The 112,484-nt window shown below is 67.4% G+C and carries 102 protein-coding genes and 1 tRNA gene (2 of these 103 running past the window's edge); 44 read left to right on the forward strand and 59 right to left on the reverse strand.

Annotation, left to right across the window (positions count from 1 at the left end):
- Positions 1-520: the 5' portion of a 3-deoxy-D-manno-octulosonic acid kinase gene (locus tag ACFCQI_RS17185; protein WP_395121394.1), read on the reverse strand. The gene continues 212 nt to the left of window position 1, outside the view; the window shows 520 of its 732 coding nt (coding positions 1-520); its start codon is at positions 518-520; its stop codon lies beyond the left edge, outside the window.
- 75 nt (positions 521-595) lie between these two features.
- Between ACFCQI_RS17185 and ACFCQI_RS17190 the strand changes: the two genes are divergently transcribed.
- Positions 596-1,639, forward strand: a complete 1,044-nt coding sequence (locus ACFCQI_RS17190) for a glycosyltransferase family 9 protein (RefSeq protein WP_136257050.1) — start codon at positions 596-598, stop codon at positions 1,637-1,639.
- An 18-nt stretch (positions 1,640-1,657) separates the two neighbouring features.
- Here ACFCQI_RS17190 and ACFCQI_RS17195 read toward each other — a convergent pair whose 3' ends face one another.
- A complete protein-coding gene (locus ACFCQI_RS17195) occupies positions 1,658-2,587 on the reverse strand; it encodes a LysR family transcriptional regulator (RefSeq protein ID WP_136257049.1) in 930 nt (309 codons plus the stop codon).
- 239 nt (positions 2,588-2,826) lie between these two features.
- On the opposite strand from ACFCQI_RS17195, the gene acnA reads away from it, so the two are divergent.
- Positions 2,827-5,580, forward strand: a complete 2,754-nt coding sequence (acnA, locus tag ACFCQI_RS17200) for an aconitate hydratase AcnA (RefSeq protein ID WP_395118658.1) — start codon at positions 2,827-2,829, stop codon at positions 5,578-5,580.
- Positions 5,581-5,665: 85 nt separating this feature from the next.
- Here the strand turns inward: acnA and ACFCQI_RS17205 are convergent, their stop codons facing one another.
- On the reverse strand, positions 5,666-6,112 hold the full coding sequence (locus ACFCQI_RS17205; RefSeq protein WP_395118660.1) for a hypothetical protein: 447 nt from the start codon (positions 6,110-6,112) through the stop codon (positions 5,666-5,668).
- A 144-nt stretch (positions 6,113-6,256) separates the two neighbouring features.
- On the opposite strand from ACFCQI_RS17205, the gene ACFCQI_RS17210 reads away from it, so the two are divergent.
- The gene (locus ACFCQI_RS17210; protein WP_395118662.1) at positions 6,257-7,942 is read left to right on the forward strand and encodes an AMP-binding protein; all 1,686 of its coding nucleotides are present in this window, start codon (positions 6,257-6,259) and stop codon (positions 7,940-7,942) included.
- Between the two features lie 70 nt (positions 7,943-8,012).
- Here ACFCQI_RS17210 and ACFCQI_RS17215 read toward each other — a convergent pair whose 3' ends face one another.
- Complete coding sequence (locus tag ACFCQI_RS17215; protein WP_395118664.1) at positions 8,013-8,381, reverse strand: PilZ domain-containing protein; 369 nt, start codon at positions 8,379-8,381, stop codon at positions 8,013-8,015.
- An 846-nt stretch (positions 8,382-9,227) separates the two neighbouring features.
- Between ACFCQI_RS17215 and ACFCQI_RS17220 the strand changes: the two genes are divergently transcribed.
- The 4 genes from ACFCQI_RS17220 to arsC all read left to right on the forward strand — a co-directional run bounded on the left by ACFCQI_RS17220 (position 9,228) and on the right by arsC (position 12,837).
- Complete coding sequence (locus ACFCQI_RS17220) at positions 9,228-10,160, forward strand: segregation and condensation protein A (RefSeq protein ID WP_395118666.1); 933 nt, start codon at positions 9,228-9,230, stop codon at positions 10,158-10,160.
- Between the two features lie 62 nt (positions 10,161-10,222).
- Entirely contained in the window at positions 10,223-11,086 is an 864-nt protein-coding gene (scpB, locus tag ACFCQI_RS17225) for an SMC-Scp complex subunit ScpB (protein WP_395118668.1), read from the forward strand.
- Positions 11,083-12,483 carry a pseudouridine synthase gene (locus tag ACFCQI_RS17230; protein WP_395118670.1) on the forward strand — a complete coding sequence of 467 codons (1,401 nt, stop codon included), beginning with the start codon at positions 11,083-11,085 and terminating at the stop codon, positions 12,481-12,483. The genes scpB and ACFCQI_RS17230 overlap by 4 nt, the downstream gene beginning before the upstream one ends.
- Before the next feature lie 9 nt (positions 12,484-12,492).
- Complete coding sequence (arsC, locus tag ACFCQI_RS17235) at positions 12,493-12,837, forward strand: arsenate reductase (glutaredoxin) (protein WP_395118672.1); 345 nt, start codon at positions 12,493-12,495, stop codon at positions 12,835-12,837.
- A gap of 113 nt (positions 12,838-12,950) precedes the next feature.
- On the opposite strand, the gene ACFCQI_RS17240 is transcribed toward arsC, so the two are convergent.
- The 3 genes from ACFCQI_RS17240 to ACFCQI_RS17250 form a co-directional block, all read right to left on the reverse strand.
- Positions 12,951-13,751 (reverse strand): amidohydrolase, encoded by an 801-nt coding sequence (locus ACFCQI_RS17240; protein ID WP_395118674.1) that lies wholly within the window; start codon positions 13,749-13,751, stop codon positions 12,951-12,953.
- 2 nt (positions 13,752-13,753) lie between these two features.
- A complete protein-coding gene (locus ACFCQI_RS17245) occupies positions 13,754-14,893 on the reverse strand; it encodes a pyridoxal phosphate-dependent aminotransferase (RefSeq protein ID WP_395118676.1) in 1,140 nt (379 codons plus the stop codon).
- A gap of 64 nt (positions 14,894-14,957) precedes the next feature.
- Positions 14,958-15,932, reverse strand: a complete 975-nt coding sequence (locus ACFCQI_RS17250) for a LysR substrate-binding domain-containing protein (RefSeq protein WP_395118678.1) — start codon at positions 15,930-15,932, stop codon at positions 14,958-14,960.
- A gap of 127 nt (positions 15,933-16,059) precedes the next feature.
- Between ACFCQI_RS17250 and ACFCQI_RS17255 the strand changes: the two genes are divergently transcribed.
- From ACFCQI_RS17255 to ACFCQI_RS17280, 6 genes are all read left to right on the forward strand, one after another.
- Entirely contained in the window at positions 16,060-17,730 is a 1,671-nt protein-coding gene (locus ACFCQI_RS17255) for an amidohydrolase (RefSeq protein WP_395118680.1), read from the forward strand.
- Positions 17,731-18,060: 330 nt separating this feature from the next.
- Positions 18,061-18,408 carry a hypothetical protein gene (locus tag ACFCQI_RS17260; protein WP_395118682.1) on the forward strand — a complete coding sequence of 116 codons (348 nt, stop codon included), beginning with the start codon at positions 18,061-18,063 and terminating at the stop codon, positions 18,406-18,408.
- Positions 18,409-18,410: 2 nt separating this feature from the next.
- Positions 18,411-18,785, forward strand: a complete 375-nt coding sequence (locus ACFCQI_RS17265; protein WP_395118684.1) for a GntR family transcriptional regulator — start codon at positions 18,411-18,413, stop codon at positions 18,783-18,785.
- On the forward strand, positions 18,782-19,639 hold the full coding sequence (locus ACFCQI_RS17270) for an ABC transporter ATP-binding protein (RefSeq protein WP_395118686.1): 858 nt from the start codon (positions 18,782-18,784) through the stop codon (positions 19,637-19,639). The genes ACFCQI_RS17265 and ACFCQI_RS17270 overlap by 4 nt, the downstream gene beginning before the upstream one ends.
- Positions 19,636-20,595 carry an ABC-2 transporter permease gene (locus ACFCQI_RS17275; protein ID WP_395118688.1) on the forward strand — a complete coding sequence of 320 codons (960 nt, stop codon included), beginning with the start codon at positions 19,636-19,638 and terminating at the stop codon, positions 20,593-20,595. Before ACFCQI_RS17270 ends, ACFCQI_RS17275 begins: the two co-directional genes overlap by 4 nt.
- Positions 20,596-20,629: 34 nt before the next feature.
- Entirely contained in the window at positions 20,630-21,322 is a 693-nt protein-coding gene (locus ACFCQI_RS17280) for a hypothetical protein (protein WP_395118690.1), read from the forward strand.
- A gap of 175 nt (positions 21,323-21,497) precedes the next feature.
- On the opposite strand, the gene ACFCQI_RS17285 is transcribed toward ACFCQI_RS17280, so the two are convergent.
- Together ACFCQI_RS17285 and ACFCQI_RS17290 are read right to left on the reverse strand one after the other, a co-directional pair.
- Positions 21,498-22,478 carry an IS110 family transposase gene (locus tag ACFCQI_RS17285; RefSeq protein WP_395118692.1) on the reverse strand — a complete coding sequence of 327 codons (981 nt, stop codon included), beginning with the start codon at positions 22,476-22,478 and terminating at the stop codon, positions 21,498-21,500.
- 309 nt (positions 22,479-22,787) lie between these two features.
- Positions 22,788-24,170: a class II fumarate hydratase gene (locus tag ACFCQI_RS17290; RefSeq protein WP_395118694.1), complete on the reverse strand. Its 1,383-nt coding sequence runs from the start codon at positions 24,168-24,170 to the stop codon at positions 22,788-22,790.
- 226 nt (positions 24,171-24,396) lie between these two features.
- On the opposite strand from ACFCQI_RS17290, the gene purB reads away from it, so the two are divergent.
- The 3 genes from purB to ACFCQI_RS17305 all read left to right on the forward strand — a co-directional run bounded on the left by purB (position 24,397) and on the right by ACFCQI_RS17305 (position 27,896).
- Positions 24,397-25,764 carry an adenylosuccinate lyase gene (gene purB, locus ACFCQI_RS17295; protein WP_395118696.1) on the forward strand — a complete coding sequence of 456 codons (1,368 nt, stop codon included), beginning with the start codon at positions 24,397-24,399 and terminating at the stop codon, positions 25,762-25,764.
- A gap of 103 nt (positions 25,765-25,867) precedes the next feature.
- The gene (locus ACFCQI_RS17300; protein ID WP_395118698.1) at positions 25,868-27,679 is read left to right on the forward strand and encodes a DUF885 domain-containing protein; all 1,812 of its coding nucleotides are present in this window, start codon (positions 25,868-25,870) and stop codon (positions 27,677-27,679) included.
- A gap of 13 nt (positions 27,680-27,692) precedes the next feature.
- A complete protein-coding gene (locus tag ACFCQI_RS17305) occupies positions 27,693-27,896 on the forward strand; it encodes a hypothetical protein (protein WP_395118700.1) in 204 nt (67 codons plus the stop codon).
- On the opposite strand, the gene ACFCQI_RS17310 is transcribed toward ACFCQI_RS17305, so the two are convergent.
- Both ACFCQI_RS17310 and ACFCQI_RS17315 read right to left on the reverse strand, forming a co-directional pair.
- Positions 27,872-29,239 carry an amidohydrolase family protein gene (locus tag ACFCQI_RS17310; protein WP_395118702.1) on the reverse strand — a complete coding sequence of 456 codons (1,368 nt, stop codon included), beginning with the start codon at positions 29,237-29,239 and terminating at the stop codon, positions 27,872-27,874. The genes ACFCQI_RS17305 and ACFCQI_RS17310 overlap by 25 nt on opposite strands.
- Positions 29,236-30,660, reverse strand: coding sequence for an amidohydrolase (locus tag ACFCQI_RS17315; RefSeq protein WP_395121395.1), 1,425 nt, complete (start codon positions 30,658-30,660; stop codon positions 29,236-29,238). The genes ACFCQI_RS17310 and ACFCQI_RS17315 overlap by 4 nt, the downstream gene beginning before the upstream one ends.
- A gap of 456 nt (positions 30,661-31,116) precedes the next feature.
- Between ACFCQI_RS17315 and ACFCQI_RS17320 the strand changes: the two genes are divergently transcribed.
- Complete coding sequence (locus ACFCQI_RS17320; protein ID WP_136257027.1) at positions 31,117-31,464, forward strand: hypothetical protein; 348 nt, start codon at positions 31,117-31,119, stop codon at positions 31,462-31,464.
- 27 nt (positions 31,465-31,491) lie between these two features.
- Here the strand turns inward: ACFCQI_RS17320 and ACFCQI_RS17325 are convergent, their stop codons facing one another.
- The 9 genes from ACFCQI_RS17325 to ACFCQI_RS17365 all read right to left on the reverse strand — a co-directional run bounded on the left by ACFCQI_RS17325 (position 31,492) and on the right by ACFCQI_RS17365 (position 39,172).
- Positions 31,492-32,721 carry an ISL3 family transposase gene (locus ACFCQI_RS17325; protein WP_395118704.1) on the reverse strand — a complete coding sequence of 410 codons (1,230 nt, stop codon included), beginning with the start codon at positions 32,719-32,721 and terminating at the stop codon, positions 31,492-31,494.
- A 124-nt stretch (positions 32,722-32,845) separates the two neighbouring features.
- Positions 32,846-33,340, reverse strand: a complete 495-nt coding sequence (locus tag ACFCQI_RS17330; protein ID WP_395118706.1) for a hypothetical protein — start codon at positions 33,338-33,340, stop codon at positions 32,846-32,848.
- Positions 33,341-33,831: 491 nt separating this feature from the next.
- Complete coding sequence (locus ACFCQI_RS17335; RefSeq protein WP_395118708.1) at positions 33,832-34,473, reverse strand: adenylate/guanylate cyclase domain-containing protein; 642 nt, start codon at positions 34,471-34,473, stop codon at positions 33,832-33,834.
- 162 nt (positions 34,474-34,635) lie between these two features.
- Positions 34,636-35,100, reverse strand: coding sequence for a Pycsar system effector family protein (locus ACFCQI_RS17340; RefSeq protein ID WP_395118710.1), 465 nt, complete (start codon positions 35,098-35,100; stop codon positions 34,636-34,638).
- Positions 35,101-35,169: 69 nt separating this feature from the next.
- A tRNA-Ser gene (locus tag ACFCQI_RS17345) sits at positions 35,170-35,259 on the reverse strand.
- Positions 35,260-35,308: 49 nt separating this feature from the next.
- Positions 35,309-35,692, reverse strand: coding sequence for an LrgA (locus tag ACFCQI_RS17350; protein ID WP_395118712.1), 384 nt, complete (start codon positions 35,690-35,692; stop codon positions 35,309-35,311).
- On the reverse strand, positions 35,689-36,969 hold the full coding sequence (gene serS / locus ACFCQI_RS17355; protein ID WP_395118714.1) for a serine--tRNA ligase: 1,281 nt from the start codon (positions 36,967-36,969) through the stop codon (positions 35,689-35,691). Before serS ends, ACFCQI_RS17350 begins: the two co-directional genes overlap by 4 nt.
- A 167-nt stretch (positions 36,970-37,136) precedes the next feature.
- On the reverse strand, positions 37,137-37,721 hold the full coding sequence (locus tag ACFCQI_RS17360) for a hypothetical protein (RefSeq protein ID WP_395118716.1): 585 nt from the start codon (positions 37,719-37,721) through the stop codon (positions 37,137-37,139).
- Positions 37,722-37,834: 113 nt separating this feature from the next.
- Positions 37,835-39,172: a replication-associated recombination protein A gene (locus ACFCQI_RS17365; RefSeq protein ID WP_395118718.1), complete on the reverse strand. Its 1,338-nt coding sequence runs from the start codon at positions 39,170-39,172 to the stop codon at positions 37,835-37,837.
- A gap of 259 nt (positions 39,173-39,431) precedes the next feature.
- Here ACFCQI_RS17365 and ACFCQI_RS17370 point away from each other — a divergent pair, with 259 nt between their 5' ends.
- Positions 39,432-42,413 (forward strand): diguanylate cyclase, encoded by a 2,982-nt coding sequence (locus ACFCQI_RS17370; RefSeq protein WP_395118720.1) that lies wholly within the window; start codon positions 39,432-39,434, stop codon positions 42,411-42,413.
- A 9-nt stretch (positions 42,414-42,422) separates the two neighbouring features.
- Here ACFCQI_RS17370 and ACFCQI_RS17375 read toward each other — a convergent pair whose 3' ends face one another.
- From ACFCQI_RS17375 to ald, 5 genes are all read right to left on the reverse strand, one after another.
- The gene (locus ACFCQI_RS17375) at positions 42,423-43,112 is read right to left on the reverse strand and encodes a YoaK family protein (RefSeq protein WP_395118722.1); all 690 of its coding nucleotides are present in this window, start codon (positions 43,110-43,112) and stop codon (positions 42,423-42,425) included.
- A 7-nt stretch (positions 43,113-43,119) separates the two neighbouring features.
- A complete protein-coding gene (gene lolA, locus ACFCQI_RS17380; protein ID WP_395118724.1) occupies positions 43,120-43,788 on the reverse strand; it encodes an outer membrane lipoprotein chaperone LolA in 669 nt (222 codons plus the stop codon).
- Positions 43,789-43,850: 62 nt separating this feature from the next.
- The gene (locus ACFCQI_RS17385; protein ID WP_395118726.1) at positions 43,851-45,389 is read right to left on the reverse strand and encodes a 2OG-Fe(II) oxygenase family protein; all 1,539 of its coding nucleotides are present in this window, start codon (positions 45,387-45,389) and stop codon (positions 43,851-43,853) included.
- Between the two features lie 114 nt (positions 45,390-45,503).
- The gene (locus ACFCQI_RS17390; protein ID WP_395118728.1) at positions 45,504-47,828 is read right to left on the reverse strand and encodes a DNA translocase FtsK; all 2,325 of its coding nucleotides are present in this window, start codon (positions 47,826-47,828) and stop codon (positions 45,504-45,506) included.
- A gap of 29 nt (positions 47,829-47,857) precedes the next feature.
- On the reverse strand, positions 47,858-48,922 hold the full coding sequence (ald, locus tag ACFCQI_RS17395) for an alanine dehydrogenase (protein ID WP_395118730.1): 1,065 nt from the start codon (positions 48,920-48,922) through the stop codon (positions 47,858-47,860).
- A 219-nt stretch (positions 48,923-49,141) separates the two neighbouring features.
- Between ald and trxB the strand changes: the two genes are divergently transcribed.
- The 3 genes from trxB (at position 49,142) to aat (ending at position 52,062) form a co-directional block, all read left to right on the forward strand.
- Positions 49,142-50,104, forward strand: a complete 963-nt coding sequence (trxB, locus tag ACFCQI_RS17400) for a thioredoxin-disulfide reductase (protein ID WP_395118732.1) — start codon at positions 49,142-49,144, stop codon at positions 50,102-50,104.
- A 99-nt stretch (positions 50,105-50,203) separates the two neighbouring features.
- Positions 50,204-51,334 carry a GNAT family N-acetyltransferase gene (locus ACFCQI_RS17405; protein ID WP_395118734.1) on the forward strand — a complete coding sequence of 377 codons (1,131 nt, stop codon included), beginning with the start codon at positions 50,204-50,206 and terminating at the stop codon, positions 51,332-51,334.
- Complete coding sequence (gene aat, locus ACFCQI_RS17410; protein WP_395118736.1) at positions 51,331-52,062, forward strand: leucyl/phenylalanyl-tRNA--protein transferase; 732 nt, start codon at positions 51,331-51,333, stop codon at positions 52,060-52,062. The genes ACFCQI_RS17405 and aat overlap by 4 nt, the downstream gene beginning before the upstream one ends.
- On the opposite strand, the gene ispG is transcribed toward aat, so the two are convergent.
- Positions 52,055-53,314 carry a flavodoxin-dependent (E)-4-hydroxy-3-methylbut-2-enyl-diphosphate synthase gene (gene ispG, locus ACFCQI_RS17415; protein WP_395118738.1) on the reverse strand — a complete coding sequence of 420 codons (1,260 nt, stop codon included), beginning with the start codon at positions 53,312-53,314 and terminating at the stop codon, positions 52,055-52,057. The two genes, aat and ispG, sit on opposite strands and share 8 nt — an antisense overlap.
- Before the next feature lie 183 nt (positions 53,315-53,497).
- Between ispG and ccoN the strand changes: the two genes are divergently transcribed.
- The 7 genes from ccoN to ccoS are packed head-to-tail and all read left to right on the forward strand — an operon-like array spanning position 53,498 to position 59,393.
- Positions 53,498-54,967 carry a cytochrome-c oxidase, cbb3-type subunit I gene (ccoN, locus tag ACFCQI_RS17420; protein WP_395118740.1) on the forward strand — a complete coding sequence of 490 codons (1,470 nt, stop codon included), beginning with the start codon at positions 53,498-53,500 and terminating at the stop codon, positions 54,965-54,967.
- A gap of 13 nt (positions 54,968-54,980) precedes the next feature.
- Entirely contained in the window at positions 54,981-55,646 is a 666-nt protein-coding gene (ccoO, locus tag ACFCQI_RS17425; RefSeq protein ID WP_395118742.1) for a cytochrome-c oxidase, cbb3-type subunit II, read from the forward strand.
- Positions 55,643-55,837: a cbb3-type cytochrome oxidase subunit 3 gene (locus tag ACFCQI_RS17430; protein ID WP_395118744.1), complete on the forward strand. Its 195-nt coding sequence runs from the start codon at positions 55,643-55,645 to the stop codon at positions 55,835-55,837. The genes ccoO and ACFCQI_RS17430 overlap by 4 nt, the downstream gene beginning before the upstream one ends.
- On the forward strand, positions 55,834-56,742 hold the full coding sequence (gene ccoP / locus ACFCQI_RS17435; protein WP_395118746.1) for a cytochrome-c oxidase, cbb3-type subunit III: 909 nt from the start codon (positions 55,834-55,836) through the stop codon (positions 56,740-56,742). Before ACFCQI_RS17430 ends, ccoP begins: the two co-directional genes overlap by 4 nt.
- Complete coding sequence (locus tag ACFCQI_RS17440) at positions 56,726-56,965, forward strand: hypothetical protein (protein WP_395118748.1); 240 nt, start codon at positions 56,726-56,728, stop codon at positions 56,963-56,965. Before ccoP ends, ACFCQI_RS17440 begins: the two co-directional genes overlap by 17 nt.
- Positions 56,962-59,214 (forward strand): heavy metal translocating P-type ATPase, encoded by a 2,253-nt coding sequence (locus ACFCQI_RS17445; protein ID WP_395118750.1) that lies wholly within the window; start codon positions 56,962-56,964, stop codon positions 59,212-59,214. The genes ACFCQI_RS17440 and ACFCQI_RS17445 overlap by 4 nt, the downstream gene beginning before the upstream one ends.
- Entirely contained in the window at positions 59,211-59,393 is a 183-nt protein-coding gene (ccoS, locus tag ACFCQI_RS17450) for a cbb3-type cytochrome oxidase assembly protein CcoS (protein ID WP_395118752.1), read from the forward strand. The genes ACFCQI_RS17445 and ccoS overlap by 4 nt, the downstream gene beginning before the upstream one ends.
- Positions 59,394-59,559: 166 nt before the next feature.
- Here ccoS and ACFCQI_RS17455 read toward each other — a convergent pair whose 3' ends face one another.
- The gene (locus ACFCQI_RS17455) at positions 59,560-61,503 is read right to left on the reverse strand and encodes an acetyl-CoA hydrolase/transferase C-terminal domain-containing protein (protein ID WP_395118754.1); all 1,944 of its coding nucleotides are present in this window, start codon (positions 61,501-61,503) and stop codon (positions 59,560-59,562) included.
- Positions 61,504-61,567: 64 nt separating this feature from the next.
- On the opposite strand from ACFCQI_RS17455, the gene ACFCQI_RS17460 reads away from it, so the two are divergent.
- A complete protein-coding gene (locus ACFCQI_RS17460; protein ID WP_395118756.1) occupies positions 61,568-63,043 on the forward strand; it encodes a phosphatidylserine/phosphatidylglycerophosphate/cardiolipin synthase family protein in 1,476 nt (491 codons plus the stop codon).
- Positions 63,044-63,121: 78 nt separating this feature from the next.
- Entirely contained in the window at positions 63,122-64,489 is a 1,368-nt protein-coding gene (gene xseA, locus ACFCQI_RS17465; RefSeq protein ID WP_395118758.1) for an exodeoxyribonuclease VII large subunit, read from the forward strand.
- A 35-nt stretch (positions 64,490-64,524) separates the two neighbouring features.
- Here xseA and ACFCQI_RS17470 read toward each other — a convergent pair whose 3' ends face one another.
- Positions 64,525-65,736 (reverse strand): glycosyltransferase, encoded by a 1,212-nt coding sequence (locus ACFCQI_RS17470; RefSeq protein WP_395118760.1) that lies wholly within the window; start codon positions 65,734-65,736, stop codon positions 64,525-64,527.
- A 59-nt stretch (positions 65,737-65,795) separates the two neighbouring features.
- Here ACFCQI_RS17470 and ACFCQI_RS17475 point away from each other — a divergent pair, with 59 nt between their 5' ends.
- Positions 65,796-66,404: a TetR/AcrR family transcriptional regulator gene (locus tag ACFCQI_RS17475; protein ID WP_395118762.1), complete on the forward strand. Its 609-nt coding sequence runs from the start codon at positions 65,796-65,798 to the stop codon at positions 66,402-66,404.
- A gap of 186 nt (positions 66,405-66,590) precedes the next feature.
- A complete protein-coding gene (locus tag ACFCQI_RS17480) occupies positions 66,591-68,021 on the forward strand; it encodes an aldehyde dehydrogenase family protein (RefSeq protein ID WP_395118764.1) in 1,431 nt (476 codons plus the stop codon).
- A gap of 78 nt (positions 68,022-68,099) precedes the next feature.
- Here the strand turns inward: ACFCQI_RS17480 and ACFCQI_RS17485 are convergent, their stop codons facing one another.
- Positions 68,100-68,855, reverse strand: a complete 756-nt coding sequence (locus tag ACFCQI_RS17485; protein WP_395118766.1) for a YdcF family protein — start codon at positions 68,853-68,855, stop codon at positions 68,100-68,102.
- A gap of 132 nt (positions 68,856-68,987) precedes the next feature.
- Here ACFCQI_RS17485 and ACFCQI_RS17490 point away from each other — a divergent pair, with 132 nt between their 5' ends.
- Complete coding sequence (locus ACFCQI_RS17490; RefSeq protein ID WP_395118767.1) at positions 68,988-70,439, forward strand: phospholipase; 1,452 nt, start codon at positions 68,988-68,990, stop codon at positions 70,437-70,439.
- A 320-nt stretch (positions 70,440-70,759) separates the two neighbouring features.
- On the opposite strand, the gene ACFCQI_RS17495 is transcribed toward ACFCQI_RS17490, so the two are convergent.
- From ACFCQI_RS17495 to ACFCQI_RS17510, 4 genes are all read right to left on the reverse strand, one after another.
- The gene (locus tag ACFCQI_RS17495) at positions 70,760-71,353 is read right to left on the reverse strand and encodes a GNAT family N-acetyltransferase (RefSeq protein ID WP_395118769.1); all 594 of its coding nucleotides are present in this window, start codon (positions 71,351-71,353) and stop codon (positions 70,760-70,762) included.
- Positions 71,354-71,435: 82 nt separating this feature from the next.
- A complete protein-coding gene (locus tag ACFCQI_RS17500; protein WP_395118771.1) occupies positions 71,436-72,242 on the reverse strand; it encodes an AraC family transcriptional regulator in 807 nt (268 codons plus the stop codon).
- A 67-nt stretch (positions 72,243-72,309) separates the two neighbouring features.
- On the reverse strand, positions 72,310-72,783 hold the full coding sequence (locus ACFCQI_RS17505) for a DUF1456 family protein (RefSeq protein ID WP_395118773.1): 474 nt from the start codon (positions 72,781-72,783) through the stop codon (positions 72,310-72,312).
- Entirely contained in the window at positions 72,780-73,277 is a 498-nt protein-coding gene (locus ACFCQI_RS17510) for a hypothetical protein (protein WP_395118775.1), read from the reverse strand. Before ACFCQI_RS17510 ends, ACFCQI_RS17505 begins: the two co-directional genes overlap by 4 nt.
- On the opposite strand from ACFCQI_RS17510, the gene ACFCQI_RS17515 reads away from it, so the two are divergent.
- The 6 genes from ACFCQI_RS17515 (at position 73,276) to ACFCQI_RS17540 (ending at position 79,610) form a co-directional block, all read left to right on the forward strand.
- A complete protein-coding gene (locus ACFCQI_RS17515; RefSeq protein WP_395118777.1) occupies positions 73,276-74,742 on the forward strand; it encodes a von Willebrand factor type A domain-containing protein in 1,467 nt (488 codons plus the stop codon). The genes ACFCQI_RS17510 and ACFCQI_RS17515 overlap by 2 nt on opposite strands.
- A 160-nt stretch (positions 74,743-74,902) precedes the next feature.
- Positions 74,903-75,457 carry an RNA polymerase sigma factor gene (locus tag ACFCQI_RS17520; protein WP_395118779.1) on the forward strand — a complete coding sequence of 185 codons (555 nt, stop codon included), beginning with the start codon at positions 74,903-74,905 and terminating at the stop codon, positions 75,455-75,457.
- The gene (locus ACFCQI_RS17525) at positions 75,454-76,362 is read left to right on the forward strand and encodes a hypothetical protein (protein WP_395118781.1); all 909 of its coding nucleotides are present in this window, start codon (positions 75,454-75,456) and stop codon (positions 76,360-76,362) included. Before ACFCQI_RS17520 ends, ACFCQI_RS17525 begins: the two co-directional genes overlap by 4 nt.
- The gene (locus ACFCQI_RS17530) at positions 76,359-76,955 is read left to right on the forward strand and encodes an IMPACT family protein (protein WP_395118783.1); all 597 of its coding nucleotides are present in this window, start codon (positions 76,359-76,361) and stop codon (positions 76,953-76,955) included. The genes ACFCQI_RS17525 and ACFCQI_RS17530 overlap by 4 nt, the downstream gene beginning before the upstream one ends.
- 294 nt (positions 76,956-77,249) lie before the next feature.
- Positions 77,250-79,022, forward strand: a complete 1,773-nt coding sequence (locus ACFCQI_RS17535) for an ABC transporter transmembrane domain-containing protein (protein WP_395118785.1) — start codon at positions 77,250-77,252, stop codon at positions 79,020-79,022.
- A 33-nt stretch (positions 79,023-79,055) separates the two neighbouring features.
- Positions 79,056-79,610 (forward strand): DUF3228 family protein, encoded by a 555-nt coding sequence (locus ACFCQI_RS17540; protein WP_395118787.1) that lies wholly within the window; start codon positions 79,056-79,058, stop codon positions 79,608-79,610.
- A 72-nt stretch (positions 79,611-79,682) separates the two neighbouring features.
- On the opposite strand, the gene ACFCQI_RS17545 is transcribed toward ACFCQI_RS17540, so the two are convergent.
- Positions 79,683-80,735, reverse strand: a complete 1,053-nt coding sequence (locus ACFCQI_RS17545; RefSeq protein WP_395118789.1) for an NAD(P)-dependent alcohol dehydrogenase — start codon at positions 80,733-80,735, stop codon at positions 79,683-79,685.
- A gap of 215 nt (positions 80,736-80,950) precedes the next feature.
- Here ACFCQI_RS17545 and ACFCQI_RS17550 point away from each other — a divergent pair, with 215 nt between their 5' ends.
- From ACFCQI_RS17550 to ACFCQI_RS17560, 3 genes are all read left to right on the forward strand, one after another.
- Positions 80,951-82,450 (forward strand): catalase, encoded by a 1,500-nt coding sequence (locus tag ACFCQI_RS17550; protein WP_395118791.1) that lies wholly within the window; start codon positions 80,951-80,953, stop codon positions 82,448-82,450.
- A 277-nt stretch (positions 82,451-82,727) separates the two neighbouring features.
- Entirely contained in the window at positions 82,728-83,228 is a 501-nt protein-coding gene (locus tag ACFCQI_RS17555; protein ID WP_395118793.1) for a PepSY domain-containing protein, read from the forward strand.
- Between the two features lie 201 nt (positions 83,229-83,429).
- Positions 83,430-83,627 carry a hypothetical protein gene (locus ACFCQI_RS17560; protein ID WP_395118795.1) on the forward strand — a complete coding sequence of 66 codons (198 nt, stop codon included), beginning with the start codon at positions 83,430-83,432 and terminating at the stop codon, positions 83,625-83,627.
- Between the two features lie 6 nt (positions 83,628-83,633).
- Here ACFCQI_RS17560 and ACFCQI_RS17565 read toward each other — a convergent pair whose 3' ends face one another.
- From ACFCQI_RS17565 to ACFCQI_RS17615, 11 genes are all read right to left on the reverse strand, one after another.
- Entirely contained in the window at positions 83,634-84,251 is a 618-nt protein-coding gene (locus ACFCQI_RS17565; protein WP_395118797.1) for a Fic/DOC family protein, read from the reverse strand.
- A 31-nt stretch (positions 84,252-84,282) separates the two neighbouring features.
- On the reverse strand, positions 84,283-86,049 hold the full coding sequence (locus ACFCQI_RS17570; RefSeq protein WP_395118799.1) for a DUF262 domain-containing protein: 1,767 nt from the start codon (positions 86,047-86,049) through the stop codon (positions 84,283-84,285).
- 55 nt (positions 86,050-86,104) lie between these two features.
- Positions 86,105-87,307, reverse strand: coding sequence for an enoyl-ACP reductase FabV (fabV, locus tag ACFCQI_RS17575; RefSeq protein ID WP_395118801.1), 1,203 nt, complete (start codon positions 87,305-87,307; stop codon positions 86,105-86,107).
- Between the two features lie 223 nt (positions 87,308-87,530).
- A complete protein-coding gene (locus ACFCQI_RS17580; RefSeq protein ID WP_136259031.1) occupies positions 87,531-87,734 on the reverse strand; it encodes a cold-shock protein in 204 nt (67 codons plus the stop codon).
- Between the two features lie 151 nt (positions 87,735-87,885).
- On the reverse strand, positions 87,886-88,647 hold the full coding sequence (locus ACFCQI_RS17585; RefSeq protein ID WP_395118803.1) for an S-methyl-5'-thioinosine phosphorylase: 762 nt from the start codon (positions 88,645-88,647) through the stop codon (positions 87,886-87,888).
- A gap of 143 nt (positions 88,648-88,790) precedes the next feature.
- Positions 88,791-89,354 (reverse strand): hypoxanthine-guanine phosphoribosyltransferase, encoded by a 564-nt coding sequence (locus ACFCQI_RS17590; RefSeq protein WP_395118805.1) that lies wholly within the window; start codon positions 89,352-89,354, stop codon positions 88,791-88,793.
- Positions 89,351-90,364, reverse strand: a complete 1,014-nt coding sequence (gene nagZ, locus ACFCQI_RS17595) for a beta-N-acetylhexosaminidase (RefSeq protein WP_395118807.1) — start codon at positions 90,362-90,364, stop codon at positions 89,351-89,353. Before nagZ ends, ACFCQI_RS17590 begins: the two co-directional genes overlap by 4 nt.
- Entirely contained in the window at positions 90,358-90,879 is a 522-nt protein-coding gene (locus tag ACFCQI_RS17600) for a CYTH domain-containing protein (RefSeq protein ID WP_395118809.1), read from the reverse strand. The genes nagZ and ACFCQI_RS17600 overlap by 7 nt, the downstream gene beginning before the upstream one ends.
- Before the next feature lie 114 nt (positions 90,880-90,993).
- A complete protein-coding gene (gene rlmD, locus ACFCQI_RS17605; RefSeq protein ID WP_395118811.1) occupies positions 90,994-92,331 on the reverse strand; it encodes a 23S rRNA (uracil(1939)-C(5))-methyltransferase RlmD in 1,338 nt (445 codons plus the stop codon).
- 133 nt (positions 92,332-92,464) lie between these two features.
- Positions 92,465-93,073 carry a YdbL family protein gene (locus tag ACFCQI_RS17610; protein ID WP_395118813.1) on the reverse strand — a complete coding sequence of 203 codons (609 nt, stop codon included), beginning with the start codon at positions 93,071-93,073 and terminating at the stop codon, positions 92,465-92,467.
- Between the two features lie 97 nt (positions 93,074-93,170).
- Complete coding sequence (locus ACFCQI_RS17615) at positions 93,171-95,204, reverse strand: hypothetical protein (RefSeq protein WP_395118815.1); 2,034 nt, start codon at positions 95,202-95,204, stop codon at positions 93,171-93,173.
- Positions 95,205-95,249: 45 nt separating this feature from the next.
- Here ACFCQI_RS17615 and ACFCQI_RS17620 point away from each other — a divergent pair, with 45 nt between their 5' ends.
- Positions 95,250-95,981 carry a response regulator gene (locus tag ACFCQI_RS17620; protein ID WP_395118817.1) on the forward strand — a complete coding sequence of 244 codons (732 nt, stop codon included), beginning with the start codon at positions 95,250-95,252 and terminating at the stop codon, positions 95,979-95,981.
- A gap of 170 nt (positions 95,982-96,151) precedes the next feature.
- Here the strand turns inward: ACFCQI_RS17620 and recO are convergent, their stop codons facing one another.
- The 11 genes from recO to ACFCQI_RS17675 form a co-directional block, all read right to left on the reverse strand.
- Positions 96,152-96,901, reverse strand: a complete 750-nt coding sequence (gene recO, locus ACFCQI_RS17625) for a DNA repair protein RecO (protein WP_395118819.1) — start codon at positions 96,899-96,901, stop codon at positions 96,152-96,154.
- Between the two features lie 94 nt (positions 96,902-96,995).
- Positions 96,996-97,928 carry a GTPase Era gene (era, locus tag ACFCQI_RS17630; protein WP_395118821.1) on the reverse strand — a complete coding sequence of 311 codons (933 nt, stop codon included), beginning with the start codon at positions 97,926-97,928 and terminating at the stop codon, positions 96,996-96,998.
- Between the two features lie 78 nt (positions 97,929-98,006).
- Positions 98,007-98,666 (reverse strand): ribonuclease III, encoded by a 660-nt coding sequence (gene rnc / locus ACFCQI_RS17635; protein WP_395118823.1) that lies wholly within the window; start codon positions 98,664-98,666, stop codon positions 98,007-98,009.
- A 3-nt stretch (positions 98,667-98,669) separates the two neighbouring features.
- The gene (locus ACFCQI_RS17640; RefSeq protein ID WP_395118825.1) at positions 98,670-99,053 is read right to left on the reverse strand and encodes a DUF4845 domain-containing protein; all 384 of its coding nucleotides are present in this window, start codon (positions 99,051-99,053) and stop codon (positions 98,670-98,672) included.
- 188 nt (positions 99,054-99,241) lie between these two features.
- Positions 99,242-100,132, reverse strand: a complete 891-nt coding sequence (gene lepB, locus ACFCQI_RS17645; RefSeq protein WP_395118827.1) for a signal peptidase I — start codon at positions 100,130-100,132, stop codon at positions 99,242-99,244.
- 103 nt (positions 100,133-100,235) lie between these two features.
- Positions 100,236-102,029, reverse strand: a complete 1,794-nt coding sequence (gene lepA / locus ACFCQI_RS17650) for a translation elongation factor 4 (protein ID WP_395118829.1) — start codon at positions 102,027-102,029, stop codon at positions 100,236-100,238.
- Positions 102,030-102,205: 176 nt separating this feature from the next.
- Positions 102,206-103,675, reverse strand: a complete 1,470-nt coding sequence (locus ACFCQI_RS17655) for a Do family serine endopeptidase (RefSeq protein ID WP_395118831.1) — start codon at positions 103,673-103,675, stop codon at positions 102,206-102,208.
- Between the two features lie 167 nt (positions 103,676-103,842).
- Positions 103,843-104,502: a sigma-E factor negative regulatory protein gene (locus tag ACFCQI_RS17660; protein WP_395118833.1), complete on the reverse strand. Its 660-nt coding sequence runs from the start codon at positions 104,500-104,502 to the stop codon at positions 103,843-103,845.
- The gene (rpoE, locus tag ACFCQI_RS17665) at positions 104,499-105,092 is read right to left on the reverse strand and encodes an RNA polymerase sigma factor RpoE (protein ID WP_395121396.1); all 594 of its coding nucleotides are present in this window, start codon (positions 105,090-105,092) and stop codon (positions 104,499-104,501) included. The genes ACFCQI_RS17660 and rpoE overlap by 4 nt, the downstream gene beginning before the upstream one ends.
- Positions 105,093-105,237: 145 nt before the next feature.
- On the reverse strand, positions 105,238-107,793 hold the full coding sequence (locus tag ACFCQI_RS17670) for a putative bifunctional diguanylate cyclase/phosphodiesterase (RefSeq protein ID WP_395118835.1): 2,556 nt from the start codon (positions 107,791-107,793) through the stop codon (positions 105,238-105,240).
- Positions 107,794-107,803: 10 nt separating this feature from the next.
- Positions 107,804-108,298 (reverse strand): hypothetical protein, encoded by a 495-nt coding sequence (locus tag ACFCQI_RS17675; protein WP_395118837.1) that lies wholly within the window; start codon positions 108,296-108,298, stop codon positions 107,804-107,806.
- Positions 108,299-108,583: 285 nt separating this feature from the next.
- Between ACFCQI_RS17675 and ACFCQI_RS17680 the strand changes: the two genes are divergently transcribed.
- The gene (locus ACFCQI_RS17680) at positions 108,584-110,641 is read left to right on the forward strand and encodes a 3-hydroxyacyl-CoA dehydrogenase NAD-binding domain-containing protein (protein ID WP_395118839.1); all 2,058 of its coding nucleotides are present in this window, start codon (positions 108,584-108,586) and stop codon (positions 110,639-110,641) included.
- 66 nt (positions 110,642-110,707) lie between these two features.
- Here the strand turns inward: ACFCQI_RS17680 and ACFCQI_RS17685 are convergent, their stop codons facing one another.
- The 3 genes in view from ACFCQI_RS17685 to ACFCQI_RS17695 are tightly spaced (at most 38 nt apart) and all read right to left on the reverse strand, a layout consistent with a single transcriptional unit that may run on beyond the window.
- Positions 110,708-111,277, reverse strand: a complete 570-nt coding sequence (locus ACFCQI_RS17685) for a DUF2058 domain-containing protein (protein WP_395118841.1) — start codon at positions 111,275-111,277, stop codon at positions 110,708-110,710.
- A 38-nt stretch (positions 111,278-111,315) separates the two neighbouring features.
- Entirely contained in the window at positions 111,316-111,540 is a 225-nt protein-coding gene (locus ACFCQI_RS17690; protein WP_395118843.1) for a SlyX family protein, read from the reverse strand.
- Positions 111,540-112,484 carry the 3' portion of a UDP-glucose dehydrogenase family protein gene (locus tag ACFCQI_RS17695; protein WP_395121397.1) on the reverse strand. The gene runs 396 nt beyond the window's last position, so 945 of the gene's 1,341 nt are visible here — the last part of the coding sequence; the start codon falls outside the window, past its right edge; it ends in the stop codon at positions 111,540-111,542. The genes ACFCQI_RS17690 and ACFCQI_RS17695 overlap by 1 nt, the downstream gene beginning before the upstream one ends.

Genomic DNA, 112,484 nt, shown 5'->3' on the forward strand with positions numbered 1-112,484 from the left:
GCGCGTTCAGGTCGGCATGCCAGATGCCGGCCCGATGGAAACGCCCGACCACCGCGCCGACCTCGACCGCAAGCTCGCTGCCGAGGTCACCGCCGGCCAGGCACTCGGCGAGCGTCCGCGCGCCGGCGATGCGATGCGTGATGAGGTCGGCGCGATACAGCAGGCCCTGGCGACGGTAACGCGCGGCGACCGCGCATGGCCCGGGCAAGCCCAGCCGCGCGATCTCGGCAAGCAGCCGGAACTCCCTGAAAGGCCGGCTGCGCCGCGCCCCCAGCCACAGGTAGCGATCGCCCAGCAGTGCCCGTACCAGTCCGCCACGACGATAGTGGCGCAGCACGCACTCGCCGAGCGGGCTCGCGATGATCGCCACGCCGCCGCGGCCGCCGGCCTGCATGCGCAAGGCGCCGCGTTCGCGCCAGTAATCCGGCGCAAACCAGTCGTCGTCGACTTGTGACGATACGGCGGCGTCACACAGAATCGCGCCGTGGGCGTCTTGCTGGATGCGTTCGGGCATCATGATGCCTTGTGACCGGACGCCGATTCTAACCCACACGCCTGCCCAGCCTTCCGCAGGCCCGGGCCAACGACCATCGCGATGAATGCACCTTCCTCGATCTGCCTGCTGCGTACCTCCGCCATCGGCGATGTCACCCATGTCGTGCCACTGGTGCGCACGTTGCAACAGGCGTGGCCGCAGACCGCGCTGACATGGATCGTCGGCAAGCTCGAACGCAAACTGGTGGGCGACCTGCCCGGCGTGGAGTTCGTCACCTTCGACAAGGCCGCTGGCTGGGCCGGCTTGCGCGCGGTGCGCGCGGCCCTTGCCGGGCGACGCTTCGACGCCCTGCTGCAGATGCAGGTAGCGATGCGCTCGAACCTGCTGAGCCTGGCCGTGAAGGCGGATCGGCGCATCGGTTACGACCGCGCCCGTGCGAAAGACCTGCACGGCCTGGTCATCAACGAGCGCATCCCCGCGCGCAACGGCGAACACGTGCTCGACGCGATCGGCAGCTTCTGCGAACCGCTGGGCCTGAAACAGACGCAGGTGCGCTGGGACATCCCGATTCCCGATGAGGCGCACGCCTGGGCCGCCGGGCAACTGCCCGGCGACACGCCCACCGTGCTGGTCAGCCCGGCCTCCAGCCATGCCTTGCGCAACTGGCGGCCGGAGCGCTACGCGGCGGTGATGGATCATGCCGCCTCCCGCGGCTGGCGGGTGGCCTTGATCGGCGGACCGTCCGCATCGGAGCGTGCCATGGCCGACGCGGTGCTGGTCGCCTGCCGGCATGCGCCGCTCGACCTCACCGGCAAGGACACCCTGAAGAAACTGCTGGCCCTGCTCGCCCGCGCACAGCTGCTGCTCGGCCCGGATTCCGGCCCGATGCACATGGCCAACAGCGTCGGCACCCGCGTGCTCGGCCTGCATGCCGCCAGCAACCCGGACCGCTCCGGCCCCTACTCCGATCGACGCTGGTGCGTGAACAAATACGACGAAGCCGCGCGCAAATACCTGGGCCGACCGGCAACGGAGATTCCGTGGGGCAGCAAGATCGAACGTCCTGGCGTGATGGACCTGATCGACGTGGATGCGGTGGTCGAGCGTTACGAGGCGGCCGCGCGCGACCTCGGCCTGGCCTGATCCCCGCGCGTCGACGCGTCAGCCCTTGCCGCTGCGCACGCGCAAGCCCGGTCGCTGTCGTGCCAGCTTGCGCAGCAGGTCGGCGAAGGCATGCAGGTCATCGTGCCAGGGCGAGGCGTCGCGCCAGTACAGCGCGATTTCGCGACCGCCCGCCGAACCCTTGAGCCGCGCCAGCACGATCCCCGGCATCGAGGCGAGCCGCTCGTGCGCCAGCGCCGGCACCAAGGCATAACCTCCGCGCAGGCTGACCAGTGCGGCGAGGCTTTCCAGACTGACGTCCTGCACGTGGCCGCGCTCGCTGCCGTCGAGGCCATCGGCATGGCTTTCCGCCATCAGGATCGCCTCGGCCTGGTCCAGTTGTTCCAGCGCAATGGATGGTCGACCGGCCAGCGGATGATCGGCGCGCAGCATCAGCTCCCACGGTTCGAAGAACAGCGCCCGCGAAGCGATCCCGCTGACGGCCGGTGCCGACGGCGCAAGCACCGCGTCCAGTTCGCCCTCGTGCAGCCTGCGCAACAACCCGCGCGGCTTGCCCTCGGAAATGCCCAGCCGGGCACCGGGGAAATGCTGCGGAAACGGCGCAATCAGATGCGGCAGCAGATACGGCCCCAGCGACGCCGGCAAGCCCAGCCGCAACGCGCCGCCGAAAGCCACCTCGCCGGCGCGGGCGACCTGCTGCAGGTGCTCGGCCGCCACCAGCACCGCATCGATCTGCTGCAACAGGCGCTGGCCGCCGGCGGTCACCACCACCCGCCGCCCGCCACGTTCGAACAGCGGCGCACCGAGCGCCTGCTCCACCTTCTGCACCTGGTGGGACAAGCCGGACGGACTGATGTGCATCGCGCGCGCGGCACTGTTGAAACTGCCGTGCCGATGCACCGCCTGCACCAGCGCGAGGTCGCGCAGCGAGACGGCGGCGAGGTGGGTCGAAATCATCGAACGCTGCATGTCGTCAAAGGCGTTTGTCTGTGGTCGTCAAGGCGGGCATCCTTCAGAGCGCCGCGTGATCCCCCCGGCGTCGCACGCAGTCTAACCGCCGCGGCAGCCCTTCATGCGCCTGCACCGCAGCCTTGCGCAACGCCGGGATGCGGCGTTTGAGCGATAATTCCCTTTTTGCCGGATCGGTCGACCCGTTTCGGCACGCTTGTCAGTCGTCCCAGCCGCAGGATTCAGCCAGGAGCAGCACCATGAAAGACACTTTCGCCACCCGCGACACGCTCGAAGTCAACGGCAGGAAATACGCCTATGCCAGCCTCGCCAAACTGGGCGAGCGCTTCGACCTGAAGCGACTGCCCTACTCGATGAAGATCCTGCTGGAGAACCTGCTGCGCCACGAGGACGGCGTGGACGTGACCTCCCGCGAAATCGAGGCGGTGGCCACCTGGGATGCCGCCAGGGAGCCGGACACCGAGATCGCCTTCATGCCGGCGCGCGTGCTGCTGCAGGATTTCACCGGCGTGCCATGCGTGGTCGACCTGGCTGCCATGCGCGACGCGATGAAGGCGCTGGGCGGTGATCCCACCCTGATCAACCCGCTGTCGCCGGCCGAGCTGGTGATCGACCACTCGGTGCAGGTGGATGTCTTCGGCAGCGAGGATGCGCTGGAGAAGAACGTCGCAATCGAGTTCGACCGCAACCAGGCGCGCTACAGCTTCCTGCGCTGGGGCCAGAAGGCGCTGAGCAACTTCAAGGTGGTGCCGCCGCGCACCGGCATCGTCCACCAGGTGAACCTGGAATACCTGGCGCGGGTGGTGATGCACACCGAGATCGACGGCCAGGCCTGGGCCTATCCCGACACCCTGTTCGGCACCGATTCGCACACCACCATGGTCAACGGCCTGGGCGTGCTGGGCTGGGGCGTGGGCGGCATCGAGGCCGAGGCCGCGATGCTGGGCCAGCCTTCTTCCATGCTGATCCCGCAGGTGGTCGGCTTAAAGCTGTCCGGCCGCCTGCCCGAGGGCGCCACCGCCACCGACCTGGTGCTGACCGTGACGCAGATGCTGCGCAAGCAGGGCGTGGTCGGCAAGTTCGTGGAGTTCTTCGGCCCGGGCCTGCAGCACCTCGCGCTGGCCGACCGCGCCACCATCGGCAACATGGCACCGGAATACGGCGCCACCTGCGGCATCTTCCCGGTCGACCAGGAGTCGTTGAACTACCTGCGCCTGTCCGGCCGCAGCGACGAACAGATCCAGTTGGTGGAGGCGTACGCCAAGGCCCAGGGCCTGTGGCATGACGCCAACAGCCCGGAGCCGGCGTTCTCCGCCGTGCTCGAACTCGACCTCGCCGACGTGAAGCCGTCGATGGCCGGCCCCAAGCGCCCGCAGGATCGCGTGCTGCTGACCGACGTGCAGAAGAACTTCCACGAAGTGGTGGGCCCGCTCACCGCGAATCGGCGCAAGGGCAACGGCGACGTCGACCGTTTCGCCAACGAGGGCGGTGCCAGCGCGATCGGCAATCCGTCCAACGCGATCGGCGAGACCGGCGTGCTGGTGGAACACAACGGCCAGAGCTTCCGCATCGGCGACGGTTCGGTGGTGATCGCCGCGATCACCTCGTGCACCAACACCTCCAACCCGGCGGTGATGCTGGCGGCCGGTCTGGTCGCCAAGAAGGCGGCTGGCCGCGGCCTGAAGGCGAAGCCGTGGGTGAAGACCTCGCTGGCCCCCGGCTCCAAGGTGGTGACGGATTACCTGGAGCAGACCGGTTTGCTGAGCGAGCTGGAGAAGACCGGCTTCTACCTGGTCGGCTACGGCTGCACCACCTGCATCGGCAACTCCGGCCCGCTGCCGGTCGAGGTCAGCAAGGGCATCGCTGACGGCGACCTGGCGGTGGCCGCCGTGCTCTCGGGCAACCGCAACTTCGAAGGCCGCGTGCACGCCGAAGTGAAGATGAACTACCTGGCCTCGCCGCCGCTGGTGGTCGCCTATGCGCTGGCCGGTTCGCTGGACGTGAATCTCTCCACCGACTCGCTGGGCAAGGATGCGCAGGGCAAGGACGTGTTCCTCAAGGACATCTGGCCGAGCAACAAGGAAATCAGCGACCTGATGGCCAGCGCGGTCACCTCGGCCATGTTCAAGAAGAACTACGCCGACGTGTTCAAGGGCGACGAGCGCTGGAACGCGATCGCCTCGCCGGACGGCGCGCTGTACGCCTGGGACGAAGCTTCCACCTACATCAAGAACCCGCCCTACTTCGAAGGCATGACGATGGAGCTGGGCACGGTCGAGGACATCCACGCCGCGCGCTGCCTGGGCCTGTTCGGCGACTCCATCACCACCGACCACATCTCCCCGGCCGGTTCGATCAAGAAGGATTCGCCCGCCGGCCGCTTCCTGATCTCGCGCGGCGTGCAGCCGATCGACTTCAACTCCTACGGCTCGCGCCGCGGCAACGACGACGTGATGGTGCGCGGCACCTTCGCCAACATCCGCATCAAGAACCAGATGCTGGATGGCGTGGAAGGCGGCTTCACCCGCCACATTCCCAGCGGCGAACAGCTGGCGATCTATGACGCGGCGATGAAGTACAAGGAAACCGGCACGCCGCTGGTAGTCATTGCCGGCAAGGAATACGGCACCGGCTCCTCGCGCGACTGGGCAGCCAAGGGCACCCTGCTGCTGGGCGTCAAGGCGGTGATCACCGAGAGCTTCGAGCGCATCCACCGCTCCAACCTGGTCGGCATGGGCGTGCTGCCGCTGCAGTTCAAGGCCGGCGAGAATGCCAAGTCGCTGGGCCTGACCGGTCGCGAGAGCTTCGACATCACCGGCCTGGACAACGGCAACGCGAAGGAAGCCATGGTGACCGCCACCGCCGAGGACGGCAGCAAGAAGCAGTTCAGCGTGCACGTGATGCTGCTCACGCCGAAGGAGCGCGAGTTCTTCCGCCATGGCGGCATCCTGCAGTACGTGCTGCGCCAGCTGGCCGGCCGCAAGGCCGCCTGATCCGGCGACACCGTGACAAGAAAACGCCCCGCTGGCCGGGGCGTTTTCTTTGTGGGGCACCGCAGCGTCGCCTGCGCGCCGGCTGCTAAATCGAACGCTCCCAGCTGGCGGTATAGCAGTGCCAGTCGCCGCCTTCCTCGCGCCAGCCCGAGGTCACCCTGTAGACCCCAAGCCGATCGGGCAGCAGGCGTCCGCCGCTGCTCAGGGTGACCGTGAAAGTCGCCACCATGCGTTCGCCGCGTGGCTCGACGGAGACCGGCCCGAGCAAGACGCCGACGTGTTCGCCGCGCAGCTTCAACAGGCCCACCATCGCCATCAACCGGCGCCGGTCCAGTTCGCCGGCGTTGCCATCGAAGTCCTCGCTCAATGACTCGCCCACGCCGCTGGCCGAACCGGCTTCCGCCGCCTGCGCCGTCGCAGTGATTGCGGCACGTATGCGCTCCTCGTCCGGCGCACGGTGGCAGGCGGCAAGCATCACCACGCACCACAGCAGTGCCGCCGACAGCAGGAAGATTTTTCGCGATCCGATCATCGATGGACTCCATGGCAACGCGGCTTGCCGCCGTGCGCGGGCGTATGCTCCAATGAACCGGCGCATGGGCCATCATGGATGCGTTCGGCATCCTGATTCCACCATCGGCGGCGCCATCACGGAAAACACGGGGAACCCCAGAGCATGAGCAACGAACGTCCCTGGCTGGAACATTATCCGGCCGGCGTGCCCGGTCAGATCGACGTCAACCAGTATGCTTCGGTCCCGGCGGTGCTCGAGGAAGCGTTCACCCGTTTCCGCGATCGTCCCGCCTTCGCCAATTTCGGCCGCCAGCTCAGCTATGGACAGATCGACGAGATGAGCCGCCAGTTCGCCGGCTACCTCACCGGCGTGCTCAAGCTCGGCAAGGGCGATCGCATCGCGATCATGCTGCCCAACGTGCTGCAGTATCCGATCGCGCTGTTCGGGGCGTTGCGCGCCGGGCTGGTGGTGGTCAATACCAACCCGATGTACACCGCGCGCGAGTTGAAGCATCAGCTGGAGGATTCCGGCGCCAAGGCGATCGTGGTGCTGGACAATTTCGCTGCCACGCTGCAGCAGGTGGCAGCGCAGACCCAGGTCAAGCACATCGTCACCACGGGCATCGGCGACCTGCTCGGCTTCCCCAAGGGCGCGCTGGTCAACTTCGTGCTCAAGCACGTCAAGAAGATGGTGCCGGCGTTCCACTTGCCCGAAGCCGTGCGTTTCCGCGACGCGCTGGCCCAGGGCGCAGCGCACCCGCTGCAGCCGGTCACGATGGACCACGACGACATCGCTTTCCTGCAGTACACCGGCGGCACCACCGGCGTGGCCAAGGGTGCGATGCTGACCCACGGCAACATGATCGCCAACATGCTGCAGGCAGCCGCCTGGATCGGCACCGAGCTGGTCAAGCCCGGCAAGGAAGTGATCATTACCGCGCTGCCGCTGTATCACATCTTTTCGCTGACGGCGAACGGCCTGGTCTTCACCCGCCTGGGCGGCCTCAACTGGCTGATCACCAACCCGCGCGACATGCCTGGCTTCGTCAAGGAGCTGGGCAAGTCCGGTTTCACTGCGCTGACCGGCGTCAACACCCTGTTCAATGGCCTGCTCAACACGCCGGGCTTTGCCGAACTGGATTTCTCCCGCCTGCACCTGACCCTCGGCGGCGGCATGGCGGTGCAACGCAAGGTGGCCGAGCGCTGGAAACAGACTACCGGCTGCACGCTCGCCGAAGCCTACGGTCTCACCGAAACCTCCCCGGCGGTGTGCATCAATCCGCTGAACCTGAGGGAGTACAACGGCTCGATCGGGCTGCCGGTACCGTCCACCGACGTGGCAATCTGGTCGGAGGCCGGCCAGCCGCTGCCGGTCGGCGAAGTCGGCGAGCTGATGGTGCGCGGGCCGCAGGTGATGAAGGGCTACTGGAAGCGCGAGGATGAAACCGCCAAGGTGCTCGGCGCCGATGGCTGGCTGCACACTGGCGACATCGCGAAGATGGACGAGAACGGCTACTTCTACATCGTCGACCGCAAGAAGGACATGATCCTGGTCTCCGGCTTCAACGTGTATCCGAACGAAGTCGAGGACGCGGTGATGGCGCACCCCGGCGTGCTGGAAGTGGCCGCGGTCGGCGTGCCCGACGAGCATTCCGGCGAAGTGGTGAAACTGTTCGTGGTGCGCAAGGACCCGAACCTCACCGAGGAAGCGCTCAGGCAGTTCTGCCGCGAGAACCTGACCGGCTACAAGCGGCCCAAGCTGATCGAATTCCGCGACAGCCTGCCCAAGAGCAACGTGGGCAAGATCCTGCGCCGCGAATTGCGCGACGAGAAGAAACCCGCGGGCTGAACCTTCGAACATCCACCTGCAAAAACGCCCGCAATCGCGGGCGTTTTCGTGCAGGCGCGACGGAACCGGCTCAACCGTCCTTCCAGTACTCCAGGATATCGGCGTAACCGCCCAGCAGGTTCCACAGCGGCACCTGCTTGTCCTCCGGAATGCGGCTGTAGGAAAAACCGATGTGATGATCGGAGATGCGCGCGACAGTCGCCTCCAGATGGATATGCAGGTTGTGCCCGAAAATCATGTCCAGCACCCAGCTCTGCCCGGTTTCGCCGGTCCAGCCCAGCGGGCGGCGCAGCAATGCTCCGGTCGCCGAGATATCCACCAGTTCGGTGGGGTGCGACTCGCCATGACGGCTGATCAGCACCGTCGTCTCGATCTGCATGCGCGCCGGACGCAACTTCTCCGGCTCGCCTCGATCATGTCCCTGTTTGTCGATCGCCATCAGTTTTACCGCCTGTCTGCGTTTGCGCCTGCCCGGGGCAGGAACGCACCACCCTCATGTCCGGCGACCGCACCGGCCCCATCGAAACCGGCTGTCGTGCGTCCGGCCTCCCTCCGCTCGTAGCAATTGCCGTGCCACGGCGTACGTACACCACCAAACCCCTCGCCAGGCCGCTTGCCGTGGGCAGACGCCGCATTTGCCGGCCGCCGAAAGGACACCTTCCTTTCAGCTGTCGACAGCCCCCTCCGGAAGGGCGCTTCGAGCGCTTTCGCGCTTGCCCCGCAGCGTCACATTGGGTCACGTGGGGCCACCGGTATCCCCGCGGTAGTGGCGGAACCCCCTATTCTGCCTGTTGCCGACGCGGACATGAACCCCGCACGCGCTTTTCGTCCACCCGCGACCGACTGGACTTGTGTCCGGCTTGCCATTACCCTGTGGCCACGCGTGGACCCATGGAACCTGCTTGCTGCCGGCCCTTCGGCGCTCCAGGGTTGTCCACCGAAGTACCCAGACTGACCGGCAAAGAGCCAGCGGCGCCGAAGTTGTTCGCCAGTTGGCTTGCTCTGTTGTCGTGGCCGACGACCCGCAACAGCAGCGCCTTGGTCGCTGACGACCCGCCTGACCGAACCACGACGCGTGGATTCATCATGCCGGGCGAAACGATGGCGCCGACCGCGCCTCGGTTTTGATGTTGCACGGAAACGGGATACCGGGACGCCGCCCAACGACGCGTTTGAGCGCGGGCACATGCCGGGCGCGAGCACCACGTCGCGCCTGCCCACGAACAACCATGAACATGCGCTACCCACTGCCAGCCGTGGAACACGGCTCTCCAGACAGGCCTTGATGAGCACTGAATCCGTCGTCGAGCAGTCCGATCCGGGCGCCGCCACGCCCGACGCATTTGCCGCGGTACCGCAACAACAGGAGATGCCGCTGGCCATCGTGCGCGGCGAACCGATGCTGCAGATGCCGCAGGATCTGTACATCCCGCCGGACGCGCTCGAGGTCATCCTGGAGTCGTTCGAAGGTCCGCTGGACCTGCTGCTGTACCTGATCCGCCGACAGAACCTGGACATCCTGGACATCCCGGTTGCCGAGATCACCCGGCAGTACATGACCTACATCGAACTGATGCGGGACGTGATGCGGCTGGAGCTGGCCGCCGAGTACCTGCTGATGGCGGCGATCCTGGGCGAGATCAAATCGCGCCTGCTGCTGCCGCGTCCGCCGCTGGAAGAAGGGTTGGAAGACGACCCGCGCGCCGAACTGGTACGCCGTTTGCAGGAGTACGAGCGGTTCAAGCGGGCGGCCGAGGACATCGAGGCCCTGCCGCGCATGGAGCGCGACAGCGTGGTGGTGCATGCCGACACCGGCGAGCGCAACGTGATCCGGCTGCCGCCCCCGCTGGAACTGACCGAGCTGCTGCTGGCACTCAAGGACGTGATGCACCGGGCCGAACTGTTCGGGCATCACGCGATCAAGCGCGAGGCGCTCAGCGTGCGCCAGCGCATGGGCGAGCTGCTGAGCCGGCTGGAGGACGACACCTTCCACCGGTTCGAGGACCTGTTCGACCTGGCCGAAGGCCGCCCGGGCATCGTGGTGACCTTCCTGGCGATGCTGGAGCTGGCCAAGGAAATGCTGATCGAGATCGTGCAGGAAGTGCCGCTGGCGCCGATCTACGTCAAGGCCAAGGCCAGCCATGAGGAGCCCGCCGAACTGCCGGCGGAAGACACACGAACGGGCGAATCGGCGCTGGCCGAACCGTCCGGCGACTGATCCACCCATCGACCGATCCATCCCTGGACCGACCCACGCCGACCCGGCACCGACTCGAACCCATGCAGATCGACCAACTCAAACCCATCATCGAGGCCGCCTTGCTGGCGTCGACCCAACCGATGACCCTGCCCCAGCTCGGCGACCTGTTCAACGAAGACGAGGACGTCGGCTCGCAGCAGATCGCCCAGGCGCTGGAATCACTGGCCGGCGACTGTGAAGGGCGCGGCATCGAACTGAAGGAGGTCGCCTCCGGCTTCCGCTACCAGGTGCGCCAGGACGTGCATCCGTGGATCTCGCGGATGTGGACCGAGCGACCCAGCCGCTACTCGCGCGCCCTGCTGGAAACACTGGCGCTGATCGCCTACCGGCAGCCGATCACCCGTCCCGAGATCGAGCAGATCCGCGGCGTGGTGGTGTCCTCCAACATCATCAAGACGATGGAGGAGCGCGAGTGGATTCGCGTGGTCGGCCATCGCGACGTGCCCGGCAAGCCGGCGTTGTTCGGCACCACGCGCGCGTTCCTCGACTACTTCAACCTGAAATCGCTCGATCAGCTGCCGCCGCTGTCGGAGATCCGCGACATGGAAGATCCGCAGATGCGCTTCGAGCCCGACCCGCTGCCGGCGCACGTCGGCCGCGACCTGCCCATCGACCCGGACGACGACGCGGACGACCAGGTTGCGGAAACGACCGATCCGGGCGAAACCGACTCCCCGCGCGAACCGCTGTCCGACGCCGAGTCAGGCACCGGATCACCGATCGACGCCCACCACCCCACCCTCGCCGCCGACGCCCAGGCGTCCAGCGGCTCATCCGGGCCTGACGAAGCTGCCGACCATCACGGTTCGCCTTCCGTCAGCCCGTCGACCACGGCCGTCGAAACCGACGCCGACGATCAAGATACCAAGGAGCAAAGCGCATGACTGCGCCGCAAAAATCCGTTCTTACCCTGAAGCGCGACACCCGCGCAGCCACTGACGGACCGGCCCTGGAGGAACGCCTGCACAAGGTGCTCGCCAACGCCGGCCTCGGCTCGCGCCGCATGCTGGAACAACGCATCCAGGCCGGAGAGATAGAGCTCAACGGCAGCCCCGCCGAGATCGGCATGAGCGTCAAGGCTGGCGATCGCGTGGTCATGGACGGCAAGCAGTTCGTGGTGGCCACCGACAACCGCGATGACGCCGAAGTGCTGATCTACCACAAGCCCGAAGGCGTGCTGACCACCCGCGACGATCCCGATGGCCGCCCGACCGTGTTCGAGCAGCTGCCGCAACTCAAAGGCGCGCGCTGGGTTGCCGTGGGCCGGCTGGACATCAACACCACCGGCCTGCTGCTGCTGACCACCGACGGCGAGCTGGCCAACGGCTTGATGCATCCCAAGAGCGGCATGGAGCGCGAGTACCTGTGCCGCGTGCACGGTGAGGTGCCGGACGAGGTCATCGAACGCCTGAAAGCCGGCGTCGAGCTGGAGGACGGCCCGGCCCGCTTCGACGAGATCGCCGTGATCAGCCGCGGCGGCAGCCACAGCTGGTTCCGCGTGGTGATCCGCGAAGGCCGCAACCGCGAAGTGCGCCGCTTGTGGGATTCACAGGGCTTCCTGGTCAGCCGGCTCAAGCGCATCCGCTACGGCCGGATCGAGCTGCCGCGCAACCTGCGTCGCGGCGAATGCGAGGCGCTCGACGCCGACAGCGTCAAGCAGTTGCGCCAGACCAGCGGGCTCGGACTCCCCCAGCCGGTGCTGACGCTGAGCCCGATCCTGCACCAGCGCCGTGCCACCCGCGGCGTCACCGAATATCGCCCGGAGCACGGCACCGGCAGCGCCTGGACCAGCGGCCAGGACGAGGCGCGCGAGCTGCGTGCCTACGACCGCATTCGCGAAGAACCCGCACGCGGACGCAAATCCGCGCCGCGCAACGGCCGCGAGGTCAATGGCAACGTGGCGGCACCGGAGCGGGCGCCGGGGAATGCGAAGCGGCACGGCAAGGGCCGTCGTGTGGCACCGGGCCAGGAGCTGCCTTCGGTACGCACCTGGTTTGCCGGCGAGTCTCGCGATGGCAGCCCCCGTCCCGGCGGTCGGCGCGGCTTGGCCGGCGCCACCACCGGCAACCGTGGCGCGGCGGGTGGCCGCTCACGCGGCGCCCCCGCTGCCGGCAGCCCCTACGCCGGCACGGGCGGCAGCGGCAACCGCGCGCCTGCCAACCGACCCGGCCACGCCGGTCGTGGCCAGGGCGGCAACCGCGCCCCGGGCAGCCCGCGGCCCAAGGGCCATGGCGGCGGACGCCCGCCGGGTCGCGGCGGCAACCGCTCCGGCAACCGTTGAGGGCGAGCGATGATCCGCATCTACCACAACAACCGCTGCTCCAAGTCGCGCGCCACGCTGGCCCTGCTGCAGGAACGCGCCGACGACGTCGAGGTAATCAACTACCTCGACACGCCACCCATCGCGACGGAACTGGTCGACCTGCTCAAGCAACTGGGCATGACCGCCCGGCAATTGCTGCGCACCGGCGAAGCGGAGTACACCGAGCTCGGCCTGGATTCGCCCTCGCTCGATGACCAGTCGCTGATCGCCGCCATGGTGGCGCACCCGCGCCTGATCGAACGACCGATCGTGGTGGCCAACGGCAAGGCCGTGATCGGCCGGCCGCCCGAATCGGTGCTGACCATCTTGTAGGAGCCCGCTCGCGGGCGATGCTTGTGCTCTTGCGAATCCCGAATCCCCAGTCCCGTCCAGGAGCATCGCCAGCGAGCGGGCTCCCGCACGCGCCCGGTGCCGGTCAGCGCTCGTCAATCCGCGTCAAGCGTGAATGAGTCCGCATCCATCCATGCCGGGAAGCGTTCGCGATGCGCCAGCAGCGGGGCCGGGTCGAGAGTGACGGTGACCACCTGCTCCTGCGCGCCCAGTTCCACCAGTGCCTCGCCCACCGGATCGATCACCGCGCTGTCGCCGGCATAGGCGATCTCGTTGCCGTCCACGCCGACCCGGTTCACGCCGACCACGCAGGCGAGGTTCTCGATCGCCCGCGCGCGCAGCAGGGTACGCCAGGGATGCCGACGCGCAGCCGGCCAGTTCGCCACGAACACCGCCAGGTCGTAATCCATGCCACCACTGGCCGATGCGAGCCGGCGATTGCGCAACCACACCGGAAAGCGCAGGTCGTAGCAGACCTGCGGCAGGATGCGCCAACCCTTCAGCTCGACGATTGGCCGCCGGCTGCCGCTGCCGTAGCGGGTGTGCTCGCCGGCCATGCGGAACAGATGGCGCTTGTCGTACTGCTCGAAGCTGCCATCCGGGCGCATCCACAACAGGCGGTTGTAGACCACCTCGTCCTCGCGGATCGCCACGCTGCCGCAGATCACCGCCCCCACCTCGACGGCCAGCGCGCGCAGCCAGGCGATGCCCTCGCCCTCCATCGTGTCGGCGCTGGCGCGGGTATCGTTGCTGAAGCCGGAGAGGAAGGTTTCCGGCAGCACCACCAGATCGCTGCCGCGCGCACGACGCACCAGCTCGCCGTAATAGTCGCGGTTGGCCGGCGCGTCGTGCCAGCGCGTGGCGCCCTGCACCAGCGACACGGTCAGAGGCAGCATCGTCACAGCCGGCACAGCCGCTCGGCGGCCGCCTCCATGGTGGCGTCGCTCTTGGCAAAGCACAGCCGCAGCAGGCGCGTGCCCGGCGGGCGTTCGCAGAACGGCGTCAGCGGAATCGTCGCCACGCCGCCGTGCTCCACCAGCCAGCGACTGAAGGTGAGATCGTCCTCGTCGCGGATCGCCGAGTAATCGACCAGCTGGAAATAGCCGCCCGGCACGTCGAGCAGCGTGAAACGCGAGGGCGCCAGCAGCGCGCGGAAGCGGTCGCGCTTGGCCCGGTAGAACGCCGGCAATTCCAGGTAGTGTTGCGGCGTGCTGGCCATGAATTCGGCAAATGCCACCTGCGCCGGATGAAACGTGCAGAAGGTCAGGTACTGGTGCACCTTGCGAAATTCGGCCGACAACGCGGCCGGCGCCACCGCATAACCGACCTTCCAGCCGGTGCAGTGATAGGTCTTGCCGAACGAGGAGACCACGATGCTGCGTTCGGCCAGTTCCGGGTGGCGCAGCACGCTCTCATGGGCACCTTCGTAGACGATGTGCTCGTACACCTCGTCGGACAGCACCACGATGCCGGTATCGCGCACGATCGCCGCCAGCTCGTCCAGGTCGGCCGCCGAGAGCACCGCGCCGGAAGGATTGTGCGGGGTGTTGATGAGGATCATGCGCGTCTTCGGCGTCACCGCGTCGCGCACGCGCTGCCAGTCGATCGCGAACGCCGGCACGGTCAGCGGGATGTGCACCGCGCGCGCGCCCTGCAGCTCGATCGCCGGCTCGTAGCAGTCGTACGCCGGGTCGAACACGATCACCTCCTCGCCTGCGCGCACCGTCGCGGCGATTGCCGCGAAGATCGCCTCGGTGGCGCCGGAGGTGACCGTGATGTCGGTATCGACGTCGAGCTTGCGCCCGTACAGACGCGCGGTCTTCAGCGCAATCTGCTCGCGCAGGGCGGCGGTGCCGTGCATGGGGGCGTACTGGTTCCTGCCGGTGTTCATCGCCCGCGTCAAAGCATCGCGCAGCTCCTGCGGCGGTTCGAAATCGGGGAAGCCCTGGCCGAGGTTGACTGCCTGGTGCTGCAGCGCCCACTGGCTCATCACGCTGAAAATCGTCGTACCGACCTTGGGCAGCTTGGTTTCAATCATCGTCATCTGGCCGTTTGGATGTCCATAAGGGAATCAGCGTAGCGCATGGGCCGGGTCGCCTGCATCAGGCAGGCGGCAGCTCGGCCTGCGGGCGTTTGCTGCACTGCTGGTGTTTCAGCAACGTGGTTTCCGGCAGGCGCTCGGCCAGGAAATCGACCAGCGCGCGCACGCCCGGCAGCATGCCGCGCCGGCTGGGGTAGACGAAATGCATGATGCCCTCGGGCATGGTCCAGTCCGGCAACACCACTTCCAGTTCGCCGGCGGCAATCGCCGGCGCGCACACGAACTCCGGCAGCAGGGCCACGCCCAGGCCGCGGCGGGCCGCCTCCAGCAGCACGGCGAAATCGCCGGTGATCAGGCGCGCCTGCACCTCCACGTTGACTTGCTCCCCGCCGGCGTCGATCAACTCCCACGTCTGCGCGCCTTCGTGCTCGCGCATCGACAGAGCGGGCAACCTGGCCAGTTCCTCCGGCGTTGCCGGGCGCCCGGTGACCTTCAGCAGCGCGGGGCTGGCCACCAGGGTGGTGCTGGAATGGCCGAAACTGCGGATCACCAGGTTGGCGTCGGTGTCCAGCTTGCTGCGCACGCGAATGGCCAGGTCGAAGCCCTCGCCGATCACGTCGATACGGCGATCGTTCGCCAGCAGACGCACCTGCATCTTCGGGTACATCGCCAGGAAATCCGGCAGCAGGTACGCCAGCACGGTCTGCGCCAGCGAAACCGGGCAGCTCAGGCGCACGACACCGCGCGGCTCGGCGCGCAACTCGTCCACCGCGTCCTGCGCCGCCTGGGCCTCTTCCAGCACCGCACGGCAATGGGTGTAGAAGCGCTCGCCGACCTCGGTAACCACGAACCGGCGGGTGGTTCGCTGCAGCAGGCGCACGCCGAGCCGCTCCTCCAGCTGGGCCACCCGCTTGCTCAGGCGCGACTTGGGCACGCCCAGCGCGCGGCCGGCGGCGGAGAAGCCGCCGTGCTCGACCACCGCCGCAAAGAAGTACAGATCGTTCAGATCCTGCAAGGCACCGCTCAGTTGCGTCATCTTCGTATCCATCTACGAACCACGGCCATCGCGCCAGCGTAGCACCGCGGTTCGACTGCGCCAGCCGCCGCTGGAAATTGCCGGCCGGCATTGACACACTGGCGCACCCGACTGCCGGAATCTCCACATGACTCCGTTCCCGCGCGTGCTCCTGTTCGCCGTGCTGCTGGCGAGCGCCCCGCTGGGCCATGCCGCCAAGCTGCTGGTCAGCAACGTCAACGGCTACACGCTGGACAGCCACGGCCAGTTGCAGCAATTCCAGGCGCTGCTGGTCGATGACGGCAAGGTGGTGGCCACCGGCAGCACGGCCGAACTGCAACAGCGTGCCGATGGCGCCCGCGTGTTCGACGGCCGCGGCCGCACCCTGCTGCCGGGCCTGATCGATGCGCACGGCCACGTGCTGGAACTGGGCTACGCGCGCAACAGCGTCGACCTCAGCGAGACCCGCTCCCTCGATGAGGCGTTGGCCAAGGTGAAGGCCTACGCCCAGGCGCATCCGCAGGCGAAATGGATCCGTGGCGGCGGCTGGAACCAGGTGATCTGGAAACTCGGCCGCTTCCCCACCGCCAGCGAGCTCGATACCGCGGTCGCCAACCGGCCGGTATGGTTGAGCCGCGTGGACGGCCACGCCGCGTGGGCCAACAGTGCAGCGATCAAGCTCGCCGGCGTCACCCGCGCCACTGCCGACCCGGCCGGCGGACGCATCGAGCGCGACGCGCAAGGCAATCCGGCCGGCGTGTTCGTCGACGGCGCCACCGAGCTGGTCGACACCCACGTGCCGGCGCTGACCGCGGCGGAGAAAGCCGCTGCGCTGGACACGGCGCTGGCCGAGATGGCCCGCGTCGGCCTCACCGGCGTCAGCGATGCCGGCATCGATCTGGACAACTACCGGCTCTACCGGCAGTACGCCGACGCGCACAAGCTGACCGCGCGCATCTACGCGATGATCCGCGATACCGGCGAGTCCTTCGACGTCATCAGCAAGGACGGTCCGCTGATCGGCTACGGCAATGATTTCCTCACCGTGCGCGCGGTCAAGCTGTTCGCCGACGGCGCACTGGGCAGCCGCGGCGCCGCGATGCTCAAGCCCTACTCCGACGACCCGCACAACAGCGGCCTGCTGTTCATGTCGCCTGCCACCATGACGGCCAAGATCGACAAGGCATTCGCCAAGGGCTACCAGGTCGGCATCCACGCCATCGGCGACCGCGCCAACCGCGAAGTGCTGGACAGCTTCGCCGCGGCCTATCGCAGCCACCCCGACGCCAAGGCGTTGCGCAACCGCGTCGAGCACGCGCAGATCGTCTCGCTGGAGGACATCCCGCGCTTCGTGCCGCTGCAGCTGATCGCCTCGATGCAGCCCACCCACGCCACCTCCGACATGAACATGGCCGAGGATCGCGTGGGCCACGAACGCATCAAGGGGGCTTACGCGTGGCAGCGCTTCCTGAAACAGGGCACGGTGATCGCCGCGGGTTCGGATTTCCCGGTCGAGTCGCCCAACCCGTTCTTCGGGCTGTACTCGGCCGTCACCCGCGAAGACCATCAGGGGCAGCCGCCCGGCGGCTGGTATCCGCAGCAGGATCTGAGCCTGACCCAGGCCCTGCGCGCCTTCACCCTCGATGCGGCGTACGCCGAGCATGCGGAGAACCGCATCGGCACGCTGGAGCCCGGCAAGTGGGCCGACTTCATCCTGGTCGACCACGACATCTTCAAGGACCCGGCCAGCAAGCTCTGGAGCACCAAGGTGCTGCAGACCTGGGTCGGCGGCAGGCAGGTGTACGCCGCGAAGGACTGAGCGATACCCGCAAGGCGAAACGCAAGAGGCCGGCTGTGAAGCCGGCCTCTTGTTTCATGGCGCCCTGACGAGGCGGCCCTTCGACTCCGCGGCTGCGCCGCTACGCTCAGGGAGAACGGTATAGAGCGGGGATTAGGGAGTCGAGAATGGGCGCCGAGCCGCGGAGCGTCTTGCTGCCTTTCCTGTTCCCCACTCCCGATTGCCTGTTCCCGGCTCGGCCTAGCCCATCAGTCATGGCCCCAAACCCCGCTCGCACCTCTTGACGGCTCAAAAGTCGGTGTTATAGTTCACTACAACACCACTCACCCAGAGCACCAAAGGAGGTTCGACATGAAAGCGTACAAACTGATCGCCGGCGCCGCGGCCATCCTGCTCACCTTCGCGAGCCTGCGCGCCGTCTTGTACAACGTCGACGCCTGGCAGCCGGTCGGCAACAGCCACACCAGCACGCCGGCCCACGTCACCAACCTGGCCCCGGTCACCGTGCATCCGAGCGCCGCCGAATGGCGCGCCGCGGCGCTGATCGACGACGGCAGCGCCGCCAACCTCGCCGTCGTGCCCGCCGACGCGCAGCTGCGCCTGGGCGACACGATCGAGCCGCTGGGCCTGCTCGGGGCGCAGTGGGTCATGCCCTACTATTCGTTTGGCAAGAAGTTCGATCGCATCACCAAGGAATAACCATGACCATCGCCTGGAACGACAGCGTCCCGATCTATCGCCAACTGCACCAGCGTGTGGTGGCGATGATCCTGGACGGCGCCTTGAATGAAGGCGACCCGCTGCCGTCGGTACGCCAGGTAGCGGCGGATTATCAGATCAACCCGCTGACCGTATCGAAGGCGTACCAGGAACTGGTCGACGAACAACTCGTGGAAAAAAGGAGGGGTCTGGGCATGTTTGTCATCGAAGGGGCGCGCGATGCGCTGCTCAAGTCCGAACGGGAACGCTTCCTGCGCGAGGAATGGCCGGCGTTGCATGCCCGCCTGCAGCGCCTCGGACTGGATCTCAAGACCCTGATGCGGGAAGCCGGCAACCACCAGGAGCCATCAGCATGAGCGCGGTCATCACGGCCAGCGGCCTCGGCAAGCGTTACAAGTCGACGGTCGCGCTGGACAACGTCAGTTTCCAGGTCGAACCCGGTCGCATCGTCGGCCTGATCGGCCCCAACGGTGCCGGCAAGACCACCGCACTGAAGGCCATCCTGGGCCTGACCGACTTCACCGGCGAGCTGAACGTGCTGGGTTTCGACCCGCGCAAGCAGCGCGACCGGCTGATGGGCGAGGTGTGCTTCATCGCCGACGTGGCGGTGCTGCCGCGCTGGATTCGCGTGCGTGAAGTGGTCGACTTCGTCGCCCACGTGCATCCGCGTTTCGACCGCGCCAAGTGCGAGGCCTTCCTTGCCCGCACCAAGCTGCAGCCCGAACAGCGCGTGCGGCAGATGTCCAAGGGCATGATCGTGCAGTTGCACCTGGCGCTGGTGATGGCGATCGACGCCAAGCTGCTGATCCTGGACGAGCCGACCCTGGGCCTGGACATCCTCTACCGCAAGCAGTTCTACCAGAACCTGCTGGAGGACTACTTCGACGAGAACAAGACCATCATCGTCACCACCCACCAGGTGGAGGAAGTCGAGCACATCCTCACCGACCTGATGTTCATCCGCGACGGCAGGATCGTGCTCGACGCGGACATGGACGCCGTGGGCGAGCGCTACATCGAGGTGATGGTCAACGCCGACCGGTCCGAGGCCGCCCGTGCGCTGAAGCCGCTGGACGAGCGCCAGGTCTTCGGCAAGAGCATCTTTCTGTTCGACGGTGTCGGACGCGCGCAACTGGAAGCCCTGGGCGAAACCCGGCGGCCATCCATCAGCGACCTGTTCGTCGCCACCATGAAGGGAACCTACGCATGAACACCTTCCTGTGGTTGGTCAAACGCGAATTCTGGGAGCACCGCGGCGGCTTCCTGCGTGCGCCGGTGATCACGGCCGCGATTTTCCTGGTGCTCAACCTGATGGGCATCGTGACCGGCGAGGTGATGGGCCGGCAGATGGGCTTCCACCTGGGTATGGGCAGCAACAACCTGCACCTGCTCACCCAGGACCTGGACCAGCGGTCGATGGAGGCGGTCGGTGCCGGGCTGGACCTGGTGATGTACTCCTCCACCATGATCATCGGTATCGTGCTCGGCTTCGTGGTGTTCTTCTACTGCCTCGGCGCGCTCTACGACGATCGCCGCGACCGCAGCATCCTGTTCTGGAAATCGCTGCCGGTGTCGGACACCGCAACCGTGCTGTCCAAGGTCTTCTCCGCCACCGTGGTCGCGCCGTTGATCGCGGTGGTCGTGGGCGCCCTCACCGGGATCGTGATGCTGCTGATGTTCGCCATCACCCTGTCCCTGCATGGCGTCAGCGTGTGGCACCTGCTGGGCCTGTCGCACCCGCTGCAGGTGATCGCCAACCTGGTCGGCTCGATCCCGCTCTATGTGTTGTGGGCGCTGCCGACGGTGGGCTGGCTGATGCTCTGCTCGGCCTGGGCGCGCAGCAAGCCCTTCCTGTGGGCGGTGGCATTGCCGGTGGGCGTCGGCATCGTGATCGGCTGGTTCAACCTGCTGGGCACGCTGAATATCTCCAACGACTGGTACTGGCGTGGCGTGGTGGCCCGCATCCTGGGCAGCGTGTTCCCGGGTGGCTGGTTCAGCGAGGTCAGCGGCATCGGCGGCGACAACCCGGCGCAGGTGCTCTCCACCCTGAGCGTGATGCACAGCTACAGCGCGATGGGCTCGATGAACCTCTGGATCGGCGTGGCCGCGGCCGCCGCCATGCTGGCTGGTGCGATCTGGTTCCGCCGCTGGCGCGACGACAGCTGAGTTGCGTTCCAACACACGACTTGGAGAAGCACCCATGAAATCCCTCACCCTCAACGCCCTCGCCCTGGCCTTGCTGTTGCCGCTGGCCGCCTGCGGCCAGTCGGACCACACGGACTCCCAGCCGGCCTCCTCGGCAACCACCGCACAAACTGCCGGTGACAAGGCGCCCACCTCGTGGGTGGCCCGTCGCGTCGACGACGCCATGCAGAAGGCCCGGCAGGAACTGGCGACCAAAAACATCGACGTGGACACCGTCCACATCGGCAGCACCCTGCGCATGGGCCGCTCGACATCCAACGCCCAGATCACGCCGCAAGGCGAGCTGCTGATCGACGGCAAGCCGGTCGCCGCCACGCCGGAGCAACGGCAGCTGCTGCTGGACTACCGCCACCGCGTCATCGACATCGCCGAGGCCGGCATGGCGATCGGCACGCAAGGCGCGGACCTCGGCATGCATGCCGCCAGCGCAGCGCTGAGCGGCGCGTTCAGCGGCAAGAGCGACGCGGAAATCGAGGCGGCGATCAAGCCGCAGACCGACCGCATCCAGGCCGCCGCCCTCGAACTGTGCAAACGCCTGCCCGACCTGCGCGCCGCCCAGCAGCAGCTGGCAACCACGATGCCCGCATTCAAGCCCTACGCGACGATGACGGAGGAAGACGTGCAGGACTGCGACAAGAACATTGCCAACTCGGGCCACAAGAAAGGCGTGACCGTGCTGTCGTTCTGAGGACGGGATTCGGGATTCGGGATTCGGGATTCGGGATTCGGGATTCGGGATTCGGGATTCGGGATTCGGGATTCGGGATTCGGGATTCGGGATTCGCGAGAGCAAAAGCAAAGGCGTCGCCCGCGAGCGGGCTTCTACAAGATGACGGAGGCTGCAGATACCGTCTTGCCTCTCGTCAGGCAAGTGCGGTTTTGGGATCAAAAAATTTGCCGGAACGGATGACGCCCCAGGCGATGTGGAGCAGCTTGCGCATGGCTGCGCCCAAGGCAAGCTTGCGCGGCTTGCCGCGGGCTACCAGCCGATCGAACAAGGCACGCACGGCCACGTTGTGGCGGATGGCCGTCATCGCCGGCATGTAGAGCTTGGCGCGTAGCAGTGCATGACCCAGCTTGGACAGGCGACTTTGCCCCGCCCATTTGCCCGACTCGCGGATGGCGGGATTCATGCCGGCAAAGGCATCGAGCTTGCGCGGGTCGTCGAACCGGCGCAGGTCACCAGCGCATCCCAGCACAAAGGCCGCGGTGAGTTCGCCAATCCCGGGAATGGAGGACAGCAGATCGGTATCCCGGCGCAGGCCCGGGTCCGAGTCGATGTGGTTGTTGATTTCCTTCTTCAGCTCCGCGATCTGGGCGTCCAGCGTCTCCATCACGTCGGTGATGGAGCCGTGCACCGCACGATCACTGACATCCAGCCGGTTGCGTTCCATCTGGCGCATGCCCTCCAGGTCGTTCAGCCGGTGGATCAGGGCGCGCAACTTGCGCTGGGCGGGCGTCGGTGGTGTCCACGGACGCAAGGAGGTGCCTACCTGCAGCTGCGCCATCGCAAAACGGGAAATCAGCTTGGCGTCCGTGCGATCGGTCTTGGTGCGCGACAACTCGCTCTTGGCATAGGCGGCGACCTGGGCCGGATTGGCCACGTAAACGGTCACGCCGCGCTCCACCAGGAAGGTGGCCAGTGCCTCGTGGTACACGCCCGTCGCCTCCATGCACACCGCCGCTCCCGGCGCGTGGTGATCCATCCAGTCGCCCAGCATGTCAAGGCCCGCGGGCGTGTTGGGTAACTTGCCCTTGGTGCGGTACTTGCCCTTCGATTCCAGCGGCATGGCCACGTCAAAGGTGGCTTTGGCCACGTCGATACCCACCATCGGTTCGGTCATTGCAGTCAATCCTCATGAACGTTCGGACATCCGATCATCGAAGATCCGCCAAGCCGATCCTTACGCGTGCAGGCTCACGCCGGGGCGGGCCTAAGATACCGTTGCAGCTTGCGGCAGATAAAACGGAACGGGGGCGCGAATCTACGGCGCTGGCGCAAAGCCAAGGGAGCCCGACGGCGTCACCCCGTTCCCACCGATGATCAGTCGGCGATTCTCGTCCAGTCGCGAACCAGAATCGACACATAAGGAGCCCGCTCGAGGGCGATGCCTTTGCAAATCACCAATCCCGTATCCCGAATCCCTGGTTGTCTATTTTTCGTGGATGCCGCCGCGGGTCAGCGCCATCGGGTCGAGCAGCTTCTTCAGCTCGTCCTTCGACAGCCCGGTGGTCTCCAGCGCCACGTCCATGATCGGCCGGTGCTCCTTGTACGCCTGCTTGGCGGTGGCCGCGCCCTTCTCGTAGCCGATCACCGGGTTCAGCGCGGTGACCAGGATCGGGTTCATCGCCAGCGCCTGGTTCACCCGCGCCTTGTTGACCTTGAAGCCGGCAATGGACTTGTCCGCCAGCAGCACGCTGACGTTGGCCAGGATGCCGATCGACTGCAGCAGGTTGTGTGCGATCAGCGGCAGCATCACGTTGAGCTGGAAATTGCCGCTCTGGCCGGCAATGGTGATCGAGGCATCGTTGCCGATCACCTGCGCGGCGACCATCGCCACCGCCTCGGGGATCACCGGATTGACCTTGCCAGGCATGATCGACGACCCCGGCTGCAGCGCCGGCAGCTCGATCTCGCCCAGGCCGGCCAGCGGGCCTGAGTTCATCCAGCGCAGGTCGTTGGCGATCTTCATCAACGCGACGGCCAGCGTCTTCAGCGCGCCGGACAGCTCCACCGCCGCATCCTGCGCGGCCATGCCCTCGAAGTAGTTTTGCGCCGACTCGAACTTCACCCCGGTCAGCTTCCTCAGCTGGGCGGCCATCGCCGGGCCGAACTTCGGGTCGGCGTTGATGCCGGTGCCCACCGCGGTGCCGCCCTGCGGCAGCCGGCGCATGCGCTTCAGCGCATCCTCGATCCGCTCGATGGCCGCGCCGACCTGCGCCGCCCAGCCCGACAGTTCCTGCCCGAAGGTGATCGGCATCGCGTCCATCAGGTGGGTGCGGCCGGTCTTGGGCGTGTTCTTCAGTTCGCGCGCGCGCTTGTCGATCGCCTTCTTCAGATGCTTCAACGCCGGCAGCAATTGCTCGCTGGCGGTCAGCGTGGCGCTGACGTGGATGGCGGTGGGGATCACGTCGTTCGAGCTCTGCCCGTAATTGACGTGGTCGTTCGGATGCACCTTCGCACCCGCGGCAACCGCCAGGTGCGCGATCACCTCGTTTGCATTCATGTTGGTGCTGGTGCCCGAACCGGTCTGGAAGATGTCGATCGGGAATTGCGCGTCGTACTGGCCGTCCGCCACCGCCAGCGCCGCCTTGCGGATCGCCGCCGCCTGACCCTTCTTCAGATGGCCCAGCGACAGGTTGACCTCGGCCGCGGCGGCCTTGATCAGACCCAGCGCACGGATGAACGGGCGCGGCAGGTGCAGGCCGGAAATCGGGAAGTTGTCGATCGCGCGCTGGGTCTGCGCGCCATACAGCGCGTCGGCGGGTACCTGCAGTTCGCCCATGCTGTCGTGTTCGATGCGGAAGCCGCTCATGGTTTGTTCCTTCGGTGGATGGGAGAAGCCAGATCCTGGAGAATTCCCCTCGCCCCAGCGCAAGCTGGGGCCCAGTGACTCGTGCCCTTGAAGACCAAAGGCACTGGATTCCTGCTCGCGCAGGAATGACGGGCAAAAAGCCGTTTGATGGCTCGCCACTATAAGCCGCAAGGCAGCGCGCCGCCGGCAATGTAAAATGCCCGTTTCCCCTCGCCGGAACGCCCCGATGTCCAACCACGCCCTGACCGCCCTGTCGCCGCTGGACGGCCGCTACGCCAGCAAGGTCGAAGCGCTGCGTCCGATCTTCAGCGAGTTCGGGCTGATGCATCGCCGCGTGCAGGTGGAGATCGAATGGCTGCTGGCCCTTGCCGCCGAGCCGAAGATCGTCGAACTCCCCGCCTTCGACGCGACCCAGGTCGCCACTCTGAAAGCCATCGCGGAGGACTTCAGCGAAGCCGACGGCGAGCGGATCAAGGCGATCGAGGCGACCACCAACCACGACGTCAAGGCGGTCGAGTACTTCATCAAGGAGAAGATCGGCGCCGACGCCAGCCTCGCGCAGGCGAAGGAGTTCGTGCACTTCGCCTGCACCAGCGAGGACATCAACAACCTCTCCTACGCGCTGATGCTGCGCGACGCGCGCCGCGGCGTGCTGCTGCCGCAGCTCGATGCGCTGATCGACACGCTGCGCCGGATGGCCCACGACAACGCCGGCCTGCCGCTGCTCTCGCGCACGCACGGCCAGACCGCCTCGCCAAGCACGCTGGGCAAGGAGATCGCCAACGTGGTGGCGCGCCTGGAACGTCAGCGCAAGCAGCTGGCGGCGGTCGAAGTCTCCGGCAAGATCAACGGCGCGGTGGGCAACTACAACGCCCACGTGATCACCTACCCTGAAATGGACTGGCGGGGTTTCTCGCAGCGCTTCGTCGAAAGCCTCGGCCTCGACTACAACGCCTGGACCACCCAGATCGAGCCGCACGACAACGTTGCCGAATACTGCGACGCGGTGCGCCGCGCCAACATCATCCTGATCGACCTGGCCCGCGACATCTGGGGCTACATCTCGCTGGGCTACTTCAAGCAGACCTTGAAGGCCGGTGAAGTCGGCTCCTCGACCATGCCGCACAAGGTCAACCCGATCGACTTCGAGAACGCCGAAGGCAACTTCGGCCTCGCCAACGCGCTGCTGGGTCACTTCGCCGAGAAGCTGCCGATCAGCCGCTGGCAGCGCGACCTCACCGATTCCACCGTGCTGCGCGCGCTCGGCACCGCCTTCGGCCACACGCTGGTGGCGCTGGAATCGCTGAAGAAGGGCCTGGGCAAACTCAACGTCAACGCCGAACGCATCGCCGCCGACCTCGACACCAGCTGGGAAGTGCTGGCCGAAGCCGTACAGACCGTGATGCGTCGCTACGGCCTGCCGCAACCCTACGAGCAGCTCAAGGCACTGACCCGCGGCCACGGCATCACCAGGGATTCCATGCGCGAGTTCATCGCCGGGCTTGAACTTCCGGCGGATGCGAAACAGCACCTGCTGGAGCTGACGCCGGCCGGCTACATCGGGCTGGCAAAGCGCCTGGCGAAGGAAATCTGATCGCTCCGCGCGGCACGACAACCGGCACCATCCCGCGCGCGATTGCGTCGAACCGGCAGTACGCCTTAGGCTCGGCGCTTGCGATCATCCCGGGGAAGTCGACATGCATCCATTGCGCGCGCTCACACTCTCTGCCGTCGTTGCCGCCACCTTTCTTGCCGGCTGTTCCGCCGACGCCTCGCTGTCGGGCCAGTCCACGCCGGCCGCCGCATCCAGCGTCCACGCGACGGACGCCGGTCGCAACGCGGCGCTGGCAACGGACGTCGACGCGTTCCTTACCGGCTACTTCCAGCACTACCCAGTGTTCGCGGCCAACGCCGGCAAGCACGAGTTCGACGGCCGTCTGCCCGATTTCAGCGCCGAAGGCCTGAAGGCCAACGCGGACTGGCTGCATGCGCAAAGGAAGAGCTTTGCCGCATTCACCGATGACGAGCTGGATGCCCGCGGCCGATTCCAGCGCGACTACGTACTGGCGGTGATCGACGGCCAATTGTTCTGGCTGGAGGATTCGGGCGCTCCGTACAAGAACCCCACCTTCTACACCGGCGACCTGTCGCCGAGCATGTACCTGACCCGGCCATACGCGCCGCTGGCGCAGCGCATGGCGGCCTTCGTGACTTACCAGGAGGCGCTGCCCAAGGCGCTGGCGCAGATCAAGGCCAACCTCAAGCTGCCACTGCCCGCCTCGTACATCGACGTGGGCGTCAATTCGTTCGCAGGCTTCGCCAGCTTCTTCAAGACCGACGTGCCCGGCATCTTCGCCCAGGTGAAGGACGATGCCCTGCAGGCGCGCTTCAAGGCCAGCAACGCCGCCGCCATCAAGGCCTCGCAAGAGCTGGCCGACTGGCTCAAGGCGCAGAAACCGCACGCCACCCAGGACTTCGCGCTGGGCGCGGACAAGTTCGCGAAGATGCTGCATGCCACCGAACGGGTCGACATTCCGCTGGACCAGCTCAAGGCGATCGGCGAATCCGATCTTGCGCGCAACCTTGCCTCGCTCAAGAGCGCCTGCGACAAGTTTGCCCCGGGCCAATCGCTGAAGGATTGCGTGGCGAAGGAGAGCGCCGACAAACCCGTCGGCGGAGCAGTCGAAGGCGCCCGCGCGCAGCTCGCCAGCCTGCGCCAGTTCATCGTCGACAAGGATCTGGTGAGCATTCCCGGCACCGAGCAGGCCAAGGCCGAAGAGGCACCGCCGTTCAACCGCTGGAACTTCGCCTATATCGAGATTCCCGGCCCGTACGAGAAAAACCTGCCGTCGGTGTACTACATCGCCCCGCCCGACCCGACCTGGAGCAAGGCCGACCAGGCCGCCTACGTACCGGGCAAGGCGGCGCTGCTGTTCGTCTCCGCGCATGAAGTCTGGCCCGGCCACTTCCTGCAGTTCCTGCACGCCAACCGTGCGCACTGGAAGTTCGGCCAGCTGTTCGTCGGCTACGCCTTCGCCGAAGGCTGGGCGCACTACGCAGAGGAAATGATGTTCGACGCCGGCCTCGACGGCGCCACGCCGGAAGTCCACATCGGCCAGCTCACCAACGCCCTGCTGCGCGACGTGCGCTATCTCTCGGCAATAGGCCTGCACACCGGCGGCATGAGCATGGCCCAGTCCGAGCAGATGTTCCGCGACAAGGCCTTCCAGGACCCCGGCAACGCCCGCCAGCAGGCCGCCCGCGGCACCTACGACCCGGCCTATCTCAACTACACCATGGGCAAGCTGATGATCATGCAGCTGCGCAAGGACTGGATCGCGGCGCACCCCGGCCCGAATGCGCTGAAGGCCTTCCACGACCAGTTCCTCAGCTACGGCGGCCCGCCGATTCCGCTGGTGCGCCAGCAGATGCTGGGCGGCAAGGTGGAGGCGAAGCTGTGGACGGTGGATGAGGTGACGGACGCCAAGGCGACTGCGGCGGCCGAGTAGCCTGGAACACGGCATGTCGAAGGAGTCGACCCGTGCCACCGGCTACTGGAACAGCACCGCCATCCAGGTTGCCGGAGCAGCGGCAGATGCACTCGCCACGCGCATGGCGATATGGGGAAGAGCCGGCGGACAGTGCCTGGCCTGCGACGACCGGCTCCTTCGCCTGCAGGCGAAGGAGCACGCGGCACATGCCTACGGCGCCGTCGGCATGATGTAACCCGGCGGCAAGGCGTGCTTCTCCCGCATCGCCTGCATGTAGCGGTCGCGCAGCATCGTCTGGCGGCTGACCATGGGAATCTTGCGGCCGGCGATGAATACCTGGTCGGCGAAGCTGGACAGTTCCAGCGGGTCGCCGCTCCAGATCACCACGTCGGCCAGCTTGCCCTGCTCCAGCGTGCCCACGTCCTGGTCCATGCCGTAGATCCGCGCCGGGTTCAGCATCAGCGCCTTCAGCGCGTCGAGCCACGGCAGGCCGTTGGCCACCGCATTGCCGGCAGCCTGGGTGACATTGCGCGCGTTGTGGGTGTCGCCGGTGGCGAAGGCGATCATCACGCCGGCTTTCTGCAGACGCGCGGCGTTTTCCAGGGTCGAGCCCAGCGTCTCGAAATGTGCCGGCAGGTCTTCCAGCGGATTGAGCAGCACCGGCACGTGGGCGGCGGCGAGTTCGTCGGCGACCATCCAGGCTTCGGCGCCGCCGGAGACGATCAGCTTCAGCTTGAAGTCGCCGGCCAGCCGCAACGCCGCCTCGATGTCGCTGGCACGCTCGACGTGGAGCACCAGCGGCTCCTTGCCCGCCAGCACCGGGCCCAGCGCCTCCAGGTCCAGCCGCGTCAGCGCGTACGTGCGGCGCTGGTTGCTGGCATAGGCGCTGGTGTTGTCGGCGTAGTCCTTCGCATCCTGCAGCGCCTCGCGCAGGGCCAGCATGGCGGCCGCGCGCGAGCCGCCGGCCTGGGCGGCGCCGGTCTCGCCCAGCGCGGCGAACATCGCTGCCGCATCGCGATGGATGAAGCCTTCGGTGGAACCCAGGTCGATGATGGCGCCACGGCCGGCGATGATGTGCTTGTCGCCGTTGGTGGGCGACACCATCGCGCGGGTGACGCCGGCGATCCGGTTGACCGGGATCAGCATCGAGCGCGGGTTGATCGCGTCGGCCACGTCGAACGCGGCGCTGAAACGCGAGTCGCCGGCCGAGGCGTCGCGGGTTTCCTTCACCGCGCCCACCTCGACGATGCCGAACTGGCTTTGCGGGTCGAAGATGCCGGGCGTGACGATCTTGCCGGTGGCGTCGATGCGCTCGGCATCGGCGGGAATCTCGACGTTGGCGCCCACCGCGGCGATCCTGCCGTTCTTGACCAGAACCGTGCCGTGCTCGATCTTGCCGGCGGCACCCAGCGTGTACACGGTGCCGCCGGTGATGGCGTAGGTCTTGCCATCGCCGGCAGCGTTGCCATTCGCAGGCGCCGCGGAACTGGCCGCCGCGGTATCGGCATGGCGGTCCGAACGGTCGGCCGGGCTGCAGGCGACGCAGAGCATCGCCAGGATCATGGCCAGGTATTTCATCGTGCGCCCTCCCCTGCGGCGGCATCGGTGGCATGCGGGTCGATGAAGCTGCCCAGCATGAAATCGGAGGTCGATTGCCGCTGCGGTTCGTCGCGCTCGTACACCACGGCGCCGTCGAGGAACACCTTCTCGGTGCGCGCGTAGACGCTGAACGGGTCGGCGCTCCAGATCACCACGTCGGCATCCTTGCCCGGTTCCAGCGAGCCGATGCGGTCGGCCAGGCCCAGTGCCTTCGCCGGGTTGAGCGTCATCCACATCATCGCGTGCTCCTTGCTGATGTCGAGCCCGGCACGCCGCCCTGCTGCCAGCGCCTTGGCCACTTCCTGGTTGAGGCGCTGGATGCCGTTCTCGTCGTCCGAGTGGATCATCGCGCAGGCACCGCCGGCATCGACCATCGCGATGTTGGCGCGGATGCCGTCCCACGCTTCCATCTTGAAGCCCCACCAGTCGGCCCACATCGCCGCGCAGGTGTCGGCCTTGGCCAGCAGGTGCGGGATCTTGTACGCCTCGACGGCATGGTGGAATGCGGCGATCTTGAAATCGAACTCCTGCGCCACGTCGAGCAAGGCGGCCATCTCGTCGGCGCGGTAGCAATGCATCTGTACGCGGATCTTGCCGCCGAGCACTTCGGCCAGAGTCTCCTTGCCCAGATCGCGCTTGGGCGGCGGGCCGGCCTCCGTGGCGCCCTTGGCCTTGACCTTGGCCTCCCACGCCTTCCACTCGCGGTCGTAGGCCTGCGCGTCGGCGAACGCCTGCCGGTAACCGGCGACGTCGCCCATCAACGTCGACGGAAACTGGTGGCGGCTGCCGTAGACCCGCATCGGATTCTCGCCGCAGGCCATCTTCAGGCCATACGGCGCATCCGGAAACTTCATCCCCTGCACGGTGGTGGCCGGCACGTTCTTCAACACCACGCTGCGCCCGCCGATCAGGTTGCCGGAACCGGGCAGGATCTCCAGCGTGGTCACGCCGCCGGCACGCGCGGTGTTGAAGCCCGGGTCCTGCGGCCACACCGAATGCTCGGCCATCACCTGCGGCGTGGTCGGATTGGTCATCTCGTTGCCGTTGGCGGTGGCCTCCACCGCGGGCGACGGATACACGCCGAGATGCGAATGCACGTCGATCAGCCCGGGCGTGACGAACTTGCCCTTGGCGTCGATCACCACGGCGTCGGCTGGCGCCTCGACCTGCTTGCCGATCGCCGCGACCTTGCCGTCACGCAGCAGTACCGCGCCGTCGTCGATGCGCTCGCCGGTGCCGGTGTAGATCGTCGCGTGCTGGATCAGCGTGGTCTGCGCCGGCAGCGGCTGGTAGGTGGACGGGAAGGCGTCCGGCGGGAATTCGGTGGGTTGCGGTGTCGCGGCCTGCGCGACCGCCCCGACGGATACCCCCAGCCATGCGGCAAGCATCGCCGCGCGCATACATGACGATTTCATCTTCGCTCCCAAGTCGGCCCCAATGCCACGCCAGCCCTGGCTGCGATGCGCGGCGCGTCCGTTGCCGCCAACGGCGAACCGTACATGGACGGGGCGGAAAAGTCTTGCTTGCTGGGACGAGGGCCGATGAGCCGGCTTCGAGCGTTGTTTGGGTGGCAGAAGGTGTACGCCCTGTCAGGATTTGGAACTCAAGTCGGCGCGGCTCAACCCCCTCCGTACCGCTTCCGATGCGCACCGCTCGGCACGACAAGCATGGTGGCCGGCGCCGGAGGGGGCGCGCGTGGCACTCAAGAACATAAGTTGTCCGGATACCGTTTCTGGCAACCCGCGACTGCGTCAACGCGTGGCCCCGAGCGGCGTTCTCCTTCCGGCATGCCGCCGTTCGTCCGGCGCCACATGGCAGTACCCAACCGCCGGCCTCCCACACTGAAGGACACCGTCATGAACCACGCTTCGATGATCCGTCTCGGTCTGCTCAGCCTGATCGCCTGCACCGCGTTCGCCAGCGCCAGCGCGATGGCCGCCGACACCACCGTCCCTGGTCACCCCCGCGTCAACGAGGTCAACCAGCGCATCGACAACCAGCAGGCGCGCATCGCGAAAGGCGTCGCCAACGGCACCATCACGCCGAAGCAGGCAGCCAACGACCAGCGCCGCGCCGCCAACATCGCCCAGCGCGAAAGCGCCGCCGAAGCAAAGCACAACGGCCACCTGACCAAGGGCGAAACCCGCCGCCTCAACCGCGCGGAAAACCGCAACAGCCGCGCCATCCACCGCCAGCGCCACTGAGCGCCAGAAAAAAAGGTCCTTCCGGCTTTAGCGTGGGTAAACATCGAGGCCGCCGCAGAAGAAGTAGGCGGCGGTCTTGAAGTGTTCGGGGTTGCGGTAACCGCAGGCCCGGCGCTTGATGGCCATGAGCTTGCTGTTGATGCCTTCGGCGACGGCGTTGGTGATGCGTAGGCGACAGTAGGTGACTATGTTGTCCAGACGCCGCTTGAGCATGTGGGCAACTTGCCGGATGGGCTCCAGGCGGCTGTGCGTGGCCCAGTGGAACCAGTGTTTGAAGTAACGGCGTGCCCATGCCTCACGCCGGTAGGACCACAGGTGGCGCAAGGCCTCCTTGATCGCCCAGGCACGAGCCACCTTGAGGTTCTGCCCCATCAGGTCACGCAGTTGATGCCGTCGCTGCTGGGGCAGGTTTTCCCGGCTGTAGAGCCACAGGTATTTGGTTCGCGCCAAGGTGTTGTCCCCGGTCGCGCGCAGGGCCCGATGCTCTGCCTTGCGTACCGCATCCACGGCTTGCCCCATGTGCTGCATGATGTGGAAGCGATCGAAGACGATCTTGTCGGTGGCCGCGGGGACATGCGACACGGTGGCCTGGAAATAGGGATCCCACATGTCCATGGCCACCGCCTGGATGTGCTCACACTGCTCCGGCGTCAGGGTCTCGTAGAACTCTGCCAGCGATCCACGCGTGCGCTCATCTGCCATGTACTCGATGGTGGAACGATCCACGTCACTGACAATGGTCGTGTACGAATGGCCTTTGCGGAACGCCTTTTCATCCACGCCGATCCGACGCAGCGACAGCGGCCCCTTGCGCGACTGACCACGGCGCACCGCTCGCTCCATGACGCCGAACACCTCGTCCCAGGACAGATGCAGCAGCCGGCAGGTGCCACTGACCGTGGCGCACTGCTGCAGCACGTCGATGATCCAGCGCTCCATCAGCAACGTGAAGCGAGAGCGTGGCTCGGCCCAAGGCACCGCGACCTGCACCACGCCGTGATCCGGGCAGCGAACACGAGGCACCCGTGCCTTGAGGATCGTCTGCAGCTGGCAGGTATCCAAGTGGCGCCAAGCGCGCGCCGGCGCATGGTCATGGACCGGCAGTTCCTGGTCGCACTTGGGGCAACGCCAGCGACATCCCTCCGGATGATCCACCTCTACCTCAACCCGATTCCCTGGTAGATCCAGATGAACATCCGCTACTCGCCAGGGTGCTGATAGACCAAGGATCTGCCGGTATAGCTCTACATCGCGCATTGGACGGGCTCCGCTCACCGCTCCCGCCCATCCTCCTATCCCCAGCTACCCACGGGAATCCCGGAAGGACCGAAAAAAAAGAGGTCCCGCTTGCGGGGCCTCTTCCACTTCAGGAAATGACGAATCAGGCCGGCAGCGGCTCGCTCGACGCCGGGTCATTGGCCGGTGCGGAATTGCGCGGGCCGCGGGCGAAGCGGGCGGCCAGCGCCTTGCGCGCCTCGTCCAGTCCCTGCCCCTTGCCGGCCACCTTCAGTACCGCGTAACCCTCCAGCGCATTGGTCATCAGGTCGCTGCCCACCGCCATCTCGGTGTCGACGCCGCGCTGGTGCAGCTTGCCCAGCCGCACCAGGCGCGGGCGCAACGCATCCAGCGTGGCGATGTCGCGCTGGTAACCCGCTAGGTCGAAATTGCGCGGCAGCACCCCGGGGTTGTCGCTGAACACGTGACCGGCCTGCCGGCAGAACGCCTCGGACTTGTCGCCCATCTTGGTCAGCTGATGCCGCTGATCCGGCGTCAGCGCGATCAGCGAGGCAAAGCCCGTCTCCAGTGCAGCCAGGGCATTGTCGATGGCCGCCAGCACTTCGGCATTCAGGTCGATATCGATCAGGTTCTGAGGCATGTTCACTCCATTGATGGGGTTGCAGACAAGCCGGTCCGTTGGCCGGCGCCGCAGCGTAACGCGCCACCTGCCCGCTACCCACACGTCAGCCGTAGGCTCAAAAGGCGATGCTGCGTAGGCGCATGACTCGCGCGACTGCGCGGGCAAGCCCTCGCCCCTGCCGGCGATCCCGCGCGAGCGCGGGGAAAAGCCCGGTTCCACCGGGAAAGAGCCGGGAGCCGGCCCCGCAGAGTCGGGCGCGGCCGGAAAAGAGCCGCGCGCCGAGGGAAAAGAGCCAAGCGTGGCTCTGTCGAGTGCCGCGTTCCGCTGGGAAAGAGTCGCGCTCCGGTGAAAGAGAGCCGGGTTCCGATGAAAAAAAGCCGTGCGAGGCACTGTGGAGTGTCGAGCGCGGCTCTCCCTGCCCCGCGCTCGGCATGGAAAGCGTGACGGTTGGCACTGCAAGGAGTTGGGCGTGGCGCTTTGAGACCGAAGCTGTCCCTGACACCTTTTCCTCATATCCGCCTGCGCAATGCGTTACCCAGCAAAGTGGCGAAGGGGTCATCAGTGACTCCATCGTATCGCCAGCAGCGATATGGCGCGTTAGCATTTCCACCGTAATGCCAATTCCAGTCTTGTGGCGTCACGTCCGCGAACAAATACAGCTTATCTGGCGGCGCGGCATTCCGAATTGAATCACCACACCAAATTTCATTTGTTCCCGACAATCCTTGAAGCTTGCATGCACGATTAGCAGCCGGTCCAACCGCCGTCAATGAGCTTCGCTCATGTCCAGAACTGCCAGTAGGTAGGCCGATCCGTGCCAACAGTAGCGGCCCCATATCCATTCCGATGCGAGCATCTATCGGAGCAATGCCCTGCTCACCCAATACGGGACTTACCAAATCATGCAACACATAGAACATTTCAGAAGCCACGTTTATCGCATTCTTTGCCGTTTCTTGGTCGTTAGTTTCAACACCAAGAATCGCCATCAATCCATCGCCAGTATTTTTCTCAACATACGCGCCGTACCGATACATAACACGCATCATTGCTGGTATTACGCAGTTCAAGATGAACAGCGTTCGTTTCAAGGTGTTCGGGTCATCGGATGACGTAAGCTGTGTAAATCCTCGAATGTCAAAGAAGATCACGCAAGCCGTGACCTTCCTACCAGAACCAATAGTGATATTGTCAACCGTTGGCGTCGCTCGGCCAGTGGCGACCGCATCTAGCAAGCGTAGAAGTCGAGGGACTTTGTCTCGAATTTCCGAACGATGTGCGGCAGCCATAAGCCGATTCAGCGGAGCAACCATCTACCGAACCCCGAAAGCAATGGACAGACACAAGCACGCAAGAGCAAGCACCCATATCGTTCGTTGAACCATTGTGTTCTTTCTCAAGAGAACTTGGCTGACAAAATAATTCTGTCTTGCGTACTCCCGCCCAACAGCATCCCCATCAAGCTGACGAAGTGACTTCCAATACGACTCCGCTGAATCGAATGAACGGATATCTGCCCAGAAGATATGTCCGTTTCCCAAGTGCGGGGTACGCGGATAAAGCACCGCTCCCGCCAACACAGCAGATAGCCCGGCGAGGATCGTACCTATAAGCCACAAGATGGGTTCAGCGTTGTTCACTTCGGAACTTAGGGCCAAGCCCACAAGCACAAGTGACCCCGCGGCGAGCGTCGCCGCTTTTCCATCGGCCACAAGGACGTAGTGATTCAGATAGTCATTGATGTCTTTGCCGAGGCCATCATCGCCTTGCTTGTTCATACATTCCCCATTGCCGATTGTCTTCACAAGCTTCAAGAACGGGGCAAGGTTCACTTAACCCCCTGAGGATGGCGGAGAGAGTGGGATTCGAACCCACGGTAGTGTTACCACTACGGCAGTTTTCAAGACTGCTGCCTTAAACCGCTCGGCCATCTCTCCATGGAAATTTGCATGGCAGCCTTGCGCTGCCCACGACGCGGCGAGTCTATCAGGAACCCTGCGGCGGGCGACCGTTGCCGCCCTTCTTCGAAAGCGCGACCAGACAGCCGACCAAGATCGCCACCGGAATCAGCGCGCCGAGCAGCGGAACCAGCAACACTGGTTCGCGCACGACCATCGGCACCAGTTGGGTGGCGCTGGCGAAGGCGATGATGGCGAGGCGCCGGCGGCGGCTGTGGCGGGCGAACCAGAAGCTGGCGAGGACGAGCGCCAGCGCGACCATCGAGAGATCGAGGTCCACGGTGGGCAGGTGCCAGACGCCGTCGAAGCCGAGGCGGGTGGCGATCACGCCGGCCAGCACCAGCAGCAGGAAGAAGCTGGTGTAGAACTCCACCCTGCCCCAGTTGCCGCGTGCGGGCGCCGGCGTGTTCATGCGATGCGGTCGAGCCCAGCCATGTACGGGCGCAGTGCTTCGGGGATGGTGATCGAGCCGTCGTCGTTCTGGTTGTTTTCCATCACGGCGATCAGGGTGCGGCCGATGGCGAGGCCGGAGCCGTTGAGCGTGTGCACCAGTTCGGGCTTGCCGGTTTCCGGGTTGCGCACGCGGGCCTGCAGGCGGCGGGCCTGGAAGTCCACGCAGTTGGAGCAGCTGGAGATTTCGCGGTAGGTCTGCTGGCTGGGCAGCCACACTTCCAGGTCGTAGGTCTTGGCCGCGCCGAAGCCCATGTCGCCGGTGCACAACAGCATCTTGCGGTATGGCAGGCCAAGCTTCTGCAGCACGGTTTCGGCGTGGCCGACCATCTCCTCCAGCTGCGCGCGGGACTGGTCGGCGCGGGCGATGTGCACCATTTCCACTTTCTCGAACTGGTGCTGGCGGATCATGCCGCGGGTGTCGCGGCCGTAGCTGCCGGCTTCGGCGCGGAAGCACAGCGTGTGCGCGGTCATGCGCAGCGGCAGCGCGTCGGCGTCCTGGATGGTGTCGCGCACCAGGTTGGTCAGCGAGACTTCGGCGGTGGGGATCAGGTAACGCTTGGTCTCGCCGACTTCGGTGGCGAACAGGTCTTCCTCGAACTTCGGCAGCTGGCCGGTGCCCTGCATGGTGTCGGCGTTGACGATCACCGGCACGTTGCATTCCAGATAGCCGTGCTCGCCGGTGTGCAGGTCGAGCATGAACTGGCCGAGCGCGCGGTGCAGATGCGCGAGCTGGCCGCGCAGCACGGTGAAGCGCGCGCCGGAGAGCTTGGCGCCGGCGTCACCGTCGAGCCAGCCGTGGCGCTCGCCCAGTTCGACGTGGTCCTTCACCGCGAACGCGAACTCGCGTGGCGTGCCCCAGCGGCTGACTTCGACGTTGTCCTTTTCGTCCTTGCCCAGCGGTACTGAGGCATCCGGAATGTTGGGGATGCCCAGCGCGATCTCGGCAAGTTTCGCCTGCACGTCGCCGAGGGCCTGCTCGTTGGCCTTGAGCTTGTCGCCGATGCCGGCGACTTCGGCCATCAGCGGTGCCACGTCCTCGCCTTTCGCCTTGGCCTGGCCGATCGCCCTGGAGCGGGTGTTGCGCAGGTTCTGCAGCTCCTGGGTCTCCATCGCCAACTGCTTGCGTGAACTCTCCAGCGCCTCGACGGCGGCCACGTCCAGCATGTAGCCGCGTGTTTCGGCGAGGCGTGCGGCGGTTTCGGCGAGATGCGAACGCAGCAGGGCGGGATCGAGCATGAGCGAGGTCCAGGTAACGGCTTGAACCGCGAATTATCGCTGCGCGTGGCCGGTGGCCGCAATGAATGCGGCCACGTCCCTGCTTTTGGTGGCCCTTCGACTTCCTCGCTCCTCAAAGCCGCGGCCATCCCTGGCCGCACCCCGCGTGCGGCGCTACGCGCCTACGCTCAGGGGGAACGGTTCGACGAGCGCTCGCCGCGACCCAGCCACCACGCCATCGCGGCGCCGGCGAGCAGCCAGCCGATCAGTTGCTCGGCCAGGGCGGCGAGCGTGAAATCGAGCGGAAAGCGGTACCAGTTCCAGTACGGGAGCATGCTGCTGAGCCAGGCAAACACGGCCGCCGCCGCCGCGATCGCCACGCGCCGGCGGAAGCCCACCACGGCCAGCCCCATGACGAAGGCCAGCGCCAGCGATGCCAGCGTGTCGGAGGCCCATTGCCGCCCGATCTGCGGACCCATCTGCATCATGTCGGTGCCGCGCGGCTGGTACACCACCCAGGCGTAGGGCGAGCGCACGGCCTTGATCGAATAGGCACGCACCACGGCGGCGTCGCCCGTCTGCTTGGGATCGAGCGAGGGCAGCAGGTACACGCCCGGTCGGTCGCCCAACCCTTCCTGCAGCCCGCTCAGCGCCACGTTCTCGTTGAGCGGCTGGTTGATGCCGACGCTGCCCAGCCCCAGCGCCATGTGCGCGGCCACGCCCCAGAAAAACATCACGATGCCGCCGATCAGACCCGCCACCAGTACGCGCATGGTTCATCCCTCCCCGGTTGATGAGCCGAATCTAGGCCGGGGAGCGTGGTGGCGGCAAGGGGGTCTGCAGCGACGGCTTGCCGTGAGGGAGAGCATCGCCCGCGAGCGGGCCCCTACGGGTTGCGGGCTTTTTCGCGGGCGGCGCGCAGGGCCAGCAGTTTTTCGCGCAGTTGCAGTTCCAGGCCGCGTTCGACCGGTTCGTAGAACACCGTGCCGACCAGCGCGTCGGGCAGGCACTGCTGGTCCAGCGCGATGCCGCCCTCGGCGTCGTGGTCGTACTGGTAGCCCTTGCCGTAGCCGAGGCCTTTCATCAATTTCGTCGGCGCGTTGCGCAGGTGCATCGGCACGTCCAGCGTGCCGCCGTTGCGCACCGCGTCGCGGGCCTTGTTGTAGGCCATGTAGGCGGCGTTGCTCTTGGGCGAGATGGCCAGCCAGATCGCCAGCTGGGCCAGGCCCAGTTCGCCTTCGGGGCTGCCCAGGTGCTCGTAGGTATCCCACGCATCGAGCGCCATGCGCCAGGCGCGCGGCTCGGCCAGGCCGACGTCTTCCACCGCCATGCGGGTCATGCGCCGGGCCAGGTACAGCGGGTCGACGCCGCCGTCGAGCATGCGGCACAGCCAGTACACCGCCGCGTCGGGATCGGACGAACGCACGGATTTGTGCAGCGCCGAGATCTGGTCGTAGAACTGCTCGCCCTGCTTGTCGAAGCGGCGCGTGCGGTCGGCCAGCACCTGGGTCAATGTGGTTTCGTCGATACGCCCGTCGTCGGCCAGCTCGGCGGCGATTTCCAGCAGGGTCAGCGCGCGGCGCACGTCGCCGTCGGCGGCCTGGGCGATCGAATCCAGCGATTCGTCGGACACCTGCAATTGCAGTTCGCCGAGGCCGCGCTCGCCGTCGGCCAGCGCACGCTTCAGCGCGGCAATGATGTCGTCGATGGAAACCGGTTCCAGCACGTGCACGCGGCAGCGCGACAGCAGCGCGGAGTTCAGCTCGAACGAGGGGTTCTCGGTGGTGGCGCCGATGAAGATGATCACGCCGCGCTCGATGTGCGGCAGGAAGGCATCCTGCTGGGTCTTGTTGAAGCGGTGCACCTCGTCGACGAACAGCACGGTGCGCCGGCCCTGCGCGAAATTCACCTCGGCCTCGGCCAGCGCCTTGCGCACGTCCGGCAGGCCGGACAGCACGGCCGAGATCGCGCGGAAATCCGCGTCGGCGTAACGCGCCACCAGCAGCGCCAGCGTGGTCTTGCCGCAGCCGGGCGGTCCCCACAGCACCATCGAGTGGATCTTGCCGGCCTCCAGCGCACGGCGCAGCGCCTTGTCCGGACCGACCAGCCGCTGCTGGCCGACGATTTCATCGAGGCTGCGCGGGCGCATGCGTTCGGCCAAGGGCTTGAGCGCGTCGGGCTCGGCGAACAGGCCGGGGCCGGCCGGGGCAACGGGGGGAGTCATGCGCCGATGATAAGGCATGCACCCGCGGCACCCGCCTGCCGAAACGCAGTGCATGCCGGTATCATGGACCTTGCCTTGTCGAGCCGACTCGGCGGCATGCGCCGGGGGACGGCCAGAACGTGATCGTGCGGGGAGCCATTGGCGGTATGGGAGAAACCGGGCGCATCGAGCTGCCGGGCGTGACGTCGTGCGACCACGGGTGGCCTGGGTGAAGCCGAGGCGCCTGCGACGCCCATGGTTGGGCCTGTTGGGAGCGCTGTTGCTGTTGCTCCGGGCCGGTGCGGGCATCGCTACTCCGGTCGATCCGTGGGCGCCGTTCGAATCGCCATGGTTCGACAAGGTATCCAGCGCGGAAGGCTTTCCGTCGACCATCGTCACCGCACTGGCGCAGGATCGCGAGGGCCTGCTGTGGGTAGGCACAATGGTCGGGCTGGCCCGCTACGACGGCTACCGCACCCAGCTGTTCGACATCCGCGGCGAGCCCGTCAAGGGCCTGCCCGACGCCTACGTGCGCTGCCTGCTGGCCCTGCCCGACGGCGGCATGCTGATCGGCACCAACGCCGGCGGCCTGGTGCGCTTCGACCCGGCGACCAACAGCTTCCACACCTATCCCAACGGCCCGGGCGGCGTCTCCGACCGCAAGATCTTCGCCCTCGCCGACGACCACGCCGGCGGTGTGTGGGTGGCCACCGAACAGGGTCTGGACCATCTCGACCTGCGCAGCAACGCGATCCGCCACATCGACACCGGCAGCGAAACCGCGCCGCGCAACTTCAGCGTGATGCAGGATCGCGCGGGCAATCTGTGGCTGGGCAACAACAATGGCCTGTTCGTGCGACGCGCCGGCATCGATCAATTCGAACGCCCACCGCTGCCTGCGGATACCGCGGCGGCCACCGTGCTGGCGAACCAGATCTGGGCGATCGACGAGGACCGCGCCGGCCACCTGTGGGCCGGCAGCGGCCAGGCCGGCGCCGCCTACCGCGACAGCGACGGGCAGTGGCATCCGGTGCCGGGATTCGGCGGCTACCGCAAAGGCACCCAGCACGCCACCGTGCGTGACTTCCAGGAGGCCGTGCCGGGCACGATGTGGATCGCGACCGACGGCAGCGGCGTGCTGGCTTATCGTCCCGGCGATGCGTCGCTGCAACGGATCGAGCACGACCCGGCGGTGGCCTCGTCGCTGCCCGGCGACTCGGTCCGCGCACTGTTGCATGATCGCGCCGGCAATCTGTGGGCAGCCACCGACCTCGGCCTGACCCGCACCTACCTGGGCGACCGCGGCGCGTTCTCGGTGCTGCCCTCGCCGCTGGAATCGAACACGCTCAGCGACACCAGCGTGCGCGGCGTCTACGTGGACAGCCGCGGGCTGATCTGGATCGGCCTGAGCGCCGGCCGCATCGACGTGATCGACCTGCACGCCGGGCAGATGCGCCACCTGCGGCTCGGCGGCACGCAGACGCTGCGCGACGTGCAGTCCTTTGCCGAAGTGGCAGACGGCTCGATCTGGGTGGGCACCCAGGGCCTGGCGAAAGTTGACCCGCACACCTTCGCCATCAGTTCATCCGTGCTGCCCGCGCTGGAAAACGTGCCGGTGCTGAGCCTGCGCCTGGATGGCAGCCACCTGCTCATCGGCACCTACGACGGACTGTTTCGCTACGACACCACCACGCACGTGCTGGACCACGTCCGGCACGACCCGGACGACCCGACCAGCCTGGCCAGCAACACGGTGCGGCAAATCCTCAAGGTCGGCGACGAATGGTGGTACAGCACCTCGCGCGGCATCAGCATAGCCGGCGACAGCGGGGCCAGCGATGGCTTCCGCAACCTCGGCCACCGCGAGGGCGATCCGGCCACCCTGCCCGGCGATTCGGTGAGTGCGGCGACGCTGGACCCGCAGGGACACGTGTGGGTGAGCACCTCGGGCGGCCTGGCCGAAAGCATCGGCAAGGACCCGTGGCGTTTCTCCAGCATCGGCGTGGCCGAAGGCCTGCTCAGCGACAAGGTCACCAGCGCGCTCAGCGACGACCGGGGCCACATCTGGGCCGCCACTTCCAGCGGGATCGCGCGCATCGACGCGCGCAGCCACGCGGTGCGCAACCTGGGCTCTCGCGACGGCCTGCACATCCGCAGCTACCACTATGCCGACACCGCCGCCTACGCGCCCGACGGCTCGCTGCTGTTCGGTGGCCTGGGCGGCCTGACGGTGATCCGCCCGGCCATCCAGGTCGACGACGACGACGACGTCCCGCTGGCGATCACCCGTGCCGTGGTCGGCACGGTGGCGCTGCCGTTCGGCAAACTGCCGCATGACGGCGACACGATCACGCTCGACCAGCGCAACCGCAACCTGCGCGTGGACTTCTCCCTGCTCGATTACCGCTCTCCCGGCGAAACCTCGTACAGCTACCGCATGACCGGCCTGGACGACGGCTGGGTCGACATCCCGGCCGGCGCCAAGCCCGGCGCGAACTACACCAACCTCGCGCACGGCGACTACGTGCTGTATCTGCGCGCAAGCACGCAAGGCATGTATCCGCGCACGGTCGAAAGCCGCCTGCTGGTGACGGTCGCCCCGCGCTGGTACGAGACCTGGTACAGCAAGCTGGCGGCGGTCGCGCTGCTGATCGGCCTGGTGGTGCTGCTGGTGCATCTGCGCACGCTCTACCTGCGCCGGCAGGCGCTGCAGCTGCAGCGGCAGATCAACGAACACACGCGCGACCTGCGCGCCGCCAACCAGCGCCTGGACGAACTGGCCAGCACTGACGGGCTCACCGGCATCTACAACCGGCGCCGACTCCTGGAGCTGGCGCGGCTGGAATGCGAACGATCGCGGGAGCACTCGATCTGCATCGCGCTGTTCGACCTGGACCGCTTCAAGCTGATCAACGACACCCACGGCCACCTCGCCGGCGACACCGTGATCCGCGGCGCGGTGGAGGTGATCCAGCGCCATTGCCGCCAGCGCGACCTGCTCGGCCGCTATGGCGGCGAGGAGTTCGTGCTGTGCCTGCCCGACACCAGCGTGGCCCGGGCCAGCGAGATCGCCGAGCGCATCTGCGCCGCCATGGCCGGTACCGCCGTGTCCTACCAGGACCGGCCGATCCATGTCACGGTGAGCATCGGCGTCACCGCCCTGCACCCCGGCGAATCGATCGAGCAATGGCTGTCGCGCGCCGACAAGGCGCTGTACGAGGCCAAGCGCAATGGGCGCAACCGCTATGCGGTGGCCAGCTGAATCGAGCGCTCAGTTGGCCGCGCGGTCGCCCCGGCTCAAGGTGTACTGCCGGTAGATGCCATAGCCCATGCCGCACAGGCCGGTCAGCGCGGCCGGTACCAGCAGGGCGCGCTCGCCCATGTAGCGGAACAACAATGCGCCGGCCGTGCCGCCCAGGGTGAAACAGCTCACCACCAGCAGGCACACGCCCACGCGCAGCGCATCCACCGGCAGGCCGCGCATCCGCTGGCCGATGTAGATGCCGAGATCGGTGAACATGCCGGAGACGTGGGTGGTGCGGAACACCATCCCGCTATAGGTGCTCGCCATGCCGTTCTGCAGACCGATGCCGATCGAGGCCAGGTAGATGCCGCCCGAATCATTGGCATGCAACAGCGGCACCGCCGCGAACAGCAGCAGCGACTCCAGCACCAGCGCCACGCCGTAGCGGCGGCCGAGTTTCAGCGTCTGCTGCTGCACGATCAACCCGCTGAGCAACGCACCGAACACGAACGCCGCCACCGACAGACCCCAATGCACCGCTTCGGGTCCGTCCGCCAGGCCGAGCGATGCACCGAGCAAGGTGGTCGACCCGGTCAGGTTGGTGATCGCCTGATGGCGAAAGCCCAGATAGCCGGCCGCGTTGACGATGCCGGCGATGAACGCCAGGACGCCGCCGCCGATCCACGCCCAGCGCGGCAACTGCCGCAGCACGGCCATCGCCCCCTCAGTCCCGGATCGGCTGGATGCTGATCTGCGGCACGTCGCCGATCACGTCGGCGCCCTCCGGCGGCACGAAGTTGAACGTGCCCGGCGGCAGCACGGGGTTGCGCTGCCATTGCGAGAAGCGGATCTCGGTGGTCGCGCCCAGCTGGTCGCGGAAGGTCATCCGGGCCAGGCCGTTCGCGTCGAAACCGAGGTCGACCCAGGCGAACTGCGCATCCTTGCTGGTGGAGGTGAGCCGCAACCAGGCGAGCCCGTCCTTTTCGCCGCGTTCGCTGGCGTTGAACTCCTTGTCCAGCTGCTTGAGGTCGGTCAGCACGGTCAGCGGGCTGTGCGCCTCCTCGGTGCTCTGCTCGCGCACGGTGACCTGTTCCAGCTCCGGGTCGTACATCCACACCCGGCCGCCATCGGCGACGATGGTCTGCTTGTACGGCGTGGTGGTGTCCCAGCGGAACTCCCGCGGCGCCTCCAGCGCGAGCGTGCCGGAACTGGTCTTGCTGCCTTGGCCGTTGACGTTGGTCAGCGTCTGGCTGAAATGCCCGGTCAGCGAATGCAGGCCGGTGGCAAACGCATCCAGCCGCGCACGCGCCGGACCAGTGGCCGCCTGGGCGAGGCCGGCCACGCCCAGGGCAAACAGGGTGACGATGCAGAGAACGATGCGATTGCGGGTCATGGCCATTTCCGAATGGGTAAAGACAAGTGTGTCATCCACTGGCTTAATCAAACGCTTCCGTGTCAATCAGGAACCAGGTCGAAAGCGACCGACAGGCGGTAATCGCCGGGAGCGGCCGCGAACGGCACCGTGCCATGCCACATCCACGAAGGGAACAGGGTGAGCACGCCCGGTACCGGCTTGACGCAGTGCCCGGCGGACGATCCGGACGGCAACTCGTGGCCGAACTTCAACCATCCGCTGCGGTCGTCGTCGGACAACGACGCCGGCACTTCGATGTGGCAGGCCGAGGATATCCAGCCCTTGCCGTGGAAATGGCTCGTATGGTGTCCCTGTGACTTCAGCCGCACCGACCACATGCCGCTGAAACGATAGCGGCCGGTGCCACGCCGCGAAAAGGCGTCGGTGCCCGCGGCCATCACCGTCTCCATGTAACGGCGAATGGCGCCATCGACCGCCGCCGGAAATGCCCGCACCGCCCGATCCGCCGAGGGGCTGCCGGGGCGCAATTCGACCTGCGTGCCGGTGCGCGCCGACTGCGTGGGCGGGTGCGCCCGCAACGGGTTGTGCCGTGCGTGCAGGCTGGCCGCGAGATCGTGCAGATAATCGTCGAGACTGGCCCAGCCCGGTGGTACGTCGATGCGACAGGAGCGAACCAGCCGCGGGTAGTCGTACAACGCCGGATAACGCGGATCGCCCAGCGCATGCCACGCCGCGGCCTGCAACGCGAAGGCGGACACGTCGTTGCCGTCCAGCGCGAGCAGCCGGCCGGCCAGGCTGGCCGCCGCTTCCGGCAGCCCGGCCGCGAGCAGGATGTCGCCGTGCAAGCGATGTGCTTCCCGGTTGCGCGGCTCCAGTTGCAGCGCGTGCGTGATGAGCGCCAGCGCCCGGGGCGGGTCCAGCTGCAACGCGCATTCCGCCGCCAGCAAGTGCAGCGCGGTGTGCTGCGGGTACGCTTCGAGCAGCGGCGCAAGTTCGGCGTACGCCCGTTCGGCCGCGCCGGTCTGACCCCACAGCCGGGCCTTGATCATGCGCAGCTCGACGCACGAGCGGGCGTCGCTGCCGACGTCGAGCGCGATGGACACCGCATCCATGTCGCCGCTGCGCATCCACACCACTTCGGCCAGCATGGTATCTGCAGCCAGGTGTTGCGGCGCCGCCGCCACTACCCGCCGAAGCTCCGCCTCGGCCTCGACGAACCGATCCTGTTCGAACAGGGCGCGAGCCAGCACGTAATGCACGTGCGGATGGTCGAGCGACTGCGCGAGCGCGCCGCGCGCCGCCGCCTCGGCCGCCTCGGGCTGGCCGCTTTCGCCGTGCGCCATGGCAAGCCCTAGCAGCAGGCGCCCGTCCCCGGGCGCGGCGGCCATTGCGACTTCGAACGCCGGCACGGCCTGCCGCGGACGCCCCAGCGACAGCAACAGCTGTGCGCGCAACTGCAGCGGTTCGACGATCCGGCAGTTTGGTGCCGAGCCAAGGAATCGCTCGACGAGCGACAGCGCATCCTGCGCGCGGTTCTGCCGTACCAGGCGATGGACGTCGCCGGCCAGCGACGCCCACGCGGCATCGTTCCCATCGTGTTGCGGCAAATTCGACACCATGACCGATGTACGCGCCCAAGAGTACCCATGAAGACCGTCACGCGTCCGGTCCCCGGATCGGGCGCGCGGCAGGAGCGCATCATGCCGGTTTTGCGCCCGCAGCGGGATACCCGTTCAGTCCTTGGGCGGTGGCGGCGCCAGCACCTCGCGGTTGCCGTTGTGCTGCGGGGCGCTGACCACGCCGTCGGCTTCCATCTGTTCCACCAGCCGCGCGGCGCGGTTGTAGCCGATGCGCAAATGCCTCTGCACGCCGGAGATCGAGGCGCGGCGAGTCTGCGTGACCACCGCCACGGCCTTGTCATAGAGCTGGGTGTCGGCGTCGCCGCCTTCCTCGCCGTCCTGCGGCAGGCCGGAGTCGTTGATGAACTTGCCGTCGCTGGTGGTCTGTACTTCCTCCAGCACGCCTTCGACGTAGTCTGGTCCGCCCTGCGACCTCAGCCAGTTGACCACGCCGTGCACCTCGTGGTCGTCGACGAAGGCGCCGTGCACGCGCTCGGGGGTGGCGGTGCCCGGCGGCAGGTAGAGCATGTCGCCGTGGCCGAGCAGCGCCTCGGCGCCGCTCTGGTCGAGAATCGTGCGCGAGTCGATCTTGCTGGACACCTGGAACGCGATGCGGGTGGGAATGTTCGCCTTGATCAGGCCGGTGATCACGTCCACCGACGGGCGCTGGGTGGCCAGGATCAGGTGCACGCCGGCGGCGCGCGCCTTCTGCGCCAGGCGCGCGATCAGCTCCTCGACCTTCTTGCCGACGATCATCATCATGTCGGCGAATTCGTCGATGAACACCACGATGTTCGGCAGCGGCTCCAGCGGGTCAGCGGCCAGGTTCGGCATCTCCGGGTTGGGCCGGAACAGCGGATCGAGCAGCGGCTGGCCGGCGTTCTCGGCGTCCTTCACCTTCTTGTTGAAACCGGACAGGTTGCGCACGCCCACGGCGGCCATCAGCTTGTAGCGGCGCTCCATCTCGGCCACGCACCAGCGCAGCGCGTTGGCCGCCTCCTTCATGTCGGTGACCACCGGCGCAAGCAGGTGCGGGATGCCCTCGTACACCGAGAGCTCCAGCATCTTCGGATCGATCATGATCATGCGCACGTCTTTGGGGCTGGCCTTGTACAGCAGGCTCAGCACCATCGCGTTGACCGCCACCGACTTGCCTGAACCGGTGGTGCCGGCCACCAGCAGATGCGGCATCTTGGCCAGATCCACCACCACCGGCTTGCCGCCGATGTCCTTGCCCAACGCCAGCGCCAGCGGCGAGCGGGCCTGGTCGTACTTGTCCGAACGCAGGATCTCGGACAAGTAGACGATCTGCTTGCGCGTGTTGGGGATCTCCAGCCCGATCACGTTCTTGCCCGGGATCACGTCGACCACGCGCACGCTCACCACCGACAGGCCGCGGGCGATGTCCTTGTCCAGGCTCGATACCTGCGAACCGCGGATGCCGGGTGCCGGTTCCATCTCGAAACGGGTGATCACCGGCCCGGGATAGGCGCCGACCACCTTCACGTCGATCTTGAAGTCCTTGAGCTTGAACTCGACCTGGCGCGAGAGGACCTCCAGGGTTTCCTCGGTATAGCCAGGCCCCTGCTCCGGCGCTTCGTCGAGCAGCGACAGCGGCGGCAGTTCGCCCGGCGCGGCGGCGCCGGCGAACAGCGGGATCTGCGTCTCCAGCCGCGCGCGCTCGCTCTTGGTCACCGGTGCGGGTGCCGCCTCGATGCGCACCGGCTCGCGCCGGGCCTGCTTCACCGCGTCGGCCTTCTTGATCACCTCGCGCTCGCTGCGCGCCTGGCGCGCGGCCAGCAGTTGCGGTGCCTCGCGCAGCTTGCCGCGCAGCCAGCCGGCCAGCTGCAGCACGGCCTGGCCGGTCCAGTCCATCACGCCGAACCAGGACAGCCCGGTGGCCAGCGTCACCGCAATCAGGAACAGCGCCAGCAACAGCAGCGGCGCACCGGTGGAGCCGAACGCCGACAGCACCGCATGGCCCACCCACACGCCGATGATGCCGCCCACGCCCTGCGGCTGCACCGGCTCCTGGGCAAAGTTCAGATACAGCAGCGCCGGCCCGGTGATGAAGAAGAACACGAAGCCGACCAGCCGCAGCGCCGGTTCCCACGGATGCTGCGGTTGCTGTCCGCGCTGGCGCAGCACCTGCACGCCGAGCAGCAGCAGCAACAACGGGAAGCAATACGCCACCAGGCCGAAGATCCAGCGCAGCAGGTCAGCCACGTAGGCACCCACGGTGCCGCCGAAGTTGCGCGCATGCTCCAGTTGGCCGGCATTGGTCCAGCTGGGGTCATGCGGGTTGTAGCTGAACAGGCACACCAGCAGGTACACCGCCAGCGGCAACAGCAGCAGGGCGCCGGCTTCGCGCAGCCGGCGTTTCAACTCATCGCTGAGGCCTGCCTTGGGTTGTTGCCTTGCGTTCGCGCCGCGCGCCACCCGGGGTGCCCCTTTCTTCGTGACCAGGGTCAGAGCATACCTTGCAGCGCCGGATGTACCAGCTTGCCGCCGTCGATGTTGATGCCGACCTTGAGCGGCTCGAACTCGCGCCACGCGTTGCCGCCGGCCAGCCGCTGCACGTACGGCAGGATCGCCGCGGAGATCGCCACCGACGAGGTCTGCGGCACCGCGCCGGGCATGTTGGTGACACAGAAATGGGTGACGCCGTGCACGTCGTAGGTCGGGTGCTCCCAGGTGGTCGGCCTGGAGGTCTCGAAGCAGCCGCCCTGGTCGATCGCGATGTCCACCAGCACGCTGCCCGGCTCCATCGACTCGACCATTGCCTCGGTGACCACGTGCGGCGCCTTGGCGCTGGGGATCAGCACCGCGCCGACGACCAGGTCGGCGTCGCGCACTTCCTCGGCCACCGAGGATTCATAGGCGTACAGCGCGGTGACGTTCGGGCCCAGCGCCATCATCTCGGCCAGGCGATCCTGGCGCTTGTCGAACACCACCACGTTGGCGCCGGCCTGCGCCGCCAGCGCCGCGGCATTGCCGCCGGCCGCGCCGGCACCGAGCACCACCACCTTGCCGCGCGGAGTCGAGGCCATGCCGCCGAGCAGCTTGCCCTTGCCGCCCTGCGGACGATGCAGCAGCGTGGTGCCGCACTGGGTGGCGATGCGACCGGCGATCACCGACATCGGGTGCAACAGCGGCAGGCCACCGTGATCTTCCACCGACTCGAACGCCACGCCGGTCAGGCCGATGTCGAGCAGGCTGCGGGTCAACGCCGGCTCCGCCGCCAGGTGCAGATAGCAGAACAGCAAGTGGTGCTTCTTCAGCAGGGCCAGGTCGCCGGCGATCGGCTCCTTCACCTTGACGATCAGTTCGCCCGCCTCGTACAGCGCGGCGGCATCGGCCACGATCTTGATGCCGGCGTTGACGTACGCCTCGTCCGAAAAACCGCTCTTCAGGCCGGCCCCGGCCTGGATGAACACCTCATGGCCGCGACGCACCAGGTCGGCAGCAGCGGCGGGAACAAGGGCGACACGACCTTCGAGGGTCTTGGTTTCGGAGGGGATACCGATACGCATGGCAAAAGAATCCTGTGGGAACACGTGGAAAGTCCATCGCGCAACTGCCGCGGTGGTGTCGTTGATCTGCCGGCGACTTGAATCAGCCACGCGGATTCCCCATTCTCCGGGGGTCGCATTCGTTGTTGCCACCTGCAGGCCCGGTTTCGGTGAAACCCCGGCTGCAGCTGCAGCGAATAGCCGCTCAAGCCACCAGCAAACCCAAGGATTATACCTGCCATGCCCACCCCCAAGCACAGCCGCCTGCTGATCCTCGGCTCCGGTCCTGCCGGCTACACCGCCGCGGTGTACGCCGCCCGCGCCAATCTCAAGCCGACCATGATCACCGGCCTGCAGCAGGGCGGCCAGCTGATGACCACCACCGACGTGGACAACTGGCCGGGCGACGTCGAGGGGCTGCAGGGTCCGGCGCTGATGCAGCGCATGGCCGAGCACGCCGAGCGCTTCCACACCGAGATGATCTTCGACCACATCCACACCGCCGACCTCAAGCAGCGCCCGTTCCGGCTGGTCGGCGACTCCGGCGAGTACACCGCCGATGCGCTGATCATCAGCACCGGCGCCACCGCGAAGTATCTGGGCATCGCCAGCGAGGAGAAGTTCAAGGGCAAGGGCGTGTCGGCCTGCGCGACCTGCGACGGCTTCTTCTTCCGCGACCAGGACGTGGTGGTGATCGGCGGCGGCAACACCGCGGTGGAGGAAGCGCTGTACCTGGCCAACATCGGCCGCAAGGTCTACCTGGTGCACCGCCGCGACAAGCTGCGCGCGGAGAAGATCATGCAGGACAAGCTGTTCGAGAAGGAGGCCGCGGGCAAGATCGAGCTGGTCTGGAACCACACCATCGACGAGGTGCTCGGCGACGACACCGGCGTCACCGGCGTGCGCGTGAAGGACGTCAACTCCGGCGCCACCCGCGACATCGCGGCCACCGGCTTCTTCGTGGCGATCGGCCACACCCCGAACACCGGCATCTTTGCCGGCCAGCTGGACATGCACGACGGCTACATCCGCATCCACAGCGGCCAGAACGGCATGGCCACGATGACCTCGATCCCCGGCGTGTTTGCCGCCGGCGACGTCGCCGACCACGTCTATCGCCAGGCGATCACCTCCGCCGGCTTCGGCTGCATGGCCGCGCTGGACGCCGAACGCTGGCTCGACCAGCAGACGCCGGCGGGCTGACCTGCCCGCAGGAGCCCGCTCGCGGGCGATGCTTCTGGCCGGGATTGAAAAAAACAGAAGCATCGCCCGCAAGCGGGCTCCTACGGCACGTGCCGAGTCATGCACATCCGCTTCCACGACGCGATCGCCGAACTGCCTGCCGCGGCGTGGGACGATTTGCGCGGCGGGGCGAATCCGTTCGTGTCGCACGCGTTCCTGCATGCGCTGGAAGACACCGGCTGCATCCGTCCCGACTGGGGCTGGCAGGCACACCACCTGGGCCTGTACGACCACGATCGCCTGGTGGCCGCCGCGCCGCTGTACCTGAAAGGCAACTCGCACGGCGAGTTCGTGTTCGACTGGAGCTGGGCCAGCGCGTGGGAGCGCGCCGGCGGCGAGTACTACCCGAAGCTGCTCTGCGGCGTGCCCTACTCGCCGGTGCCCGGCCCGCGCCTGCTGGCTGACACGCCCGCGCTGCGGCAGGCGCTGGTCGAGGCGATGCGCACCGAGGCGAAGCGGCTGGGGCTGTCCTCGGTGCACGCGAACTTCCTGCTGGCCACGGAGGCGCCGGCCTTCGGCGACGACTGGCTGGCCCGCTCGGACGTGCAGTTCCACTGGCACAACCGCGGCTACCGCCACTTCCCGGATTTCCTCGCCGCGCTGACGCACAAGAAGCGCAAGAACATCCTGCGCGAACGCACCCAGATCGCCGCCAGCGGGTTGGCGGTCGAATGGCGCAGCGGCGACACGCTCGACGAGCACGAGTGGAATCGCGTGCACGCGCTGTACGAAGCCACCTTCGACGACAAGGGCAACCACGCGGTGCTGACCGTCGCCTTCTTCCGGCAGCTCGGCGAACTCGGTCCGCTGGCACAGCTCGCGCTGGCCCGCGCGGGCGGCGAGATCGTGGCGATGGCGTTGTTCGTGCAGGGCGACGGCGTGCTCTACGGTCGTTACTGGGGCAGCATGGTCGACGTGCCCGGGCTGCATTTCGAACTCTGCTATTACCGCGGCATCGAGTACGCCATTGCGCAGCGACTGCACCGCTTCGAGCCCGGGGCGCAGGGCGAGCACAAGCTGGCACGCGGCTTCCTGCCCGCGCGCACGCAGTCGCGCCACTGGCTCGCCCACCCGGGCTTCCGCGCGGCGGTGGCCAGCGCGCTGGCGCGCGAGGCACCGGCGGTGGATGCCTACGCGGAAGAATTGCGGCAACACAGCCCGTACGCGCAGCACGACGAGGCTGCGCCATGATCCGCCTGCCCCTGCTCGATGCCGACGCGCCGGAGCGCTTTCCCGATCCCTCCCGCGCACTGGCCGAACCGAACGGCCTGCTTGCCTTCGGCGGCGACCTGTCGCCGGGCCGGCTGCTGGCCGCCTACCGGCAAGGCATCTTCCCCTGGTTCGGCGAGGGCGAGCCGATCCTGTGGTGGTCGCCGGACCCGCGCTGCGTGTTTCGCACCGACGCGTTGCGGCCGAACCGCAGCCTGCGTCGCCAGCTCGCCGGCAAGCGCTGGCGGGTGACGATCGACCGGGCGTTCGAGGCGGTGATCCGCGGTTGCGCGGCGCCGCGCGACAACAGCTCGGGCAGCTGGATCGTACCGGCCATGATCGACGCCTACCTCCACCTGCACCAGCTCGGTTACGCGCACAGCGTGGAGACCTGGGACGGCGAGCGCCTGGTCGGCGGCGTCTACGGCCTGTCTGTCGGCAAGCTGTTTTGCGGCGAGTCGATGTTCAGCGCCGAGAGCGGTGGTTCGCGGGTGGCACTGATCGCGCTGGCGCGGCTGCTGCACGAACAGGGCTGCCCGCTGCTCGATGCGCAGGTAGCCAACGCCCACACGCTGAGCCTGGGTGCGTTCGAGATGGCGCGCGCGGACTACCTGGCGCAGGCCGGCGCGCTGGCCGCGCAACCTGGGCGGGTCGGCAGCTGGACCGATCTCGGCCCGCGGCTGTGGCAGCCCGGCACGACTTTCAGCTAGCGCGCGTGGCGTACTTGCGCGCCACGTAGTCGTCGAGGATGTCGACGAACTCGTTGGCGATGTTGTCGCCGCGCAGCGTCATCGCCTTCTCGCCGTCGATGAACACCGGCGCGGCCGGCGCCTCGCCGTTGCCCGGCAACGAGATGCCGATGTTGGCGTGCTTGGATTCGCCCGGCCCGTTGACGATGCAGCCCATCACCGCCAGGGTGAGGTTCTCCACGCCGTCGTATTTCACCCGCCACAGCGGCATCTGCTCGCGCACGTGTTCCTGCACGGTCTTGGCCAGTTCCTGGAAGAACTCGCTGGTGGTGCGCCCGCAACCCGGGCAGGCGGTGACCAGCGGCGTGAACGAGCGCAGACCCATCGTCTGCAGCAGCTCCTGCGCCACGATCACCTCGCCGGTGCGCGAGGCACCGGGTTCGGGCGTGAGCGAGATGCGGATGGTGTCGCCGATGCCCTCCTGCAGCAGCACCGCCAGCGCAGCGGCCGAGGCGGTGATGCCCTTCGAACCCATGCCGGCCTCGGTCAGGCCCAGGTGCAGCGCGTAGTCGCCGCGCGCGGCGATGTCGCGGTACACGGCGATCAGCTCCTGCACGCCGGAAACCTTGCATGAAAGGATGATGCGCTCGCGCGGCAGGCCGAGCTCCTCGGCACGCGCGGCCGAATCCAGCGCGGAACGGATCAAGGCTTCGCGCGCCACGTGCGCGGCATCCCACGGCTCGGCGCGCCGCGCGTTCTCGTCCATCAGCGCGGCCACCATGGACTGGTCCAGCGAACCCCAGTTGGCGCCGATGCGCACCGGCTTGCCGTAGCGCAGCGCCTTCTCGATGATCGAGGCGAACTGGCTTTCGTGCTTCTTGCCGAAACCGACGTTGCCGGGGTTGATGCGGTACTTCGCCAGCACCTCGGCGCAGGCCGGTTCGCGCTCCAGCAACTGGTGGCCGTTGTAGTGGAAGTCGCCGATGATGGGCACGTCCACGCCCATCATCGCCAGCCGCTCGGCGATGCGCGGCACCGCGGCCGCGGCGGCCGGCGTGTTCACCGTGATGCGCACCAGCTCGGAGCCGGCGCGGGCCAGCTCGGCGATCTGTTTCGCGGTGCTGGCCGGGTCCTCGGTGTCGGTATTGGTCATCGACTGCACCACGATCGGGGCGCCGCCGCCTACCTTGACCTTGCCGACCTGCACGCCCACGCTGGCGCGGCGCGGCGCGGGCGCCGCCGGACGGGGTTGTTGCGAAACGATCTCACTCATGGATTCAACCGGAATGTCTGGTCGCGGCAGGCCGCGACTGAAGATGCCAAGGATACTCGCCCGACCGGTAGCGCCGGCCTCCGCCGCGATGACGTGGACGGAATGCCGCAGTTGCTTGATCGAGGTCAGCACTTCGCCGCATGCTTGCCGCCAAAATGCCCCGCTGTCCAGCCGGAAAAGCCGATGCCGAACACCGAATACTACAACGACAAGGTCGTCCGCCAGTTCCTGCTCGCGGCCGCCGTATGGGGCATCATCGGCATGTCCGTCGGCGTCTATGCCGCCGCCGAACTGATGTGGCCGGTGCTCAATTTCAACGTGCCGTGGCTGACCTTCAGCCGCATCCGGCCCGACCACACCTTCGGCGTGATCTTCGCGTTCGGCGGCTCGGCGCTGATGGGCACCTGCTATTACGTGGTGCAGCGCACCGGCCACGCGCGGCTGGCTTTCAGGAAGCTCGCCGCATTCACCTTCTGGGGCTGGCAACTGGTCTGCGTGCTGGCGATGACCACGATGCCGCTGGGGCTGACCCAGAGCAAGGAATACGCCGAGCCGGAATGGTTCATCGACATCCTGATCGCGGTGGTCTGGGTGAGCTTCGGCGTGGTGTTCTTCGGCTCGCTGGCGCGCCGGCGGATCAAGCACATCTACGTGGCGAACTGGTACTACGGCGCCTTCATCATCGCGGTGGGCCTGCTGCACATCGTCAACAACCTGGCCATCCCGGTCTCGCTGACCAAGTCGTACTCGATCTACTCCGGCGTGGTCGATGCGATGGTGCAGTGGTGGTACGGCCACAACGCGGTGGCGTTCTTCCTCACCGCCGGCTTCCTCGGCATGATGTATTACTTCGTGCCGCGGCAGGCCAAGCAGCCGCTGTGGAGCTACCGCTTCTCGATCGTCAATTTCTGGGCGCTGATCTCGGTCTACATGTGGGCCGGCGCGCACCACCTGATGTATACCGCCCTGCCCGACTGGGTGCAGTCGGTGGGCATGGCGTTCTCGCTGGTGCTGCTGATGCCGAGCCTGGGCTCGGCGGCAAACGGCCTGCTCACCTTCAACGGCGTGTGGCATCGCCTGCGCACCGATCCGGCGGCCAAGTTCATGGTGCTGTCGCTGGTGTTCTACGGCGCCTCCACCTTCGAAGGCTCGATGATGGCGATCAAGACGGTGAACTCGCTGTCGCACTACACCGACTGGACCATCGCCCACGTGCACTCCGGCTCGCTGGGCTGGGTGGCGATGATCACCATCGGTTCGCTCTACGCGATGGCGCCGCGTGCGCTGGGCCGGCCGGAGATGCACTCGCGCCAGGGCATGGAGCTGCACTTCTGGCTGCACATCATCGGCACCCTGCTGTACGTGGGCTCGATGTGGACCGCCGGCGTCACCGAGGGCCTGATGTGGCGCGCCACCAACCCGGACGGCGCGCTGACCTACGGCTTCCTCGACAGCCTGCTCGCGATCAAGCCGATGTACCTGATCCGCTGGGCCGGCGGCGTGTTCATCCTGTCCGGCATGTGGGTGATGGCGTGGAACCTGTGGCACACCGCCGCCGATGCCCGCGCGCGCCTGATCAAGCCGATCCCGGTGCCGATTCCCGAGCCGGCGCCCCACCAGGTGCCCGCTCCCCTGCCGGCAAGTGCCGGCTGAGGAAGAGATCAACATGGCCTACAAACATTTCGAAGCGATCGAGAAGCACGCCGGCCTGCTCGGCATCGGCATCGCGATCATGGTCTCGCTGGGCGGGCTGGCGGAGATCACCCCGCTGTTCATGGAGGCGCACTCGGTGAAGGCGCCGCCGGGCGTGCATCCGTACGAGCCGTTGCGCCTGATCGGCAAGGACGTCTACGTGCGCGAAGGCTGCTACCTGTGCCACTCGCAGATGATCCGCGCGCTGCGTTTCGAGACCGAGCGCTACGGCCACTTCTCCACCGCGGCCGAGTCGGTCTACGACCGTCCGTTCCAGTGGGGCTCCAAGCGCACTGGCCCGGACCTGGCGCGCGTGGGCGGCAAGTATTCCGATGCATGGCAGCGCCTGCACCTGATGGACCCGCGCCAGGTGGTGCCGCAGTCGAACATGCCCGGCTATCCGTGGCTGGCGCACAACACGATCAGTGCCGAGGACGTGCAGGCACGCATGCGCACGCTGCGCAAGCTGGGCGACCCGTATACCGACGCGCAGATCGCCGCCGCGCCCGAGGCCGTCAAGGGCAAGACCGAGATGGACGCGCTGATCGCCTACCTGCAGGGCCTGGGCATCGCCAATGAGCCGGCCCCGTCGGCAGCCAAGCCGGCGACCACCGACGGCGTCGCGGGAGCCACGCCATGACGCCGATGAGCCCGGTCTGGGGCCACGTTGCCGGGGTATTCATCATCCTGATGCTGGTGACCTTCATCGGTATCTGGATCTGGGCCTGGCGCAAGCGCCACCAGGCCACGTTCGACCGCATGGCACGCCTGCCGCTCGAACAAGACGAACAATCCGACAGCGATGTCGATGCCAAGGAGGATCGCCCATGAGCACCGGCTGGTCGTTGTGGGTCATGTTCCTGGTGGTGCTCAACCTGGGCATCACCTTCGGGCTGTTCCTGTGGGCGCCGCGGGCCAAGATCCCGACCCGCCCCGATGGCACCACCGGGCACGTGTGGGCGCACGGCACCATCCTGGAAGGCCTCAAGAACCTGCCCACGTGGTGGATCGTGTTCTCCGGCTCGATGTTCGCCGCGGCGTTCATCTACCTGTTCCTGTTCCCCGGCTTCGGCAACCACAAGGGTGCGCTGGGTTGGACCTCGCACGGCCAGCTGGCGCGTGAAGTGGCTGCCAACGAGGCCAGGCTGGACCCGCTGCTGGACCGCTTCCGCCTGTACACGGTGGAGCGGCTGGCCGGCGACCCGCAGGCGCAGCAGATGGGCAAGGTGCTGTTCGAGGACAACTGCGCCGCCTGCCACCAGCGCAGCGGCAAGGGCAACATCCTGGTCGGCGCACCCAACCTCACCGACGGCGACTGGCTGTACGGCGGCACCGGCAAGGACATCACCACCTCGATCCACGACGGTCGCAGCGGCGTGATGCCGCCATGGGCGAGCCTGGGCGCGGACAACGTGAAAAACCTCGCCCAGTACGTGCTGAGCCTGTCCGGCGCCCCGCACGACGCGGCCAAGGCGGCAGCCGCCAAGCCGTTGTTCTCCACCTGCGCCGCCTGCCACGGCGCCGAGGGCAAGGGCAACCCGGCGCTGGGTGCGCCGAACCTCACCGACCACGTCTGGCTGTACGGCGGCACCCCGGCCGATATCGAGCAGACCATCGGCAACGGTCGCCAGGGCCACATGCCGTCGTGGAGCACGCGGCTGAGCGAAGACCAGATCCACGTCATCGCCGCCTACGTCTACCACCTGTCACACCCGGTCGATGAAGACCAGCCATGACATCGGCATCCGCACGGCATCGGCCTGGTATCGCCAGCCGGTGCTGTGGCTCGGAGCATTCATCTTCGCCGCCTCGCTGGCCGGCTGCGCATGGCTCATCGTGGTCAGCGTCCGCTACGCCGACACGCCGCTGACCACCAGCTCGCACGCGGTATTCGGGGTGCCGGTCGCCTCGCACAGCGCGCCACCGCCATCCACCGCCCCTCCCCCGCGCAAACCATGAACAGCGCGGCGACATGGGCCGATCCCCGGCTCGCCGCCCAGGTGCTGCGCGAGCGACGCGACGGCTTGAGCGAGATCGCCCTGCGCGTCGAGGCGCTGGACGATCCCCGCCGGCTGCTCTGGCTGGAGCAGCGCATCAACGCGCTTGCCGGCGTGCGCCGGGTCAGCGTCGACCGCGCCGCGCGGCGCATGCGGGTGGTCTGGGACACCCGGCGCACCACCCTGCCTACCCTGCTGGAGAACTTCGCCGCCGCCGGCTGTCAGGCGCGCCCGCTGCGCCTGGACGAAGTGGAAGACGTCCGCGCCGCCGAGATGCACGATGCGCTGAAGCGCATGCTGGTGGCCGGCATGTGCGCGATGCAGGTGATGAGCTACGCCCTGGTGATCTACCTCGGCGTGGTCGACTTCGTCGATTTCAGCACGCGCAACCTGTTCCGCTGGCTTGGCCTGCTGACCACCATCCCGCTGGTGGCCTATTCGGCGCAGTCGTTCTTCCGCGGCGCCGCAGAGGAACTGCGCGGCCGCCGCCTCGGCATCAACCTGCCGGTGGCGCTGGCAATCGCGCTGGTGTTCGCGGCCAGCGTGATCAACACGCTGCGCGGCAGCGGCGAGGTGTATTTCGATTCGGTCAGCATGTTCGTGTTCCTGCTCCTGGTCGGGCGCTACATCGAACTGCGCTCGCGCCATCGCGGCGACGCCGGCGGCGATGCCTTGCTGGATGCCACGCCGCTGCTGGCGCAGCGCCGCCGTGCCGATGGCGAACTGGAAACCGTGCCCGCGATGACCCTCGCCAGCGGCGACTGCGTGCACATCGACGACGGGGGCACCGTGCCGGCCGATGGCGTGCTGGAAAGCGCCGTGGTCGAGGTGGACGAAGCGCTGCTCTCCGGCGAATCGCGCCCGCAACGGCGCCAGCGCGGCGAGCGTCTGGTGGCCGGCAGCGTGCTGCTGACCGGGCCGGCGCAGCTGCGCGTGGAACATGGCGGCGCGCAGACCAGCGTGGCGCGGCTCGGCGCGCTGGCCGCGCGCGCGCGCCAGGCCCGCACGCGAATCGCCGGCAGCGATCGCGAAGTCACCCGCTTCGTGCGCCGGGTGCTGGTGCTTACCGTGGTGACCGCGCTGGGCTGGCTGCTGGTCGACCCCTCACGCGCGTTCGACGCGGCCATCGCCGTGCTGGTGGTGGCCTGCCCCTGCGCCTTCGCGCTGACCGTGCCGGTGACGCTGACCCGGGCGCTGGGCCGGCTTGCCCGCCGCCACGTGCTGGTCACCGACGGCAGCGCCCTGCTCGCACTGGCCGGCGTCGACCGTGCCCTGTTCGACAAGACCGGCACACTCTCCACGCCGCACCTGGATGACGAGGCGGTCGAACCGCTGCGCGGCGACAGCCGCGAGCAGGTGTTGGCCTGGGCCCTGGCGCTGGCCCGCGCCAGCTCGCATCCGCTGGCCCGCGCGCTAAGCGCCGCGGCGCGCCCGCGCGGCGTCACACCGGCGGCACAGGACGTGCGCGTGCACCTGGCCGCAGGTATCGAAGGCCACGTCGGCGACCGCGCGCTGCGATTGGGCCGCGCCCGCTACGCGCTGGGCGACGCGCATTACGATCCGCGGCTGGCCAGCGCGGCCCTGGTGCTGGCCGACCAGCACGGCGCGCTGGCCCGCTTCGGCTTCCAGGAACGCCCGCGCGAGGATGCCGCCGCCACGCTGGCACGGCTGCGCGAGGACGGCATCGACGTGTGCATGGCCAGCGGCGACAGCGCCGATCGCGTCGCCGCGCTGGCCACCCGGCTCGGCATCGACGACTGGCATGCGCGGCAGCTGCCGGGCGACAAGCTGGCCCTGCTGCAATCCCTGCAGGCCGACGGCCACCGCGTGCTCGCCGTCGGCGACGGCAGCAACGACGCCCCGCTGCTGGCGGCGGCCGACGTCTCCGCCGCGCTGTCCAGCGGCACCGACCTGGCCCAGGCCCAGGCCGACCTGCTGCTGCTCGACGGCCGCCTGCAAGGCCTGCTGCACGCGCACGCGATCGCCGTGCAGATGCGGCAGGTGATCGCGCAAAGCCGCCGCTGGGCGCTGGGCTACAACCTGTTCGCCGTGCCGTTCGCGGCGTTCGGCCTGGTGTCGCCGTGGCTGGCCGCCATCGGCATGTCGCTGAGCTCGCTGATGGTGGTGCTCAACGCCATGCGCGTCGGCCGCGAACACGCGCACGACGCCAACCCCGGCCGCGCCGACCGCACCGCCGAGGCGGCGGCATGAACGTCCTGCTGGTGCTGATCCCTGTCACCCTGGTGGTGATCGGCGTGGCCGTGGCGCTTTTTTTCTGGGCCGTGAACCACCAGCAATTCGACGACCTCGACAGCCCCGGCGTGCTGCCGCTGATGGACGATCAGCCCGCGCCGGCCGAAGAGCCCGAGAATCCACCCACGCCCCCGTAGGAGCCCGCTCGCCGGGAATCGGGAATCGGGATTCGGGATTCGGGATTCGGGATTCGCAAAAGCTCAAGAGCGTCGCCCACGGGTGCGACGCGTCCAGGCGTAGGGCGGGCATGGCCCGCCGGCCTTGCACGGCGCCGACGACAAAAGCCGGCGGGCCGTGCCCGCCCTACGATCGCCGGCGCAGCGCGGCTTGCAGCAGGCGTCGCTGCAGGCGATCGGGCAAGCCCTTCGGCGCATCGAGACCCATCCGGGCCAACGCGGCGTCTTCACCTTCGACGGCATCGCCGGGATGGATCGCCGCGCGCAGCACTTGCCAGCGGCCGCGCCAGCGACTGCTGCGCGACTGCAGCCATTCCAGCGCCGGCAACAGGCGCTGTTCGACCTCGTCGAAATCGCTGCCGAAGGGGAACACCGGCAGTTGGCCCTTGCGCCGGAATGGCATCAGCGATTCGTGCAGTGCATCGGGCTGGTGCCGGCGCCAGGCATCGGGTATGGCGAAATCCGCCGCCAGCTTGCCGCGCGATTTCGCCTCCGCGCACAGCGCGTCCAGAAAGCGCGCATCGCAGATCGACAGCATCGCCTCGATGCATTCGCTGTCGCTCTTGCCGCGCAAGTCGGCGACGCCGTATTCGGTGACCACGATGTCGCGCAGGTGGCGCGGGATCGTGGTCTGGCCGTAGCTCCAGCGGATCGTGCTCTCGATGCCGCCGCGATGGCGGCGGGTGGCGCGCAGCAGCAGCACCGAGCGCGCGCCCGGCAGCTCGTGCGCCATCGCCACGAAGTTGTACTGGCCGCCGACGCCGCTGACCACCGCGCCGTCCTCCAGCGTATCGGACACCGCCGCACCGAGCAGGGTCGCCATCATGCAGGTGTTGAAGAAACGCGCGTCGCGTCGCTGCAGCGTGGCCAATGCCTGTTGGTCGCCGTACAGCTGGTTGACGTTGGACACCGCGCACATGTCGATCGCGTCCGGGTCGCTCGCCTCGGTGGCGGCCAGCCATTCGTACAGGTCGCGCGAACCGAGGAAGAATGCGCCGCGCAGGTAATGACCGCCGGGCGTGCCCGGATTCAGCCGGCCGGACAGCGAGGCGCGCTCCAGCGCAAGGTTGTCCCAGCTGCGCCGCTTCAGGATGCCGCCGCGCTGCAGGTGCATGAAGCCGTCCATCACCATCTCGCTGGCGCCGTACAAGCCGGTCCCCAATGGTGCAAGGCCACCGAGCGCGCCTGCCTGCGCATGGGTGCTGCCGGCCGGGTCCAGCGCCACCAGCATGCAGCGCCAGGCGGTGTTCTGCTGCTGGCGCAGCAGCAAGGCCTTGACCAGGGCGTCGGACAACGCGCCGATGCCGATCTGCAGGCAGCCGCCGTCGCGCACCAGGCTGCTGGCGTGCAGGCCGATCGCATATTCGGCCAGGTCGATCGGCAACCGCGGCAGCGCGAACAGGCGCGGCGAGGATTCCGGCTGCAGCTCCACGTCGAAGTAATCCGCCGGCACCTCGGCATCACCGCCCAGCCACGGCAGGTCGGGATGCACCACCGCCACGCACAGCGGCCGGCGTGCGCCTGCCAGCTGCAACTGGCGCAGGAAATCCAGGGTCAGGTCGGGGTTGCACGAGAGGCTGTAGCGCACACCCTCGGCGGTTTCGCGGCGTGCGACCAGCTGCACCAGCAGGTTGATGTCCTGCAACGCCAGGTCGCGCGCCACATGGGTGTAGTTCTGGCTGATGTAGTTGCGCTGCGCACTGCCCGAATGCAGCAGCGCGCCACTCTGCAGGTAGAACTCGTGCACCACGACGTTTGGCGGCAAGGCATCGCGCGCCTCGTCCAGGGCGTACTGCGGGTCGACCGCGTCGGCGCCGAAATGGCGATCGAGGAACGGCTGCAGGAAGCGCCGCTGCAGCCCCGCCTTCGGCTGCGGCCGGGTCAGCGACAGCGCGGTGTACAGGCGCATCGAACGCGTCGGGTCGCCGGCGGTGAGCCGGTACAACGCGTTGAGCAGGCCGTGCGGCTTGCCCAGGCCCAGCGGCGCGGCGATGCGCAGATCCGGCCCCAGCGCATCGGCGAGGTCGTGGGCGCAAGCGTCGGTGTCGCTGTAGCGCGGCTTGGCGGGCATCCTCCGATCATGCCAGAAGCCGCCGCCACGGCGCATCGACATCCCCATCGCCTACACTCGATGCATGCCCGACCCCTTGTCGCCGTCGTCGTCCTCGTCCAGTCGCCTGCTGGCGCAGCAAGCGCTGAGCCGCGCTGCCGGGGCACCGTTGCTCAGCGGCAACGCGGTGGACCTGCTGATCGATGCGGCAGCCAACTATGCCGCGTGGCTGGAAGCGATCCGCGGCGCGCGCCAGCGGGTGCTGCTGGAAAACTACATGGTGCGCGACGACGTGGTGGGCCGCGAATTCCGCGATGCGCTGGTCGAGCGCGCGCAGGCCGGCGTGTTCGTGGCCGTAGTGGTCGACTGGGTCGGCTGCCTGGGCCAGTCGCGCAGCGGCTTCTGGGCACCGCTGCGCGCGGCCGGTGGCGAAGTGCGCGTGTACAACCCGCTGCAGCTGGGGCAGACCTTCGGCTGGCTCAGCCGCGACCACCGCAAGTCGCTGGTGGTCGATGGCGTGACCGGCTTCCTTTCCGGCGTGTGCATCAGCGCCAGATGGCTGGGCAACCCCGCGCGCGACGTGCCGCCGTGGCGCGATACCGGCGTCGCCTTGCGCGGCCCGGTGGTGACCGAGCTGGAAGCGGCATTCGCGCAAAGCTGGAGCGCCACCGGCAAGCCGCTGCGCGAATTCCCGAGCGCGGTCGAGCCGACCACACCCGCCGGTGACGTCGCACTGCGCCTGATCGCCACCCAGCCCTCCACCGCCGGCATGTATCGGCTCGACCAGCTGATCGCCTCGCTGGCCACCCGCACGCTGTGGCTCACCGACGCCTATTTCGTGGGCATCGCACCCTACGTGCAGGCACTGGTGGCGGCCGCCCGCGATGGCGTCGACGTGCGCCTGCTGGTACCCGGCAGCAGTGACATCCCGGCCGTGGCCAACATGTCCCGCGCGGGCTACCGGCCGCTGCTGAAGGCCGGCATCCGCGTGTTCGAATGGAACGGCTCGATGCTGCACGCCAAGACCGCGGTGGCCGACGGGCAATGGGCGCGGGTGGGCTCGTCCAACCTCAACCTCGCCAGTTGGCTGGGCAACCAGGAGCTGGACGTGGCGATCGAGGACGCCACGTTCGCCGGCAAGCTCGCCGCCCAGTACGAGCGCGACCTGGAAAACGCCACCGAAATCGTGCTGGCGCCGCACCATCGCCGCGGCCATGCCGAGAAAGTACGCACCAGCCAGGCGCGACCGCGCGTGCGCCATGGCGGCGGCAGCTCCGGGCGTGCCGCGGCGGGTGCGTTGCGCCTGGCCAACAGCGTCGGTGCCGCGCTTGGCCATCGCCGCGTGCTCGGTGCGACCTCGGCCAGGCCGTTGTTCCTGGCCACCGCGGCGCTCCTGGTGCTGGGCGTGATCGCGGCACTGTGGCCGGCCTGGATCGGCTGGCCGGTCGCCGTGCTGTGCGCCTGGTTCGCGCTGAACCTGGGCATCCGCGGCTGGCGCCTGCGCCGCCGCCAGCGCACGGCGCGCGAAGCCGACGCCCGCGAGGCCGGCCACGACACATGAGACATTTGTTCTGATTCACCTCCCAAGCGGATGTTTTTTCACGACTTCACCGTAGCGGCATGCTAGGCTCTTCGCCCCATGTCCGTCCCCGACACCCCCGCCCCCCGCCACGTGCTGACCCCCAGCTCGCTCAACCGGCTGGTTCGCGACCTGCTGGGCGACGCGCTGCCGCAGGTGTGGATCGAAGGCGAGCTGTCTAACGTGGCGAAGCCGGCCTCGGGCCACCTGTACTTCACCTTGAAGGACAGCGGCGCGCAGGTGCGCTGCGCAATGTTCAAGATGAAAGCCTCCGTGCTGCGCTTTCGCCCGGTCGACGGCATGCAGGTGCTGCTGCGCGCCAAGGTCGGCCTGTACGAACCGCGCGGCGAGTTCCAACTGGTCGCCGAATACATGGAGCCGGCCGGCGAAGGCGCGTTGCAGCGCGAGTTCGAGCAGCTCAAGGCCCGGCTCGACGCCGAAGGCCTGTTCGACCCGGCGCGCAAGCGTGCCCTGCCCCGCTACGCGCGCCGGATCGGCGTGATCACCTCGGCCACCGGCGCGGCGATCCGCGACGTGCTGAGCGTGCTGTCACGGCGCTGGCCATTGGCTGATGTCGAGATCTTGCCGGTGCCGGTACAGGGCCGCGAGGCGCCGCCGGCGATCGTGGCGATGCTGCGCAAGGCATCGGCCAGCGCACGCTACGACGTGCTGCTGCTGACCCGCGGCGGCGGTTCGCTGGAAGACCTGTGGGCGTTCAACGACGAAGCGGTGGCACGGGCGATCCACGCCAGCGCGGTGCCGGTGGTTTCCGCGGTGGGCCACGAGATCGATTTCAGCATCGCCGACTTCGTCGCCGACCTGCGCGCGCCCACACCCTCGGCCGCCGCCGAACTGCTGGCGCCCGACGCGGTGGCGGTCGATCGCCACCTGCGGCAGCTGCAGCAGCGCCTGGCTACCCTGCAGCAACGACGCATGCAGGGGAACGCGCAACGCGTCGACCATCTGCTGGCGCGATTGCAGGCGCAGCGGCCGCAGGCGCGGCTGCAACGCGATCGCGAGCGGCTGGTCCATCTCCACCGTCGCCTCCTCGGGGCAATGCGCGAACAGCAGCAACGCCGCCAGTCGCAGCTCGACCGCGCCCGGTCCCGCTTGCTCGGGCAACACCCGCAGCAGCGGTTACCCCTGCTGCGCCATCGCCTCGGCGAACTCACCCAGCGCCTGCGCCACGCCATCGAGCGTCGTCTGGAACGCGACCGCCTCACCCTGCAGCAAGCCGCCCGCGCTCTGCATACGGTCAGCCCATTGGCCACGCTGGAACGCGGCTACGCCATTCTGTTCGACGAGGCCGGCAAGGTGCTGCGCTCGACGCAAGGTGTCGAGACGGGCACCGCGCTGCGCGCGCGCTTGGCCGATGGAGAGCTGGGGCTGCGGGTAGAGGAACGTGAGGCCGCGAAGCCTCGCGGGTAATCGCGCAGCAACCGACACCCGTGCCGCCCAGGCTCCTAGCCTGCAAACATTCTCTCGATGGCGGCGACCGCCGTAGCCAGGCCGTCTTCGCGGGCGATACGCCGACCAAGCTCGGCTGCACGCGCGGCGACGGTTTCCCCCGCGACAAAATCGAGGGCCGCGGCAAGAGCCTTGGCGTCCGGAGTTGCCGCCGGGAGTGCCGCCGGCGCCACGCCCAGCCGACGAAGGCGATCCGCCCAGAACGCCTGATCCCCGGCGAACGGCATGACGATGGAGGGTTTGCCTGCCCGCAGGGCCGAGTGGGTGGTTCCCGATCCGCCGTGGTGGATCACCGCAGCCATCCGTGGAAACAGCCAATCGTGCGGGGTGGCGTCGATGCACAGGACATTGTCCGGCAGACGCACGTCGCCCATCCCGTTCCACCCCGGCCAGAACACGGCACGTCGCCCGTCCAGCGCCGCGATCACCGCACCGAGCATGGCAGCCATGTCGATGCCGGTCATGCTGCCAAAGCCCACATAGACCGGCGCGGTGCCGGCGGCAAGGAACGCCGCCAAAGCCGGAGGTGGCGTGTAGCTTTCACCCGTGGGCGGCAGCCACTGGCCACACAGCGTGGCATTCGCCGGCCAGTCCTTGGGCGATGGCAGCAGCGTCGGCGAGATGCCGTAGAGCATGGGCAGATCCTTCCACACGGTTTTCCGCGGCGGCAGGGCCAGCACCTCCGCCCGTGCACGGTTGAGCGCCTGCTTGAAAGCCAGCCAGAACAGCTTGTTGGTGAACGCGAGGCTGGCCCGGTTCAACCAGGCGGGGACCCAGGCCGGCGGCAAGAAGGGCGAAGCAAACTCGCGCGACGGCGTAAGCGGGATCATCCCCGCGATGACGGCGGGAACCTCGAGGCGCTCGGCCACCGAAAGCCCGACGAAGCCGGCCAGGCCCGACGTCACGATGGCGTCGCAACCTTCCGCCGCGGCCAGCGTCTCCCGCATCCATGCGGCCGTATGCGTATTGGTCAACGCCACCATGGCCTTGGCCGTGCCGCGCGGCCCTTGTTGTCCCCAGTCGGCAAACAGCTCGCGGATGTCGCCGGAGAGCGGCGTGGCTGGAATCCCGAGCGCATGCGCCGTGCCCAGGGTTCGCGCGTCACCCAGCAGAACCACCTCATGGCCCGCTTTGCGCAGGGCATGACCCAGGGCGGCCAGCGGACGCGTATCGCCCTCGGTGCCGCAGGTCAGAAGTACGAGCTTCATGTCACGCTCCCATGTAAAGTAAACGTCGTATACTTTACATGCCATCGAGTGTCTGAGCCATGCCCTCTTCCTGTCAGCGTCCCCGGCCATCGAGCCGGGCCGAGTTGCCCGAACACATGGGCCTCGTTGCGCGCCAATTGTTCACATCGCACGGCTATGCCCAGGTGACCATGGAGCAGGTCGCCGCCCAGGCCGGCGTATCCAAGCGCACCCTGTACAAATACTTTCCGGCCAAAGAAGCCCTGCTGGAACACACGCTGGAAGCTTCCCTCTCGAAAGACCTCGCAACACGCGACTTCAGCCTGCACGAACGTGCCGGCTTCCGCGCCGGCGCCACGGCACTGCTGCACGAATCGGCGCACTGGTGCGAACAGCGCGCCGATATCCTGTTGCCCTACATCCGCTACAAGTTCGCCAATTTCGACCCGGGCGCCAGGCCGAAGGAAGATCGCGGCCTGCTTCCACTCTGGGTGATGCTGATCGAAGCCGCCCAGGATCGCGGCGAACTGGCGCCGCAGCATCGCTCCGAACAACTGGGCATCTATTTCCACTACCTCTACCTGGGTGCCCTGATGCGCTGGCTCAGCGAGCCGGGCCTCGACCTGCGGCAAGAGTTCGACATGGTGATCGGGCTGTTCATGGACGGGGCGGCGGCCGGCGCGAATTGATGTTCGGCAAGCTGGCGCATGGCCATGCAGCCTTGTGTCGCCGCGGGGAGAGCCTCGACATCATGCCCGTGTGGCCGTCGCGGCCAGCGCGAAACCAGGTTCACCCACTGGCAGACGACAGCAGCTCACGACCCCTGAACAACACCACGCCCTATCCTTGCCGGATCGCAACCGCAGGCAAGCGCCATGTTGAACAAGACCTACCCGTACTACCTTGCCAACCGGCCGCAGACGTCGAAGGCCATGCTCGACGTGCGCGACAAGTACAACGGCAAGCTCGCCACCCGCGTCGCGGTACCGGACGCGAAGGCCACCGAGCAGTCGATCGCCGCCGCGGTGAAGGCGGCCAGGCCCATGCGCGAGTTCAAGCCGTGGGCGCGCCAGGCCGTGCTGCAGCATTGCGCGCAGCGCTTCGCCGAGCGCCGCGACGAACTGGCCGAGGCGCTGTGCATCGAGGCCGGCAAGCCGATCAAGGATGCGGCCGGCGAGGTGACCCGGCTGATCGAGACCTTCCGCATCGCTGCCGAAGAAGCCGTGCGCATCAACGGCGAGACGATCAACCTGGAACTGGCCAGCCGTCTGGACGGCTATCACGGCTACACCAAACGCGTGCCGCTGGGGCCGGTGTCGTTCATCACGCCGTTCAACTTTCCGCTGAACCTGGTCGCGCACAAGGTGGCGCCGGCGATCGCCGCCGGCTGCCCGTTCGTGCTGAAACCGTCGGAGAAGACCCCGATCGGCGCGCTGATCATCGGCGAGGTGCTGGCTGAGACCGATCTGCCGAAGGGCGCGTTCTCGATCCTGCCGCTGGACGGCGACCATGCCGCACCGCTGGTCGAGGACGAGCGCTTCAAGCTGCTCTCGTTCACCGGCGGCCAGATCGGCTGGGCACTGAAGGCACGCGCCGGACGCAAGAAGGTAGTGCTGGAACTGGGCGGCAATGCCGCCTGCATCGTCGACGCCGACCAGGGCGCGCAGCTCGATCGCGTGGTGCAGCGGCTGGTGTTTGGCGCGTTCTACCAGTCCGGACAGAGCTGCATCGGCGTGCAGCGCATCTACGCCCACGCGGATGTCTACGACGCGCTGAAGCGCAAGCTGGTCGCCGCCACGAAGAAGCTCAAGGCCGGCGACCCGCGCGACAAGGAGGTATTCCTCGGCCCGATGATCGACGAGGCGGCCGCCGAACGCCTGCACGGCTGGATTCTGGAAGCGAAACAGGCCGGCGGCAGGATCCTCTGTGGTGGCAAGCGCGAGGGCAACATGCTCGACGCCACGCTGATGGAGCACGTGCCCGCCGACGCGAAGGCCAACCGCATGGAAGCGTTCGGCCCGTTCGCGCTGCTCGCCCCGTTCGACAAGTTCGACCAGGCGATCGGCATGGTCAACGACTCAGACTACGGCCTGCAGGCCGGCGTCTTCACCAACGATCTGGACCACGCCATGCGTGCCTGGAACGAGCTTGAGCAAGGCGGCGTCATCATCAACGACATCCCCAGCTTCCGCGTCGACAACATGCCTTACGGCGGCATCAAGCTGTCCGGCCTGGGTCGCGAAGGCCTGCGCTACGCGATCGAGGACATGACCGAGATCCGCCTGATGGTGATGCGCGAAGGCTGATCCATGCCGGGCCCTGCGCCACACGAAGGTCGCCGCCCGCCGCACGGCCGCGACGGAAGCCGACGGTCACCGCCTGCCCTACCGCAAGGGTTTCATGACCGGTGCGTTCCAGCCCATCGCGTTGTAGACGCGGTACCGCAGCACGCCCAGGTACTCATGCAGGGCCACGTCGGTCAGCACCAGGTTCTGCGCCGAGGGCCACAGGCCCAGGTTGGCGTGCAGGTAATCCGCGCGTACCGGGGTGGCTGCGATACCGAAATGGTCGAAGTACAGCACGCTGCGACGCAGGTGCCAGGCGGAGCTGACCAGCCACACCTTCGGCGCGTCGAGCCTGGCCAGCAGCGGGCGCGAGAACTGCGCGTTCTGCCAGGTGTTGTTGCTGCGGGATTCCAGGATGAGATCCTCGTCCGGCACACCGAGCCCGCGCAGCACGCGGGCGTAGGAGACGGCCAGCGGCGTTTCCATGCGTTCCGGGTCGCCGCCGCTGACCAGCAATTTGCAATCGGTCCCGGCCGCGTGGCAGGCGTGGTACAGCACGGCCACTTCGGTGATCCGTCCGTACGCGCCGATGCTCGGTTCGACCTTGTCCTGCGGCACATGGATCGAACCGCCGGTCAGCAACACGATCGCGTTGTGCGGTGCCCATGCCAGCGTCGGACGCAGCGCATACGGCGCCTGCAGGCGTTGCAGCAACAGCCGGGGCAACACGCCACATCCGGCCAGCAGCAACAGCAGCACCGCCAGTAGCGCGGCGCCGCCGCCCAGCCGACGCCAGCGACGCCAGAGCGCCAGCCAGGCGAGCAGGATCAACGCAGCGATGAGCGAAAGCAGCATGGTCGGGCCGACAGCACGAAGGCTCGCAGGTTAACCGATGCGAGGCCGCACGCAAGGCGCGCTTTCGTGACGGCGACAACTGCGCGAGGATGATCGACGCGCGCGATCGGCGCGTGCCGCGCAGGCGTCGCCATGACCACCCTCGTCTTCGTCCACGGCTGGAGCGTCACCAGCACCGCCACCTACGGACAGATGCCGCAACGCCTCCAGCAACGTGCGGCCGCCAGCGGCCTGGCGATGACCCTGGCCGACATCTGGCTGTCCGAATACGTGAGCTTCGACGACGCGGTAACCATGGCCGACCTGGTGCGCGCCTTCGACCACGCCCTGCGCGACCTGCACCTGCAGGACGCAAGCTTCGCCTGCGTGACGCACTCCTTTGGCGGCCCGGTGGTGCGCGAGTGGTTGCGCGCGCAGCGCATGCAACCCGGACGCCACAGCACCATCCGCCTGACCCACTTGGTGATGCTGGCGCCGGCGAACTTCGGTTCCGCATTGGCACAGTTGGGCAAGGGCGTGCTCGGCAAGCTGAAGGCGTGGTGGCACGGCGTGGAACCGGGCCAGCGCCTGCTCGACTGGCTGACGCTGGGCAGCCCGGCCTCGCTCGCCCTCAACCTGGACACCATCCACGGCGCGGACCCCGCGACCACCGGCCTGTATCAGTTCGTGCTGACCGGCGATCGCCCCGACCGCGCGCTGTACGACTACCTGGTGCCCTATACCGGCGAGGACGGCTCCGACGGCGTGGTGCGCATTGCCGCGGCCAATCTCAATGCGCGCCACGCGGTGCTGAGCCGGGATGGCAAAAGTGATGTCGGCGGCATCGACGAGCTGGCGTTGAGGGTGACCCGCGGCCCGCGCTTCGCCTTCAAGATCGTGGCCGACGCCGCCCACTCGGGCAGCGAACACGGCATCCTGCGCGAGGCGGCGCCGACCACCGTGGCCGACATCCTGCGTTGCCTGCAGGTGCGCAGCAGCGGCGACTACGCCACCCTGGCCGACGCCTTTGACGCCGAGAACGCCGCACGCGACGCGCACCGGGTGGAACTGGAACCGGCCGACCCGTTCCCCGCCCGCGTGCACATCCACGACCCGCGCAGCCAGCTGATCGTGCGCATCAGCGACGACAGCGGCGAGGCGCTGGCCGGCGCCGGCTTCCTGCTCACCGCCGGGCCGCAGGCCAGCCCCGACCGGATGCCGCCGGGCTTCATGCTCGATCGCCAGGTCAACCCGCGCCATCGCGCCACCACCACGCTGTATCTCGACCACACGCTGCTCGCGGGCGCCGATCGCGTGAGTCATCCGGACAACTCGCGCAAGACACTGCGCCCCGCCATGCCAAGCCACCGGCCCTACGGTGCCAGCGTCACGCCGCAGGATCTCGGCGGCCTGGTGCATCACGCGCTGGCGCGCAGCATTGCCGCCGATGACCTGTTCGCCATCCTCGGCCCGCACCAGACCACCGTGCTGGACGTGGTGCTCTCGCGCAAAATCCACGCCGGCGTGTTCCGCCTCATCCGCGACCTGGAGCCGCAGGATTTCCGCCAGCCGTCGCCCGGCCCGGTGATCGGCCAGCGCCGCTGACCCGATCGCGCGCGGGACGTTACGATGCGCGCCGGAGCTCCAGCGCGCCGATCACCGTAGGAGCCCGCTCGCGGGCGATGCTCCTTAACCGGCCAAGACCTGGATTTCGTCACGTCACAAGAGCATCGCCCCCTGCGCCGCACGAAGACACCGAGCGAACGCACCGGATTACGACTTCGAGACCAAGTCGATCCAACTCTCCGACGACCGCAAGACCGCCACCGTGGAGATCACCAGCGCCATGCGCATCGGCGACATGACCCTCGCCCGCTCCCGCTCGGTGGAACACCTCATCCGCCGCCTGGGCCGCATCCGCAGCGTCAGCAGCGAAGAAACCGTGTGGGCGTACCAGCCGGAATAGGCCGAACGTCGGCGAGTACCACCGATGCCTCGATCTGTCGTTCCGATATGTTCCAGTAGGCCCGCAGCAGCTTCGGCGCCTGCGCCGTCGGCACCGGTTCGAAACCGTGCCGCTGATAGAAGCGGATCGCCCAGTCGGCCGCGGACCATGTGCCCACCAGCATGCGCCGCGCACTCTGGCGGCGCAGGTGCGTGATCAGCTCCCCGCCGATGCCGCGGCCCTGCTGGCCGGGCAGGACGTAGGCGTGGCGGATCAGGTCGACGTCTCGCACCGCCTGGACACCCATCACGCCGACCAGCGCGCCATCCATTTCATAACCCCGGAATTCGACCCCGGCGGCGATCTCGCCGTCGAGCTCCCGCAACGTCATGTATGGCTCGTGCCAGCAATCGTCGGGAATCACGCCCCGGTACGCCTCGGCAGCGGCCTGGATGATCGCAAGTATCGTCGCGCGCTCGTCGTCGCGACAGCGCCGGATGATCGCCGGCGCGACGCCTTCGGTGGTTGTCGGGGAAACTTCGCCTTGGTTGGGGTCGATGATGGCGTTCTGCATGTGCCGCACTCCTGTCGGTTGGACGGGTGCAAGCCTGACGACACCGACGCGGGCGGTCTTGGACAAAAGTGCGGGCGCGGAATCAACCGGCGGCGGCGTAGCGGCTCGGCGTAACGCCGAACTGCCGGGTGAAACAGCGGGTCAGGTGGCTCTGGTCGAAAAAGCCGGCAATCGCCGCCGCCTCGGCCAGCGCATGGCCGTTGCGAATGAGCCGGCGCGCCAGAGCGACCCGCCGCTGCAGGATGTAAGCATGCGGCGGCAGCCCCAGCTCGCGCGCAAAGCCCCGAAGCAACTGGTAGCGACTGAGCCCGGCCTCGTCGGCCAGGCTTGCCAGCATCAGCGGCGCGGCCGGGTCGTCATCGATCCTGTCGCGGACCTGGCGGATGGAAGCCACCGGCCCCGGCGACGCCATTCGGCCGCCCGCCGCATTGGCCTGCATGCCCGCAGCCAGGCGCAGGAGCGCCGTCTCGCAGGCCATCGCATTGCTCGATCCGCCCGCAGGCACATGGGTGAAGATGTCGTCGAAAAGCCGGCGCAATCGCTCGTCCTTGAATACCGGTGCGGCGAACGCCAGCGATATGTGGGCGCCATCGTGGATATCGTCCAGGACGTTGCCCAGCAGCTCGGGATCGACATACAACATCCGCCACGACCGCGGCTGTCCATGGATTGCGCGGCCGTCATGGACTTCGCCCGGGTTCACGAAAATCAGGCTGCCCGGCCCGGCTTCGACCTGACCCCGGCCGCTCGACGATGCATGTCCGCCGGTGTCGAGGACACCAATGCCGTACTGGTCGTGCGTGTGGCGCGGATAGCTGCGCGCCGTGGATGCCGTCATCGCGTCGATGCCGGCCAGAGGGAAACGGTGGTAGAGGATACGCTCGCTCATCCGCACTCCAGAGGGCTGCGGTGCCTCGGGCCATGGGAGCCAGCCCGGCGCCGGCTGGCAACGGTGCTCAGCCGTTGCCGCGCACCCGCACTGTCAACCCTTTCAGGAAATTGCGCAGCAGCTGATCGCCGCACAGCTTGAAGTTCTTGTGGTCGCTCTGGCGAAACAGTGCGCTGAGTTCCGGCTTGGAGACGGGGAAACCGGCGGACTCGAGGATCTGGTGCATGTCCACGTCCTTGAGTTCGAACGCCACGCGCAGCTTCTTCAGTACCACGTTGTTGGTGACGCGCTTCTCCGGCGGGCGCGGCGGTCGGCTTTCGTCCTTGCCGCGGCGGTGGAACACCAGTCCGTCGAGAAACAGCGCCAGCAGCTTGGTGCTGCATTCGACGTAGCCGGGCTCGTCGTCCTTCTTCAGCATCGCCTGCACCTCTTCCTTCGTCACCGGCGCGGCGGCGTCGGCCAGGTGGATCAGCTCCACCACCTTGCCGTCGCTCAAGTCGAGCATGTAGCGGATGGAGCGCAGTACGTCGTTGTTGATCATGTCGTTCCGAAGGGGCGTGCGTAAGGCCGCCATGCTACCGCGACAGTCCGGCGAGTTTCAGTCGGCACAGGCTCAACCCCCTTTCCGTTCGCGCTGCGTTTCATCTTCCACACCCGGAGGAGAACCGACGCGATGAAAACGAATACCCTGTGGCGCAGCGTGTTGATGGCCTTGCTGGTGATGCTTGCCGGCTGCGGCCACCGGCCAACCGCCGAGCCGGTCAAGACCGGCCATGCCGCCAGCGCCGCGGCAACGCAGAATGACCAGTCGGCCCGGACCACGCCGGCACCTTCCACTCGCCCGTTGCAGGAAACCGCACCCAGGGCGGCGAACGACACCACACTGCCCTCGCCGCCACGACTGCCACCGCCGCCGTATGTGCAACGCCGGGCAACCCCGCCTTCGCCTCCCGCACCGCCACCGATGGTCGCGGCGCCATTGGCAGCAGGCAAACGCATGGCCCCCGCCATGCCGACGATGGCGTCGATCATCATGCCCCCGAACCAGCCATTGCCCGGCGACATCAACACCGAAAACTACACCCACCGCGATGCCAATCCGGTGCAGCTGGTGAGCGAACACCCGGTGTCCACCTTCAGCATCGACGTCGACACCGGCGCGTACACCAACGTGCGGCGCATGTTGAATGCCGGCCGCCTGCCGCCAGCCGACGCGGTGCGTGCGGAGGAGTTCATCAACTACTTCGATTACCACTACGCACCGCCGGCGAATCGCGCGCAGCCGTTCAGCGTCATCACCGAACTGGCGCCGGCGCCGTGGAATGCGCAGCGACAACTGTTGCTGGTCGGCATCCAGGGTTATCGCGTGCCGAAGGCGCAGATCCCCGCCGCCAACCTGGTCTTCCTGATCGATACCTCCGGCTCGATGAACGAGCCGGACAAGCTGCCGCTGCTCAAGGCCTCGCTGAAACAGCTGGTGCGCGAACTGCGCAAGCAGGACCGGGTGGCGATCGTCACCTATGCCGGTTCCGCCGGCGTCGCCCTGCCTTCCACTGCCGGCGACCAGCACGCCACCATCGATGCCGCCATCGACAGCCTCGGCGCCGGCGGTTCCACCAATGGCGGGGCCGGCATCGAGTTGGCCTATGCGCAGGCCGGACAAGGCTTCATCAAGGACGGTGTAAACCGGGTAATCCTGTGCACCGACGGTGACTTCAACGTGGGCACGGTCGACGAGGAAGCCCTGAAAACCACCATCGAGGACCATCGCAAGAGCGGCGTAGCGCTGACCACGCTGGGCTTCGGCGAAGGCAACTACAACGATGCGATGGCGGTGATGCTGGCCGACGTGGGCAATGGCAGCCACCACTACATCGACAACCTCGCCGAAGGCCGTCGGGTGCTGGTGGACGAGATGTCCGCGACGCTGCTGACCATCGCCAGGGACGTGAAGATCCAGCTGGAGTTCAACCCCGCCCAGGTGCAGGAGTACCGCCTGATCGGCTACGAGAAGCGCCTGCTCAAGCGCGAGGATTTCAACAACGACCAGGTCGACGCCGGCGAGATCGGCGCCGGTGCCAACGTCACCGCGATCTACGAGATCACCCCGGCCGGCTCTGCCGGCGCGCGGATCGATCCGCTGCGCTACGGCGACCGCGCCGAGCCGCAAGGCCACGGCAATGAACTCGGCTTCCTGCGCCTGCGCTACAAGTTGCCGGGTCAGTCGGCGAGCCGCCTGATCGAACAGCCGATCGCCGCGCAGGCCGAGGCTGAAGCCAGCGAGCGGCTGCGCTGGGCCGCCGCGGTGGCCGCGTTCGCCGATGCCTTGCGCGGCGGCAAGTACCTCGACGGCTACGGCTACCGCCAGATCGCGCAGCTCGCCAACGGTGCCCGCGGCCAGGATGCCGACGGCTACCGCGCCGGCTTCGTGCAGTTGGTGAAGCTGGCCGAGGGCCTGGCCACGCCCGCCCCGGCCAACCCTGAAACTTTCCTGCGCTGAGCCATTCGGCCCCGCCGCGTCGACCGCCGTGACGACCGCAGCCTGCTCCCCCGCTGCCGCCTTCCCCCACGACGATCGCGCGGCGGGGCCGATACCCGTCGCGCCGGCGCCCCTGCACGGGTCGCCCGGACACCGCCGATTTGTCTTACCCTCGCACTCCATGGATGCCCCGGTCGACCCCGATGCGATGCTGATGCTGGCCTACGCGCGCGGCGATCTTGCCGCGTTCGAGGCGCTGTACGCGAAGCATCGCGGCGTGCTGTACCGGTTCCTGCTGCGCAGCCTGCGCGATCCCCAGCGCACCGACGAGCTGTTCCAGGAAACCTGGAGCCGGGTGATCGCCGCCCGCGCGCGCTACCAGCCGCAAGCGAAGTTCAGCACCTGGCTGCTGCAGATCGCGCACAACCTGCTGGTCGATGCGCTGCGCCGCCAGCGCCCCACCGCCGACGGCGAGGAAGCCGAACTGGCGCTGTCCCGCGTCGCCATCCCCGAACACGAGCAACCCGAGCACGCCTGGTCCGATTTCGAGCGCCGCCGCCACCTGCAGCGCGCGATCGAGCAGTTGCCCGACGAGCAACGCACCGCCATCCTGTTGCGGCTGGAGCAGGAGCTGAGCCTGGAGGAGATCGCCGAAGTGACCGGCAGCGGCCGCGAGACCGTGAAGTCGCGCCTGCGCTATGCCATGACCCGCCTACGTGAAGCGCTGTCCGAATGAGCACGCCCCTGCCACCGAACGATCCCGCCACCCCGGACGAGAAGCTGCCCGGCGAAGCCGAAGTGGCCGCGCTGTACCGGCATCTGCCGCGGCGCGAGCCCGGTCCGGAGCTGGACGCGGCCGTGCTGCATGCCGCGGCGCATGCGCTCGGCGTCGACCGGGCGCCGTTGCACGTCGAACGCCGCAAGAACCCGCGCGAGTCCGGCGACTGGGTACACCCCAAGCCGTTGTCGGCGATCAAGGCTCGCGCGATCCCGTCGGTCGACCCGGCCGCGCGCGCACGCCGTCGCCCCATGCCGCACTGGCTGGTGGCGCTGGGCAGCGCGGCCAGCCTGGTGCTGGTTGCCGGCCTGGCCTGGCACATGCGCTCGACGTCGCCGGCTTCGCCGCTGCCGACCGAAACGGCCGCGCCGGCGCAGGCCGTCACGCTGCCCACTGCCGGGCAAGCGGCCGATCGCGCCGCTGCCGCTGCGGCGCCGTCACCGCGCACGCAGGCAGCACAAGCGGCCAGGCGCCGGTCGATGGCTGCAGGGAAACAAGCCATCGCCCCTGCCGTCGTCGCGGAAAGGATGGCCCCACCGCCGCCGGTGACGCCGATGGCCAAGGCGTCATTGCAACCGCAGATGGCCGCAGCCCCACCAGCACTCCCGCCACCGCCGCTGCCGGCAATGCTCCAGGCGCCCGCGCCGGCAGCACCGCCCGCGCCGCCAGCGGACACCGTCGCGAAGGAAGCCGCACCAGCGACGGCTGGCGTCATCACACCGGCCGAGGAGCTGGCGCGGATCGAGCAGCTGTTCGCGCAAGGCGAGCAGCACGAGGCACGCCAGCGCCTGCTCGATTTCCACCACGCCCACCCGCAATGGCCGCTGCCGCCGGAGCTGCAGGCGAAACTGCCCAAACCGTGAGCGAGCCGCTGTCCACCGTCGCCGCGCGTTGCCGCCACCAGCAGGACATCCGCAAGAGCCGCTTCCTCGCCATCGCCGAGCCGGTGACCTCGCCCGCCCAGGCGCTGGCCTTCCTGCGCGAGGTCGCCGACCCGGCCGCCACGCACAATTGCTGGGCCTGGCGCATGGGCCAGGACTACCGCTTCAACGACGACGGCGAACCCGGCGGCACCGCGGGCCGACCGATCCTGCAGGCGATCGAGGGCCAGCAGATGGATGGCGTGATGGTGGTGGTCACGCGCTGGTACGGCGGCATCAAGCTCGGCGCCGGCGGCCTCGCCCGCGCCTATGGTGGCACCGCCGCCGAATGCCTGCGCCTGGCCGAACGGGTGCCGATCGTGGCGATGGCGCGGTGCGGCCTGCGCGTGGAGTTCGCCGCACTCGCGCTGCTCAAGGCCCGCCTCAAGGATCTGCAGGCAGAGGTCGAAGCGGAGCAGTTCGACGCCGACGGCGTCACCCTGCAACTGCAACTGCCGCAAAGCCGCGCGGACGAACTGACACTGCTGGTACGCGACCTCACTCGCGGCCGCAGCAGCGCGAAGCGCCTGGATTGACCGAGCCTCGGGTAGGGCGGACTCCGTCCTCCGGCTCTTCGTATGCACCGCAGCCAGAAGCGATGGCGGGCAGTGCACACCCTACTCGACTGACCGCGCCCCACCCGCAGGAGCCCGCTGGCGGGCGATGCTCTTGCTCTTGCGATTCCCTATTCCCTGTTCCCGGCTCGAGAGCATCGCCCGCAAGCGGGCTCCTACGTGGATGTTGTTTGCGGATTGAATCGGCGGCCGTGCGCCCCACTTCAAAGGCTGCGTGCCGCCGTGCGCATTCCTACGGACATCCTGCGAGTATCCATGAGCGACGCCGCCACCGACACGCCCCGCCCGTCCCGCCGCCTCGGCGCGCTGCGCGGACTGTGGCCGTTCCTGAAACCGCACCGCGCGCTCGCCGTCGGCTGGCTGGTGTTCCTGGGGTTGTCCTCGGGCGCGTCGCTGACCTTGCCGCTGGCGTTCCGCCACATCATCGACAAGGGCTTCGGCCACGCCAGCCAGACGGCGATCAACGAGACCTTCATCGCCCTGTTCGGCGTGGCGCTGGTCCTCGCCGTGGCCACGGCGGCGCGCTATTTCTGCATCACCCTGCTGGGCGAACGCGCGCTGGCTTCCTTGCGGCAGACCCTGTACGCGCAGGTGATCCGGCTGGACGTGGCGTTCTTCGAACGCAGCCGTGTCGGCGAACTGCTGTCGCGCCTCAGCGCCGACACCGAAGTGGTGCAGACGCTGATCGGCTCGGGCGTGTCGGTGGCGTTGCGCAGCGTGGTGATGCTGGTCGGCGCCAGCGCCATGATGGTATGGACCGCGCCCTCGCTGGCCGGACTCACCGCGCTGGTGATCCCCGCGGTGATGCTGCCGATTCTCGTCTTCGGCCGCCGCGTGCAGAAACTCTCGCGCGCCAGCCAGGATCGCCTCGCCGACGCCGCGGCGATCGCCAACGAAACCCTCAACGCCTCCACCGCGGTGAAAGCGTACGCGCGCGAGAACATCGAAAGCACCCGCTACAGCCACGCGATCCTGCGTGCGCTGGCCACCGCGCGCCGACGCATCGGCATGCGCGCGCTGCTGACCATGGCGGTGATCGTGCTGGTGTTCGGCGCAATCACCCTGGTGCTGTGGGCCGGCGCGCGCCATGTGCTGACCGGCACGCTGGACCCCGGCGTGCTCGGCCAGTTCGTGCTCTACGCGGTGTTCGCCGCCGGCTCGGTCGCCGGGCTCTCCGAGGTGTGGGGCGACGTGCTGCGCGCGGCCGGCGCGATGGAGCGCCTGGGCGAACTGCTCGACGAGCGTCCCGAAATCGTCGCACCGGCGCAGCCGCTCGCCCTGCCCAAGCCGCTCCGCGGCGCGCTGCGCTTCGACGGCGTCAGCTTCCACTACCCGAGCCGCCCCGACGCCCCCGCGCTGCACGACTTCACGCTGGACGTGCGCCCGGGCGAAACCGTCGCCCTGGTCGGCCCGTCCGGCGCCGGCAAGAGCACCGTGTTCTCGCTGCTGCTGCGCTTTTACGATCCGCAGTCCGGCCGCATCTGCATCGACGGCGTCGACCTGCGCGCGGTGACGCTGGACGACCTGCGCGGCGCGATCGCGCTGGTGCCGCAGGAGACCGTGATCTTCAGCGGCAGCGCCGCCGACAACATCCGCTTCGGCCGCGACGGCGCCAGCGACGAGGAAGTGCACGAGGCGGCCCGCGCCGCCGAGGCGCACGACTTCATCAGCGCCCTGCACAACGGCTACCAGGCCGAGATGGGCGAACGCGGCGTGCGCCTCTCCGGCGGCCAGCGCCAGCGCATCGCGATCGCGCGCGCCATCCTGCGCGACGCCCCGCTGTTGCTGCTCGACGAAGCCACCTCGGCGCTGGATGCGCAATCCGAGGCGGCGATCCAGCAGGCCCTCGAACGCCTCGAAAAAGGCCGCACCACCCTCGTGATCGCCCACCGCCTCGCCACCGTGCAACGTGCCGACCGCATCGTGGTGCTCGACGGCGGCCGCATCGTGGCGCAAGGCACGCACGACAGTTTGCTGGCCGAAGGTGGCCTGTATGCCGAATTGGCACGGTTGCAGTTCGTGGCCTGATCCGTATCCCCCAATCCCGAATCCCGGCCTTCCATGCCTATCGTCCTCACTCCCTTCGCCCGCACCCGACTGTTCCCTCGCGATCGCCGCCGCAGCGCGATCCAGGATTGCACCGCCGAGGAGTTCGAGCAGCGCCTCAACATCGAAGCACCGTTGAAGGTGCTGGATGGCTACGCGCCGTTCTGCAAGCTGCACGTGCACCGCAACTGGACGTCCACGCGCTGCACTGCCACGCCGATCACCGAGGCCAACCGCCACCTGCTGCGTTCGGCCTACGAGGCGCGCAGCACTGATGAGCTGCCGGTGCTGGTGCGCTGGTTCGAAGGCATCGACCCGCCGGTCGCCAACTATCTGCTGCCGATCCTCTACAGCCGCGAACAGCTGGCGAAGGAAGGTTCGCCGATCGACGCCGACTGGGGCGTGGTCGGCTGCCTCTACACGGCCGAGCCCGAAGAGATCCCGATGGTGCCGATCACCATGCTGCGCAATGCGCTGGGCGTGGAAGAAGGCGGCTCGGGCGTGCCACTGGATCGCGCGGCCTATCGGCGCGCCGTGGCGTTCTGGGAACGGCACGCGAACTGGCGCTGAGCAGGGCAAGCCGCGAAGAGCGACTTCGCCCCGGCCCTCCCCTGCCATCGCAGGGGAGGGAGCACATGCGGATCAACTGGCCAGCGAGCTGTTGTCGATCACGAAGCGGTACTTCACGTCGCCCTTGACCATGCGATCGTAGGCCTCGTCGATCTGCTGCGCGCGGATCATCTCGATGTCGGAGACGATGCCCTTGTCGGCGCAGAAGTCCAGCATCTCCTGCGTCTCGGCGATGCCACCGATCAGCGAGCCGGCAATCGCACGACGCTTGAAGATCAGGTTGCCGATGTTCGGCGTCGGATGCGGGTGCTCCGGCACCCCGACCAGCACCATGGTGCCGTCGCGCTTGAGCAGGCTGGTGTAGGCATCCAGCGAGTGGCTGGCGGCGACGGTGTTGAGGATGAAATCGAAGCTGCCCGCGTGCGCCTTCATCTCGCCGGCGTTGCGCGATACCACCACCTCGTTCGCGCCCAGGTCCAGCGCCGCCTGGCGTTTGCCGTCCGACGTGGTGAAGGCCACCACGTGCGCGCCCATCGCGTGGGCAAGCTTCACGCCCATGTGGCCCAGCCCGCCGATGCCGACCACGCCGACCTTGCTGCCGGGGCCGACCTTCCAGTGCCGCAGCGGCGAGTAGGTGGTGATGCCGGCGCACAGCAGCGGCGCGACGGCAGCCAGTTGCGATTCGGGGTGGCGGATCTTCAGCACGAACTTCTTGTCGACCACGATGCGCTGCGAGTAGCCGCCCAGCGTGTGCCCGGGCGCGTCCGCGGTCGGGCCGTTGTAGGTGCCGACGAAGCCGTTCTCGCAATACTGCTCCAGCCCTTCGTCGCAGGCTGCGCAATGCTGGCAACTGCCTACAAGGCAACCCACGCCCACCGTATCGCCGACCTTGAAGCCGGTCACCTCGCCGCCTACTGCGCTCACATGGCCGACGATCTCGTGACCCGGCACACAGGGATACAAGGTGCCGCCCCATTCGGAGCGCACGGTATGCAGGTCGGAGTGGCACACGCCGCAATAGGCGATCTCGATCTGCACGTCCTGCGGACCGGGCGCGCGGCGCTCGATGTCGAGGGCTTGCAGGGGCTTGTCGGCGGCATGTGCGCCGTAGGCTTTGGTGGTCATGGCGGTTCCTTGGCTCGGGGATGGGGAAAAAATGCAGGGTTCGACCTCGCACGATATTCCTGATCGCGCCGATTCTCCATCCCGTGGCCGGTTTCGCACGCGCTGCAGCGCGGCCTATCGTCCCGATTGGAAATACCGAATGGCGTGCCCGCGCGGTTGGAGGCAGACTGGGTCCGGTCACCTCGACCAACCTGCATCGAAGGAGGCAAGTCCCCATGTCCCACGACAAGAACAAGTCCGCCAGCGGTTCCACTACCGGCGCCGGCGCCCCTGCCGTCAGCGATCGCAACTCGCTGAGCATCGGCCCGAACGGCCCGCTGCTGCTGCACGACGTGCACTTCCTCGAACAGATGGCGCACTTCAACCGCGAGAAGGTGCCCGAGCGCCAGCCGCACGCCAAGGGTGCCGGCGCGTTCGGCGTGCTGCAGGTTACCGAGGATGTGTCCCGTTACACGCGCGCGGCGCTGTTCCGGAAGGGCGCGAAGACCGACATGCTGGCGCGCTTCTCCACCGTCGCCGGCGAATCGGGCAGCCCGGATACCTGGCGCGACGTGCGCGGCTTCTCGCTGAAGTTCTACACCGACGAAGGCAACTACGACCTGGTCGGCAACAACACGCCGGTGTTCTTCCTGCGCGATCCGATGAAGTTCCCGCACTTCATCCGCAGCCAGAAGCGCCTGCCGGATTCGGGCCTGCGCGACAACCACATGCAATGGGACTTCTGGACGTCCAATCCGGAAACCGCCCACCAGGTGACTTACGTGATGGGTGAGCGCGGCCTGCCGCGCACCTGGCGGCACATGAACGGCTACGGCTCGCACACCTACATGTGGATCAATGCCGCCGGCGAGAAGTTCTGGGTCAAATACCATTTCCACACCCGCCAGGGCATGGCGTTCTTCAACAACGCCGAAGCGGCCGCGATGGCCGGCGAGAACGCCGACTTCCACCGCGCCGACCTGTTCAACGCGATCAAGCGCGGCGAATTTCCCGTGTGGGACCTGTCGGTGCAGGTGATGCCGTATGCGGAGGCGAAGAACTATCGCTTCAATCCGTTCGACCTGACCAAGGTGTGGCCGCACAAGGACTACCCGCTGATCAAGGTCGGCACGATGACCTTGAACCGCAACCCGGAGAACTTCTTCGCGCAGATCGAGCAGGCCGCGTTCTCGCCGGGCAACACGGTGCCGGGCATCGGCCTGTCGCCGGACAAGATGCTGCTCGGCCGCGCGTTCGCCTACGCCGACGCCCAGCGCAACCGCATCGGCACCAACTTCCACCAGTTGCCGGTGAACCAGCCCAAGGTGCCGGTGAACACGTACATGTTCGACGGCCAGATGGCCTACCACCACAGCGGCAACGCCCCGGTGCATGCACCCAACAGCGGCGGGCGCCCGTGGTCGGACGACACCGGCCCGGTCGAAAACGGCTGGGAAGCCGACGGCGAGATGGTACGCAGCGCATACACGCTGCACGCGGAGGACGACGACTTCGGCCAGGCCGGCACCCTGGTGCGCGAGGTGTGGAACGACGCCCAGCGCGCGCAGTTCGTCGACCAGGTCGCCGGCAGCCTGCTCGGCGGCGTGCGCAGCCCGGTGCTGGAACGCGCCTTTGCTTACTGGAAAAGCGTGGACGCGAAAATCGGCCAGCAGATCGAGGACAAGGTCCGTGCTGGCAGCGCATCGGAACCGGCCGAGGGCATGGGCGAAGGTTGATCGCCCTCACACCCTGTCGACTCCCGTCACACCCGTAGGAGCCCGCTCGCGGGCGATGCTCTTGTCGGGTGTCGGGGTTCGACAGCCGCAAACCAAAACGGCATCGCCCGCGAGCGGGCTCCTACGGGCGACGGCTTCCCGGTGGCACTGTCTGCTGAACCAGCATTCATCACGTTCACGCAGCCATTTCACCGGCACTGCTTCCATCGGACTCCCCATGAGTCGGCACCCGGCCAGTCCTGGCCGGCTGGCGACATCACCGAAGAAGGAGTCACTGATGACCAAGCACACACTTCCGCTGTTGATCGGCCTGTCCGTGTGCACGGCAGCCATGGCGCAGCAGGCGCCCGCCCCCGCGCAATCCGGCACCACCACGCAGATCGTCACCACGACCACTCACTGGGGCACGCAGCCGCCGGAAGGCGCGCTGACCGAGGACGCCATCAAGACCGCGATCGCCAATGCCGGCTACAAGGAGGTCAAGGGACTCAAGTTCGAGGACGGCGTGTGGCGCAGCCAGGCACGCGGCGGCAACGACCAGTGGGCGAAGATCACCGTGGGACCGGTCAGCGGCAAGGTCTACGTCACCGACGCCCCGTCCAGGCTCAACAAGGACGAAATCAAGGCCAAGCTCACCGCTGCCGGCTACGAGAAGATCCACGACGTGGAATACGAGCACGGCCTGTGGAGCGCCGAAGCCGACACCGCCCGCGGCACCGATGTCGAACTGCTGGTCGACCCCGACGACGGCAGCGTGGTGGCCAAGTCGCGCGACTGACATGGCGTTTGCCGACACTGAAAACCCGATGCCTTGATGGCATCGGGCTTTTCATTTCAGGGGCGGCTCAATCGAAATGCTCCATGTCTTCCGGCAAGCCCAGTCAGGAATGCTGACGCCCTTCGTAGACCGATACCTGCGGCGGCGGAAAACTCGGGTCGGCGCCATTCAGCCAATTGCGCACAGGCCTATTAAGGTATAATGGACGCCGTGAAGTCCGCCAAGCCGACCATCCCCAACAAGAAGCCGCTCCGCGCCGCCAAAGCGCCCAGCCAGCGGGCCATCGTCCGTGCAGTGGCCAGTTCCACCGCTATCGAAACCGGCAAGAGCATCCGCCAGGTCGAAGAGTCCTTGCTCGGCAAGAACCCCAAGCTTCGCGGAATCGCACTGGCAAGCTGACTCCTCTCAGTTCACCAGGGCCGCTTCAACCAATCGCTGCATCGGCCGGTAGTCGTTCGCCATGCCGGCTCGAATGGCGCCGAAATACGCTGCCTTGTCTGCCTCCCACGCGCTGTAGTCGAGTGGCCCGCGCCCCGCCTGTACCACCATGACGTCGGCCAATAGGCGCGACAGCCGCCCATTCCCCTCGCGAAATGGGTGAATCAGGATGAGTTCTACGTGGGTCATGGCGATCGCTTCGATCAATGAAGCATCATCAATGTCATGGCAAGGCGTGAAACGTGCAAGACAATCGTGTTCAAACACCGTCAACAGACGGGGAACCTGCGTTGCCGCGGCAAAATGGAAATCGCCCTTGCCCATGTTGACCGAGCGCTCCATGCCAGCCCAGTCATATACATTGCCGAGCCACCGACGATGCCAGGTTTTCAAGTCCGCCACGTACAGGCGCCGATCAGGCAATGCCTCCAACAGCACCGCCCGGTAGATCTGCCCCAATAACTGCAGTTCGACTTCGTCCATCTCGTCTGGATCGGTCACGCCCAGCTTGTTCCGCAAGACCCGGTCGTCCGAGCCAGGCTCGTAGCTGCCTTGGGCCTCACCGGCTTCGTAACGGTTACTCATGCAGACGCGTCCCCTGCCGCGACCCAGGCCGTCACCTCAATGTCTCGAAGCCCCGATGAACAATATCGGCCATCAGCTTGCGCCGCTCCAGCAGAAAATCAGCATAATTCATCTGCGGCCAATCAATCGGCAAGGCATGTAGCTCATGCATCCGCTGCCATTCCTCCCCGCTGAAACGTGCCTTGATCTGTGGCACGTAATCGGTCGGCGGACTGTCACTGATATCAATGTTGTCCGGCCATTCCAGAAGTGCGTAGTTCGCCATCTGATTGATGACCTTGCGGTCTTCCTCGCCCTGATTTTGCAACCAGGCGACAGGAAATAGATGATGCCGCTCAAGGGACTTCTTTTTTGTCTTCAGCGCCGGGTCGAGCAGATCGCTAACCTTTTTGTGCGAAAACAGTACCGGCGCGTTCAAACGATTCTGCGCAGCCACGTAGGCGAACAGCTCCGGGTTGCGTGCCGACGAGCTGTTCAACGCAGCGGGCAAAGTGATCGCCCAGAAATCGCCTGTAAGCTGACTGGTCATCAGATCGTCGAGAATCGCAATGAATCGCTCAGCCTCACTCACGCCACGCAAGCGGTTGAGGTCGCTGTCCATGATTGTTTCGGGCGAATTGCTGTAACGGCCAGTCAAACTGGCGAAATAAAACCAACGCCCGATCACCTTCTGCAACTGGTGCTCGGGAACTTTGCACTGGGTACGGCCGATCAGATAGAACGCATAGGCATACACCAATGCCATCTGCGATGAGATCATCTCGCGGCTGCGGAATCCTGCGCCAATCAATGCGCTCAGGAACTGATGCCAACAAGTCAGATCCAGCACCTTGGCCTGTGCCTGCTGCAGAATCTGAAACTGCGCATCCCGACGAGTGGCGGAAAACTGTCCTGTCTCCAAATCCTTGCCACGCAGCACCTGATATACGCTTTTCAGGCGGCCACGCGAAAAGCCAAGCGCTACCGACACACGCAGTAACTGGTCGGGATCAGGCTCAATGAAGTGATTGAATGGCGAAGCCGCACTGCCTGCCGCCGGTGGCTGACGCGAAGCACGGCAAAAATGCTCCAATGCCGCCCTGCCCGAATCCCAAAACACCGACAGCAGAGTCAGCAGGAAGTCTGCCTGGTTGAGCTTCACGCCCTCGCTATTGATACGAACAAAAATGTCGGCGACCTGCTCCTCGTCCACTGTCGAGGCGATCTCCAACGCAGTGAACGGGTACTTCTGCAGATCGAACAAGCGGTCGAGATTGTGGCTGATCTGCTCTTCTTCCTCATCGCTCAGTTCCGTTTTGGCACTCAAACCGTTGAGGAAATCCTTCACCATCCTGAAGCTGGAGTTGCCCGAGGCCCAAAGCTCGGAAATATTGGCAATCCATTCCGGGTCACGCTTGATCGCCGCATCCGCCACGTCAAAGCGACCGTCGCGCGGACGGAAGGCAATCTCGATCCGGCGCTCGCGATAGTCGTCGTCAAGTACGTGTTTGCCGCGAAACACCGCATATAACGAAGTCAGCCGCTGCTGCCCATCGACGATCAGCCGCGAAGGCGCCGTATGCACCTTGTCACCCACACCGATTTGCTTGGCGCCGTTGGCCTGCCCGTTCTCCCAGAACAGGAAATAGCCCACCGGGAAACCGCGATACATCGAATCGAACAGGTCGCGCACCTTGGCGTTGGACCATACGAACGGCCGTTGGATGTCCGGAAGACCAATATCGCCGATATCCAGATAATGCAACAAGTTGGACAGGTCATAGTCCACCCGTTTGAAGCAGGTTTTCATATCACTCATATGGTCCGTTCCTTGACACTGAGTTCAACGTTGTGAAAGTGGATATCTCCTGCCCTCACATCTCCACGCAATCAAACCGCCGATCCGCTCCCACCTCGGCGTCATAGTCCACATCCGCCCGATCAAACCCGAACAGCTTCAGGAACTCGTGCTTGTAGCCGGCGTAGTCGGTGATCTGCTTGAGGTTTTCGGTGGTGACGGTGGGCCAGATCGTCTTGCAGGGGATCTGCACGTCGTCGCGCAGTTCCCAGTCGTCCAGCCGCAGGCGGCCTTCGTCGTCAGTGGGCGCGGCCTTGCCATCAGCACGGTAGAGGCGGTCGTGGAACAGGCGGTTGGCCTGCTCGATCGGGTTTTCGTGGATGCCCTTCTCCTTCATGATCTTGAAGGCGATGGACACGTACAGCGGGATCACCGGGATGGCGGCGCTGGCCTGGGTGACGACGGACTTCATCACGCCGACGTAGGCGTCGAGGCCGGGGTGGCGGTTGCGCAGTTGCTTCGCGGTGTTGTCCAGGTGCTGCTTGGCCTGGCCCAGGGTGCCGTGCCAGTACATCGGCCAGGTGATCTCGGTGCCGATGTAGCTGTAGGCGACGGTCTTGGCGTGTTCGGCCAGCACGCCGGCGGCGCTCAGCGCGTCGATCCACAGCGCCCAGTCCTCGCCGCCCATCACGGTGACGGTGTCCTTGATCTCCTGTTCGGTGGCCGGCTCGACAGTGGCCTCGATCACGGTGTCCTTGTTGGTGTCGACCGAGGTGTTGTGGAACGGCGCGCCGATGGTCTTGAGCGCCGAGCGCACCACTTCGCCGGTGTCCGGCAGCTTGCGCACGGGCGAGGCCAGCGAATAGACCACCAGGTCGATCGGGCCGCCCATCTCGTTCTTGATGATCTCGATGGCCTTGGCGCGGGTTTCGTTGGCGAAGGCGTCACCGTTGATCGACTTCGCATAGAGACCGGCGGCCTTGGCCGCCTTGTCGAACGCGGCGGCGTTGTACCAGCCGGCGGTGCCGGTCTTGTCCGGGCTGCTGGGCTTCTCGAAGAACACGCCCAGCGTGGCCGCGCCGTAGCCGAACGCGGCGGTGATGCGCGAGGCCAGGCCGTAGCCGGTGGAGGCGCCGATCACCAGCACGCGCTTGGGGCCCTTGCTCTTGTCGTGGCCGGCGGCCTGGGTGATCGCGATCTGCTCGAGCACGTTGCGCTCGCAGCCGACCGGGTGGGCGGTGACGCAGATGAAACCGCGGACTTTGGGCTTGATGATCACGGCGAGCTCCTGGGGTGTTCGGCAATTCCCCATATTAACCAAGCGACGCGGCCATGCGCTGCCGTAGGGGTCTCGACTCGTGGCGTGGCCCTTCGACTTCGCCGCTGCGCGGCTACGCTCAGGGTGAACGGATGGGGGCTTCCGGTTGGGGGCTCGCGCAAAAAAGGAAACCCCGCAGCGAGTGCGGGGTTTCCTTTGCATCATGCGACGCGGGGTCGGCCGATCAGGCGGCTTCGACCGCCGAGGCCTGGGCGCCCTTGGGACCCTGGGTGACTTCGAACTTCACCCGCTGACCTTCCTGCAGGCTGCGAAAGCCCTTGCTGGCGATCGCCGAAAAATGGACGAACACGTCCGCTCCCCCGTCCTCAGGTGCGATGAAACCGAAACCCTTGGCGTCGTTGAACCATTTGACCGTACCGAAAGTCATTGCGTGAACCTCTGGATCCATGGAATGGTGCGCCAGAACTGGTGCGGCTGTTCCCCCCGGCTCGCCGCGCTGGCCGGGGAAAAGTAGCAAGAGGTGAAGCCGCATTGCAATACGAAGAAGTCCGGTCCGTGCACAAATTCACCGGATGCCCTCAGACCCGCAGCAACTCGGCCAGGATGCGCGGCACGTCGGCGGTGGCGGCGGCGAGGTGGGCGAAGATCTCCTCGATGCTGATTTCCGCCTCGTCGCCGCAACCGGCGGCAAAGTTCGCCACCAGTGCCAGGCAGGCATAGTCCAGCTCCAGTTCGCGCGCCAGCACGGCCTCGGGCATGCCGGTCATGCCGACCAGGTCGCAACCGTCGCGCTTCATGCGGGCGATCTCGGCACGGGTTTCCAGCCGCGGTCCCTGGGTGGCGCCGTAGCAGCCGCCGTCGATCACGGCGACGCCCGCCGTGTGGGCCGCAGCCAGCAACTGCCGGCGCAGCGATTCGGTGTACGGCTCGCTGAAGTCGATGTGTTTCACCTCCGCGCCTTCGACGTCGCAGTAGCTGGTGAGGCGGCCGTGGGTGTAGTCGATCAGCTGGTCGGGTACCACGATTACCCGCGGACCCATGTCGTCGCGGATGCCGCCGACGGCATTGACGCCGACCACCCGCCGCGCGCCCAGGCTGTGCAACGCCCACACGTTGGCGCGGTAGTTGACCCGGTGCGGCGGCAGCGTGTGGCTCTCGCCGTGGCGGGCGAGGAAGGCGATGCGCTTGCCGGCGAAGTCGCCGACCACGATGTCGCCGGAGGCCGGGCCGTAGGGCGTGTCCACCGTGTGCCGCTCGGCATTTTCCAGGCCCGGGAAGTTGTACAGGCCGCTGCCGCCGATGACGGCGAGGTCGAGGGGGGTAGTTTCGTGATGGGGCATCGTAATGATCCGTTTTCAGGTTGCAGCCAGAAATTCACCACCGTTCACCTTGAGCGCAGCGCAGCGAAGTCGAAGGGTGATCGGCTGGGGTAGCGCAAGCGCCAATTCGAAGCGCCACACTTGTGCGCCCTGGTCCCGAATCCCTATTCCCCATTCCCGGCCTTCAACGCGTAGATGCCCGGCAGGTTGCGCCCCTGCTCGTAGTAGTCCATGCCGTAGCCGAACACGAAGCGGTCGGGTAGTTCCACGCCGTTGAAATCCGAGGCGATGCCTTCGACCAGGCGGTCGTGGCGCTTGGTGCACAGGCTGGCGATCAGCACTTTTTTCGCACCGCGCTTGTAGCAGTCTTCGCGCACTTCCTTCAGCGTGTGGCCTTCGTCGAGGATGTCGTCGACCAGCAGCACCACGCGACCGGCCAGCGACACGGCGGGTGCACGCAGCCAGTGCAGCGTGCTGCCGGTGGTTTCGCCGCGGTAGCGGGTGGCGTGCACGTAGTCGAACTCCAGGTCGGTGCGGATCGCCAGGGCCAGCTGGCCGGCGAAGATCAACGCGCCGTTCATCACGGTGAGGAACACCGCGCGCTCGCCGCCGAGCACGGCATCGATGCGTGCGCCCATGTCGGCGATCACCGGCTCCAGCGCCTCGCGGGCATACAGCAGGTCGGCCTGCGCCAGGGCATCGGCCAGGGAGGGATGTGCAGTGTTCATGCGTTTCCTTCGGCGTGCAACGCCGTGATGCGGGCGACGAAACGGTCGCGCTGTGGATTGTCCGCGAGGCCGGCCCAGGTGGCGCCAATGGCGCCGCGCAGAGTGGCGATCGACGCGGGCATGGCGCCGGTATCGGCGGGCAGCGCGGCCAGTGCCTCCTCGACCACCTCGGGGAAGCAGGCAAGCACCAGGTCGCAGCCGGCGTCGAGGTGCGCCCTCACTCGCCCGCCCACGCTGCCGGCCGCGCCGGCGGCGGCCATGCTGATGTCGTCGCTGATCACCGCGCCGGTGAAGCCCAGTTCGCCGCGCAGGACCTGCTCGATCCAGACTTTCGAATAGCCGGCTGGACGGCTGTCCACGGCCGGGTAAATGACGTGCGCCATCATCACCGCTTCGACGCGTGCCTCGATGCATTCGGCGAACGGGCGCAGATCGTCGCGGCGGATCTCGTCCAGGCCGCGCGGGTCGATCGCCGCCACCTTGTGGGTGTCGCCGGTGACCGAGCCATGCCCCGGGAAGTGCTTGAGCACTGCGGCCATGCCGCCCAGGTGCATGCCGCGCACGTAGGCCTGGCCCAGTTCGCCGGCCACCGCGGGATCGGCGTGGAAAGCACGCAGGCCGATGGCCGCGTTGCCACGGGCGAGATCGACCACCGGTGCGAAACTGAAATCGACGCCGCTGGCGCGCAGTTCGCTGGCCATCACCCAGGCGTGCTCCTCGGCCAGGCGGATCGCCTCGTCGGGGTCGCGGTCGTAAACGGCACCGATCGCTGCCAGCGGCGGCAGCCGGGTGAAGCCGTCGCGGAAGCGTTGCACCGGGCCGCCTTCCTGATCGACCGCGATCAGCAAGTGCTCGCCGCCGGCATCGCGGATCGCCTCGCACAAGGCCATCAACTGCTCGCGCGAACGGTAGTTGCGCGCAAACAGCAGCACGCCGGCGACGCCGGGCGCGCGCAGCCAGCGTTTCTCGGATTCGGCCAGTTCCGGCGCGGCCACGCCGATCATCAGCATGCGGCATCCTCGGCGGCGCGCTCGGCCGGCGACCATTGCCGGTACGGGTGCGCGATCAGGTTGACGTTGTAGTAGCGCGTCAGCGCGCTCACCTCGCGGCCCAGCCACGCCGGCCGCGGAAATGAGGCATCGACTGCAGGCAATTCGACCTCGGCGACGACCAGGCCGGCGTTGTCGCCGCCGAATTCGTCGACCTCGAACAGTACGCCGTGGACGCGGACATGATGGCGGACCTTCTCCAGCACGCCGTCGCAGAGGCTGGCCAGCATGACGCGCGCATCGGCCAGCGGTATCGGGTAATCGAATTCGGCCCGCGCGATGCCGGAAGTGGCGGCCTTGATGTTGAGCCACGCCTGCTCACCGGCCAGCCGCGCGCGCACCGAGGCGCGCGCGTGGCCCTCGCGCAAGGCCTGCGCACCGACCAGGTAGCCCTGCGCGATCGGCTCGCTGCGCTCGATCGCGGCGCGCCACTCGTCGGTGGCCAACAGGAATTTGCGTTCGATCTCGATGGGCATAAAAGTCAGGAGTGAACGGAGAGAAGTGAGAAGTGAGAGAGAGCAAGAACAAGAGCGTCAAGCATGCACTGGATTTCTCTCACTTCTCACTCCTCTTCATTCACTCCTCGCTCCTCAGCGCTCGAACAGCGCAATCGATTCGACATGGGAGGTATGCGGGAACATGTCCATCACGCCGGCCGAGGCCAGCCGGAAACCGTGCCGGTTGACCAGGATGCCGGCGTCGCGCGCCAGCGAGGCGGGATGGCAGGAGACGTAGACGATGCGTCGGGTCGCCTTGTGCGGCAGGTAGTCCAGCACCTTGTCGGCGCCCGCACGCGGCGGATCGAGCAGCAGCTTGTCCCACGGCTGGCGCGCCCACTCGGTGGCGCGCTGGTCCTCGAACAGGTTGGCGACGTGGAAGCGCGCGTTGGCGATGCCGTTGCGCGCGGCATTCTGCGCGGCGCGCTCGACCAGGCCGTGCTCGCCTTCCACGCCGACGACCTCGGCCACCCGCCGCGCGATCGGCAGGGTGAAGTTGCCGAGGCCGCAGAACAGGTCGAGCACGCGATCGGCCGGCTGCGGGTCGAGCAGCTCCATCGCGCGCGCCATCATCAACTGATTCATGCCGGCGTTGACCTGCACGAAATCGAGCGGCTGGAACTCCAGCTCGACGTCGGCGAAGCGCGCGTCCCCACTGGCGATCGTGAAGGCCAGCCGCGGATTTTCCGGCCACAACGGATGCACGCTGCTGATGCCGCCCGGCTGCAGGTAGATCGCGAAACCGTGCTGCCGGCCGAACGCGACCAGCGCGGCCTGGTCGTGTTCGCTGAGCGGCTGCATGTGGCGGAACACCAGCGCCATCAGCTCGTCGCCGGCGGCGAATTCGATCTGCGGGATGTCCTCGGCCGCATCCATGGTGCCCAGCAGCTCGGCCAGCAACCCGACCTTGGGGCCGAGCGCCGGATGCATCACTTCGCATTGCCGGATCTCGGTGACGAAGCGCGGGTTCTGCTCCTCGCGGAAGCCGACCAGCACGCGGCCCTTCTTCGCCACGTTGCGTACCGACAGCCGACCCTTGCGCCGATAGCCCCATGGTTCGGCGGTGAGCGGCGGCAACCAGGCTTGTGGCGTGACCTTGCCGATGCGCTCGAAGTTTTCGGCCAGCACGCGTTGCTTGGCGGCGATCTGCGAGGGCGCATCAAGATGCTGCAGCGAGCAGCCGCTGCACTGCGCGAAATGGCGGCATTTCGGTTCGACCCGATGCGGCGAGGCGGTGATCACCTCGACCGTTTCCGCCTCGTCGAAATGCCGGTGCCGCTTGCGCAGCTTCGCCATCACCCGCTCGCCGAGCAAGGCGCCGCTGACGAACACCGTCTTGCCGTCGATCCGCGCCACGCCGCGGCCATCGTGGCCGAGGTCGGTGATGTGTGCTTCAAAGGGTGTGGGCGAGACCGAGTTGGAACGTGACATGGGGCGCAGACAGAAGGGCTGGCCGCCAATTATCACAGATCGGGCCGGACCGCGCCCCGCAGGAGCGCACCCTGCGCGCGATGCTCTTCGTCACGTGGCGAGAAAGCACGGCGCACAGGGTGCGCTCCCGCGATCATTTCTTCTGCCAGGCGCCGGCGGCGTTCTGGTAGTACCAGCCGGCGTGCGCCTTCTCGATCCATGTCTTGGCGAAGGCGGTGCGGATCTGCGCCTCCCATTCCGGGTGGTTGTTGGCGACGGCGATCTCGCGGTACAGCGCGGCGCGGTCGCGGTTCTCCTCGGCCACGGCGGCATTGGCCTGGGCGCGCTGGCTCAGCGGCACCTTCGCCGCGTCGCGCATGGCCACCATGCCGTCGTGGGTGAAGCCGACCGCGCCGCTGTCCAGCAGCTGGCCGAGGATGCCGCCGATGCGCTGGTTCATGCGCGCATGAATGGCGTCGGTGGCGCTGGTGTGGACGCGGAAGTCCGGCGTCTCGGCCGCCTGCGCGGCGGGGATCAGCAGGTCGAGCAGCATGGCCGAGGGGTGCCCGGCGTCGCTCTTCGGCGCCGGCGGCGGCTCCTTCGCGGCCGGCTTGCCGGCGGCGTCGGCCTTGTCCAGCACGCTGCCGATGAACTGGTCGGCGGCCTTCTGCGCCGCGGCTTCGGGGAAGTACACGTTGATCGTGACACAGCCGACCAGCGCCACGGCCATGGTGGTCAGGATGACGTAGACGAGCTTGCGCATGACGTGACTCCGGTGCTGAAAAGTAAGTATGTGCAGAAAACCCGTTCTCGTGACTTTCGATCGCCAGTCCGGGCTTGGAGGTCGAATCGGCAACCGCTCAGTGAATCTCGGGCCCGCTGCCGCTGATGGCGTCCTGCAGCCGCTTGACCAGGGTGGGCCAGTCGACCTCGGTCTGGTGGCCGATCACCTGCAGGCGCGGCAGGCCGCTGCCTTCGACGATAGTGTAGCCACCGTCGGTCGGCTCCAGACCGCTCATCTTGCACACGGTGCCCTGCAAGGTGCAATTGAGGCCGATGCGCTGGTAGCCGAACGTCTTGAACAGTTTCAGCATCGCGCCCTGCAGGCCGGCAGCCACGCCGCCGCCACCGACCGAGGTGAGGTTGTTCACCGCGCGCTGGCTGATCCGTCCGCCGTCGCCGGCGAGCAGGCTGGCCTTGAACGCCACCGGGCTCCAGTCGACCAGGCGCAGGCCCTGGATGCTCCCGTCCAGCCGCCCCGTGATGCTGCCGAAGTCGAACACGCTGGTGATCGCACCGAGATCGAGCTGCTTCAGGTCGATATCCGCGCTGAGCACCGGACTGGTCCCGAACGGTTGCTGCAGGGACAGCCGGGTGATGTCGACGAAGCCGTCGAACACGTGCGCGCTGAGCCCGCCGCCGAGTTCCAGCCGGTCGTCGACCCAGCGCAGCGAAGGCACCGCGCCGGCCAGCGTGCCGGGGAACGCGGGCCAGCCCATCGCCTGGCTGAACGCCTTCATGTCCACGCCGGTCAGCACCAGCGAGGTCGCCAGCCGCTGGCCGGCAGCCGCGGCGGGGGACCAGTCGAACTGGCCGATCTGCAGCTGGCCACCCAGCACCGGCATCGTCAGCGGCTGCTGCAGGCTCAGCATGCCGTCATGGCTGCGCCAGGTCGATTGGGCCGCGCCGTTCTCGATCCGGTAGAAACCCAGCCCGCGCCAGCCCAGCGTGGTGACGGGCCGGTCGCCCTTGGCCGACCAGTCCAGCGCGCCGTGCAGGCCGTCGATCGCCAGGCGCCCGGCAGCGTCGGTCAGGTCGAACCCATCGGTCTTGAACGCGAAGCTGCGCAGGGAATCCTCACGCCAGTCGACACTGGCGTCGATGTCGCCGGCCACCGTGAGGTCCTGCAGGCCCATCGTGTCGAGCCAGGAGCGCCCGTAACGTTCGTACGCCGCCGGGAAGCTGGCGTGCAGGCGGTCCAGCCGCAGGGCGCTCGGCGCGCCTTTGGCATCGAACGCCAGCGCGCCGGAGAGCTGCAGCGCATCGGCATCGGTGAAACGCAGGCGGCTCAGCTCCACCGCGCCGTCCGCAGCGTTGGCATGCAGATTCAACTGCACGGGATGATCGGGCAGCTTGGCGTAGAGCGGACCCAGCAGCAGCTCGCCGCCGCGCAGGCCTGCATCGAGGTCGATCTGTGCCGGGCCATCGCCGTAGTCGAGGTTGAAGCGGCCATTGCCGCTGACGCCCCGCCCGGCAAGCGTGCCGCTGGGCGTGTCGAAACCCACCTCGTGCAGACTGAACTGGCCGGAGGAACGCAGGCCCGGGTCACGCAGGTCCAGTGCCAGCTCGGCATCCACCCGGCCGGCGGTGGTGCGGCCGGACCAGACGGTGCCGAGCAGGCCTTGCAGCCAGCCTGCCGGCAGGTTTGTCACACGGATCTGCGCATGCGTGGGCTGATCCAGCGGCAAGGCGCCGCTGAGCGTGGCCTGGCCCTGCAACACGTCGATCTGCAAGGTGTTGGCCGCCGGGCTCACCTGCACCTGCACCTGCGCATCGGCGAGCGCGCCGCCGGGCGCGCGGGCCAGCTTGAGGTTGCCGTCCAGCACCCAGCCCATGTGCTCGTTGCGGCGCAGGTTGCCGGCAAGATCCAGCGGCAGGCGGCGCCAGCCCATGGCCGGCAGGTCGGCCTTGTCCGCATGCAGCGACACGGTGAGCGCGCCGGCGCCGTCCTCGCCCAGGCGCAGCGTCACCGCCTGCAGTTGAAGTCCCGGCATGCTGATCGACCTGGCCGACAGCAGCACGTCGGCCCGCGCCGGCGCGAACCAGAGCAGACCCAGCAGGAGGCCGCAACACAGCGCGAAGCGGCTCGAAATGTGGCTTGAAGTCGGGCGCATCTCGGGCCATTCTGCCAAATCCAGATGAACGACAAGGATTTCGTCTTGAGCGAGCGCCCGGAATCTTGCAGTTCGTCCCTCCGCCAGGCACCCCGCCCCTACGTTCTGGTCGCCGATGACGACCCCGGCAGTTGCCGCTTCCTCGGCGACGGGCTGCGCTCGCTGGGCGCCACGGTGGAGACCGCCGGCAGCGGCCGGGAAGCGCTGGAGCGCGCCGGTGCGGGCAAGTTCGACCTGTTGCTGCTCGACTGCCGCATGCCCGGCGGCGGCGCCCTGCACGTGCTGGAGCAACTGCGCGCCGATGTCCGCTCCGCCTCCGTCGACAGCACCGCCGTGGCCACCAGCGCGGACATCGCGCCGGCCGACCGCGACGACCTGCTGGCGGCAGGCTTCAGCGACATCCTGCTCAAACCCTGCACCCTGACCGACCTGCGCCGCGTGCTGGCGCTGATCCAGGCCGAGTCGTCGTCCGTGCTGGACGATGGCGCGGCGCTCTGCAGCAGCGGCGACGCCACCACGATGCGTGCGTTGCGCCTGTTGCTGCGCGAGGAACTCGCGCTGCTGCAAGGCGAACTGGACCAGCTCAGCGCCGACCGCGTCGCATTCGCCGAACGGCTGCACCGGCTGCGTTCCTCATGCGGATTTTGCGGTGCCACGGCGCTGGCCGAACAGGCGGTGCGACTGCAGCGGCAACTCCTGCCCGACGGCTCCGCGCCCGCCGCCTTGGCCAGCTTCCGCCGCGTGCTGGCCGCGACGCTGCAGGCGCTGGACAGCTAGGAGCGTGGGCGGCAGGAACTTTCGAGGCGAAAAAGTGGCTGCGTGAGAACAGATTTTCGACGATTCGCCGGCCCATAGTGGTTCTACGGGCAGGAAGCGGCGGAAATATGGACCACGCAGACGCTTTTGCAGCCCGGGAGATTTCTACCGCCCACGCTCCTGGCGCGGACTCACGCCGGCGGCTTGGCGCGGTCGCTGCCCGCGGCGGGAGCGCGGCGCGAGACCGCCATCGACAGCACCCGCCACGCGCGCAACTCGCCACCGCCGAGGTGGAAGCGGATGATTTCGCGCATCAGGTCGCGCAATGCTTTCAGGCCGTGCGGGTCGGGCATGCGGTCGTGCGCCAGTGCCAGCAGGTCGGCGCCGCGCATCGCGCGGGGCGCGTCGGCGGCGCAACGCCGCGCGCCTTCCTCGACCTGGTAGCGATACCACGCGTCCGGCTCGATCACCTCGCCGGTGTCTGCCTCGTGCAGCAACGGCAGGCCGTAACCGGTGGCCTGCAGCAGGTCGCGTTCGAAGCGGCGCAGGCTCCAGCTGATCGATTCGCCCGTGGCCAGCCGCGCCAGCGCTGCGGCATAGGCATCGAACAGCGGCCCCAGCGGATCCTGCCGCCCGGTCAGGCGCACCACCAACTCGTTGAGATACAGCCCGGCCAGCGCCGCGTCGCCTTCCAGCCGCTGCGGCGTGCCGACCGCCTCGACGGCGGTGAGCGTGGCCATCTCGCCGCGCAGCAGCAGACCCAGCGCCAGCGGCTGGAACGGTTCGAGCTGCGCACGCCGCAACCGTGCACGCTCACCGCGCACGCCCCGCGCCACCACACCCAACCGCCCATGCTCGCGGGTCAGGCACTCCAGCAACAGCGACGTCTCGCGATACGGCCGCGCGTGCAGGACATAGGCGGGTTGCTGGTCGATGCGCATGGGGAAAATCAGGAGTGAGAAACGAGCAGTGAGAGAGGTAGCAGCTGCCGCTCGCTTTCCGCCTTCTCTCACTTCTCTCCTCTCACTCCTCGCTCTAGTCGGTATACCCGAATTTCTTCAGCATGTTTTCGTCGTCGGCCCAGCCTTCGCGGACCTTGACCCACAGGCGCAGGAACACTTTGCGCTCGAACATGCGCTCCATGTGGCGGCGGGCGCCGGAGCCGATCGCCTTGAGCTGGGCGCCGCCCTGGCCGATCACGATGGCTTTCTGGCCGGCGCGCTCGACCCAGATCACGGCGTGGATTTCAGCGACGCCGTCCGGCCGATCCTCGAACTGCTCGATCTCCACCGTGGTGGCGTACGGCAGCTCCTGGTCCAGCCGCAGCATCAACTGTTCGCGCACCATCTCGGCGGCGAGGAAACGTTCGCTGCGGTCGGTGACCTCGTCGACGCCGTAGATCGGCGCGCGTACCGGCAGGCGCTTGATGATGGCCTGCTCCAGCGCCTGCAGGCCCTGTTCCTTCAACGCGCTGACGTAATGGATCTCGTCGTACTGATGGTGCTGCGCCAGTTCGGCCACGAACGGCAGCATCACGGTCTTGTCCTTGTTCAGATCGACCTTGTTGATCACCAGCAGGCGCGGCGCGGACTGCTCGACCAGGGCGGTGTACAGCGCCTCGTCCTCGTCGGTGAAGCGACCGGCCTCGATCACCTGCACCACCAGGTCCACGTCGCCGATCGCCGAGCGGGCGGCGCGGTTGAGACTGCGGTTCATCGCCCGCTTGGCGCCCCGGTGCAGCCCCGGGGTGTCCACGTAGAGGATCTGCCCGGCCTCGTTGGTGTGGATGCCGAGAATGCGATGGCGCGTGGTCTGCGGTCGCGGGCTGATGATGGACAGGCGAAAGCCGATCAGCGCGTTGAGCAGGGTCGACTTGCCCACGTTCGGGCGTCCGGCCAGGGCCACGGTGCCGCAGCGGAAATCCTCATGCGGCAGGCTGCCGTCGGCGATGTCGAGGGGGTCGTTCATGGTGGCAGGCTCGGCGAGTCGGAGGGCAAGTGTAGTGCGTGGAAGGCGCGCGCACGGTGAACCCGCGGCGCCGGCGGCTCAGGAGTCGCGCGCCAGTTCCAGCAACTGGCCGAGCACGCTCTCGGCGGCATCCTGTTCGGCGGCGCGGCGGCTGCCGGCCGTGGCAGCGGCGACGATCTGCAGCGGTTCAGTGATGCGGCAGGTCACGTCGAAGGTCTTGGCATGGTCCTCGCCGTGGCTGTCGACCAGCTCGTACTGCGGCAGCGGCCAGCCCCCGGATTGCAGGTGTTCCTGCAGCCGGGTCTTGGCGTCCTTGGACGAGCGTCGCAGCGCGGCGACGCGCTCGCCGAACAGATCGCGCACCAGGCTGCGGCAGGTGTCGAAACCGGCATCCTCGTACACCGCCGCCACCAGCGCCTCGAACGCATCGGCGAGGATCGAGTCGCGACGGAAGCCGCCGCTCTTGAGCTCGCCGGGGCCGAGCTTCAGCTCGTCGCCCAACTCCAGCTCGCGCGCCACCACGGCCAGCGCGTTGCCGTTGACCAGTTGCGCACGCAGCCGCGACAGCTCGCCTTCGCTGGCCTTGGGATGCACCTCGTAAAGCAGCTCGGCGATGATCGCGCCCAGCAGCGCATCGCCGAGGAACTCCAGCCGTTCGTTGTTGGGCTTGCCGGCGCTGCGGTGGGTCAGCGCCAACTGCGCCCAGGCCGGATCACTGAATCGGTGACGGAGCTTCAACGTCTACTCGCCGACATTGCCCTGCAGCGGCACGCTCTTGTTGAAGTGCAGCAGGAAGTCGATGTTGTACATGAACGGGATCTGCTTGTCGTAGGCCACGGTCAGCACGCTGGTGCCGCCGGCGTCGCGCTTGATGGTGATGTTGGCCGGCTTGACGGTGGCATCGTCGACGTACTGGAAGCCGAGCTTGAACATCAAATCGCGGCGGATCGAGTCCAGCGACTTGCCATTGGTGCCTTCGGTGGCGATCTGGTTCATCGCCTTGGTCACGCCCATGTACTCGGAATACGACGGCGCCAGTTTCATCGCCATGTAGGCAAAGAAGCCCACTACCACGATGATGAGCAGGAAGCCGATCAGGGTGATGCCCGACTGTTTCGATTTCATAGTCCCCTCGCTATGCCGCCTGGGCGGCCGTCCGATCTGTGGATGTCCCGGTGTCGCCCGCACCCGCCGCACCGGCCCGGCCGGGGCCGATGGCGCCTGCGGATTCTCGCACTTGTTGGCCGCAGGCGGGGAGCGGGCGGCACGATCGCATCACGTTTTCGCGGTCGCGCGCCTGGCCGGAGGATGCGTCAGTGGATGACCGTGCCGATGCGCGAGAAATCCACGCCGCCGGTGCCCCAGCCCTTCCAGCTCATCCAGATCAGGAATGCCTTGCCGGCCAGGTTCTGCTCCGGCATGCAGCCCCACCAGCGGCTGTCTTCACTGTTTTCACGGTCGTCGCCCATCACCAGATAGCAGTTGTCGGGCACCACCGCAGGCATGTTCGCGTTGGGCACCGGCGGCGTGGGCATGCGGTCGGGCATGCGCGCGATCAGGTGGGTCACCTTGCCCAGGTGCTCTTTCCAGATGGTGGCGCCGTAGGCGAGCAGTTCCTCGTCCGCCGGGCGCGCGTGGTTGCCCTTGAACGGGCCGATCTTCTCGGCCGGCACCGGCTTGCCGTTGATCACGATCTCGCTGTCGCGGATCTGGATGGTGTCGCCGGGCAGGCCGATCACGCGCTTGATCCAGTTCTGGTTCGGCACCGGAACGCTGCAGTCCGCATTGCCGCCGTGCACTACCGTGCCGTCGTCGCGATGGCAGGTGAAGCCGGGCCAGCGGAACACCACCACGTCGCCGCGCTCGGGTTCGCCCAGGTCGAGGATCTTGTTGTTGAACGCCGGCAGGCGCAGGCCATAGGCGAACTTGTTGACCAGGATGAAATCGCCCACGTCCAGCGTCGGCATCATCGAGCCGGACGGAATCCGGAACGGCTCGGCCACGAACGACCGCAGCAGCAGCACCACCAGCACCACCGGGAACAGCGAGCGCGCCCAGTCCACCGGCATCGGGTCGCGATACTCCTCGCCCGCCGCGTCCAGCCGCGCCTTGCGCTTCTTGTACAGGAACAGCCGATCCAGCCCCCACACCACGCCGAACAGCACGGTGAGGCCAAGCAGAATCGCCGCAAAATCAAATTCCATGAGGGGCTCCTTCGGAGCCGGGAACGGGGAGTAGAGGATAGCGAACCGGAAAGCGGCAACGCGCTGCTCCTCCGACTCCCTGTTTCCCATGCTCCATTCCCGGCTATTTATCCACTTTCAACACGGCGAGGAAGGCTTCCTGGGGGATCTCGACCCGCCCGACCTGCTTCATCCGTTTTTTGCCTTCCTTCTGTTTCTCCAGCAGCTTCTTCTTGCGGCTGACGTCGCCGCCGTAACACTTGGCCAGCACGTTCTTGCGCAATGCCTTCACCGTCGAGCGGGCGATGATCTGCGCGCCGATCGCGGCCTGGATCGCCACGTCGAATTGCTGGCGCGGAATCAGCTCCTTCATGCGCTCGACCAGTTCGCGGCCGCGGCGGTCGGCGTGGCTGCGGTGCACGATCAGGCTCAGCGCGTCGACGCGCTCGCCGTTGATCAGCACATCGGTGCGCACGAATGGACCGGCCTCGAAGCGGTCGAAGTGGTAATCCATCGAGGCGTAGCCACGCGAGACGGACTTCAGCCGGTCGAAGAAATCCATCACCACCTCGGCCAGCGGCATCTCGTAGCTGATCTGCACCTGGGTGGCCAGGTACTGGATCGAACGCTGCACGCCGCGCTTTTCCTCGCACAGCTTGATCACGCTGCCGATGTAGTCTGGCGGGGTGAGGATGTTGGCCACGATGATCGGCTCGCGGATTTCCTGGATCAGGCTGGAGTTGGTCGGCAGCTTGGCCGGGTTGTCCAGTTGCAGGATCGAGCCGTCGCTGAGCAGCACCTCGTAAACCACCGTGGGTGCGGTGGTGATCAGGTTGAGGTCGTACTCGCGCTCCAGCCGCTCCTGCACGATTTCCATGTGCAGCATGCCGAGGAAGCCGCAGCGGAAGCCGAAGCCCATCGCCTCGGAGGACTCCGGCTCGAAGAACAGCGCGGCGTCGTTCAAGCGCAGCTTGTCCAGCGCCTCGCGCATCGCCGGGAAGTCGTCCGACGACACCGGGAACAGGCCGGCGAACACGCGCGGCTGCATGGTCTGGAAGCCCGGCAGCGGCGCCGCGGCCGGCTTGCCGGCGTGGGTCAGCGTGTCGCCCACCGGCGCGCCGTGCACGTCCTTGATCGAGGCGTTGATCCAGCCCACTTCGCCCGCCGACAGCTTGTCCAGCTTCTTGCGCTTGGGCGTGAACACGCCGACGTCGTCGACCTCGTGGCTGCGCCCGGTGGACATCACCAGCAACTTGTCGCCGGGCTTGATCTCGCCCTGCATGACGCGCACCAGCGAGATCACGCCGAGGTAGTTGTCGAACCACGAGTCGATGATCAGCGCCTGCAGGCGATCGGTGTCGCGCGGCTTGGGCGGCGGGATGCGCGCCACGATTGCCTCCAGCACCTCGACCACGTTGAGCCCGGTCTTGGCGCTGATCGCCACCGCGTCGGTGGCGTCGATGCCGATCACCGCCTCGATCTCGCCCTTGACCTTCTCGACGTCGGCGGTGGGCAGGTCGATCTTGTTGAGCACCGGCACCACTTCCAGGCCCATCTCCACCGCGGTGTAGCAGTTGGCCACGGATTGGGCCTCGACGCCCTGTGCCGCGTCGACCACCAGCAGCGCACCCTCGCACGCGGCCAGCGAACGGCTCACCTCGTAGGAGAAATCCACGTGGCCGGGGGTGTCGATGAAGTTGAGCTGGTAGGTCTTGCCGTCGCGCGCGGTGTAGGGCAGCGACACCGACTGTGCCTTGATGGTGATGCCGCGCTCGCGCTCGATCGGATTGTTGTCCAGCACCTGTGCTTCCATCTCGCGGTCAGCCAGACCGCCGCAGATCTGGATGATGCGGTCGGCCAGCGTGGACTTGCCGTGATCGATGTGGGCAATGATGGAGAAGTTGCGGATCAATTCCATGGAGCGCGAGCGGCCTTTCGGTCGTGGGGTCCGCCGCCACGCACCATGCATGACGACGCGCCGCCCCGAGGCGACGCCAACCCCGCATTATCGCATGGAACACCCGTCCGGCAGGCATCCGCGAGGGGATCGGTGCCGCCCCGCGACGGGCGGCACCCTTGCCGGGCGAGGTCCGGCTACTTCCCGTCCGGCACGGTCAGGCCGATGAACTGGCTCTGGTCGCCGCGGCGCACCAGCAACAGGACCGTGCTGCCCGCCTTGACGTCCTTCGTGGCCGCCTCGAACTCCGCCACGCTGCCGATCTTGCGCTGGTTGACCATCAGGATCACGTCGCCGGCGCGCAGCCCCGACTGCGCCGCCACCGGACCGGTGATGGCGTCGATCACCACGCCCTGCCCGTCCTTCAGCCCGAGCTGCTTGCGGGTATCGTTGTCGAGCGACTGCACGCTCAACCCCAGCGCGGCCGAACCGCTGCGCGCGGAGGGCGAGCCGGCGCTGCGGTTGTCCACGGCATTGCCGTCGCGCTTGGCCTCGCCGATGGTCACCTGCACGGTCTGCTTCTTGCCGTTGCGCAGGATCTCCACCGGCACCTTGCTGCCCGGCTTGGTCATGCCCACCAGCGGCGGCAGGTCGGCGGCCTGCTGCAGGTCGTGGTTGTCGTAGGCCAGGATGATGTCGCCGGCCTGGAGGCCGGCCTTGCCGGCACCGCTGTCCGGGTCCACGTCGACCACGGCCGCGCCGACGCCGTTGTCGAGCTTGAACGCCTTGACGATGTCGTCGCTGACCGGCTGCACAGTCACGCCGAGCAGGCCGCGCGAGACGTAGCCCTTGGTCTTGAGCTGCTGCACCGCGTTCATTGCCACGTCGATCGGGATCGAGAACGACACGCCGAGATAGTCGCCGGTGTTGGAATAGATCTGCGAATTGATGCCGACCACCTGGCCCTGCAGGTTGAACAGCGGGCCGCCGGAGTTGCCGCGGTTGATCGGCACGTCGGTCTGGATGAAGGAGGTGTACGGCTGGTCGCGCTGGCCCAGGTTGCGGCCCACCGCGCTGACGATGCCCTGGGTCACGGTGTAGTCGAAGCCGAACGGCGAGCCGATCGCGAGCACCCACTGGCCCGGTTTCAGGCTGCGCGAATTGCCGATGGTCACCGTCGGCAGCGCACCGCCGGCATCGACCTTGAGCAGGGCGATGTCATAGGTCGGGTCGGTGCCGACCACCTTGGCGGTCAGCGTGCGGCGATCCTGCAGGCGCACGGTGACTTTGTCCGCATGGTCGACCACGTGGTTGTTGGTGAGGATGTAACCGTCGCTGGAGATGATGAAACCCGAACCCAGCGAGGTATGCCGCTGCTCCTCGGGCGAGGGCATCATCGGCATGCCGAAGAAGCGCCGCAGGATCTCGGCGCCCGGGTCGTTGGGCATGCCCTGCCCCGGTCCCATCTGGCCCTGCACGCGCATTGAGCGATTCGGTTCGCCGGTGTACCGGGCCTCCACGTGCACTACCGCAGGGGCGTTCTGCTGCACGATGCCGGTGAAATCCGGCAGCGCCGCGGCGGCCGCCGGCTGGGCCTGCACGCCGCCGACCCCGGCCAGGCCCAGCAGGGCGCAACAGGCCAGCGTACGCAAGATGGAATGACTCATGACTCCTCCTTGGGTTTGAACTGCAGCCGGCGCGAACCGGCGATCAATGACGACACGGCAAGCGGGCCGCGGCACAGTCGAGCGGCCGCACAACACCTTCGGCACAGGCGCCGAGGGGACATCCGCATCAACAGGATTTGCCGCGAACCATCACTCGCCCGACAATCTCAGCGCCGGCCGGCAGCGGCCTGGTGCGAGGCATCCGGTGCCGGGTCGAGCAGCAGCAGATAGCTGCCGTCGTTGTTGTCCAGGGTGCGATAACGATGCATCGCCGGGTAGGTCGACATCCGCCGCGCATCACGCGACTGGCCGTCGTCCAGCGGCGCGCCCAGGGTAGCCGAAGCCTGCTGGCTGAGCAGGCCGGCGGCGTTGCCGCTGAGCCATGGCGGCACCGAAGGCGGTGCTGCCGGCGTGCTCGCCGGCGTCGACAAGGTCACCTGGCTGGTCCCCGCCACCACGGCGGAGTCCACGCGGCCGGCATCGCCCGCCGGCTGGCTGATCATCAACGCCGCGGCGGCCACGCTGGCGGCGATCACGCCACCGCCGGACCAGCGCAACCAGGCGTGCCGTCGCGACGGCGCCGCGGCGGCCACCGTCTCCTGCTCGATCGCCAGCATCACCCGCGCGGCGAAGCCGCCGGAGGCGCGCAGGGTGATCTCGCGGCGCAGGCCGTCGCGGGCAAAGTGGTAGCCCGACCATGCCTGGCGCAAGGCTTCATCGTGATCGAGTCGGCGCAACAGGAAACGCAACTGCTCGACAGGCAATTCGCCGTCCATGCTGGCCGAGAGATTCTCGAGGGCGTCCTGGTGGGTCTGTGCCTGGTTCATGTCGGATCCTCGCGGCCAGACAGCAGCGGCCGCAGCTTTTCGTCGATCGCCTCACGCGCCCGGAAGATGCGCGAACGCACCGTACCGATCGGACAGCCCATCGCTTCGGCGATTTCATCGTAACTGAGGCCATCCACTTCACGCAGGGTGATGGCGGTCCGCAGTTCCTCGGGCAGGGCTTGGACAGTGGAAAACACCGATTGTTCAATTTCCTGGCGCATCAATTCGTGCTCGGGGGTGGCGCTGTCGTGCATGCGCTCGGCCCCGGCCATGAACTCGGCTTCGTCCGCGTCGACGTCGCCGGAGGGCGGCCGTCGCCCCATCGCCACCAGGTGGTTCTTGGCGGTGTTGACCGCGATCTTGTACAGCCAGGTGTAGAACGCGCTGTCGCCACGGAACGATCCGATCGCGCGCCAGGCGCGGATGAAGGACTCCTGCGCGATGTCCTCGCACTCGGCATGGCTGCGCACGTAACGCGAAATCAGCCCGATCAGCTTGTGCTGGTACTTGCGCACCAGCAGGTCGAAGGCGCGCTTGTCCCCCTGCTGGACCCGCTCGACCAGCGCGCGGTCCAGTTCGTTTTCGCCCATGCGGGCCGTGTCCATCGTCAATGCCGTCATCCGCTGAGGGTGCCTGGGGTGAGCTGAACCCGGCGCTCAGACCACGAGCGGCCCACCGAGTTCAGTTTAGCCAATCGTCGCGCCAGCTCCCGTTATGGGGCCGCCTGCGGACCGCTCAAGCCGGTTCGGCCTGCCGCACGCCCAGCAGGCGCTGGCGCTCGGCCAGCATCTTCTCGAAGCTGATCGGCTGCAACGGCCGGCAGAACAGGTAGCCCTGCAGCTCGTCGCAATGGTGGTCGCGCAGGAATTGCAGGTGCTGCTCGGTCTCCACGCCCTCGGCCACCACCGCACGGTTCAGCCGGTGGGCCATCTCGATGGTGGCCCGCACGATCGCCTCGTCGTCCGGGTCCACACCGATATTGCGCACGAAGCTCTGGTCCACCTTGATGCGGTCGGCGGGCAGCCGGCGCAGGTAGTCCAGCGAGGCGGCGCCGGTGCCGAAATCGTCGATCGCGATGTGACAGCCGAGCCGGTGCAGCGCATTGAGGTTCTCCACCAGGTTCGGCGCCGCCTTGATGCTGATGCTCTCGGTGATCTCCATTTCCAGCAGGGTGGGATCGAGCCCGGTCTCGCGCAGCGAGCGCGCCACCATCTCCAGCAACTGCGGCTCCATCAACTGCACGGCCGACAGGTTGACGCCAAGGCGCAGGCGCAAGCCGTAGCGCTGCTCCCACTCGCGCGCCTGGCGGCAAGCGGTGTGCATCACCCATTCGCCGATCGACACGATCAGCCCGGTCTCCTCGGCCAGCGGAATGAACACGGCGGGGCTGATCATGCCCAGCTCGGGGTGCTCCCAGCGCACCAGCGCCTCCATGCCCACGATGTCCTCGGTCTCGGCATTGACCTGGGGCTGATAGACCACGCGCAACTCGCCGTTGCCTTCGGCGTGGCGCAGGCGCGTCTTCAGCGCCATGCCGTGCTGGCGCGCGTACTCCGGACTGACCTCGTAGATCTGGAAGTTGTTGCGGCCCTTGTGCTTGGCCGAATACATCGCCTCGTCCGCATGCTTGAGCAGGGTATCGGCGTCGTTGGCGTCGTCGGGGAAAAAGCTCACGCCCATCGACACGGTGACCTGCAGCTCCACGCCGTCTTCCAGGAAGATCGGCGACTCCATCATCTGCACGATCTTCTCGGCCACGCGCAGCACGTCGTCGTTCTTGACGATGTGGCGCAGCACGATGGTGAACTCGTCGCCGGCATAACGCGCCACGGTGTCGGAGGCGCGGATGCTGCCGCGCAACCGCTGGGTGACAGTGCGCAACACCCGGTCGCCGGTGGCGTGGCCGTAGGTATCGTTGATGGCCTTGAACCGGTCCAGGTCGACGAACAGCAGGGCAAAGCACTCGCCGTTGCGGATCGCCTCGCGCAGGATCGCCTCCAGCCGGTCGTTGAACAGCAACCGGTTGGGCAACCCGGTCAAGGCATCGACCAGGCCCTCGGCGCGACCCTGTTCGCGGGTGCGCTGCAGCTCCAGCGTGCGGGCGAAACGCGCCGCCGCGCAACGCAGCACCGGCTCGACCACCGCCATCTCGGCGAAACCGCGGCGGCTGCCGGCGAGCACGGCGCCGAGCACGCTGTGCCGCTCGTCGTACATCGGCAAGCCGACGAAGCCGGCCAGATCCAGCTGCTGCAGCAGCGGGTCGACCGCCGCCAGCTTGCCGGCATCGCTCTGGTACCGCATCGCCTGCCCGCCCAGCACCAGTTGCAGCGAACTCTGCAGGTAGCCCGGCGGCCACTGCGCGTGTTCCTCGCGGCTCAGTTGCAGGACCTGGGCGGGGGCGTCGGCCGTTTCCGGACGGACCGACCACACGGCCAGATAGTCCAGCGCCAGCTCGTCGAACAGCAGTTGCGCGCAGGCGGACTGCGCGTCGACGCCGCTGCTTGAGGCGAACAGGCGCGACAACAGCGACAACGCCGCCTCCGGCCGCAGGTCGGCGCGATCGCTGCGAAACTGCAGCGCCAGAGCCGCGCTGCCGCCCTGCTCGACCCGCCGCACGTTCACCTGACCGGTGTCGTAACCCAGCGACGACTTGCGCCGGGCCGGATGCCAGCGGCGATCCGCGTCGTTGAAAATGGTGGCCGACGTGTCGCCCTCGAGCTGTACCGCCTCGGCCAGCGCCAGCCCGGCCCACTCGCTGGCAGGCAGGCGACTGTGCCGGATCACGCCGGGACTGACTTCGAGCAGGCACTGGCTCTGCAGGTCGACCATCAACCATTCGCTGCCGCTTTCCTCGAAGGCCCATCGCCAATCGCCGGCCGCACCCCAAACCGTCGGGACCGGGCCACCGGCTGCGCTGACCGGCAGGCGCTGCCAGCGCGCGACCAGTTCGGTGGCAATCTGTCCGGCGCAAAGCCAGTCGGCGATCCCCGGCGGCAGGTCGGCCGGGCTGCACGGCGCGCCATCGGCCAGCACCACGATCAGCGGCGCATCGGCGGCGCCCGGCAGCCGGCGCAATTGCTCGCAAGCGGCGCAGGCCTGGGTTTCGTCGCCATCCAGCACCAGCACCATCAACTGCAGCGGTTCCTGCGCGGCATTGCCCTCCAGCAGGATCGCCGCGTGGGAAATGTCGCGCGCCGAATGCAGCCGCGCGTAGCCGGCACGATCGAGCGCGTCGAACAGCGCCCGGCGCAGGTCGCGCTGGGCGGCTACCAGCAGGATGCCGGCATTCATGTGCGCGGCCTCATGTCAGCCAGCGACCATCGCGCAGGCGCAGCTGGCGCGGCTTGCCGTCTTCGGTACTGACCTGGGCGGCGAGGTCGCCCAGGTGGGCCACCAGCGCCTGCGGCGCATCGACCAGCACCACGCGGCGCAGGTGGCCCTTGGGCGCCCGCGCCAACTGGCGCAGCATGGCTGCATCCACCGCCGACAAGGGCAGCTCCACCCCGCGCAGGAAATAGACGCCGAAATGCATGCTCTGCTGCATGTAACGCAACGCATTGCCGAGCCGCTCGCAGTCCGGCACCCGGGCATGGGCCTCGCGCAGGCTGCCCAGCCCGGTGTCCGGCTGCCACAGGTATACCGCCTGGCCGCTGTGCCTGGCCAGCACGCGCACCTGTTCGATCAGCGCTTCGGCGTCCTTGCTTTGCAACACGACCAGGCCACTGGGCGCGGTCAGGATGCGTTCGAATATCTCGGCGCCAGCCTGGGGTACGGCGGAGGCCATGGCGATGGTCATCTGGTTTCGTCCTGCGGCAGGTGCTGAATCCGGACCCGCGGCGAGCGCGGATGCCTTCGAATGGCCGGGAACCGATCGACCCTCGTCGACCCGGTTCAGTTAGCCAATCGCACCTGCGGGAATCGCTCGGGAGCACCCGCGCGTGCGACTGGTTTCGGCGGATACCGTCCGCAACGGTCCGATTTCACACCGCTGTCACCAGCGGGTCAAGCGCACGCGTCACATCTCGCAATCGCGACCACGGAACGGTATGGTTCAGGCCTCCTCCACCATGTGCCGACCCCCATGTTCGAAGGATTGCGATTCAACCACTGGCGGACCCACGAGGACGATGGCCTGGTGACGCTGACGCTCGACCGCGCCGGCAGCAGCGTCAATGCGATCAATCGTGCCGTGCTGGACGAGCTGGATCAGATCGTCGAGCGGCTGGCGATCGACATGCCCGCCGGCGTCATCATCCATTCGGGCAAGTCCGCGGGCTTTGCGGTGGGCGCGGACATCCGCGAGTTCGTGGAATACGCGCGCCAGGACACCGTGCGCGAGAACATCGAGCACGGCCAGCGCGTGTACGAAGCACTGGCCCGGCTCGCCTGCCCCACCGTGGCCGCGGTGCACGGTCCCTGCATGGGCGGCGGCACCGAATTGATCCTGGCGTGCCGTCTGCGCGTGGCGGCCGACGAGGACAGTACCCGCATCGCCCTGCCCGAGGTGATGCTCGGCATCCACCCCGGCTGGGGCGGCACGGCCCGCCTGCCACGCCTGATCGGCGCGGCCGAGGCGATGCCGGTGATGCTCACCGGCAAGCCGCTCTCGGCGCGGCGCGCACTCGCGCTGGGCGTGGTCGATCACCTCGCACGCCCGCAGGAGCTGCTGGCCGAGGCGCGCCTTCTACTTCGACGCGCGCCGTCGCGACCGTTCGCGCGTCGGGCCAAGGCGTGGGCCAGCAACAGCTGGCTGGGGCGACAGATCCTGGCGCCGATCATGGTCAAGCAGACGGCGGCCAAGGTACGTCGCGAGCACTATCCGGCGCCGTTCGCCCTGATCGACGTGTGGAAGCGCGGCGGCAGCGACATCGGCCAGCGCTTGAAGATCGAAGCCGACTCGGTGGCGCGGCTGGCGCAGACACCCACCGCGCAGAACCTGATCCGCATCTTCTTCCTGCAGGAGCGGCTGAAGGGCCAGGGCGGCGGCGTCGATGCGGCCATCAACCGCGTGCACGTCGTGGGTGCCGGCGTGATGGGCGGCGACATCGCCGCCTGGGTGGCACTGAAAGGCATGGACGTGACCCTGCAGGACCGCGAGATGAAGTACATCCAGCCGGCGCTGGATCGCGCACGCGCGCTGTACGAGAAAAAGCTCAAGACCCCGGAGAAGATCGACGCGGCAGTGCAGCGGCTGCGCGCCGACGTCGACGGCAAGGGCGTCGCCCAGGCGGATCTGGCGATCGAGGCGATCTACGAGAATGCCGAGGCGAAAGAGGCGCTGTACGCCACCATCGAGCCGCAGCTCAAGGACGGGGCAATCCTGGCCAGCAACACCTCCAGCATTCCGCTGGACGAACTGCGCGGCAAGCTCGCTCGTCCGGCAGACTTCCTCGGCCTGCATTTCTTCAACCCGGTGGCGCAGATGCCGCTGGTGGAGGTCGTGCGCCACGACCGGCTCGACCCGGCCATCGAGAAACGCGCGCTGGCGTTCTGCAAGGCGATCGGCAAGCTGCCGGTCGCGGTCAAGGGCACGCCGGGCTTCCTGGTCAACCGCATCCTGGTCCCGTACCTGCTCGAAGCCATGCGGCTGTACAGCGAGGGCGTGCCCGGCGCGGTGCTCGATCGCGAGGCGAAGAAGTTCGGCATGCCGATGGGGCCGATCGAACTGGCCGACACGGTCGGTCTGGACGTCTGCGCCTCGGTGGGCAAGGAGTTGGCGCCTTTCCTCGGCCTGGAGCTGCCGCCCGGCATGGACGAACGGCTCGCCGCCGGCAAGCGCGGCAAGAAGGACGGCCAGGGACTGTACGTGTGGCAGGACGGCAAGCCGCAGAAGCCCGAAGTGGGCAACGACTACGTGACACCGCCGGACCTGCAGGATCGAATGATCCTGTCGATGGTCAACGAGGCGGTGGCCTGCCTGGCCGACGGCGTGGTCGACGACGCCGATCTGCTGGATGCAGGCGTGATCTTCGGCACCGGTTTCGCACCCTTCCGTGGCGGCCCGATCCAGTACGTGCGCAGCGAAGGCGCCGACACGCTGAAGGCGAAGCTGGAGCAGCTGGCCCGCCGCCATGGCGACCGCTTCAAGCCCAAGCATGGCTGGGACCATCCGGCGTTGACGCAAGCGCCGGACCGCTGAATCGTGCGGCGGGCGGTGCCCGCCGCGCTTGCGTCGTGAGGCGGCGGTGCCCGCCCTACTTCGACCTCACCACATGAGATCGTCGGGTACGCCGTCGTCATCCGTGCCGGCGGTGCCCGGCGCCACCAGCAAGGCGACGTGGTTGGCGTCCAGTTCGCGCAGTTGCTCGGCCGTGTCGCGGCTGACCAGCAGGTAGCGACCGGCATGCTGCACCACGCCCAGTTCGCCGGCGTTGAGTGCCGCCAGCTGGGTTGCGTCGACATGGATGCGGCGGATCTTGCCGGCGTATTCGAAGTTGCGCACCTGGTCGGCATCGGCCTTGTTCAACGCCTGGCCATCCAGCAGTTGCTGGATGCGCAGCTTGCGCTCACGCCGCAGCCGGGCTTGCTCGGCCGCCTCGCGCTCGATCCGCTGGCGCTCGCGGGCTTCAGTCCGGGCACGCAGCGCGTATGCCTTGGCCAGGTCGATGTCCTGCTGGCTCTGTCCCGACGGCCGCGCCGCGTGCGGCTTGCCGCCCTTGCGTGCGGGCTTGCCGGGCGACGCAGGCGTCGGGCGCTTCGGTTCGTGCGCGCGGTCCTGCTGCACTTGTTTGACGATGCCGCTCTTGAGCAGCTGATCGCGCAGGGAATCGGCCATGCGGGCATTCCGTGATCGACAGGTGGGAGGGGTCCGGGTCAGTAATGCGGCGGCGGCGGTTCATCGTGCGGATCGTCGCCCTGCGCGATGCGCATCGACGCCACCTCGCCGCGCAGGTCGCGCAGGGCGCGTTCCAGCGCAGCGATCCGCTGCGACTGGTCGGCGTCCGCCGTGGTCAGCGCCTGCACCGCCTCGTCGATGAAGGTCAGCTTGATCTCCATCTCGTCGAGCCGGCGGGCGAGCACGTCGTTCGAACTGTTCATCACGACAACTGCAGGCTGCGGCCACGGCCGATGCCGTAATAGGCCAGACCCGCCTCCTCCACCACGGCCGGGTCGTACAGGTTGCGGCCGTCGAAGATCGCCGGGACCGCCAGCGCGGCACGGATCGCCGCAAAATCGGGGCTGCGGAAGGCCTTCCACTCGGTGACCACCGCCAGCACGTCGGCGCCCTGCAGGGCAGCCGCGGCGTGCTCGCAAAGCACCAGATCGGCACGTTCGCCGTACAGCCGCCGGGCTTCCTCGCGCGCTTCCGGGTCGAACGCGCGCACCTTCGCGCCGGCGCCCCACAGTTGTTCCATCAGGCGTCGGCTGGAAGCCTCGCGCATGTCGTCGGTATTCGGTTTGAACGCCAAGCCCCACAGCGCGATCGTGCGGCCGCCCAGCTGGCCGTCGAAATGCCGCGAGATCAGCTCGAACAACTTGCCCTTCTGCTGCCGGTTGACCGCCTCGACCGCACCGAGCAGGCGGGCCTCGTAGCCATGTGCGTGCGCGGTGCGTTCCAGCGCCTGCACGTCCTTGGGAAAGCACGAGCCGCCGTAACCGGCGCCCGGGTAGATGAAGCTGTAGCCGATGCGCGGGTCCGAGCCGATGCCCTGGCGCACCAGTTCCACGTCGGCGCCCACCCGCTCGGCGATGTTCGCGATCTCGTTCATGAAACTGATCTTGGTCGCCAGCATCGCGTTGGCGGCGTACTTGGTCAGCTCGGCCGAGCGCTCGTCCATCACCACCATGCGGTCGTGATTCCGGTTGAACGGCGCGTACAGCTTGCGCAGCAGGGCAACCGCGCGCGTGCTGGAAGCACCCACGACGATGCGGTCGGGGCGCAGGCAGTCTTCCACCGCCGCGCCCTCCTTCAGGAACTCCGGGTTCGACACCACGTCGAATTCCACCGTGGCCTGGCGCGCCGCCAGCTCGGCCGCGACGGC

The organism is Rhodanobacter sp. FW102-FHT14D06 (assembly GCF_043950705.1).
Classification (GTDB): Bacteria; Pseudomonadota; Gammaproteobacteria; order Xanthomonadales; family Rhodanobacteraceae; genus Rhodanobacter.

What these genes read in the sequence shown, in the direction of transcription:
- ACFCQI_RS17585 (WP_395118803.1), bottom strand. Translation starts at nt 88,647, where the DNA reads ATGCCCCATCACGAAACTACCCCCCTCGACCTCGCCGTCATCGGCGGC.
- ACFCQI_RS17515 (WP_395118777.1), top strand. Translation starts at nt 73,276, where the DNA reads ATGCCCCCGAACCAGCCATTGCCCGGCGACATCAACACCGAAAACTAC.
- ACFCQI_RS17190 (WP_136257050.1), top strand. Translation starts at nt 596, where the DNA reads ATGAATGCACCTTCCTCGATCTGCCTGCTGCGTACCTCCGCCATCGGC.
- ACFCQI_RS17220 (WP_395118666.1), top strand. Translation starts at nt 9,228, where the DNA reads ATGAGCACTGAATCCGTCGTCGAGCAGTCCGATCCGGGCGCCGCCACG.
- ACFCQI_RS17260 (WP_395118682.1), top strand. Translation starts at nt 18,061, where the DNA reads ATGAAAGCGTACAAACTGATCGCCGGCGCCGCGGCCATCCTGCTCACC.
- ACFCQI_RS17315 (WP_395121395.1), bottom strand. Translation starts at nt 30,660, where the DNA reads ATGCGCGCGGCGATGCTTGCCGCATGGCTGGGGGTATCCGTCGGGGCG.
- ACFCQI_RS17195 (WP_136257049.1), bottom strand. Translation starts at nt 2,587, where the DNA reads ATGCAGCGTTCGATGATTTCGACCCACCTCGCCGCCGTCTCGCTGCGC.
- ACFCQI_RS17340 (WP_395118710.1), bottom strand. Translation starts at nt 35,100, where the DNA reads ATGAACAAGCAAGGCGATGATGGCCTCGGCAAAGACATCAATGACTAT.
- ACFCQI_RS17470 (WP_395118760.1), bottom strand. Translation starts at nt 65,736, where the DNA reads ATGAAGCTCGTACTTCTGACCTGCGGCACCGAGGGCGATACGCGTCCG.
- ACFCQI_RS17555 (WP_395118793.1), top strand. Translation starts at nt 82,728, where the DNA reads ATGACCAAGCACACACTTCCGCTGTTGATCGGCCTGTCCGTGTGCACG.
- ACFCQI_RS17680 (WP_395118839.1), top strand. Translation starts at nt 108,584, where the DNA reads ATGTTCGAAGGATTGCGATTCAACCACTGGCGGACCCACGAGGACGAT.
- ACFCQI_RS17600 (WP_395118809.1), bottom strand. Translation starts at nt 90,879, where the DNA reads ATGCCCATCGAGATCGAACGCAAATTCCTGTTGGCCACCGACGAGTGG.
- ACFCQI_RS17560 (WP_395118795.1), top strand. Translation starts at nt 83,430, where the DNA reads ATGGACGCCGTGAAGTCCGCCAAGCCGACCATCCCCAACAAGAAGCCG.
- ACFCQI_RS17545 (WP_395118789.1), bottom strand. Translation starts at nt 80,735, where the DNA reads ATGACCACCAAAGCCTACGGCGCACATGCCGCCGACAAGCCCCTGCAA.
- ACFCQI_RS17250 (WP_395118678.1), bottom strand. Translation starts at nt 15,932, where the DNA reads ATGACGCAACTGAGCGGTGCCTTGCAGGATCTGAACGATCTGTACTTC.
- ACFCQI_RS17525 (WP_395118781.1), top strand. Translation starts at nt 75,454, where the DNA reads ATGAGCACGCCCCTGCCACCGAACGATCCCGCCACCCCGGACGAGAAG.
- ACFCQI_RS17510 (WP_395118775.1), bottom strand. Translation starts at nt 73,277, where the DNA reads ATGATGATCGACGCCATCGTCGGCATGGCGGGGGCCATGCGTTTGCCT.
- ACFCQI_RS17325 (WP_395118704.1), bottom strand. Translation starts at nt 32,721, where the DNA reads ATGCGCGATGTAGAGCTATACCGGCAGATCCTTGGTCTATCAGCACCC.
- ACFCQI_RS17495 (WP_395118769.1), bottom strand. Translation starts at nt 71,353, where the DNA reads ATGCAGAACGCCATCATCGACCCCAACCAAGGCGAAGTTTCCCCGACA.
- ald (WP_395118730.1), bottom strand. Translation starts at nt 48,922, where the DNA reads ATGCGTATCGGTATCCCCTCCGAAACCAAGACCCTCGAAGGTCGTGTC.
- ACFCQI_RS17275 (WP_395118688.1), top strand. Translation starts at nt 19,636, where the DNA reads ATGAACACCTTCCTGTGGTTGGTCAAACGCGAATTCTGGGAGCACCGC.
- ACFCQI_RS17490 (WP_395118767.1), top strand. Translation starts at nt 68,988, where the DNA reads ATGACCACCCTCGTCTTCGTCCACGGCTGGAGCGTCACCAGCACCGCC.
- ACFCQI_RS17445 (WP_395118750.1), top strand. Translation starts at nt 56,962, where the DNA reads ATGAACAGCGCGGCGACATGGGCCGATCCCCGGCTCGCCGCCCAGGTG.
- ACFCQI_RS17285 (WP_395118692.1), bottom strand. Translation starts at nt 22,478, where the DNA reads ATGACCGAACCGATGGTGGGTATCGACGTGGCCAAAGCCACCTTTGAC.
- ACFCQI_RS17655 (WP_395118831.1), bottom strand. Translation starts at nt 103,675, where the DNA reads ATGAGTCATTCCATCTTGCGTACGCTGGCCTGTTGCGCCCTGCTGGGC.
- ACFCQI_RS17670 (WP_395118835.1), bottom strand. Translation starts at nt 107,793, where the DNA reads ATGAATGCCGGCATCCTGCTGGTAGCCGCCCAGCGCGACCTGCGCCGG.
- lolA (WP_395118724.1), bottom strand. Translation starts at nt 43,788, where the DNA reads ATGACCCGCAATCGCATCGTTCTCTGCATCGTCACCCTGTTTGCCCTG.
- ccoO (WP_395118742.1), top strand. Translation starts at nt 54,981, where the DNA reads ATGGCCTACAAACATTTCGAAGCGATCGAGAAGCACGCCGGCCTGCTC.
- rpoE (WP_395121396.1), bottom strand. Translation starts at nt 105,092, where the DNA reads ATGGGCGAAAACGAACTGGACCGCGCGCTGGTCGAGCGGGTCCAGCAG.
- ACFCQI_RS17520 (WP_395118779.1), top strand. Translation starts at nt 74,903, where the DNA reads ATGGATGCCCCGGTCGACCCCGATGCGATGCTGATGCTGGCCTACGCG.
- ACFCQI_RS17280 (WP_395118690.1), top strand. Translation starts at nt 20,630, where the DNA reads ATGAAATCCCTCACCCTCAACGCCCTCGCCCTGGCCTTGCTGTTGCCG.
- ACFCQI_RS17660 (WP_395118833.1), bottom strand. Translation starts at nt 104,502, where the DNA reads ATGAACCAGGCACAGACCCACCAGGACGCCCTCGAGAATCTCTCGGCC.
- ACFCQI_RS17240 (WP_395118674.1), bottom strand. Translation starts at nt 13,751, where the DNA reads ATGCTGCCTCTGACCGTGTCGCTGGTGCAGGGCGCCACGCGCTGGCAC.
- ACFCQI_RS17675 (WP_395118837.1), bottom strand. Translation starts at nt 108,298, where the DNA reads ATGACCATCGCCATGGCCTCCGCCGTACCCCAGGCTGGCGCCGAGATA.
- ACFCQI_RS17485 (WP_395118766.1), bottom strand. Translation starts at nt 68,855, where the DNA reads ATGCTGCTTTCGCTCATCGCTGCGTTGATCCTGCTCGCCTGGCTGGCG.
- ACFCQI_RS17305 (WP_395118700.1), top strand. Translation starts at nt 27,693, where the DNA reads ATGTCGAAGGAGTCGACCCGTGCCACCGGCTACTGGAACAGCACCGCC.
- ccoN (WP_395118740.1), top strand. Translation starts at nt 53,498, where the DNA reads ATGCCGAACACCGAATACTACAACGACAAGGTCGTCCGCCAGTTCCTG.
- ccoP (WP_395118746.1), top strand. Translation starts at nt 55,834, where the DNA reads ATGAGCACCGGCTGGTCGTTGTGGGTCATGTTCCTGGTGGTGCTCAAC.
- ACFCQI_RS17255 (WP_395118680.1), top strand. Translation starts at nt 16,060, where the DNA reads ATGACTCCGTTCCCGCGCGTGCTCCTGTTCGCCGTGCTGCTGGCGAGC.
- lepA (WP_395118829.1), bottom strand. Translation starts at nt 102,029, where the DNA reads ATGGAATTGATCCGCAACTTCTCCATCATTGCCCACATCGATCACGGC.
- ACFCQI_RS17210 (WP_395118662.1), top strand. Translation starts at nt 6,257, where the DNA reads ATGAGCAACGAACGTCCCTGGCTGGAACATTATCCGGCCGGCGTGCCC.
- rlmD (WP_395118811.1), bottom strand. Translation starts at nt 92,331, where the DNA reads ATGTCACGTTCCAACTCGGTCTCGCCCACACCCTTTGAAGCACACATC.
- nagZ (WP_395118807.1), bottom strand. Translation starts at nt 90,364, where the DNA reads ATGCTGATGATCGGCGTGGCCGCGCCGGAACTGGCCGAATCCGAGAAA.
- aat (WP_395118736.1), top strand. Translation starts at nt 51,331, where the DNA reads ATGATCCGCCTGCCCCTGCTCGATGCCGACGCGCCGGAGCGCTTTCCC.
- ACFCQI_RS17570 (WP_395118799.1), bottom strand. Translation starts at nt 86,049, where the DNA reads ATGAGTGATATGAAAACCTGCTTCAAACGGGTGGACTATGACCTGTCC.
- trxB (WP_395118732.1), top strand. Translation starts at nt 49,142, where the DNA reads ATGCCCACCCCCAAGCACAGCCGCCTGCTGATCCTCGGCTCCGGTCCT.
- ACFCQI_RS17385 (WP_395118726.1), bottom strand. Translation starts at nt 45,389, where the DNA reads ATGGTGTCGAATTTGCCGCAACACGATGGGAACGATGCCGCGTGGGCG.
- ACFCQI_RS17330 (WP_395118706.1), bottom strand. Translation starts at nt 33,340, where the DNA reads ATGCCTCAGAACCTGATCGATATCGACCTGAATGCCGAAGTGCTGGCG.
- ACFCQI_RS17350 (WP_395118712.1), bottom strand. Translation starts at nt 35,692, where the DNA reads ATGAACACGCCGGCGCCCGCACGCGGCAACTGGGGCAGGGTGGAGTTC.
- ACFCQI_RS17310 (WP_395118702.1), bottom strand. Translation starts at nt 29,239, where the DNA reads ATGAAATACCTGGCCATGATCCTGGCGATGCTCTGCGTCGCCTGCAGC.
- ACFCQI_RS17500 (WP_395118771.1), bottom strand. Translation starts at nt 72,242, where the DNA reads ATGAGCGAGCGTATCCTCTACCACCGTTTCCCTCTGGCCGGCATCGAC.
- ACFCQI_RS17365 (WP_395118718.1), bottom strand. Translation starts at nt 39,172, where the DNA reads ATGACTCCCCCCGTTGCCCCGGCCGGCCCCGGCCTGTTCGCCGAGCCC.
- ACFCQI_RS17230 (WP_395118670.1), top strand. Translation starts at nt 11,083, where the DNA reads ATGACTGCGCCGCAAAAATCCGTTCTTACCCTGAAGCGCGACACCCGC.
- ACFCQI_RS17270 (WP_395118686.1), top strand. Translation starts at nt 18,782, where the DNA reads ATGAGCGCGGTCATCACGGCCAGCGGCCTCGGCAAGCGTTACAAGTCG.
- ACFCQI_RS17440 (WP_395118748.1), top strand. Translation starts at nt 56,726, where the DNA reads ATGAAGACCAGCCATGACATCGGCATCCGCACGGCATCGGCCTGGTAT.
- ACFCQI_RS17505 (WP_395118773.1), bottom strand. Translation starts at nt 72,783, where the DNA reads ATGATCAACAACGACGTACTGCGCTCCATCCGCTACATGCTCGACTTG.
- ACFCQI_RS17480 (WP_395118764.1), top strand. Translation starts at nt 66,591, where the DNA reads ATGTTGAACAAGACCTACCCGTACTACCTTGCCAACCGGCCGCAGACG.
- lepB (WP_395118827.1), bottom strand. Translation starts at nt 100,132, where the DNA reads ATGGAATTTGATTTTGCGGCGATTCTGCTTGGCCTCACCGTGCTGTTC.
- ACFCQI_RS17610 (WP_395118813.1), bottom strand. Translation starts at nt 93,073, where the DNA reads ATGCGCAAGCTCGTCTACGTCATCCTGACCACCATGGCCGTGGCGCTG.
- ACFCQI_RS17300 (WP_395118698.1), top strand. Translation starts at nt 25,868, where the DNA reads ATGCATCCATTGCGCGCGCTCACACTCTCTGCCGTCGTTGCCGCCACC.
- ispG (WP_395118738.1), bottom strand. Translation starts at nt 53,314, where the DNA reads ATGAGTGAGATCGTTTCGCAACAACCCCGTCCGGCGGCGCCCGCGCCG.
- ACFCQI_RS17685 (WP_395118841.1), bottom strand. Translation starts at nt 111,277, where the DNA reads ATGGCCGATTCCCTGCGCGATCAGCTGCTCAAGAGCGGCATCGTCAAA.
- arsC (WP_395118672.1), top strand. Translation starts at nt 12,493, where the DNA reads ATGATCCGCATCTACCACAACAACCGCTGCTCCAAGTCGCGCGCCACG.
- ACFCQI_RS17375 (WP_395118722.1), bottom strand. Translation starts at nt 43,112, where the DNA reads ATGGCCGTGCTGCGGCAGTTGCCGCGCTGGGCGTGGATCGGCGGCGGC.
- ACFCQI_RS17430 (WP_395118744.1), top strand. Translation starts at nt 55,643, where the DNA reads ATGACGCCGATGAGCCCGGTCTGGGGCCACGTTGCCGGGGTATTCATC.
- ACFCQI_RS17550 (WP_395118791.1), top strand. Translation starts at nt 80,951, where the DNA reads ATGTCCCACGACAAGAACAAGTCCGCCAGCGGTTCCACTACCGGCGCC.
- serS (WP_395118714.1), bottom strand. Translation starts at nt 36,969, where the DNA reads ATGCTCGATCCCGCCCTGCTGCGTTCGCATCTCGCCGAAACCGCCGCA.
- ACFCQI_RS17265 (WP_395118684.1), top strand. Translation starts at nt 18,411, where the DNA reads ATGACCATCGCCTGGAACGACAGCGTCCCGATCTATCGCCAACTGCAC.
- ACFCQI_RS17565 (WP_395118797.1), bottom strand. Translation starts at nt 84,251, where the DNA reads ATGAGTAACCGTTACGAAGCCGGTGAGGCCCAAGGCAGCTACGAGCCT.
- ACFCQI_RS17540 (WP_395118787.1), top strand. Translation starts at nt 79,056, where the DNA reads ATGCCTATCGTCCTCACTCCCTTCGCCCGCACCCGACTGTTCCCTCGC.
- ACFCQI_RS17590 (WP_395118805.1), bottom strand. Translation starts at nt 89,354, where the DNA reads ATGAACACTGCACATCCCTCCCTGGCCGATGCCCTGGCGCAGGCCGAC.
- ACFCQI_RS17320 (WP_136257027.1), top strand. Translation starts at nt 31,117, where the DNA reads ATGAACCACGCTTCGATGATCCGTCTCGGTCTGCTCAGCCTGATCGCC.
- acnA (WP_395118658.1), top strand. Translation starts at nt 2,827, where the DNA reads ATGAAAGACACTTTCGCCACCCGCGACACGCTCGAAGTCAACGGCAGG.
- recO (WP_395118819.1), bottom strand. Translation starts at nt 96,901, where the DNA reads ATGCGCATCGACCAGCAACCCGCCTATGTCCTGCACGCGCGGCCGTAT.
- ACFCQI_RS17615 (WP_395118815.1), bottom strand. Translation starts at nt 95,204, where the DNA reads ATGCGCCCGACTTCAAGCCACATTTCGAGCCGCTTCGCGCTGTGTTGC.
- ACFCQI_RS17455 (WP_395118754.1), bottom strand. Translation starts at nt 61,503, where the DNA reads ATGCCCGCCAAGCCGCGCTACAGCGACACCGACGCTTGCGCCCACGAC.
- ACFCQI_RS17580 (WP_136259031.1), bottom strand. Translation starts at nt 87,734, where the DNA reads ATGACTTTCGGTACGGTCAAATGGTTCAACGACGCCAAGGGTTTCGGT.
- xseA (WP_395118758.1), top strand. Translation starts at nt 63,122, where the DNA reads ATGTCCGTCCCCGACACCCCCGCCCCCCGCCACGTGCTGACCCCCAGC.
- era (WP_395118821.1), bottom strand. Translation starts at nt 97,928, where the DNA reads ATGAACGACCCCCTCGACATCGCCGACGGCAGCCTGCCGCATGAGGAT.
- ACFCQI_RS17215 (WP_395118664.1), bottom strand. Translation starts at nt 8,381, where the DNA reads ATGGCGATCGACAAACAGGGACATGATCGAGGCGAGCCGGAGAAGTTG.
- ccoS (WP_395118752.1), top strand. Translation starts at nt 59,211, where the DNA reads ATGAACGTCCTGCTGGTGCTGATCCCTGTCACCCTGGTGGTGATCGGC.
- ACFCQI_RS17535 (WP_395118785.1), top strand. Translation starts at nt 77,250, where the DNA reads ATGAGCGACGCCGCCACCGACACGCCCCGCCCGTCCCGCCGCCTCGGC.
- ACFCQI_RS17640 (WP_395118825.1), bottom strand. Translation starts at nt 99,053, where the DNA reads ATGAAATCGAAACAGTCGGGCATCACCCTGATCGGCTTCCTGCTCATC.
- ACFCQI_RS17245 (WP_395118676.1), bottom strand. Translation starts at nt 14,893, where the DNA reads ATGATTGAAACCAAGCTGCCCAAGGTCGGTACGACGATTTTCAGCGTG.
- ACFCQI_RS17690 (WP_395118843.1), bottom strand. Translation starts at nt 111,540, where the DNA reads ATGAACAGTTCGAACGACGTGCTCGCCCGCCGGCTCGACGAGATGGAG.
- ACFCQI_RS17360 (WP_395118716.1), bottom strand. Translation starts at nt 37,721, where the DNA reads ATGCGCGTACTGGTGGCGGGTCTGATCGGCGGCATCGTGATGTTTTTC.
- scpB (WP_395118668.1), top strand. Translation starts at nt 10,223, where the DNA reads ATGCAGATCGACCAACTCAAACCCATCATCGAGGCCGCCTTGCTGGCG.
- ACFCQI_RS17405 (WP_395118734.1), top strand. Translation starts at nt 50,204, where the DNA reads ATGCACATCCGCTTCCACGACGCGATCGCCGAACTGCCTGCCGCGGCG.
- ACFCQI_RS17475 (WP_395118762.1), top strand. Translation starts at nt 65,796, where the DNA reads ATGCCCTCTTCCTGTCAGCGTCCCCGGCCATCGAGCCGGGCCGAGTTG.
- ACFCQI_RS17460 (WP_395118756.1), top strand. Translation starts at nt 61,568, where the DNA reads ATGCCCGACCCCTTGTCGCCGTCGTCGTCCTCGTCCAGTCGCCTGCTG.
- ACFCQI_RS17205 (WP_395118660.1), bottom strand. Translation starts at nt 6,112, where the DNA reads ATGATCGGATCGCGAAAAATCTTCCTGCTGTCGGCGGCACTGCTGTGG.
- purB (WP_395118696.1), top strand. Translation starts at nt 24,397, where the DNA reads ATGTCCAACCACGCCCTGACCGCCCTGTCGCCGCTGGACGGCCGCTAC.
- ACFCQI_RS17290 (WP_395118694.1), bottom strand. Translation starts at nt 24,170, where the DNA reads ATGAGCGGCTTCCGCATCGAACACGACAGCATGGGCGAACTGCAGGTA.